Here is a 107,237-nt window from a genome sequence, read left to right on the forward strand (position 1 = left end):
TGCTCGGCGCACACACAAAAAAGCCACTTCTTTCAAAGTGGCTTAATGCGCTGATTTAACAGCTAAAATTTGGTGGCCCCTGCTGGACTTGAACCAGCGACCAATCGATTATGAGTCGACTGCTCTAACCAACTGAGCTAAGGGGCCAAAGTGGAGAGGATTATACGTGCAGTTTTATCGTAGGTCTAGTCTTTCGAAACTGTATGGCGAATTTGTGTGCAAACCAATCCTCACGCTTATAATTCAAGGTGATAGCATTACCAAGATTTATACCTGCAAAACAAATTAATCCCTTTTATTAAAAATCACTATTTTTTATTAAACTGCTCCAATCTCCATTTACACACATTAATCTCTAACTTATAGAAAACAAACCAACAAAACCGCTATATAACCCTAATCTTTTTTATTAAACATTCTTTATTCAATTGTTTGATATGGAACAATAATTTTATACTTTAGATCTCACAATATGGTTATAGATAATTCGCATAGGATGATAGAAAATGAAAAAAGTACGTGCAGTTCAATATGGTTGTGGAAAAATGGGTAAATTCTTGATCCGCTACCTGCAAGAACATGGAGCTGAAGTTGTGGCGGCTTTTGATATCAACGAAGCTGTTATTGGTAAAGATATTGGTGAAATAGCAGGAACAGCGCCAACAGGCGTCAAAGTTCAGCCATTGAACGAAGCCGATAAAACTCTCGCTGCGTTAAAACCGGATGTCGGTATTATTGCAACACTCAGTACCATGGCCGATTTAGAAGAAGCTTTTTCTTTATTTGCTCGCCACGGCGTTAACGCGATTTCAACCGGAGAAGAAGCGCTCTACCCTTGGAATTCATCACCTGAAATCACCCAGAAACTCGATGCATTAGCGAAAGAAAATAATTGCACCCTCGCCGGTAGCGGCTATCCCGACATGTTTTGGGGTGTTTTAATCGATACGCTAGCGGGCTCAATGCACAAACTAATTAAAATCAAGGGTTCTAGCTGCTATAACGTGGAAGACTACGGTATTGCGTTAGCAATAGGCCATGGTGCAGGTTTAAGCGTTGAGGAATTTGACACGCAAATTGGTAACTATAACGACCTGCCTTATGACGTTATTTCACAAAAAATCGAAAGTGGTGAATATGCTCCACCTTATATGTGGACACAAAATGGTTGGCTGTGCAGCCGACTAGGATTAACGATCACCAGCCAAACTCAACGCTGTGTACCCCAAATAGCGCAAACAGATGTCTATTCAGACACCTTAAAAATGACAGTCAAAAAAGGTGATGTTCTTGGTTTATCAGCAGTGGTGATCACCGAAACTGCCGAAGATGTTACCCTCGAAACCGAGTGTATTGGTAAGATTTTAACTGCCGATGAGTGTGATAAAAATAGTTGGCAGCTAATTGGTGAGCCGGACACCGCCATTGAAGTCAATAACCCTGCGACCGTTGAATTAACTTGTGCAAATCTAGTTAATCGTATTCCAGCACTGATCAATAGCCCTGCGGGATATACCACGACAGAAAAAATGCCAAATAACATCTATATGACCAAACCAATGCACGAATATCTATAAATGTATTTAGCCCACCTCAAACCGGTGGGCTTTCTTGATTCCATTTAAATAACGGCTATTAACGCGGTTTTATCATTTGCCATTCTAAATGGCGCTTCACTGCCAGCCATTCTGCATCAATAATGCTATAAATACAGGTATCTCGCAGCTCGCCCGTGCGAGTATAGGCATGCCTTCTCAAAATTCCGTCTAACTTTGCCCCTAAACGCTCTATCGCTTTACGACTTTGTTGATTCAAAAAATTAGCGCGAAACTCGACTGCAACACAATCAAGTTCTTCAAAAGCATATTTAAGTAATAAGTATTTTGCCTCTGTATTAATCGCCGTTTTTTGTGCTTCAATGCCATACCATGTGCCGCCTATTTCAACACGACGGATCCCCTTCTCAATCCGAAAGTAAGCGGTAAAACCAACTGGGTTTTCGGTTCTTTTATCAATCACCACAAAAGGTAACATCTCTTTATTGCGAAAACGTTCAAGGCGGCTATCGATATCCGCGGGGACATTTTCCGGTTCTGGTACAGAGGTGTACCATAATTTATGTAGCGCATCTCTTTCGATGATTTCAGAAAATACGGTGTCATATTGATGAGATAATAGTTCCAGTCGAACATACTCGCCTTCTAACGTTACAGCTTGGCAAATCTCTTTCATAATGAATTCCTGAATTGATAATTTAAATGACAGCCTATGTCGCTCTGGATATCTTTTTAACCGGATTTTATGACAATAAAATAAAATCCCGCGTCTTATTCCTATTAATTTACCTGTTTCTAATAAAACATATGATAAAAATCACAAATTTTTAACATTATTCTTAATTCATCGCATCATTAAGCTAGAGTTAACTCATCTGACCTGTTACTAAAATCCCTCTTGGGAGAATAATATGAGCAATTTTCCACATCTTTTTACCCCCCTTGATTTGGGGCACACGGTACTGAAAAACCGTATTCTTATGGGCTCAATGCATACCGGCCTCGAAGAGCACCCACAAGGCAGCGAGCGACTGGCTCACTTTTATCGCTTACGCGCTGAAAACGGTGTGAGTTTGATCATCACAGGTGGCATCGCACCCAACAAAGAAGGTGCGCTAACAGCAAATGGAGCGATGTTAAATGATGAAAAACAGTTACCATTTCATCAAGGAATAACCCAAGCCGTTCACCAAGCAGATGGAAAAATAGCCTTACAAATCTTACATGCAGGGCGATATAGCTTACACCCTCAACTCGTTGCCCCGAGTGAGATCCAAGCAGAAATTAATCCTTTTGTTCCCAAAGCATTATCCAGTGCGGAGATCCAACAAACCATTAATGACTTTGTGAACACCGCTAAACTAGCCAAACAAGCAGGCTATGATGGCGTTGAAATTATGGGTTCCGAAGGCTACTTAATTAACCAGTTTATTACCAAACGAACCAATCATAGAACCGACGAATGGGGCGGAAGCTATACCAATCGTATCCGTTTCCCATTGGAAATCGTAAAACAAATTCGTCAAACTATAGGCATTGATTTTATTATTGTTTATCGCCTTTCCATGTTGGATTTAGTGGAGGATGGCTCGACGTGGGAAGAAGTTGAATATCTCGCAAAAGAAATTGAAAAAGCTGGCGCCAGTATGATAAATACCGGAATTGGCTGGCACGAAGCCCGCATCCCAACCATTGCAACACAAGTTCCTCGCAGTGCATTTAGTTGGGTAACCGAAAAATTAATGGGCAAAGTTTCTATTCCGTTAATTACCACCAATCGTATTAATGACCCTTTTGTAGCTGAGCAAATCATTGCAAGTGGCCAGGCTGATATGGTCTCAATGGCTCGCCCTTTTTTAGCTGATGAGGCCTTTGTGCGTAAAGCTGAGGAAAATCGTGCGGATGAAATTAATACCTGCATCGGCTGTAATCAAGCCTGTCTCGACCAAATTTTTAATGGCAAGCTTGCTAGCTGCCTGGTTAATCCACAAGCTGTCCGAGAAATTGACTACCCAAATGAAAAAGCACCTCATAAAAAATCAGTGGCGATTGTTGGAGCCGGTCCGGCAGGCCTTTCCTGTGCGATTTATGCAGCAAAACGAGGTCACAAAGTCACCTTGTTTGAAAAATCCAATCAAATCGGAGGGCAATTCAATTTAGCCAAGCAAATCCCTGGCAAAGAAGAATTTCATGAAACCATCCGCTATTTTTGCCGCCAGCTACAACGACTAAACGTAGATGTACGCTTAGAACAACAAGCGGATGCCGCCAGTTTGCTCGGGTTTAATGAAGTGGTTATTGCAACCGGTGTTATCCCTCGTCCCATCAAAATTGATGGTATAGAGCACAATAAAGTGATGTCCTATATTGATGTACTCACTAAGCAGCGCCCTGTCGGAAAAAATGTGGCAATTATTGGTGCTGGGGGGATTGGGTTTGATATCGCCGAGTTACTGACTCAAAAAGGAGAAAGTAGCAGTTTAGATACGCCGTTGTTTAATAAAGAGTGGAATATCGATACTTCAATTAAGGTCGCTGGCGGCGTATTTCCACCCAAAAAAGAGCTGACTAAATCTGCTCGTCACCTTTATTTATTACAACGTAAAAATAGCAAAGTGGGTGCAGGGTTAGGAAAAACCACAGGTTGGGTTCATCGTTTATCATTAATGAAGCGCGGTGTTCAAATGCTAAATGCGGTTGAATACATGCGAGTTGATGATGATGGATTACACATTCGCCATCAAGAAAAAATGCAATGCCTACCCGTTGATAACGTTATTCTTTGTGCCGGACAGGAGTCTTATCGCCCGCTCAAAGATCAACTTGCGGCTCGAGGCATTAATGCGCATGTGATTGGCGGTGCAGATATCGCTGCGGAGCTTGATGCACGAAGAGCGATTGAGCAAGGAATGCAGGTTGCGTATCAACTTTAGATCAGGTGATAGCTGAATAAAATAAACCCCGCCAATGATTATGCGGGGCTTATTTTTTACAGGTTAGTCTCTATGAGATAACTGAGCTTCTGGATCAGCCAAACGCTCATCTTCGGCTAAACATACTGCTGCCGTAAATAAAACGTCTGTTGAAGAGTTAAGCGCTGTTTCAGCCGAATCTTGCAGCACACCAATCATTACACCAACCGCTACCACCTGCATCGCAATTTCATTTGAAATCCCGAACATATTACAAGCCAATGGAATAAGCAGTAATGAGCCACCTGCAACACCTGATGCACCACACGCACAGACCGCAGCGACGACACTGAGCAACAAGGCCGTTGGGATATCGACAGGAATACCAAGAGTATGTACCGCAGCTAGCGTCAATACGGTGATCGTCACTGCCGCCCCTGCCATATTAATGGTTGCACCTAGCGGAATGGAAACCGAATAAGTATCTTCATGTAGATTCATTCGACGACACATTCCCATATTCACCGGAATGTTTGCCGCCGAGCTACGTGTAAAGAATGCAGTAACACCACTTTCGCGTAAGCAAGCAAATACCAACGGATATGGGTTACGTTTCATTTTCCAGTAAACAATCAGTGGATTAACAATGAACGCCACAATCAGCATACAGCCAATCAAAACGGCGAGAACATGGAAATAACCTTTTAAGGTTTCAAACCCAGTGATGGCGATGGTAGAAGAAACTAAACCAAAGATACCCAATGGTGCAAGCCTGATCACAACACGGACTAATTGCGTAACGGCATTTGATAAATCGTGAATAACGCTTTTGGTGCTTTCATTGGCATGGCGCAATGCGATACCAAGCCCAACAGCCCATGCTAAGATACCGATGTAATTACCTTTGATTAATGCATCAACCGGATTAGCAAATACATTAATAAGTAAACCTTTCAGTACTTCAGCAATATTACTCGGTGGATTGAGTTGTGTATCACCTACCGCCAAAACTAAACTTGATGGGAAGATGAATGAGCCAATAACGGCAACAACAGCAGCAAAAAATGTACCTAAAATATACAAAACCAAAATTGGTTTAATATTGGTTTTTTGCCCTTGTCGATGATTAGCAATTGATGACATAACTAGCACCCAAACCAAAATCGGTGCTACCGCTTTTAATGCACTAACAAATAAATCGCCTAACAGACCCACGTTTTTTGCGGCTGATGGCCAAATCCAAGCAAGTAAAATACCCGCAACGAGTCCAACAAGAATTTGTTTGACTAAGCTGCCGTGAGTAATTACTCGCCATAACCCTGCTTTGTTTGTTTCCATAATAGACCTATATTATTTATCTTTATTAGGAATTAAATGTGTTTGCTGAGCCAGTATAAGGAATAATAATCGCCTGAAAAGGCTATTATTCAAAATATACACAAGGATTGAATATATTTAACAAATATTTTACACAACTGTGATCGCAATAGAGTTTTGTTTCTTATAGTAGAATAGCGACAAAGAAAATGGATTATATTTTTCAGTTAGTTAAAACAAAAAAGCCCCCTATTCTAACGAGGAGGCTTAAGAGTCGGAATGAATCGATTAAAGGTTAGCTTCGTTACGTTTATTAACAATGGTGTTGATAACGAGTGTTATAACTAAAATTGCAGCTATGGTGCCTAATGATATCGCCGTAGGAATATGATAAATATCCATCAACAACATCTTCACACCAATAAAGCTTAGGATAACGGCTAAACCATACTTCAACATCGTAAATTTCTCCGCAACGCCTGCAAGTAAGAAATACATTGCACGTAAACCTAAGATTGCAAATAAGTTAGATGTTAAAACAATAAATGGGTCGGTTGTAACAGCAAAAATCGCCGGTATGCTATCAACCGCAAAAATAACATCACTGATTTCGACCAATATTAAGACTAGAATCAATGGCGTAGCAAAAAGTAAGCCATTTCGCTTAATAAAGAATTTTTCGCCGTGCAATTCATCCGTCATACGCAGATGTGAGCGTACCCATTTAACTAATGGTTTATCATTAATTGGCGAATCATCTTCTTTCGAAAATGCCATTTTAAGACCAGTAAACAGTAAAAATAGTCCGAAAACGTATAAAATCCAGCTAAATTGGGTAACTAACCAGCTACCTGCAAAAATCATAATGGTACGTAATACAATCGCCCCTAATACCCCGTAAACTAAAACACGGCGCTGCAAATTCGCAGGGATCGCAAAATAACTAAATAGCATTAACCAAACAAATACGTTATCAACTGCAAGCGCTTTTTCGAGCAAGTAACCGGTCAGGAACGCCATTGTTTGACTATCCGCAAACTCACGACTCACCGTATCATTGAAATACCACCACAAACCACCGGCAAAAATCAACGACAAAGTGACCCAAACAATACTCCAGCTCGCCGCTTGCTTCATCGACATGGCTTGGCCTTTATGTTTCCCTTGCCAAAACAGATCAACAAGTAACATAACTAAAATAATAACCGCAAAACTACCCCATAAAATTGGGTTACCTACAGAGTTCATTTTCTTTCCTTCAAAAAACAAAAAACGGCTGATATCCAGAAGACATCAGCCGCTTAAAATGTTTTAACCTCAAGGAGTTATCTTTTGGGTTGTAAACAGTGAGCAAACCTCGCCTTCTGGCAAGGTCTCACTTACAACACAAATAACCCAATGGTTAGGAAATTGTGGTGCTCGGCTACCGGGCGCAATGTGTGCACCGTAATGACGATAAACCGACAAGAAGAAGTTACTCCCCTTTGCTTTGTGCGTAAGATAAAGTAAATAATCTTAAAATGCAATAATTAGCAAAGCGAGATTACCGTATTTTTTTGACTGCCAAAGTTCAATTAACCAAATTTTCATGATTTTTTCAGACTAACTATAGCTCTAAAGCGGCTTTTTCGGTACTTTACTGCGAGGGTAATGTAGTCGATAAATTGTAAAAATCACCCGAAACTTAAATGAAGACTAAAAATAAGCTTAAAATTAGCTGTTTTGTTATTTTCTGTTTTGTTAAAGTGAGCGAGCTTTACACTAACAGCCTGAGGAAATGCGACTTTCACTTAGGTATTCGCTTAATCCATTTCTCCCTGCCCAACAACAAGTTTGTTGCTGTTATTGCCGTTTAGGAAACATTAATGGAATTAGTTAAAGAACTATTTTTTGCCCTTTGGCACCAAGATTACGTCACACTATCTAACCCATCGTTAATATGGGCGATTTATTTCATGCTGTTCGCTATTCTCTTCTTAGAAAATGGGGTGCTTCCGGCGGCTTTCTTACCCGGTGATAGCTTGTTGATTTTAGTTGGTGTTTTAATTGCTAAAGGCACATTAAGCTACCCTTTAACCATCGTTATTTTAACCGCAGGGGCAAGCCTTGGTTGCTGGCTCGGTTATATACAGGGACGATGGCTTGGAAATACGAAATTAGTGAAAGGCTGGCTCTCACATTTACCCGAACATTATCACCAGCGCGCTTATAGCTTATTTCACCGCCATGGGCTCGCTGCATTATTAGTCGGCCGTTTTTTGGCTTTCGTCAGAACATTATTGCCAACAATTGCCGGTCTTGCTGGATTAAAAAATGGACGATTCCAAATATTCAACTGGCTCAGTGGATTATTATGGGTACTGATTTTAACCGCTATCGGTTATGGATTCGGTAAAAGCCCTATTTTCCTGCAATATGAACATCGTATTATGAATGTTCTAATGCTAGTGCCTGTTGGACTCTTGATTATTGGGCTTATCGGTAGCATTGCCGTTGTCGTTAAGAAAAAATTTTCTAGCAAGAAAACCGACTAATTTAATTTGCGGGAGTGCTGTATGACTCCCGTATTCTCAAATTTTTTCCCTTTTATCCTACTTTACCTATCTCACATCTAAAATTTATTTACCCTTATTTAACTATTTGATTAGTTAAAATATCTTCTACTAACTTTAATCTTTTTTACGTTTTTATGTAAATTGCAGGTATATACTTAAATAGCTCAGGAGATATTAATGCTTAGCACAACAAGTTATTTGAAATATGAAGAGTATAAATCCATTGCACTTAGTGTAAAAATCGCTATTGTTATAGTATAAACGATAAAGATTTTTTCTATTGATAGGAGGTTTTACTATGTCATCAAATCATTCATCAGAAGACTTACGCGCAGAACTAAGATCACTGGCTGATTCTCTCGAAGCTATGCTAAATGATACTGGAAACAAATCGAAAGAAGAAATTGAAAGCCTAAAATCTAAAGCGCAAGATGCACTCTGTTCATCCAGAGCAAAGCTGAGTCAAGCAAGCGAAAGGATCACAGAACAAACCAAAGAAATTGCTGGCCGTGCTGATAACTATGTACGTGAAAATCCATGGACAGGTATTGGTATTGGTGCTGCGGTTGGTGTTGTTCTTGGTGTTCTTCTTGCCAAACGCTAATAACGAATCGTTATGAAACAAACGGAACAACAACCACAACGTCAGGGCCCCGGAAAAGGGGTCCTTGACTCATTACAGCGAATTGCGGGTATCGGCGTCAAAATGGTCGAAACTCGCATTCAGCTTATTGCTGTCGAATTAGAAGAAGAGAAAATCAACCTCATTCATCTAATGCTACTTGTCGGCATAACACTTCTATTTACTGCATTTGGTTTGATGTGTTTAATTGGGCTTATTTTCTGGTCCGTTGATCCCGTGTATCGCTATCAAGCCTTAGCGATCACAACAGGTGCCCTCATTTTATTGGCAATTATTTTTGCCATTTGGACACTGAAGAAAGCGAAACAATCGACTCTATTAGGGGCAACTCGCGAGCAACTTAGCAATGACTCCAAGGCATTAACAGGAGTGGATGATGAGCAAAAGTAAGCATCAGCTATTGATCGCAAGAAAACAACGCTTAGTTAGCCAAATAGAACAACAACGCATTGACTTATCTGCTGCCTCACGCGATTGGTTACAAGCAACCTCAACATTCGATAAAGCTTGGCAGACGGTTGTTACCTTTAAACCCATCTTTATCGCAGCCACTGGGCTTATTTCTATTTATACCCTGAAAAGTCCAAAGCGTATTTTTTCATTAGGAAAAAAAGCACTGGCAACATGGAGTTTAGTTCGAACTCTCCAAAGTGCGGTTAAAAAATAAATTTCATTAATTAATTCAATTCGTTAAAAAGCCTAAAATATTTACTTTTTAGGCTTTTTTTATGCACTAAAAATATTGTTCAATTTTTTTGTTTATCATTGTTAATAAGCTTAGCTTTTTATTGAATGAGACAATCACTACTATAAGCCCATCAAATGATTTCTAGCCATTTTGTGCTAAAAATAGTTTTATAACGCGAGATATATCGCAATTAACTTATATTTAATGACCTTTTTCTCTGGAGAGTTTCGATGAAAAATTTAGAAAGTAGTGCGATATTATTAGCGCGTATTATGATGCCAATCCTATTTATCGTCGCGGGTTATGGAAAAGTTGGTGATGCTTACGCAGGCACTCAGCAATATATGCAAGCAATGGGTGTTCCTGGCTTTTTATTGCCACTGACTATTTTACTTGAGCTAGGTGGTGGGATTGCAATCCTTCTGGGCTTTTTAACTCGAACAGTTGCGTTATTTACTGCAGGCTTCACGGTATTAACCGCATTAATGTTCCACATGGATTTTAACGTTGCGCCTAACAGCCTAATGTTTATGAAAAACTTTACTATCGCAGGTGGTTTCTTACTGCTAGCGGTAACAGGCCCAGGCAAATTTAGCATCGATGCACTACTAAATAAAAAGTGGTAACCCTCGCTTCATAATCAGCCTCATTGGTATTACCTTTATTCTTGTCCAATTTTCACCTCCTTCGGGAGGTGTTTTTTTTGCATCAGATGATCTATGGAAATAATCTAGAAATATTTTTATTTCAAATATATACCGTAAATTTGAAATGACATACTAGAGCAACTTCTAAATAATTCGTGCTGTAGCAAGGTGGCAAGCGAAGTTATCCCTAAGAGCATACATAAGTATGTGACTAGGGTAACTTTGTGATGCCAACAAAGCGACAGTGCGAAGTATGACGAAGTTATGAACGAAACAACTTAGGGATTTCTCGCAAACACCACGACTTAGCCTCCCCCATACTATCTCGCCGCCACGCCATAATAATATTTGTCTCATGACTATACTCCGCACCCACGACTCTCAAGCGACCTTCTTTAATATCCTGCTCCACTACTGGGTACGGCATCGTCGCAACGCCAAGTCCTGCTAACAATGCTTTGTGCTTATCTTCTGAGCTCGAAACCGTCAGCCTTTGCTGTTTATCTAACAATTGTACTGTAATTACTGGCCGCTCACGCGCCGTATCGGCGATAGCAATCCCGCGGTATTTAACGCGGGTCGCATCAGAGAGAGGCTCAGGTTCTTGATGGATAGGATGTGACGGACTCGCGACATAAATATGATTGACGCTATATAGGGATTTAGAGTTAATTTCCGATGATGAGCGAAAGTGCATATCAGGTGCGATAACAATGTCTGCTTTCCCATTTTCAAGACGCTCCCATGCACCAGCAAGTACTTCGGTAATCAGTGATAATTGCGTTTCAGATTTTTGAGCTAATTTATCGACAAGAGGGAATAATGAGTTCACGGGCACTAAAGCTTCACAAACAATCGTTAAATGTGTTTCCCAGCCTTTTGCTAACGCTTCTGCATCTGAGGTCAGTTTATCTGCGGCTTCCAATAAAATGCGACCTCTATCCAATAGCATCCGGCCGACATTGGTAAATTTGGTTCTATGTCCTGAGCGGTCAAACAAAATAACATCGAGTTCTTCTTCTAATTTTTGCATGGTGTAGCTAAGTGCGGAAGGAACACGACCGAGTTCATCAGCCGCTGCTGCAAAGCTACCACGACGATCGATCGCATCCATCACCCTTAATGATTCAAGCGTTAATGCTCTCTCTTTGCTCATGATGTATCTCTTTCAGGAAATTTGAATAAGGAAAACAGATTAACTGGCTAACAATTCAACGTCCAGCTATTTATTATATCAGCATATGACTAATGTATTTATTTGTATGAGGGTTAACCATTATGATGACATTAAGACCCGTTAACCATTGCGGTAAAGCTGACTACGGTTGGCTACAAGCACGCTATGCTTTTTCGTTTGGACACTACTTTGATCCTGATTTTATGGGATTTAAAACATTAAGGGTGCTTAATCAAGAAGTTATATCACCACAAAGTGCATTCCAAGCCAGAACCTATCCACACGTTGATATATTGAATATCATTCTTCAAGGGCATGCAGAGTATCGAGATAGCTTAGGCAATGTCATTAGTGCAAACGAAGGGGAATGTATACGTTTATCACCACGCCCTGACTTAAGCTACGCTGAGCAAAATGTCTGCCCGCAAACGCCTTTAACTCGATTACAATTATGGCTAAATGCTTGCCCACAGCAAGAGTATAGCCCGTACCAAAAAATCACACTCTCACCGAAAGAAAATAAACTCATCGCATCACCTGATGGTGAAAACCATAGCATTCATTTGCGTCAACAGATTTGGATAAGTCAAATTTGTTTAGATTCGACAGAAAAATTCACTGCTAATTTGAAAGGTAAAAACGCTTATCTGCAATCAATTCATGGGGGCGCTAATATTCGTTTAAATTCGGGTAATCATCTCAATATGGGTTGTAATGATGGCATATTTATCCAAGAGGAAACACAATTTGCCATCACGACAGATAAAGTATTTCGAGGCTTACTAATTGACCTTGGAGAATAAAGATAAAAAATGAACCTCAATAGATTCACTATAAGCACGCTTTTATCTGAACAAAACGAATTAACTTCCATAAAATAGCTTAAATTTGCGGAACGCTTCGCAAATTTAAGCATTTCTATAGCCTATAAATTGACAAGCCTGTGATAAAGTCCAGCCACCAGACCGTCAAAAATATGATTATGTTTTGACCTCCAATACTTTTAGCTTTGATTTTAAAGGTGTTTTCGTGGCTCTATTCACTCAACAGCGACACAACCAAATTTTTGCCAGTATTCTCAATGAGGTTGTTCCTCAAGATGAACTCGCAAAGCGCTTTGCCGTTTCAACACGGACAATCCGATCAGATATCAATGAAATCAATGAATTGATTGAAGATTATAGTGCACATATCCTTTATGAGCGCGGTCATGGCTATCGTTTAAAAATTGAAGACGATGCACTTTTTGAGTCCTTCACTCAGCAAAGTGAAGCAGAAAATAGTATTCCGCGTACCAGCAAAGAGCGAATCGATGCATTATTGTTAAAACTTTTGATGTTATCACTCCCAGTAAAATTAGATGATATTGCAGAAGAATGGTTTATCAGTAGAGGTACGCTGCAGCAAGATATGGGATCAGTCAGGGAGCACCTGCAAAAATATCAAATTAGTTTAGAAAGCATTCCCCATCAAGGCATTCGATTAAACGGCAGCGAATGGGCAATTAGAGCCTGTATTACCGAAACGTTATGGCGTCGTTTTTCAGAACAAATCAATCACGACTTAGCCACTTTTTCTCCCGAGTGTTTAGATAATCTTGACCTTACTTATATTGATAAAGTACTGCATAACAGCATGAATCGCTTCGATATTCGACTCAGTAATGAAGGACATCTTTATCTTGTATTCAATTGTGCAGTCACTATTTTGCGCATTACCCGCGGCCATGAATTAACCTCAATGGTCAAAAATAATGATAATGAAGAAGTGCTCCTCAAAGCCTGTGGTGAAATATCTAAAGGGCTAATTTACTTTTTAGGCAGCGACCTTTCTACTGCTGAAATTAGTTACTTGCATGACCAAATTATTGCCCAACGCATTAGTAGCCAAGATCCCACCAGCCAAAAAAATGGCAGTCATAATGAGTTAGCTGAATATATTTTAAATTATATTAACTCTCTCTATAACTACGATTTACGCAGTGACGAAAAACTAAAAAAGGATCTTAATACCCATCTTGCGGCATTAATCACACGGCTTCAGTACCACATTTCCACACCTAACCCTTTGTTATCAGATATAAAGCAATATTACCCTTTTGCTTATGATGTTGCCCTCAGCGCATTGACAAGTGCCAGTAAACAATTACTTCCTCATCCGATTAGTGAAGATGAACTCGGTTATTTAGCTGTCCATATCGGTGTCAGTCTTGAAAGAAACTACGGCGCGGGATCTATCCGACAAACAGAAGTGCTTGTTGTTACCGATGCCGGTAATTCAACATTTCGAGTGGTTGAGTCTAAGATCATGCGTGAGTTTCCACAATTAAAGTTTAGCCGTGGCCTTACTTTGCAAGAGTATGAATCACTTAAAGAAGTTGATGAAGATTTTGTGATTACGACCGTGCGAATTTCTGAAAAAAATAAACCTGTTATAAAAATAGCGCCTTTCCCTACCCCCTATCAGCTCGAACAAGTGGGTCGCTTAGCGATGGTTGATCAAACTCGCCCTTATATTATTGAGCAATTTTTTGATGAGCGCTTTTTTATGGTGATCAACGAAAAGATTAGCCAAGAAACATTATTTCAAACGGTTTGCCAAAAATTACAACACGATGGATATGTCACTTCTGATTTTTATCCTTCACTGCAAGAACGTGAGTCGATTGTTTCCACTTTACTGGGTGAAGGTATCGCACTGCCTCATTCCTTAGGGTTACTGGCTAACAAAACGGTTGTTGTCACCGTTGTTGCACCAAAAGGCATCGAGTGGAATAAAGAAACAAAAGAAAACGCTTATGTCATTTTTCTACTCGCAATTAGTAAGGCTGATTATGAAGAAGCCATGGCGATATATGATTTATTTGTCACTTTTGTCAAAGAAAAAACCACTCGCCGCTTAATTACCGTTAAAAATTTCAATGAATTCCAAGTGATAGCTAAAGACAGCTTAGCCCGTATTCTCTGAGTTCTTGGCGACTTCCACTTATTTTGGAAAAAGCGGGAGTTGCCATTTTTACGTGATCCTAACCACAACTCCACCATTTAATTTCTAACACTTTTCGGCTCATTTAACCTTCAAATACCCCAAGTGGAAGTTATATCTCACAAATATCATTACCGATTATTTTTCCATTTCCACTTAGTAATAATCCTTCTTTTGTTATTTCCATCTTAGCCACAATATTATTAACTAACTGAATTTACACAATTAAACCTCAACGCATACCGCATATAAATTTATTAAAACTCTCTTTTAATGTTCATTTTTCCATTTATTTTCCGTTTAGGTCAAAAAACGAACACCACTTCTCTTTGGACTCTTCCATATTATTTCCACTTCTAAGTGGAAATTCACTGCCTGCACAAATAAGACAGAACGGATTAAGGTATTAGTCATCAAGGAACAGAGTAGTCAAACTTACATTATTACTTTGGATTTTAAATAGTTATGAGCGAATCAGTTGTCGTTTTTAAGATGTTAGAACACAACCTCGATATTGATGAGGTAACACAAAAACTGCTGGCAGTAATTACTGACTGGCTCAAGCAAGAGGACTGCTACACCACGGATGTACAGCAACAAATGTTGGTATCTCATCTACGCGCCATGGTTGCCAGAGCAAAAACAGGTGAAGCATTACCCGAAGTGGATATCAGCTTATTCGATGAAATATCTGAACATTCGATTACGTTGGCTCAACGGGTTGTAGACACCTTGCCCGGACTAGCACTTGAAGAAGCGTACTTACTCTCTGTTCACTTTGAAGTTGTTCGTTCTAATGACTAATTTTTGGAGAATAAAAATATGAAACAAATCGTTATTGTTATCGGAGATCGTTTAGGGAAAGGGCAAAAAGTGGCTGTCGGCGTTGAAACTGCGGGAGGGAAAGCAATTGTGGTTCCAGGTGTTGCTGCGGATATGAAACTGGGTGACGTCATGAATGCAGAACAAGCCGATCTCGGTATTTCTTTTTGTGGTAGCGGCGGTGCAGGTGCAATTACTGCTCAAACTAAATATGGCTATAAAGCACGTTATGGAATGCGCTCTATTGAAGAGGGAGAAACGGCGATTGCTGATGGTTGCAACGTACTCGGTTTCGGTTTTATGGACAAAGAAGAGTTAGGTGAGCGCTTAGTTAAAGCATTTAATAAAAAATACGGCAACGCTTAATGAAAAAATCTATCGAAACGGTTGTGCGGGTGACAGGGCAAGGCGACACAAAGCAAAAAGCGATTGCTGACGCCTTGAATTCAATACAAAAAACCGTACTCAAAGACAACTCCGACATCATCCTACGAATTGAACCAAAGGATGTTGAGGTGATTAGTGCTCATTCGCAGTCACGGACAGAAAAATTTCTTTTTATCTTTTTGCCACGTAAACGCGAACACTTCCGTGTTGTGCTCGACGTTTCGCTGGATGTTACCTTACTTTCTGTTAACGAAATACCATTTACAGAACAATAAAAGCAATCAGGTCTGGAGTTAATTCCATGAGTGAAACTGCATCTTTCTTTGAAATATTGGGTATGTCCCTGATTATTGGTGGCCTTTGCGGCTTTGGTTTAGGGGCTGGGGCAGCACGTATGTTTCATGCGCCAACCATACAGGGAATGGGGGCATTCCGTACATTAGGCGAGTTAAACGCCTGTGAAGGTGACCCTGCGTCACACTTCTCTTTTGGCTTAGGGTTCTTCTTTAACGCATGGGCATCTTCTGTTGCTGCGGGGGCATTCACGCAAGACGTTGACCACCGTATCATTCCTAACTGGGGTGCCGCAGCTCTACTGACAAAAAACCGTAACGTTGCAGAAACACTGCATAACCCGAAAAAAATGGCGATAGCCTGTGCCATTATTGGGGCTTTTGTCGTCGCATTCTTAAATACCACGGCGTCAGCCGTTCCTGCTGCGCTACAAACAACCGCAATCAACGTGCTAGTTCCGGCTGCCAACTTACTGGTTAACACAGTAATGCCAGTTATTTTCTGGTTAGCCGCAATGGATGCAGGCCGCCGTTCAGGTTTCTGGGCAACGCTTTTCGGTGGTTGTGCTCAGCTGATTATGGGTAATGCAATCCCAGGTTTAGTCCTTGGTATCTTAATTGGTAAAGGTGTTGATGATAATGGCTGGAACCGTATCACCCGCACAATGATGATCGCCGTTGTATTGCTGTTCGTTCTCAGTGGATTCTTCCGTGAGTTCGACCTGAAGATGATCACTTCTTTCAACCTCGATAAACCATTGTGGCTTGAATATGTCCACGGGCTACTGAGCGGAAAATAATCATGACAACTGAAATTAATAAACAAGATTTTTGGTACGCGGAGTGGTCTTTCCCTATCTTTGTCGGACTGTTATCTGCTGGGATCTTCGCGGGTACACACATGTATGTCGTCTACGGTTTCGGTGCATTTAACGAAGTGGCCTTTGTGGCGATGTTACGTGCTGGACTCGATACTGGGGTTTACGGCGCTGTCGCCGCTTTCGGTGCAAGCTTCTTATTTGCGCGAATTATTGAAGGATCACTGGTTGGTATTTTGGATATCGGTGGCGCACTGCAAACAGGTGTAGGGCTTGGAATTCCAGCACTGCTCCTTGCGGCAGGATGGGATATTTTAGTCACTAATTTTTGGCTTTCCTTACTAACGGGTCTATTTCTTGGCGTATTAATAGGCCTGATCGTTGTTTTTGCCCGTAAATTCACTATCGCTCAAGCAAATTCAACGTTTGGTGCGGATGTCATGATGGGTGCCGGTAATACATCAGGACGTTTCCTCGGTCCTTTGATTATTTTAGCCGCCATGGCTGCATCTATCCCAATTGGTATTGGCTCGCTAATTGGCGCATTGATTTTCTATGTGTGGCAAAAACCCGTTGCCGGTGGTGCAATTTTAGGGGCCATGTTGTTTGGGTATTTATTCCCACTGGTCGCTTAATTCGTATTCAAGTCCCCCGGATCTTACGTAAATGGATGTGATCTGGGGGCTAAGAGCAGCCAGCAATACTGCGGTTTGTATTATATGAGAACATATTTCAAATCATTCAGAACATACTCTAAATAGTCCAAAGTGCAGCTAGGTAGCAAACGACGATATCCCGATAAGCATAATAAGTATGTGATTCGGGTAGCTAAGAGCAGCCAACAACGCTGCGGTTTGAACTATGACGAGTATGATGCGTATGATAAATATAAAGAAGGTAACCATGTACTCCTTAATCATCAAACAAGGTAAACGTATCGATGGATCAATTATCGATATTCTTATCAAAGACGGAAAAATCGAAGCGGCAGGCTCTGAACTCGCCTGTAATCAACAAGCAGATAAAGTGATTGACCTTAAAGGGGAAACATACGTGAGTGCGGGATGGATTGACTCCCATGCACACTGTTTTGTTGAATCACCTATCTACTTCGATGACCCTGACCTAGCAGGTGCTGCGGGCGGAGTCACCTCTCTGGTTGATGCAGGTAGCGTTGGTGCCGATGATATCGACAAATTTTACCAATTGACGCTCAAATCCAAAACCAATGTCTTTTCTTTATTGAATATTTCACGCATTGGCATCATTGCACAAAATGAATTATCCGATATGAACAATATCGATGATACTTGCTTTCAACAAGCGATTGAACGCCATAACGGTTTCGTTGTTGGCTTGAAAGCGCGTATGAGTAAAAGTGTGGTGGGCGAAAATGGCATTGCCCCACTGATCAAAGCCAAAGAAATGCAGAAAAAGCACCGTCTACCATTAATGGTACACATTGGTAATAACCCACCTGATATTGATCAAGTTGCAGATTTACTGACACGTGGCGACATTATTACCCACTGTTTTAATGGTAAACCCAACAAAATTTTAGATGATGCGGGCTATCTTAAGCCATCAATTGCTCGGGCATTGGCGCGGGGTGTGATCTTAGATGTCGGTCATGGTGGTGAAAGTTTTAGCTTTAAAGTAGCCGAACAAGCCATGCGTATCGGTACTTATCCTGACATTATCAGCTCAGATATCTACCACAGAAACCGGGTTAATGGCCCTGTTTATAGCCTCGCATTTGTGATGACCAAATTTCTATGCATGGGCTTTAGTGCAGAACAAGTCTTACGCTGTGTCACAGAAAAAGCCGCAGATTTACTCGCTCTTCCAGCCAAAGGCTATTTAAGACCGGGTTTTGATGCCGATATCACCCTATTTAATCTTAAAGAAGAACCCACTGAACTGACGGATGCAGAAGGCGAACATCGCATCGGTACACACCGTTTCGTCCCAGTCGCCGCCATCGTTGGTGGAAAACATATTATTCATGCACAAGGCGAATGTGAACATGCAATCAATTTATGAGAAATACCAGCTTAAACACGTTATTAACGCTTCTGGTCGCATGACGATGCTCGGTGTTTCAACACCAACTCCTGAAGTGGTTGAGCGTGTGGCTTACGGCCTGAATCATTACTTTGAAATTAAAGATTTGGTGAATAAAACTGGTGAATTTATTGCCGAGTTACTCAAGGTTGAAGATGCGGTTGTGGTTTCTTGCGCATCAGCAGGAATTGCCCAAGCCGTGGCTGCGGTTATTGTGAAAGATGATGATGACTTACTGCTCAACCTGCACTCATCAAGTAAGTCTGTTCCCCGTGAGATTATTTTACCAAAGGGCCATAACGTTAACTTTGGCGCTCCCGTCGATACGATGGTGGCGTTAGGTGGTGGTAAAGTGATTGAAGCGGGTTTTGCTAACGAATGTAATGCCGCCCAATTAGCCGCCAAGATCACCCCACAAACTGCCGCTATTCTTTATATTAAATCTCACCATACCGTGCAAAAAAGCATGTTGACGGTCAGCGATGCTGCCAAAGTGGCCCGTGAACATCAGTTACCCTTAATTGTTGATGCCGCCGCAGAAGAAGATTTAACCGCTTACTACCAAGCGGGCGCTGATTTAGTGATTTACAGTGGCGCAAAAGCCATTGAAGGCCCCACCAGCGGCTTAGTGATCGGTAAAAAACCGTATGTTGAATGGGTTAAACGCCAAAGCCAAGGTATCGGTCGAGCGATGAAAGTGGGTAAAGAAGGCATTCTAGGCCTAACTCTCGCCATCGAACAGTACTTGACTGCAACCAAAGAAACGGGTGCTGAGATGGTCAATCGGATGAATAAATTTATCGCTGATTTAAATGCGATCCCAGCGATTTCCGCACAAATCGTATGGGATGCCGCCGGGCGAGATATTGCCAGAGCTGAAATTAGCTTTGATGAAAAACAGATTGGTAAAACCACTTATCAAATTATGTCTGAATTAAAGCAAGGGGATACCGCTATCTATTTTCGTGAATACAAAGCCAATGAAGGTAAGGTAGAAGCCGACATTCGTAGTGTTAGTAATGAACAGCTTGATGTTATATCTGAACGTATTCGTTTGTTAGTGAAAGGAATTTAACATGAAATTGTCACCGAATTTTTACCGTGACCGCGTTTGTTTGAATGTATTGGCAGGCAGCCACCAAAACGCCAAAGATATCTACGCAGCGGCTGAAAGCTTTGTCGTGGTCGGTGTTTTATCGAAAAATTACCCAGACCTTGAAAGCGCTATTGCAGATATGAAAATCTATGCACAAGAAACCGATAATGCATTATCGGTGGGACTAGGTGCTGGCGACCCGAATCAATCTATGATGGTGTCTTTGATTTCAAAGGAAGTGCAACCTCAACACGTCAACCAAGTTTTTACTGGCGCACCAATCAGCCGTGCATTATTAGGCCAAAATGAAACGTTTGTGAATGCATTAATTTCACCCAGCGGCACTATCGGCATGGTAAAAATATCAACGGGTCCATTAAGCTCACAATCACCTGATGGTATCGTCCCCATTGAAACCGCCATTATGATGCTTAAAGATATGGGGGCCGATTCAGTTAAATTCTTTAATATGCAAGGGTTAACCTATATTGAAGAATACAAAGCCATCGCCAAAGCCTGCGCTAAATTTGATTTCTCCCTCGAACCTACTGGTGGAATTGACTTAGATAATTTTGCTGAAATTTTGCAGATTGCTCTCGATGCTGGCGTGAAAAAAATTATTCCACACATCTATAGTTCGATTATTGATAAAGATTCGGGCAATACACGCCCTGATGATGTTCGTCAGTTATTGCAGATGGTAAAGCAAGCTGTTAATTGATGTTGTTGTAACCATAAAAAGTGTAGTCAGAAAATAAATATAAGCGAGAAGTCACAAAATCAGTCATTGTAACAAATGACAAAACAATAAATGCCCCACTCATCACCGTATCTAGTGGGGCATTTTCATTATGTCTTAATGACCTATCATTCTTGCATTCGGTATAATATCGAACCAATAATGATCAGGCACAGGGCTATCCCAAACCCCAGCATACACAGCAAATCCAATAGTGATAAATAAAATAGCAAGGGTCAGAATTAACATAACGATACCCGATAATGCTATTTGCCGTTTTTTAGTTGGAACTTGTAGTGAAAAACTCAACGTTGACGAGACTGGACAAGATTCAACACACGTCATACACCCGGTGCATTCGAGTGTTCTTACCTTAATTAATTTATCGACAGGAATACGCGATGGGCAATTTTTTGCACATTTTCCGCAATCAATACAACTTTCCACATTTCGACGAATTTTAACTGGTGAGAATAAAGAAAATAGCCCCAATAATGCGCCATAAGGGCAAAGATAGCGGCACCACGCGTTACGAACAAACAAACTTATAACGACAATAATCCCCACACTAACCAGTGTAATACCGCTAATATAGCGAAAGAAATCAAGCATTTTAACATCAATGATGATCCCATAAGGCGACATCATAAAGTATTGGATCATCTGTGCTGGCATCGAGAGCGCAATATAGAGGAAGAAACTTAATAATAAATATTTGATGCCTTTTAAGGGGATATCTAACCCTTTAGGTAAATTGATTTGGTTTTGATAACGAAAGATTTTTTGCCCTATCTTCCCTGTAAATTCCGATATAGTGCCTATTGGGCACATCCATGAACAAAAGGCTTTTTTCAAAAAAAGACTAATAATAATGAAAGAAACTAAAAGAAACATCGAAGCCGCATGGATTGCCGGAAAACTTCCTGTTTCTAATGCGTATTTTAAATTCATTAGCCCTGCAATAGGCAACCAACCTTCAATTCCCCCAGGGCGAGGAAGATATAACGTTTCCCCACCGGTTTCGTAGTAACGAACCCAGTAATAAAAGGTAATACCAATATAGACATTAATCGCCAATAAAATTATCTGTACTACTTTTCGCCAGCTTGAAGCATTCCGTCTATCATTCCAAGGAAGTTTACCGCCAACCGTGCCCGGGCGGCGCTTGTACCTTATCTGCGGCTTATTCATCATTTAGCCCATCGCTTTAACATGCATTTCAAATGCCATTATTGTATTTAAATATTCAGACGGCGTATTGATTTGCATCAGAGGGTTATGCTGTTGATGGGTTGGGTTGGAAATATGACAAAAAAATTTTTAGAAATAATTCGAGTTGTGGCAAGGCGACGAAACGAGGAAATCCCTAGGAGCATACACAAGTATGCGACTAGGGTTGACGAATGAAGTCAACACAGTCACAACTTGAAGTATGAAGAAAAAATTGGAGTTGGCCGGTAAGCCGGGTTCTGTCGTGGACAACCATTCCTCTAGGCCAGCACTTGCGCACTGGCTCCAGCAACCTACCCGAGTTCAATGCGGGCCGCACCATATGAACCCCTATTTGGTCTTGCTCCGGGTGGAGTTTACCCTGCCACGAACTGTTACCAGCCGCGCGGTGCGCTCTTACCGCACCCTTTCACCCTTACCTGATCCTGTAAACAGGCCATCGGCGGTTTGCTCTCTGTTGCACTTGTCGTAGGCTCGCGCCTCCCAGACGTTATCTGGCACCCTGCCCTATGGAGCCCGGACTTTCCTCCCCTCTACCCGTCTCCCGAAGGGACTACGATAAAGCAGCGGTTGTCTAGCCAACTCCGCGGCGAATTATAGGCACTTTATCTCGGCTTGTACATACTCAAACGCATCCAATTTGTGTCAAGCGGTCTTATTATTAATTTACAGCCCAAAAATTACTCATTGCTTTGCTGTTCTAACATCAATTTATAGAGTTGATTTTTCTTTAAGCCGTATATTTCAGCGGTAATGGCCGCCGCTTTTTTCGGTGGCAGCTCTTTTTGCAACAAATTCAACGTGCGAATAACCTCGGGCGAAATGGCAGAATCATCATCTTGTTGTTTATAGCCTTCAACAATCAACACCATTTCACCACGATGGCGATTAGAATCCTCTATCACCCAAGCTAATAATTCCCCTACAGGACGGCCTTCTATCGACTCCCATGTTTTCGTTATTTCACGTGCTAACACAACATGACGCTCAGGCCCCCACACTTCCACCATATCTGCTAAACTGTCTAACAAACGATGTGTTGATTCATAAAAGATTAGTGTGCGAGGTTCTTGTTCGAGTGCTTGTAAAACATCTTTACGGCCTTTTGTTTTTGCAGGCAAGAAGCCTTCATAACAAAAACGGTCTGAAGGTAAACCTGCTGCTGATAACGCAGTAATCGCAGCACAAGCACCGGGTAAAGGGACGACACGAATGCCAGCAGCACGGCACCGATTGACTAAATGATAGCCAGGATCATTAATTAAAGGTGTACCTGCATCGGAGACTAATGCGATACTATCGCCTTGTTGAAGCCTGCTAATTAATTGGTCTGCCTTTTGCTGTTCATTATGATCATGCAAAGCAAACATGCGTGCATTAATCGCAAAATTCTGTAAAAGAATACCCGAATGCCGTGTGTCTTCTGCAGCAATAAGGTCAACATGTTTAAGAACATCCAACGCGCGTTGCGTGATGTCGCCCATATTACCTATAGGGGTTGGCACGATATACAGCGTGGATGCCATAACCACTGCTTGATTAGGTTGATTCATTGTTTCATCCGAATAGCCGGTTTAAAATTAAGCAATTGAAAAACACACCATGGATACTGTATGCGTCCTTCAATTTTTTTGTATTTGAAAAAAGGGTTAATCTGCACAACAATGCTATTCACTTTTGCATTGTCAGGCTGCCAACTCGTATCGGATTATTTGACTCCGACCACGCCAAAAACGCCAGAACAAGCGACTTCTGAGGCAAAACGCTATCAATCTATCATTGATGCTGCTCAAGGTAAGCCGTCAATGGACGTTGTGCGTGCTTATATAAGCCAAGAGCCTTTACTGACAGACCAAACTGAGCGTCAAACTAATATCGATGGCCTATGGCAGATGTTAACACAAATGACGCCAGATAAGGTTCAAGGAATTGGCGCTGACGAGTATAATCTCATCGGCTGGGTTGACCTCCTCGATATCTATCAAAACAATCAAGACGACCCTGACGCACTGCGCACGGGTTACAACGATTGGAAAACGCGTTATCCAAATAACCCGGCGGCAACAATGCCACCAAACCCACTGTTGCAAGCAATGCTTCCTCGTGTCGGCGGAAATCCTAAAATTGCGCTATTCCTGCCAATGAGTGGTCAAGGAAAAGTCTTTGGTCAAGCAATCATGCAAGGTTTTATGGATGCTCAAAAAGGGTTACCTCAAACACCGACTTCACAAGTAACACAGGCTCCAGCACCAGCACAAAGTAGTGACAATGACGTCCTTGACCAAATTTATGCAGAAGTTGCCGCTACCGTTGGGGAACCTAAAACAAGTTCTGACTCCGATGTTGTTAACTCCACATTACGTATCGATAACGTACCGACAAATACACAAAGTGTGAAAGTGTTTGATACAACCGGCAAACAAATGCCACAGCTGTTGGAACAAGCCAAGCGTGAAGGATTTAACCTTGTTGTTGGCCCATTATTAAAGTCTGACGTGCAAACTATCGCCCAAACTGGGGCACCAATTAGCGTATTAGCCCTTAATGAACTTGATCAAAACCAATTACAGCCTCGCCCTAACCTCTGCTATTTTTCTTTATCACCAGAAGATGAAGCCAAAAATGCAGCGGCGCACATTAAAGCTGACGGCAAACAAATGCCATTAGTGTTAGTACCCGCCAACCCATTTGGCGAAAGAATTGCAAAAGCATTTGCCGAAGAGTGGCAAGCCAAAGGGGGATCAACAGTATTGACCCAATCTTTTGGCTCCGTCTCCTCATTAAAAGAGTCAATTAACCGTGGTGCGGGCATTCGTATGACGGGAACCCCGGTTAATGTCAGTGGGCAAGCAATGCCACAGCTAGAAGGTTCCAGCGGATCGATTGATGCTGTGTATATCGTTGCGACTCGCGACGAGCTTACGCTTGTAAAACCCATGATTGAAATGGCGATTAGCACACGCTCACGCCCTGCTCTTTATGCTAGCTCACGAAGCAACCAAGCTAGCTCAGGCGCTGATTATCGCTTCGAGATGGATGGCGTTAAATTCAGTGAGATCCCATTACTTGCTGGTGCGAACAATAACTTACGCAAACAAGCCCAACAAAAAATCAATAATGATTATTCACTTTTCCGTTTATATGCAATGGGAATTGATGCATGGTCTTTAGCCAATAATTACGACAAGCTACAGCAAAATCAACAATTCCGTATTCAAGGCGCTTCAGGCTCTTTGAGTATTACCGATAACTGCGTTGTTTACCGTGAATTACCTTGGTTGCAGTTTAAACAAGGACAAGTTCAGCTCGCGCAATAAATGTATTAATAACGCAAGCAATCAGGATGATTGCCTATTTTTCAGACAAGGACGTCATGCAAGCAATAAAAAAATCATTAAAATGGTTAACTGGCCGGTACTATGAAAATCAAGTGCTCGCTTTCCTAAAGCAACAGGGGTTAACCTTTGTCGAACGCAATGCCAGAAATCGCCGTGGTGAAATTGACCTTATCATGCGAGATAAAACGGGTTGGATATTTGTTGAAGTGCGTTTTCGCAAGAATTGTGATTACGGCGACGCACTTTTATCAGTAAACTGGCATAAACGCAAAAAACTGTTAGCCGCAGCAAAATATTGGCTAGCACAAAGACACGAAAGCTTCGAAACTAGCGCATGTCGTTTTGATATCTGTGCCATCACGGGTAACCAATTTGAATGGATACAAAACGCATTTAACGATAGTGACTATACATAGTTAACTTCACAGGAAATAAGTAAGTGCTGGATAGAATAAAAGTTTGTTTTACAGAAAGTATTCAAACTCAGATAGCAGCAGCTGAAGCGCTGCCTGATGCGATTTCTCGAGCTGCAATGATGATGGTGCAATCATTGCTCAACGGTAACAAAATTTTGTGCTGTGGTAACGGCGCATCAGCGGCAACAGCACAACGCTTTGCAACGAGTATGATACATCGATTTGAAACGGAACGCCCTAGCCTGCCAGCACTGGCACTCAATACGGATAATGCCGTACTGACTGCAATTTTTGGTAGTAAGCAACCATCAGAAATTTATGCGAAACAAGTCAGAGCATTAGGCCAACATGGTGATGTTTTGCTGGCAATTTCAACCCATGGTAATAATAGCGATATTATTAAAGCGGTTGAAGCTGCGGTAACGCGTGATATGACGATTGTTGCACTCACCGGATACGATGGTGGTGAGCTCGCTGGGTTACTTGGCCCACAAGATGTTGAAATTCGTATACCTTCACAACGTAGTGTGAGGATCCAAGAAGTTCATCTTCTTACTGTTAACTGTTTGTCAGATCTGATAGACAACACTCTTTTCCCCCATCAGGATGATTAAGGAGACAAAATGCGATTAATCCCGATTTTTGCCATATTATTCAGTACAGTACTTTTACAAGGTTGTATTGGTGCGGCAGTCGTTGGCTCTGCAGCTGTAGCAACTAAAAGTGCCTCAGATCCACGTAGTGTCGGTCAGCAAGTTGATGATGGAACGTTGGAAGCCCGTGTTAGCGGACAACTTAACAAAGACAAAGATATCACCAGCAAAGCGCGTATTATCGCCACCGCTTATAAAGGCAATGTTTTACTGACGGGACAAAGTCCTGATGCGGCCTGGGCTGAACGTGCTAAGCAAATAGCGTCTAATGTTGAAGGTACGAGTGCTGTTTACAATGAAGTTCGTAATGGCGAACCTGTCGATTTAGGTACTGCATCAAAAGATACTTGGTTAACAACTAAAGTTAAATCTAAGATCTTGGCTAGTGATAGCGTGAAGTCAGGTAGTGTCAAAGTGATCACCGAGAACGGTGAAGTATTCTTATTGGGTGTATTAACAAGACAAGAAGCTGACGCCGCGGCAAAAATTGCTAGCGAAACTGATGGTGTTCGTCGTGTGACGACCGCGTTTACTTATCTCAATTAATCATAAACAATAATATATTGGTATAAAAACAAAAGCCGTGTGTTAAAAATCATGGCTTTTGTTTTAATCTGGTCGGACATCGTTGATTTTCAGAAAATTCTTACCTCCTAGTAGGTGCATCTGATTCAGTATCCAAGCCTGCCTTTTCAATACATATGAAGAGGGTGATTTTACGCTATATCTATGTGGATTTGGTAAAACAGCGGCTAATAGCGCAGCTTCCTCCATCGAGAGCTTGCTAGCTGGCTTATTAAAGAATTTTTTAGATGCTTCTTCTACCCCAAAAACCCCGTCACCAAACTCTACTATATTAAGATAAACAGTCAGTATTCTTGTTTTAGACCACAGAACCTCCATTACTGGTGTCATTGCAGTCTCAAAACCTTTCCTTACCCAGCTTCGACCATCCCATAACCATAAGTTTTTTACCGTTTGTTGAGAGATAGTAGAAGCCCCTCTAACTGTCTTTTTTTTACTCTGATTATGTTTATATGCCCGCTCTATTGCATCCAGATCAAAACCCCAATGATGTGGGAAATTTTGATCTTCGGCAGCAATAACGGCTAAATAAAGGTATGGCGAAATGTGACGTTCGTCTACCCAATCAGAGTGAGATACATAAGAAAAATTAAAGTTTAGCCATGCAGATATTTGCCGCTCCATCATCACAGCAGAAAATGGTACTGGCACATATTTGAATACGATGACAGAGCCAAACCAAATGATTAATAATAAAACTGTGACTTTCTTTAACCAGTACCACAATCGGGAAACAAGAGTTATCATTCAATTAATCACGCCATTTCCAATACTTTCTCAACGAGTTTATTAATACCTATATTTGCCTCGCCAATTGATTGAGCCAGCATATAAGCAGGCGTTGTAACAACCTTGTTACTTTCATCAACAACAATGTTATCGACGGTACACTCAATATGCTTCCCACCCATTTTGACTATTTCAGCAATCGTTTCACTGTCATTACCAATCGTTAATTCAACTGAAGTATTTAACATTTTCGGAAGCATCACTGGTGCAATGCACATCAGCCCTAGCGGTTTTTTCTGCTGATGCATTTGCCTTACTAAACTTAATAGTTCTTTATTAATTTCACAATCGCTTCCTTTAACTGCAAAATCACATAAATTTTTTGCTGCGCCAAAACCACCCGGAATTATGAGTGCATCCAGCTTAGAGGCATCCGCAGAAGACAAAGGTGCTATTTCTCCACGTGAAATACGTGCAGACTCTTCCATTTGATTGCGTTTATCTGTTTTTAACTCACCATTAATATGATTAATAACAGTTGGTTGGAATTCATCAGGTGCAAAAAAATGAACTTTTGCATTATTATTGCTTAAAGCAAGCATTGTTAGCACAGATTCATGCACTTCACTTCCATCAAAAACACCACACCCACATAAAATAACCGCAATTGATTTCATATCTGACTCCATTTGTAGTAAATTATCTCTCGATCGCTTAAGCTAGCAAACATCAATCTTCATCACAGATTTTAATGATTCTTGTAACAGATTCGCTAAATTTTGGTATCTTGGTGTTGTTCTGTTAAGCGATGAACATGATTTAATGATTTGCCAAGAATGAAAACCATAGGCAGATCAACGATTTCCCTGGTGTTGGCGCAGTATTCGCGCACCCCAACTTCGGTTGGGGTTATTTTTTTGTACGGCCATCAACCCAGTTTCTTAAAGTTTCTATATCTTTTTTCCAATCCTGCTTTAATTCATCAACCCATTCTTGAACATTATCCCACCATGCTGGTAAATCAGGTGATTGGATTTGCTGAGCAATTTTCTGTAAGTTCTTTAAGCCAATAGAGCCCGCGGCACCTTTTATTTTATGACCTTCTTCGACAATTCCTTTCTGGTCTTTCGCGACCATGTTTGAATCGAGTATCGCTAAATAGCCGGGAAGCATTTTTTCAAATACATCTAACCCGTCGTATATCAATTTCGGCCCAACGAGCTCAAGGTATTGCTCCAGCATATCGATATCTAATATCGATTCATCAACATCAACAGAAGTTTCATCTTTTTCATGCCCTTCACCTTGATACATACTCTCCCCCCAAAACTGTTCAATAATTTGAGTTAGGGCAGGAACAGATAGCGGCTTGCTTAATACGCCATCCATCCCTGCGTCAAAGTACTCTTTTTTATCTTTTAACACGTTGGCAGTTAACGCAATCAGCGGCGGTAAATCGGCTTTATCATACTGTTGCTTAAGCTGGCGAGAAATATCTAACCCCGTCATGTCAGGCAATTGGATATCGAGCAAGACTAGGTCGTATTCTCCCGGTGAGAACATCGCTAAAGCATCCTTACCGTTCATCGCCACATCAACAGTGTTTCCTAAGTTCTCAAGCACAGAACACGCCACAACCACATTCAGCTCGATATCTTCCACCAATAGGATATGTAAAGCCGGCAACGGGTAGTCATCTTCACTCTCTTGTTGTTCGACAATTTCTTCCTCTACAACAGGCGCAGCAATTGAAAGCGTAAAGGTTGAACCTTTCCCAATTTGGCTTTCAACTTGAATATCTCCGCCCATATTTTGTGCTAGTCGACGCGATACAGAAAGTCCAATCCCCGTTCCAGTCGCCGGTTTTCCACCCGCAGAATCTGTTACTTGGTAGTACATGGCAAAAATTTTATCTAGCTCATCTTGCGGAATACCGATGCCACTATCTTCAACTCTAAAAAATAATTTATTTTCAGCTTCTTGCCAGATACTCAGTCTCACTTCCCCTTGTTGGGTAAATTTGACCGCATTACCAATTAAATTCCAGAGGATCTGGCGCAGACGCGTACCGTCGGTGAGCACTTTTTTCGGTAGGGCGGGTGCCACATCCATGACAAATTTGAGCCCTTTAGGTTGAACTAATAAGCCACTTAGATTTTCAAGATCATCGACAAATTCGGATAATGTAATCGGTTGATTATCGAGCTGGACTTTACGTCGCTCAATTTTATCCATTTCAATCACATCATTAAAAATATTGCCCAACGTGATCGCGCTTACATGGATTGTTTTGAGATAGCTTAATTGCTCTGCGGTTAATTCGGTATCTAATAAAATTCGACTCAGTCCCACAATCCCATTAAGCGGCGTACGCAGCTCGTGACTGATCGTTGAGATAAAGGTTGTCTTTTCCCTGCTCGCACTCTCTAAAGCTTCCTGATAGCGCTTACGCTCGGTTATATCGCGTCCGAAGCCCATGAGACCATGACGTTTTCCAACACGGTCATAAAAAGGAACCTTACGGAGTTCAAAACACGCTTTACGCCCATCGGGATATACAAGCCACTGCTCATAGGTTAATGACACATTATGTCGGAATACTTTTTCATCAGTTTCCATCACTTTAGACGCAATTTCTGCATCATAAATATCTAAAGGGGTTAAACCAACGAGGTGTTTTTCGCTTTTACCGGTCAACAATTCCATGGCTCGGTTACAGCCTGAAAATTCATTATTTTCATTGCGGTAATAGACTAAATCAGGGGATGCATCAAGGAATGAACGTAGCAATACCGATTGCTGTTCAAGTTCAATCTTAGTTTGTTCTCGATACTGCATTTCTTGTTTAAGTTGTTCTAATAATTCTAAATGCGCTCGTTCTGCTTTTTCTCGCTCGACAATCTCTAAGTTGAGCTGTTCAATATTGCCTTGCAGTTGAGTATTGAGATCAGCATCACGTTTTCTCATGACTTCAAGCTTATCAACCATTCGAGATAAGCGCTGACGGGACTCTTCAAGTTGTTCAACGACAATAGATAAAAAATAAACGGCTAAAGGGGTGATAATTAACCCGAAAAAAATGGAGCCAACCATGTCTAAGCTATCAACTTGCCCTCGTAACACGATGGTCACTGCCATTTGCATTATCATGGCAAGCACAACTAATGCAGATGCGAGTAATAAAGAAAATCGCACCAATCCTAGCTTCATCATTAGGTCAACATAGTATTGTGCAAGACCGCGAAGTACTTTCATAACCACCCCTTAGTAAAATTCTCTTTGAATCATATATCAAACAGGCCAATTTCGGATGCTTATTCATGTAAAATGTCGATCCCGCTCATTCAATAGCCATTTATTATGATTAGTGTTAAATAACAGACTGTACAGATTAAAATCAGAATAAGTACAGCGAGGACAAGCATGCATAACAACACATTTAATCCACTACGCGTTGAACCACCTAAAAAAGCCTTAAATATTCGAAAAATAGAATTTGTCGAAATTTATGAACCACTCAATGCGATTGAAGTGCAATCACAAGCGAAACGCTGCCTTTCATGTGGTAGTCCTTATTGTGAATGGAAATGTCCTGTCCATAACCCGATCCCTATTTGGCTAAAATTAGCCGCGGAAGGGCGTATTATTGAAGCCGCAGAGTTATCCCATCAGACAAATAGTTTACCCGAGGTATGTGGTCGGGTTTGCCCACAAGATAAGTTATGCGAAGCAGCCTGTGTATTACATGATGATTTTGGTGCGGTCACTATTGGCTATGTCGAACGCTATATTAATGATGCCGCATTAGAACTTGGCTGGCGTCCTGATCTTTCTCATGTTAAGTACACGACTAAACGCGTTGCAATCATCGGTGCGGGACCCGCCGGACTTGCTTGTGCTGACGTACTTGCCAGAAATGGCATCCACGCCACCGTTTTTGATCGTCACCCTGAAATTGGGGGTCTGCTCACTTTCGGTATCCCCGAATTTAAATTAGAAAAAAACGTAATGACTCGGCGTCGAGAGATATTCAGTTCAATGGGGATTAACTTTCAATTAAACATCGAGATAGGCCGTGATATACACCTAGATAGCCTTATTAATGGATATGACGCTATTTTTATAGGAACAGGGACCTATCAGTCAATTAGTGGTCAATTACCTAACGAGAGTATACAAGGCGTTTATGAGGCATTACCTTATTTAATTGCCAATACACGACAACGCATGGGATATCACCAAACACCTCTTCAACCTTATCTCAATTTACAAGATAAACGGGTTCTCGTGCTAGGAGGTGGTGATACTGCGATGGATTGTGTTCGGAGTGCGATTCGACAAGGAGCCCAACAGGTTACTTGCGCATATCGTCGCGATAAAAATAGTATGCCCGGTTCTCCTCGGGAAGTTGCCAATGCACAAGAAGAAGGAGTTCAGTTTTATTTTAATTTACAAGCTACTCAGATTGAAGCCGATCAATTGAACCATGTTCATGGCGTCACATTCAACCATACCCATAAAAATGTAAAACACTTTATTGCGGCTGATGTGGTTATCATCGCATTTGGTTTTCACCCGCATGCAATGCCATGGTTAGAAAATTATCAGGTAAAACTTGATGATAAAGGACGAATTCAAGCAAATCGAGATACAGATTTACCTTATCAGACATCTAATCCTAAAATATTTGCAGGTGGTGATGCTGTCAGGGGATCGGATCTAGTCGTAACCGCGATTGCTGATGGCCGAAATGCGGCTGAAGGAATTATGTTATATTTAGGTGTTTAATGAAGATAAACTTAATCAGGGTATTTGGTATTGTTTTCTAGTGATTCAAAAAAACAGAGAGAAGTTCCCTCTGTTTTCATCAAAATACACAATACTGCTATTGGTCAATCAGCGCTATTTAACCACTCTTAACGCAGGTCGACCTTTTGGCGGTCTTGGCGGTTCGTCATCTGGAGAAGCAGACTCATCATCTTGTGCTTCACTTTGTATTTCAGCTTCGTGAACTAAAGTGATTTTATCAGCAAGATCTTCTTCCGAAGTCTCAAACTCAGCTGATAATGCCGCATCATACGCTGCTTCAGGTTCAAACATCATACCTGCACCATTTTCACGGGCATAAACTGCCATTATAGCAGCCATTGGTACATAAACCTGACGTGGCACACCACCGAAACGTGCATTAAAACGCACATCTTCATTGGTAATTTCAAGGTTACCAACCGCTCGAGGAGCAACATTCAATACAATTTGCCCGTCACGAGCAAATTCCATTGGAACATTAATATCAGGAACGGTGACATCAACCACCAAATGCGGAGTCATATCGTTATCGAGCAGCCACTCGTAATGTGCGCGTAACAGATAAGGGCGACGAGGTGTCATTGGTGCCATTTCAATCACTGTGCTTAGCCTCTGATCGTTGGGCGCATTTCACGCTCTAACTCAGTCAATGAAGCTAAGAAAGCATCACGCTCAAACACTCTTTGCATATACATCTGTAGAGGTCTGCTGCTCAAATCTTTTAATTCGATGCCTAATATTGGCAAACGCCATAATAGTGGTGCAAAATAACAATCTACCAAGCTAAACTCATCGCTCATAAAGAAATCTTTTTCTTTAAAGATAATAGAGATAGCCAGTAATTCTTCCGTTAATTGCTTACGGGCATTTGAGCTTTCGAGTGAATTGCCTTTTTCAATTTTGTGCATCAAAGAATACCAATCGTTCTCGATACGATTCATTAATTGACGGCTAGTCCCACGCGCTACTGGGTAAACTGGCATTAATGGAGGATGAGGGAAACGCTCATCAAGATATTCCATAATAATCAATGGGTTATACAGAGTCAGATCACGATCAACAAGAGTCGGAACACTCTGATACGGGTTTAAATCAATAAGATCTTGAGGCAGATGACCAGGTTCGACATTTTCAACCTCAACACTAACACCCTTTTCAGCCAATACGATACGGACTTGATGGCAAAAAATGTCAGTTGGGCTTGAGAATAATGTCATTACCGAACGTTTATTAGGAGCGACAGCCATTAAAACCTCCAAATTACAAAAATGGACGAAACAGTAATTAATTTTTTAATTACCCATTACCCATTTTTAAATCCCCTGTACTCAACTTTCAAAAATCCATATCGAAAGCCAGCACAACCCTCTCACAAAATAAAGTGAGAAATTATGAAATAAAAAAACAGGCACATATTCTAACAGATTTCGCACAACTTAGGGGGACTAAGTAGGAAAAAGCCTAACTTAATTTCAGAAAACAAGAAAACGAAGAACCAAAACAGTAAATTAAACTACAAAAAACAAAAATAAAACAATATTAACCTTAGAGTTAACTCCACTCTTTGCTGCATTAAGATCAGTTAAATTATCAATAAATTATTTTAAATAACAAAAAACAATATTTATCCCATTTAAAATAATTTATCTCACGTTAATTAAGGTAATAAAAAACCCGCCATAAAGACGGGTTTTTTCATCAATTTCATGCCCAGAGGGCAATAAATTAACGCTTGGAGAACTGTGGACGACGACGAGCTTTACGCAGACCCACTTTCTTACGCTCAACAGAACGCGCATCACGGGTAACAAAACCAGCTTTACGCAGATCAGAACGAAGAGTTTCGTCGTAAGCCATCAGTGCACGAGTAATACCGTGACGGATTGCGCCTGCTTGACCTGAAATACCACCACCTTTAACAGTGATGTACAGATCAAATTTTTCCAACATTTCAACCAACTCTAGCGGCTGACGAACGACCATGCGCGCAGTTTCGCGACCAAAGTACTGTTCCAGTGAACGCTGATTGATTGTGATGTTACCGCTACCCGGCTTAATAAAGACACGAGCAGATGAGCTTTTGCGGCGACCAGTGCCGTAGTATTGATTTTCAGCCATTGCTTATAATCCCGATTAAATGTCAAGAACTTGCGGTTGTTGTGCCGCGTGGTTGTGCTCATTACCTGCGTAAACTTTCAGTTTACGGTACATTGCACGACCCAGAGGCCCTTTTGGCAACATGCCTTTAACCGCGATTTCAAGCACACGCTCAGGACTACGAGCGATCATTTCTTCAAAAGTCGCTTGCTTAAGTCCACCTACATAGCCAGTGTGGCGATAGTAGATTTTGTCTTCGCGTTTATTGCCGGTAACAGCAATTTTCTCTGCATTCAGAACGATGATGTAATCACCCGTATCTACGTGCGGAGTGTATTCTGCTTTATGCTTTCCGCGTAAGCGGCTAGCAATTTGTGTTGCAAGACGGCCTAAAGTTTTGCCATCTGCATCAACAACGTACCAGTCGCGTTTTACGGTTTCTGGTTTAGCTGTAAAAGTTTTCATTAAAACTTACCCAATATTGAAGTTACACGTTGGTGAACACTCGTGTTCATAAGCTTTGCGAGGTTCACACGACTTTTTGTCCAGTAAACCTACCCCTTCGAGCAGCCTAACTGGCAGTAATGCATTATTTTTTGGGAAATAAAAAATAATGCTGTAACGTGGGGTCGCAAGATTATAGAGAACTCCGAGATAAAAATCGACCCCAAATGTATTTTTTTTACGTTTTAATGAATAAGCAGTACAATTTGTACTTTAATTATACGAATAATGCCATTAAATCCCGCTTCCCCACTTATTGGTGACAAAAAGTAACTAAATTAAGTCAAATGAGGGAGCTTTAAATACTCTTCACTCTGCATTTCCTGTAAACGAGACAAGCAACGTTGATACTCAAACACTAATAGCTGGCCTTGATATAAGGATTCCATCGGAACTTCAGCATTAATAATCAACTTCACTTTACGCTCATAAAATTCATCGACTAATGCAATAAACCTTCGGGCTGAGTTTTCTTCTTGTCTTCCCATCACCGGCGTATCATATAAAAGTACGGTGTGATAACAATTTGACAGATAGATATAATCATTCTGGCTACGCGCCTCTTCACACAGCACTTTAAAGCTGATAGCGAGAACGCCTTCTGTGGAACTAATTGCCTGCATCTTCCGGTGATTAACATCTAATACCGGATTTTGCTCGCCCTTCTTACCCGCTAATTTAACGAACACCTCGTTTAGGTGCTGGCGAGTTTCATCATTGATTGGCGATAAGAAAAGATGAGCTTGTGTCAATGTGCGCAAGCGATAATCGATGCCAGCATCGACATTCATTACTTCACAGTATTGTTTAATTTGTTCAATTGCCGGTAAAAAACGCGCTCGCTGAAGGCCGTTACGATATAAATCGTCAGGAATAATATTTGACGTAGCAACCAGCGTGATCCCTCGAGCAAATAGCCCTTCTAATAAGGTTCCCAAAATCATTGCATCGGTGATATCAGACACAAAAAATTCATCAAAACATAAAACGTCGGTCTGCTTTTTAAATTCATCAGCAATAATTTCTAGTGGGTTTTCTTGCCCTTGCAATGACATTAAGTCTTCTTGGACTTTCTTCATAAATCGATGAAAGTGCAAACGAAGCTTCCGATCACCCGGCAAGCTTTCGTAAAACATATCCATTAACCATGTTTTTCCTCGCCCAACACCACCCCACATATAAAGCCCTTGTACTGGCTCATTGTGTTTAATCTGCGTTTTACCCAATAAACGACCAAAACGTTGCTTTAGCCCTGACGTTTTTTCATTAGTAGAGGACGGTGGAATGCTCAAAAGCTGTTGATATATCTTATCTAAGCGTTCGACAGCACTCTTTTGTACTTCATCAGGTTGATAGCTACCATCGGCCAGTGCCTGTTGGTAACGTATGGTAGGGGTTATCGGTGACATTAACTGAATAATCCTTAAAAATTTTTCGGTTTTTTTACTGTTATATGATATACACTGCCTTTATTATAGCCAGATTCAGTTATCATTTAACTTTCGGTTAACGAGTCGTCATAGAGTAAGGAAATTTACCTTTATATTCCACTCTTTAGTTATTACAGGTAGTACCTGTCATCGTTTAAGTTGCCATTTTCAGCACATAACGCAAAGACGACACGCAACCTGAATTATTTAAGGTATAGTTAGGATAACTAAGCTTTAATCTCGATGAACATTGAAGTAAACGAAGGAGTCAGCATGACTTGGGAGTATGCACTAATAGGATTAGTTATTGGTTTTATCATCGGCGCATTGGTTGTCCGTTACGGAAATCCAAAACTTCGTCAACAAAAAACAGCGCAAGCTGAGTTAGATAAAAAAAGTACTGAACTCGAAGAGTACCGTAAAGAGCTGGTCGGCCATTTTGCTCGCAGCGCTGAATTACTGGATAATATGGCCCGTGATTACCGTCAGCTATATAAGCACATGGCACAAAGTTCATCCGAATTAATGCCTGATTTGCCCGCACAAGATAATCCATTCAATTATCGCTTAACGGAATCCGAAGCTGATAACGATCAGGCGCCTGTGAAAATGCCACCTAGAGATTACTCTGAAGGTGCATCAGGTCTGTTTCGTCCAGTAGACGAAAAAGAGAAGTAACCTTTTATTCAAAATTGCCAGTAAAGCCCATTTACTGGCAATTTCCTATCATAATCGCTTAACTTAGGGCGATACTCCCTGTGTTATTCTAAAAAAACACCAATAAACGATACTATTCGAAATATCCTCTCGTTATAAACATTTTGTTTTATTTCAATACTGTATAGAAGTTAAAGTTTCATTTAAGTTGCATGTAAATAGATGTAAAAGAATGGATAGTCGCTATCCGTTTCTGGAACTTTTACGCATAATCCATGGTCATAGTCTTCAGTAAAATTAAATTTAACACCAACAAATATTTCGGGCACAGTGTGTTTACTGGATGCTTCACACTCTGCATTGATATGTTATTTTTGAGAGAATCTACGGAATGATGAAAAGAAAAAATTTCTTTCTTACCGCTGTTGCAATGAGCTTAGGGTTAACACTTTCAGCTATCCCAGCGATCAGCAGTGCTGCGTTACCTGCAACTTTACCCGCGACAGAGCAAAACCAAAATATGCCAAGCTTGGCACCAATGCTTGAAAAAGTGTTGCCTGCCGTCGTGAATATTCATGTTTCTGGTACTCGTGTGCAGAACCAACAAATCCCTGAAGAACTTAAATTCTTCTTTGGCCCGAATGTGCCGTCACAGCAACAAAGTGTACGCCCATTTGAAGGGTTAGGATCAGGGGTAATTATTGATGATAAACAAGGTTATATATTAACGAATAACCACGTTATTGAAGGTGCTGATAAGATTAAAATTCAGCTCAATGACGGGCGTGAAATTAATGTTGAATTGATCGGTAAAGATGCGCAAACGGATATCGCATTACTAAAAATATCCAATGCTAAAGATATTAAAAACTTAACCGCAGTCAGCATGGCTGATTCAGACAAACTGCGTGTTGGTGATTTTGCCGTGGCTGTAGGTAACCCATTCGGGTTAGGTCAAACTGCCACTTCAGGGATCATTTCAGCCTTGGGCCGTAGCGGTTTAAACCTTGAAGGTCTTGAAAACTTTATCCAAACAGATGCATCTATCAACCGCGGTAACTCGGGTGGCGCACTTGTGAATCTCAATGGTGAACTGATTGGTATTAATACTGCGATCTTAGCACCTGGCGGCGGTAATATCGGTATCGGCTTTGCTATTCCAAGCAATATGGCGAAAAACCTGAGTGAGCAGTTAATTAAGCACGGTGAAGTCAAGCGTGGAATTTTAGGTATCAAAGGGGCAGAAATGACCTCTGATATTGCGCAAGCCTTCAATATTGATGCTCAACGTGGTGCTTTTGTTAGCGAAGTTATGCCAAAATCTTCTGCGGCAAAAGCAGGCATTAAGTCCGGTGACGTATTAGTCTCTGTTGATGGTAAACGCATTAATAGTTTTGCTGAACTAAGAGCCAAAATTGGTACTAGCCAAATTGGCAAAGAAATCACGCTTGGCTTGATCCGCTCAGGTAAGCCAATGGATGTTAAAGTGGTTTTAGAAAATAACGAAGGCGAAACCACAAAAGCTGAAAAGTTAAGTGAATCACTGCTAGGCGCAACAATTTCTAACGCAACAGTGAGTAACACTAAAGGTGTGCAAATTGATAGTGTCGCACCAAAATCACCTGCGGCTGCTATTGGTTTAGTCAAAGGTGACTTAATCTTTGGGGTGAATGATTCACGTGTTGAAACTATTGACCAATTCCGCAAAATAATTGATGCAAAACCGCCTGTACTTGCAATGAAAGTCCTACGCGATGGCGAAACGTTGTACTTGTTGATGCGAAACTAATTATCAAAATTGAGTCCTAATACCAATAAAACAGGTACAGTATCATTCTGCTGTACCTGTTTTTTTATGTTATGCTCAAGATATCTTAATTAAATAGCTGAATATTCGGTATATCCTGTGGTGAAAAGCTAATATGGTAAAAAAGCTTATTTTGTCAGTCATGCTTGGGTTATTAACCGCCTTAATTATTATTGTTACGGTTCCCTCACTACGCCCACAAGGTCTTGCGGACTTACTCTATGGTAAAACCAACAGCGAACCCGTCAGCTATAATAAAGCCGTTCGTCGAGCAGCCCCTGCTGTTGTTTATGTCTACAGTAGCTCTAAAGGCAGCTTTTCTCAGTCAGGCCGAGAGCTAAAGTCTTTAGGCTCTGGTGTGATCATGACTGCAAATGGTTATATCATCACAAATAAGCATGTGGTTGATAACCCAGACCAAATTCTTGTCGCCTTACAAGATGGTGCTATTTTTGATGCACTACTTGTCGGGTCTGATTCCTTAACCGATCTTGCTGTCCTAAAAATTGAAGCCGATAATCTCCCCGTGATCCCAATCAACACTCAGCGCATTACGCATGTCGGTGATGTCGTCCTTGCGATTGGTAATCCTTATAATATTGGACAAACGGTGACACAAGGAATTATCAGTGCAACAGGTCGCGTAGGCCTAAGCTCCACTCGCCGGCAAAACTTTCTACAAACGGATGCCTCGATTAATTCAGGTAACTCAGGGGGCGCTTTGATTAATACCGAAGGCGAACTCATCGGTATTAACACGCTATCTTTTACCGCAGGTCAAGGTGTTACCTCTGAAGGACTCAGCTTTGCTATTCCGACAGAACTTGCCGCTAAAATTATGGGTAAACTTATCCGTGATGGCCGAGTTATCCGCGGTTATATTGGTATTACTGCACGCGAGTTACCACAAATACGCTCTAATAATAACAATATCAATCAAATTCAAGGCTTGCGAATATTCCAAGTTGCCCCAGACGGTCCAGCAGATAAGTCAGGAATTGTCCAAGGGGATATCATTCTTTCCGTTGATGGCAAGCCAGCAATATCCGCGGCTGAAACGATGGACTTAGTCGCCGAAATACGTCCCGGCAGCAAAATCTCAGTTCAAGTTTTACGTGATGGTGAAATCAAAAATATTGATGTCGTCATTGAAGAAAATCCTGACGGTCAAGCTAGCTAAATGCTAAAAAGTTCACTTGAAACTTAAAATGAATTCAAATAAAAAAGGTTGTTCAAACAATATGTTGAACAACCTTTTTATTTTTATCTCGTAATAAACTTAACACTAAACTCGCTAATTACTCGTCTGAGTGCACACGTTGTATATCTGCACCTAAACCACGTAATTTATCTTCGATATGTTCATAGCCACGATCGATATGATAAATACGGTCAACCGTTGTAGTACCTTCCGCAATACAGCCTGCAATAACAAGACTCGCAGAAGCGCGTAAATCGGTTGCCATCACCTGTGCGCTGGTCAGCTTTTCAACACCGTGACATAGCACGGTATTGCTTTCAATTTCAGCATGAGCCCCCATACGAATCAGTTCTGGAATGTGCATGAAACGATTTTCAAAAATAGTCTCGGTGATCATACCCGCGCCATCAGCAACCAAATTCAGTAAGCTAAATTGGGCCTGCATATCAGTTGGGAAGCCGGGATGCGGCGCTGTACGCAAGGTGACCGCTTTAGGGCGCTTGCCTTCCATATCTAAGCTTATCCAATCTTCACCAATTTCAATTTTAGCCCCTGCTTCACGCAATTTAGCTAAAACGGCATCAAGTGTATCAGGGCAAGCATTACGGCAAATCACTTTGCCTCTTGATACCGCTGCGGCAATCAAGAAAGTGCCTGTTTCGATACGATCAGGCAACACTCGGTATGTTCCGCCACCTAAACGCTTAACACCTTCAATCACGATGCGGTCAGTGCCTGCGCCAGTGATTTTTGCACCTAGAGTATTTAAGAAATTAGCGGTATCTTCAATTTCGGGTTCTCGCGCTGCATTTTCGATGGTTGTTGTGCCTTCCGCTAAAGTCGCCGCCGTCATGATAGAGACAGTCGCACCCACACTGACTTTATCCATAACAATGCAAGCACCCTTAAGGCGCCCATCGACTGTTGCTTTAACATAACCATCTTCTAATACGATATTTGCGCCAAGCTGCTCTAAACCTGAAATATGTAAATCGACTGGACGCGCACCAATAGCACAACCGCCAGGTAAAGAAACTTCGCCATGACCAAAACGTGCCACCAGCGGTGCAAGTGCCCATATAGATGCACGCATTGTTTTAACTAGGTCATAAGGCGCACAGTAAGTTGTTACCGTGCTAGCATCGACGAAAACCGAACCATTACGTTCAACTTTAGTCCCTAATTGATTAAGCAACTTAATGGTTGTGTCGATGTCCTTAAGGTGAGGAACATTCTGTATTTCTACTGGCTCTTCAGCTAATAAAGCAGCGAACAGGATTGGTAATGCCGCGTTTTTTGCGCCAGATATAGTGACCTCACCCTCTAATCGGGTTGGTCCTTTAACTAAAAACTTATCCATTCAAGTATTCTCGTGTGTCGAATTTTACATACTGTTCGCTTGATTTTTGAAATCAAAAACCACTTAGCTTGCGATCGCGTTCCCACTGGGCAGGCGTGTACGCTTTGATTGAAAGTGCATGGATGCGGTTATCCGCAATGTATTCCATCAAAGGTGCATAAACGGCTTGCTGTTGCTTAACACGGCTCATGCCGTCAAATAGATTACCAACGGCAATAACTTGAAAGTGGCTACCATCACCCGTGACAATAGCTTCATCCAGTGACAGTTTTTCCATCAGTACTTGTTTAATTTCATTGATTTCCATAATGACTCAATTTTATGATTATTTGTAATTGATAATACTACCCTAAATAATTCAAGTTGCATGTAAGCGATATCGATAACCATTCAACTCGGAATATGACAGGGATGTGTATCTATCCTAAAGGATTAAGCATAACACTTAAACCAAAGAAAACGCCTCTGAAGCAGAAATACAGGCAGAGGCGCTATTTTTTACATAAACTGACTTAATTAAGCAGTATTGCTTTCACCCCATACAGCTCAATCAAGGTATTTAAGTTATCACTAACGCCAATGATATCCAGTGCGTCATTTTTGGCTTTAATCTCACCCTTAAGACGCACTAACATGGCAAGCCCCGTTGAATCCACATGAACAAGGCCAGAAAGATCAATTTTTTCAATACGATTAGCACTGTTAAACAATGGATGTCTCTCATTCCAAAATGACATTAACGAGTCTCTATCCAATGTCCCAGATAGAAATAAGGTCGTTTCGGTTTGCTCCCATGCTAACGTGTTACTCATACTAATTATTCTCTTCTAAAGTAATCGGGGTTTTGGCGTTAGCCTCTAACTGCTTAGTTAGACCATCAATACCTTGCTTACGAAGAATATCACCCCATTCATTCTGCTTAGTGGTGATCATACTGACACCTTCCGCAATCATGTCATAAGCTTGCCAGTAACCTGTTTTACTGTTTTTACGCCACTGGAAGTCTAAACGAACAGGTGGACGCCCATTGCTATCATTGATGGTGACACGAATGGCAACAATGTTTTTCTTGTCTAAAGGCTGCTCTGGAGCAATTTGATAGGTTTGACCATGATACATGGCAAGTGCTTGACCATAAGCTTGCTCAAGGTAAGCTTCAAATGCTTTAAAGTAAGCATCACGTTGAGCCGGTGTCGCTGCTTTATAGTAAGTACCTAAAACCAAGGCACCTGCGTATTTTACCTGAACGTAAGGCAAAAGTTCTTGACGAACAATCGTTCTTAAATATTCAGGGTCTTGTCTAATTTTTGATTGTTCTGCTTTTAATCGCGTAAATGTTTTATCCGCTGCTTCATCCATCAGCTTGTAGGGATTCGTTTGATCTATCGCCATCGCAAAAGGCGCAATCGCTAACATCGCAATCATAACTAAACGTTTAAACATAATTCATTCCTTCAAAATTCATAGGGAACATAAAATTAATGTGATACTGGCTCAGCGGCTTGGCTATCACCACTTTTATACAAAAACTGCCCGATTAAATCTTCTAATACCATTGCAGGCTTGGTATCTTCCAAACGCCCACCATCTTTTAATATTTGAGTATCGAACTCTTCACCGTCAGGACCAATATTCATTGCGATATATTGCTCGCCCAACAAACCTGATGTGCGAATAGAAAGTGAACTAGAATCAGGAATATTGTCATATTCACTGAGCAAATCAATTTTAACATCCGGTACATAGCTGTCTTTGTTCAAGATGATACTGGAAACTCGACCAACAACAACGCCACCCACTTTTACGGGTGAACCTTCTTTTAAGCCACCGATATTTTCGAACGACGCAGAAACCTGATAGGTTGACTGGCTACCGATCGATTTTAAATCAGCCACTTTTAAGCATAGAAAAATAATTGCGGCGATCGCCAGCAACATAAAACAACCTACCCATATTTCACTTTTTTTACTTTGCATGACTTAGTTCCCAAACATCAGAGCAGTAAGTACGAAATCTAATCCCAAAACCGATAATGATGCATGAACAACCGTTCTCGTTGTTGCTTGACTAATTCCTTCCGAGGTAGGCACCGCATCATAACCATTAAAGAGTGCTATCCAAGTCACTGTGAATGCAAAAACTAAGCTCTTGATAACACAGTTGACGATATCTAAACGCCAATCAATTGAGGATTGCATCGAAGCCCAAAAGAAGCCTTCATCAATACCTTTCCAGTCCACACCGACTAATGCACCGCCTAAAATACCGACCGCCACAAAAATAAGTGATAACAGCGGCATGCTGATAAACCCCGCCCAAAACCTTGGTGCTATGACGCGTCTTAGTGGATCGACCGCCATCATTTCAAGGCTGGAAATTTGTTCAGTGGCTTTCATTAAACCGATTTCTGCCGTCAACGCAGAACCCGCACGACCTGCAAATAATAAAGCAGTGACAACCGGCCCTAATTCACGCAGCAACGATAACGCCACCATCATACCGAGACTCGCTTCAGCACTAAAAGTCGTTAAAACCAAGTAACCTTGTAGCCCCAAAACCATCCCAATAAATAATCCGGAGACCGCGACAATCAGCAATGACTGCACACCAACCGCATACAGTTGCTTCATTAATAACGGCCACTGTTTTTTAACTTCAGGCTTGCCAAACAGTGCGCGAAATAGCATATATCCAGCGCGACCAAACGCTGAAAAAGTATCAATCCATCGACGTCCGAAGGCAGCAATCGCCTTTATAATCATCTTATTTTACCCTAATAAATCAGCCAGATAATCATCGGCGGGAAAACGGAATGGAACTGGACCATCCGCGATACCATCCAAAAATTGCCTCACACGAGGATCTTGGTTATCGCGTAATTCATCCCCTGTCCCTTTGGCGATAACATGCTGTTGGGCGACAATATACGCTTTATCAGCAATGCTCAAAACCTCGGGTACATCGTGGGAAACCACCACACAAGTCACACCTAAAGCTTGGTTTAATTCATCAATCAATTTAACTAACACACCCATTGTAATTGGGTCTTGCCCGACAAAGGGCTCATCAAACATAATTAAATCTGGGTCAAGTGCTATCGCACGTGCTAAAGCGGCACGACGAGCCATTCCCCCTGATAACTCAGATGGCATTAGTTTTGCTGCACCGCGCAGCCCCACCGCCTCTAATTTCATCATCACCGTAGTATGAATTAAAGATTCGGGCAAATTGGTATGTTCACGCAATGGAAACGCCACATTGTTGTAAACATCCATATCGGTAAACAGCGCGCCAGACTGAAATAACATGCTCATTTTCTTGCGGGATTGGTACAATTTAGAGCGCGATAATGCTGGAATATTATCACCATCAAACCAGATTTCTCCCTGATTTGGACGAAGTTGCCCACCAATCAGGCGTAGTAACGTGGTTTTACCAATTCCTGATGGCCCCATGATCGCTGTAATTTTACCACGAGGTACAGATAGGTTAATATTTTCAAATATTTGCCTATTACCACGGGTGAACGACATGTCCCGTACTTCAATTAAGTTATCTGTCTGTGCTTGCATTTGTCTGATAGCTCATTACATCACGCCTAATTTTATCTTTTATAAGCTTGAATCTTACAGAAAGATAAACCGAAAATCGTCAAATATCACATTAAATTTAGCTTATAGCATTATAACGCTTAAAATGTGATTTTTAATGTTACAACTGTATGTGTATATAAATGAAATGTCTTAAAAACAGTTAATGATGTTCATTATGAATCAATATTTGCCTTAAAAAACAGCAGATAGATCTGATAACAAATATATTTGTCACTCATTGAGAATACGCGATTTTATAAATATTTTTTGGTTCTCGGTGCTAATAAAATACCATTAATCTGATTAACAGTGGCGTCGACTAATAATAAAATAGTAATTAGACGCTAAAGTAGCACTAAAAAGCGCTTAACAGACAAAATACTTACTGATACTAAGTATTCGTTATACAATCCAATTTCGCTAATCCGATTAACTGAAAAGCTACGCATGGAACTAGAAATGTCAAACTTCGATTTTCAGCAAGTAGGTAAAGATGTTCTCCGTATCGAACGTGAAGGCCTTAATAATCTCGAACAATATATCAATCATGACTTTGACCGCGCTTGCCAGCTAATTTTCACCTGCCAAGGAAAAGTCGTTGTCATGGGAATGGGTAAATCGGGACATATTGGCAAGAAAATCGCAGCGACATTAGCCAGTACCGGAACTCCCTCATTTTTTGTTCATCCAGGTGAAGCCAGCCATGGCGACCTAGGGATGATAAACAACAAAGATGTCGTTTTAGCGATATCTAACTCTGGTGAATCAGGTGAAATCTTAGCCTTATTACCCGTATTAAAAAGAATCAAAGTTCCACTTATTTGCATGACGAACAACCCCGACAGTAACATGGGTAAGTATGCGGATATCCATCTGTGCATAAAGGTTCCACAAGAAGCCTGCCCACTTGGACTGGCGCCGACAACCAGTACTACCGCAACATTAGTTATGGGTGATGCACTTGCAATCGCACTACTGACGGCTCGAGGATTCACCGCTGACGATTTTGCCCTTTCTCATCCTGGCGGCGCACTTGGACGCAAGCTTTTACTGCTTGTTCGTGATTTAATGAGTAGAGGTGATGACATCCCTTACATCTCCAAAAGTGCAAGCCTACGTGAAGCATTGGTTGAAATTACGCGTAAAAAATTGGGTATGACTGTCATTTGTGATGATGAGATGAATATTGAAGGCATTTTCACCGATGGGGATTTACGCCGTATCTTTGATATGGGGATCGACCTAAATAATGCTAAAATTGCTGATCTCATGACCCCCGGCGGGATCAGAGTCTCTCCAAATATACTCGCAGTTGAAGCACTGAATTTAATGCAGTCTAAACACGTGACCTCTTTATTGGTTGCCGAAAACAATAAATTGGTTGGCGTCCTGCATATGCATGACCTGCTCCAAGCGGGTGTTGTATAAGGTATAACAAGGAATAACAATGGAATTAAACACCTGCTACGGCCCTATCGCCCGCTCAGTAATAGAAAAAGCCGCTAAAATTAAATTATTAATTTGCGACGTCGATGGTGTGATGTCGGATGGCTTAATTTATATGGGTAATAACGGTGAAGAGCTCAAAGCGTTCAATGTCCGTGATGGCTATGGTATACGCTGTTTACTCACATCAGACATTGAAGTCGCCATTATTACAGGCAGACAAGCTAAACTCCTTGAAGATAGAGCCAAAACATTGGGTATTACATATCTTTACCAAGGTCAAAGCGATAAGCTTTTGGCGTATCGTGAACTGTTAGATACACTACAGTTAACTGAAGATGAAACCGCCTATATTGGTGATGACTTAATTGATTGGCCTGTTATGGCAAAAGTGGGTTTATCTGTAGCAGTAGCTGACGCACATCCTCTACTGCTCACGAAGGCTGACTACGTTACCAAAATTGGTGGCGGTAAAGGCGCCGTTCGCGAACTCTGTGACCTCATCCTTCTTTCACAAAATAAATTGAAAGAAGCTAAAGGCTTATCGATTTAAAGAATAGAAATAATTCATGAGCAATACGAAAAAGTGGTTAATCATTATTCTATCCCTCATTGTACTTGGGCTTATTGGCTGGAACCTTTCCGGCTCGGATTCAGGACAAACGACGGGTAGCGTAATAAATGACGGCCAACCTAATTATCAAACTGATGATTCTGTGACTTTCGTCTATAATCCTGCAGGCGATTTAGCATACAAACTCATCGCCACGAAAATTGATAATTACACTGAAAGTAAGATCACTTGGTTTTCTCAACCTGTTTTAACAACCTATAACGAAGCTGGGGTCCCCACTTGGACAGTCAAAGCATTCAAAGCAAGGTTAACAAGCGATAGGGTCTTATACCTTTACAGTGATGTGCAGGTCGACAGCTTAAATAAAGAGTCACAAATTCAACAAATTACAACTGAAAGTGCGGTTGTCAATTTGACAACACAAGACGTTTCATCTGAAGATAAAGTCACCATTACTGGGCATGGGCTCAATTCTACAGGTTTAAAAATGAAGGGTAACCTACGTACGAGAACCGCAGAATTAATCGAAGATGTGAAAACTTATTATGAGTTACAACCAAAAGAGCAACAAAAATGAACCAAGTAACTAAGAAGCGTTTTATTCAAGGAGCCGTTGCCAGTGCAATTTTAGCTCTTAGCCTACCCGCTATGGCGCTAAAAAGTGACACACAACAGCCAATGACGATTAATTCTGTCAAGCAATCCCTTGATTTAGAAAAGAACATTACCACTTTTACTGATGATGTTGTGATAAAACAAGGCTCTATTGATATTAAAGCCAATAAAGTTGTTGTCACACGCCCAAGTAGCGATTCAGATAAAATTGTTATCGAAGCTTTTGGTACTCCTGTAACCTTTTATCAGTTACAAGATGATGGCAAACCTATCAAAGGGCATGCGGCAAAAGCGCGCTATGAAGTTGATAAACAACTCGTCACATTAACGGGCGATGCTTATCTTGAACAGCTCGATAGCAACATTAAAGGTGATAAAATCACTTATGTCGTACCAACTCAGCAAATGGAAGCTTTCAGCGACAAAGGTAAACGTGTCACTACTGTAATACTGCCAGCGCAATTACAAGAGAAAGGCCCTGCTGCGAACAGTTCGTCCACCAACACGAGTAAGAGTAAATAATCGTTATGGCAACACTTACCGCAGAGAATCTGGCAAAAGCGTACAAAAAACGCAAAGTTGTTGAAGATGTTAGCCTTGAGGTTAAATCTGGCGAAATTGTTGGTCTACTCGGCCCCAACGGAGCGGGTAAAACAACCACCTTTTATATGGTGGTCGGCATCGTTCAACGTGATGCAGGCAAAATTATGATTGATGGCGAAGACATCAGTCTGCTTCCACTGCATGAGCGTGCTCGCCGAGGTATCGGATACCTTCCACAAGAAGCCTCAATTTTCCGTCGTCTTAGTGTGTATGATAACCTAATGGCAGTGTTAGAAATCCGCCACGATTTAAACACCCAGCAGCGCAAAGAAAGAGCAGAAGAGCTGATGGAAGAGTTCAGTATCACTCACTTACGCAACAGTATGGGTCAATCACTTTCCGGTGGTGAACGCCGTCGAGTCGAAATTGCACGCGCACTTGCTGCAAATCCAAAGTTCATTTTATTAGATGAACCTTTTGCGGGGGTCGACCCGATTTCTGTCCTCGATATCAAAAAAATCATCCAGCATTTACGTGATTATGGCCTTGGTGTCCTAATAACTGACCATAACGTGCGTGAAACGTTAGATGTCTGTGAAAGAGCCTATATCGTGAGCCAAGGTCACTTGATTGCTCATGGTACACCTACGATGATCCTTGAAAATGAACAAGTTAAGCGTGTTTATTTAGGTGAAGGTTTTAGGCTATAAGCCATTAAATCCTAGCACTTTAGTGGAAGATTCATTGAAGAGGTCGTTCGTTAAGATGCTCGTTAATTAAGATGGAGAAGAATCACATTCATGAAGCAAAGTTTGCAGCTCAGAGTCAGCCAACAGCTCGCAATGACACCCCAATTGCAACAGGCCATTCGTCTGTTACAGTTGTCTACACTTGAGCTTCAACAAGAGATTCAACTCGCCCTTGAAACTAATCCATTGCTGGAACAAGATGAGCAGGACACGGAATTAGAGCCCATCGATAATTTCGAGCAAAATACAGATAGTAGTGAAATTGATACCAAAGATGCGCTAGAAAAAAATGACATACCGGATGAATTGCCCCTTGACGCAGATTGGGATGAAATTTACTCCGCAGGTACGCCATCAGGGACAAGCAATGATTATAGCTTTGAAGAACTTCCTGTTTATCAAGGGGAAACAACGCAAACATTGCAAGACTACCTTGTTTGGCAAGCTGAATTAACCCCTTTTACTGATACCGATCGCGCTATTGCTGCCTCAATAATTGATTCAATTGATGATTCAGGCTATCTCACATCCACAATTGTGGATATCCATGAAGGGATTGATAACCCTGACATTACTCTAGAAGAAGTGATTGCCGTTCTAAAACGGATCCAGCATTTTGATCCACTCGGTGTCGCATCTCAGGATTTAAAAGAGTGTTTACTCATCCAACTTTCTCTTTACCCAAAAGATACCAATGGGTTAGCTGAAGCTAAGCTGATTATTAGCAATCATATTGACTTGCTGGCTAATCGCGATTTTCGTCAACTGAGTAAATTAACTCGTCTAAAAGAAGATGCGCTAAAAACCGCCATAGACCTGATACTCACCTTGAATCCCAAACCAGGGCAATCGATTAATACGGGTGAATCTGAATATGTGATACCCGACGTTCTGGTGAAAAAAATCAGCGGACACTGGCAAGTTGAGTTAAATACAGATAGCATCCCTAAACTAAGTATTAATAATCATTATGCTTCATTAATTAATAATTCAGCTAATGAAGGTGACTCACAGTATATTCGTAGTCATCTGCAAGATGCGAAATGGCTAATAAAAAGTCTCGAAAGCCGCCATGAGACACTGTTAAAAGTCGCGACGTGCATTGTTGAACAGCAGCAAGAATTCTTTGAGTTAGGTGAAGAACACATGAAACCGATGATACTGGCCGATATTGCCTATCAGGTGGATATGCATGAATCAACTATCTCAAGAGTGACAACTCAAAAGTTTCTCCATAGCCCTAGAGGTATTTTTGAGTTGAAGTATTTTTTCTCTAGTCACGTCAGTACTGATAGCGGAGGAGAAGCATCCTCAACAGCTATTCGTGCTCTAGTGAAAAAACTGGTTGCTGCTGAAAACCCAGCAAAACCATTGAGTGACAGTAAATTGACGAGTATGCTGGCCGAACAAGGTATTCAAGTTGCTCGTCGAACTGTTGCTAAGTATCGTGAATCGTTATCTATTCCGCCCTCTAATCAGCGTAAACAGCTGGTTTAATTGATAAAATAAGGAAGATTGTATGGAATTTCAGATTACTGGACACAATATTGAAGTGACTCCTGCATTGCGTGAAACGGTTGAGAAAAAACTCAAAAAACTAACGCAATTGTTTGATCGTATAAACAGTATTCAAGTTGTCCTTAAAGTTGAAAAAGTTCAGCAAATTGCTGAAGCTACCCTGCAAGTCAATGGTGCGGAGCTTCATGCATCAGCGGAAGAGAACGACATGTATGCTGCAATCGATTTACTGGTAGACAAACTGTCGCGCCAATTAACTAAGCACAAAGAAAAACTGAGACAACACTAATACATTGATGCGATCTAGGGCGTTTTCGCGTCCTAATCGATGAATGTTCCAAACCAGATGGTGGTATACGCCATCTGGTTTTGTAGTCCTAAGTGAATAATAAAATGAATAGTGATATAGAAATCCAATTAAGCGTTGTTTTATCATCAGCCTGTACACGTAATAACATCGTGTGCACGAGTAAGAAAAGAGCCTTAGAAATTATTAGCGAATTGGCTGCCGCTGAGTTGGAATTACCGGAAAATACGGTATTTGAAGCGTTATTAACCAGAGAAAAAGTGGGTACAACGGGTATTGGTGGAGGCATAGCAATACCTCATGGCAAACTCGTTGAGGGTAAAAATGCACAAGCTGTTGGTGTTTTTTTACACCTTGAAGAGCCGATTGCGTTTGATTCAATTGACAATCAACCTGTTGATCTCCTTTTTGCACTACTTGTTCCAGCAGATCAATGCAAAACGCATTTGCACACATTGTCGCTGATTGCTAAAAAACTGGCTGATAAAACCTTTTGTAAGCGTTTGCGGTCAGCACAAAGCGATAATGAGTTATATAGTATAATTACTGAGTAAATTATAAGTTTGCAACTTTTTGTGGTATCACAATGAAATCATTATGGTTTACACTGTTAAAAGATAATGGTTACGTTAAAGAGCAAAACCGTTAAATTTACTTGATAACTTATGGTCACATAGTTATTCACCTATTGGCCATCAAGAAATAGAAGGGAGTGAGTTCATGGTGCTGATGATTGTCAGCGGCCGTTCCGGTTCGGGGAAATCCGTTGCCTTACGTGCGCTGGAAGATATGGGTTTCTATTGTGTGGATAACCTACCGGTTGTGCTACTTCCGGAGTTGGCTAATTCACTCGCTGAACGTAACATTTCAGCAGCGGTTAGCATTGACGTACGTAATATGCCGGATAATCCAGAAGTTTTCGAAGAAGCAATTGATAAATTACCATCAACTTTCTCGCCACAGCTACTGTTTCTGGATGCCGATCGCAATACACTAATTCGTCGCTACAGTGATACTCGTAGGCTTCATCCTCTTTCAAGTAAAAATCTCTCTCTTGAAAGCGCCATTGATGAAGAAAATGAGCTTCTGGAGCCTCTGCGCTCACGAGCAGACTTAGTCATCGACACGTCTGAAATGTCAGTGCATGAGCTAGCCGAGATGCTAAGAACTCGTTTAATGGGCAAACGTGAACGCGAGCTGACGATGGTGTTTGAATCTTTTGGATTTAAACACGGCATTCCTATTGATGCTGATTATGTGTTTGATGTGCGTTTCTTGCCTAACCCACACTGGGATCCAAAACTGCGTCCAATGACGGGCTTAGATCGCCCTGTTGCTGCATTCTTGGATAGGCACACTGAGGTGCATAATTTTATTTATCAAACGCGTAGCTATTTAGAATTATGGCTACCGATGTTAGAAACCAATAACCGAAGTTATTTAACGGTCGCTATTGGCTGTACTGGCGGCAAACACCGCTCAGTCTATGTTGCGGAACAACTGGCAGATTACTTCCGTTCTAGAGGGAAAAACGTCCAGTCACGTCACAGAACACTAGAAAAACGTAAGTAATGAGTGTAACAGCCACCATTACGCTTAAAAATCGGCTCGGTATGCATGCAAGACCAGCTATGTTACTCTATGATTTAGTTAAACAATTTAACTCTAGGGTTGTTTTGCGTAATAATCATCAAATTGAGGCTGAGGCCGATAGCGTTATTGCCATGTTGATGTTAGACTCAGAACAAGGTAGCAAAATTGATATTGAGGTTAGCGGCCCAGATGAACACTTGGCATTATCCGCGATAATTAACCTATTCGAAAATGGATTTGATGAAGAGTAGCAACATCAATAACTCCTCAATCAACTTATCAATGTGCGTATTTTTACAGGTACAGGCCTGAGTTCGTGATCGCGATCTCTTCCCTTTAAAGCGTATAGCGCCTAATATTTTAAACAAATTTATTTATAGCGACACCCCCTACCTTTTGGGTGGGGGGTGTTTGCTTTGTATGTCTCTATTTGGAGTGTGGTATGAAAAAGCCAACAATTATTATCAATGATTTAGATGCTGAGCGCTTAGATGCGCTCATGGAACAACCCGCTTATGCAGATACTCCCGTTGCAGAAGCGTTGAATGACGAACTTGACCGTGCAGACATTGTGACTCCGCAGGAAATTCCGGCTGATGTAGTCACCATGAACAGCACAGTTCGTTTTCTTGACCTAATCAGTAACGAGGAACGTACTCGTACACTGGTTTATCCAGCATCGCTGAAAGACAGTGCAGAACAATTATCTGTAATGGCACCAATTGGAGCAGCACTGCTCGGCTTGCGTGTTAATGATGAAATCAGTTGGGCGTTGCCAAACGGCGTCGCAACGCGTGTTAGAGTACTCGAAATTGTTTACCAGCCAGAAGCGGCAGGTGAATATCATCGCTAAGGCTTTTCGCTATTAAAAAGAAGGCTTAGCGAAAAAAGTTTCAGCGAAGAAACTCCAGTAAGCCCTCTAGCGTATTCAGGCACTCATTTGAGTGCCTTTTTTATAAAATGAAGGTTTGTGCGAGGACTATTCCCCTGCAATGCTCATTTCAGGGATCAAGACAGATCCACACTGAATATTACTGCGGGTTTCAATATCATCAGCAATCGTGACCATATTCGCCCACATATCTTTTAGATTACCGGCAATGGTGATTTCGCTAACAGGATATTGAATCTCGCCGTTTTCAACCCAAAAACCCGATGCGCCACGAGAATAATCACCGGTGATCCCGCTGACACCTTGTCCCATCAATTCAGTAACTACCAAGCCAGTTCCCATCTGCTTTAATAAAGCATCAAAAGTAAGACCTTGCCCTGCGATACGCCAATTATGGATACCACCCGCATGGCCAGTGCTTTGCAGCCCTAATTTTCTGGCTGAATAGCTGGTCATCAGCCAGGTTTGTAATATACCGTTCTCAATAATATTACGTTCACTGGTGCGAACACCTTCACTATCAAACGGTGAGGATGCAAGTCCCCCCATTAAGTGAGGTTGCTCATTAATGGTTAACCAGCTGGGTAAAATTTGTTTGCCTAAGCTATCAAGTAAGAAAGAGGATTTACGATAAATACTGCCACCACTAATCGCACCCACCAAATGACCAAATAGACCTGTAGCCACTTCTGAGGCAAAAATCACTGGCGCTTTCATGGTACGTAACTTTCTTGGTGCTAAGCGTGCCAACGTGCGCCTAGCGCATTCTTGGCCTACCCATTCAGGGGATTGCAACGCGCTCAAGCTACGACCAATCGTGTAGGCGTAATCACGTTCCATATCACCGTTATGCTCTGCAATCACACAGCTAGATATTGAATAACGGCTAGAGCTATAGCTTTGTAGCATGCCATGGGAGTTACCAAATACGCGCACACCATAATGGCCATTGAAGCTGCCCCCTTCGGTATTAACAATACGCGAGTCAGCATTCAGTGCGGCCATTTCTGCTTGTGATGCTAATCTTATCGCTTCTTCAGGTGAGATTTCAGTCGCTTGAAAAAGATTCAACTCGGGTGCTTCAAAAGCCAAAAGTGATTTTTCTGCCGGCCCTGCACAAGGGTCTTCTGAGGTATAGCAGGCAATATCAATAGCCGCCTGTACGGTGCGCTCAATCGCTTCAGGACTTAAATCTGTTGAAGATGCACTGCCTTTACGTTGTTGATGATAAACGGTGATCCCTAAAGCGCCATCACTGTTAAACTCAACATTTTCGACTTCACCTTGGCGAGTACTTACGCTAATACCGGTGCTTTTGTTTACAGCCACTTCGGCGGCATCGCAACGGCTGTTGGCAAATTCTAATGCGTGGGCGACCGCATCTTCTAATTTTTTACGTTGTTCGTTGACTTGATCAGTTACACTCATGCATTTAGTCCAATAATGAGGGGTAAAAAGCAACTTTCTTCTCCAACATGCAAATGTCAGGTAGTCATTAGGGCTTTTTCCCAGTTACAATACATAATATATAAATACTAACATCCACAACACGGTAGGTCATCACTGTGTTATGTAAAAAGGAAAAACGATATGGCCACACAGCCTGAAGACTGGCTGGATGATATCCCAGCGCCAGAGGAAGAAGAGGACGATGAAATTATTTGGGTCAGCAAAAGCGAGATTAAACGTGATGCTGAAATCCTGAAAAAACTGGGTGCAGAAATGGTCGATTTGAGCAAAAATGAGCTCGAACGTATCCCATTGGACAGCCAGCTACTTGAAGCGATTGAACTTGCTCAACGCATTAAGCGTGAAGGCCGTCGTCGTCAGTTGCAGCTTATCGGTAAATTACTGCGTTCTCGCGATATCGAGCCGATCACTGAAGCTCTCGATAAACTCAAAAATCGTCATAATCAACAAGCGGTTTTCTTTCATAAGCTTGAAGACTTACGTACCCGTTTAATTGAAGGCGGTGATGAGGTTATCGAAGACGTCGTTGCACTGTTCCCTCACACGGACAGACAACAACTCAGAGCGCTAGTGCGCAATGCTAAAAAAGAGCGTGAAGGAAATAAACCACCCAAAGCTTACCGTCAAATATTTCAATATTTGAAAGAGCTGTCAGAAAGCGCTTAATGGATTTTCCCCTACGCCATCGATATGACTAGGGGAGCATCTTTATGGCTAGAAATATTTGTCTATCGTGGTAAGAAGTGTTGGAAATTCGGTATACCCTTCCCGATCGAGAAAATGCCCTGCGCCTTCTTCAATGATCACTTCCGTTTGTAAAGCTTGAGCCAATTCTTTTGAAGACTGGGGTGAGACAATTTCATCATTAGTTGAAATGATTGATATTCGTTTATCTGCAATATCAACTAATTCACCATAATTTAATTTATCAACAGTATGCACGCTCAACTCTGGCAAGGTAGCTTGCTCATCATCAAAACCTGAAACTAATATATACCCCCCTAATTTTTGACCTTCAACTCGCTGATGTGCTAAAAAACGCAATATGGTAATACAACCAAGGCTATGCCCAATAAGTATTGTGTTTTCATCAATATGAACAGGTAATTCAATTAGGTGTTGCAGCCATTTTTGAGGGTTTGGTGACAACGATTCAGGCATTTCAGGCACTTCAACGAAAGCCCCCAATGATTCCAATTCAGCCTTAAGCCAAGGAAACCAGTTTTTTGTAGGGGTTGCGGTATAGCCATGAACAATCACAAATTTCTTGTTTAGAAACCGATCATTCAATGCACTGATATTTTGAGAGGTCAGGTGTTGGAAAGTGATGGTACTCATTCTAATTTTACCTGTTAGATTTACTCAGTATGCTTAGACTCTATCATAACTCGCCAGTAGAACCATTAGCGCTTTTTGTTATATCTAAGGCAAAAACAAATTCATCTTCCCACATGTCTTGCGCATCATTCATTACATCAATTACGTCTGAGAATTCAATACGCTGCTCAGATGTCATATGGGCGAAAATAAGCGTAACAGGTAACTCAATGCCTGCGGAAACAATATCCCACAGGGCATCAAGGTTGTGCCCGAACCAAGAAGGCAGCGAGAACCGTTGCTGAAATTGAAGATAAAAATCTTCAATATTGTTTATCTGACGAAAATCAAACACAACACGGTTACTCATGGTTGTCGCCTTTTAATTCATTTGTTGAAAACTTTTATAATGATCGGTGGTGACAAAAACCATACCATCTGATGAATACATCAGGCGATCTGCACCTCGATGACCACAATTATAGTTAATATCCGCTTCATACCATTGGCGATTTGGTGAGATAGGCAAACGTTTTTCACGATTTAAAAATCTATCACCACCGATGGCTTTACCCGGTAAGACTTCACACAAATTGCCTTTTTTAGCGTCCCATCCGGCTTGTCTTGCTTCTTTTTTTGTCACATAAAAAGCAGGTAATTTTTGGTATTTTTGCACATAACTGACGACTTTACTTTGCTGGGTTAGTTGGTCAATTTTTTGTGCATTTTCATTACGAATGGATTGTTCTGGCGGAGAAACAGGCCTTTCAGCCTGTTCTGTATCTTGTAAATCACTGCCTTTAAAATAGAGGCTAAGCGCAATCAAGACCGCCATAATTAACATTGATGCAATACGTTTATTCATTTAACCTCAAGACTATGCAGTACCACCAACCGTTAGCTTATCGAGCTTCAATGTTGGTTGCCCAACACCAACAGGCACACTTTGACCTTCCTTACCACACACGCCGACACCTTTATCTAACGCAAGATCATTACCAACCATCGAAATTTGCTGCATTGCCTCAACACCAGAACCTATCAAGGTTGCCCCTTTGACTGGAGAAGTGATTTTTCCATTTTCAATCAGATAGGCTTCAGAGGTCGAAAATACAAATTTACCCGAGGTAATATCGACCTGACCACCACCAAAGTTAGGTGCATAAAGGCCTTTTTCTACACTGGCAATAATTTCTTCCGGTGTCGAATCACCTGCTAGCATATAAGTATTCGTCATTCGAGGCATCGGTAAATGCGCATAAGATTCACGACGTGCGTTACCCGTTGGTGAAACTCCCATCAATCGAGCATTCAGTTTATCTTGAATATAATTACGCAAAACACCATTTTCTATTAGGACATTATATTGTCCTGGTACGCCCTCGTCATCGATAGCTAATGAGCCACGACGTCCAGCAATAGTGCCATCATCAACCACAGTACACAGTGGTGATGCAACTAATTCACCCATCTGCCCAGAAAAAACAGACGTACCACGGCGATTAAAGTCACCTTCTAAACCATGACCAACAGCTTCATGCAGCAATACCCCCGGCCAACCTGCACCAAGTACGACAGGCATCATTCCAGCAGGGGCGGCAATAGCAGATAAATTGACTAATGCCATGCGCACTGCTTCACGAGCATATTGCTCAGCGACGATTTGCCCTTGATGGATTTCTAAAAAGTATTCATAACCATAACGACCGCCGCCGCCACTCGCTCCACGCTCACGCTTACCGTCATGTTCAACCAGCACACTGACGGATAAACGCACTAACGGGCGAATATCCGCCGCTAAAGTACCATCGGTGGCTGCAACCAATACTTGCTCATAAACACCCGTTAAGCTGGCATTAACTTCGATAATACGCGCATCTTCAGCTCTAGCTATTTGATCAACACGGTGCAGCAAATCAATTTTTTCTTCACGAGATAAGCTATTTAACGGATCAGCTTGTGAATACAATCTTTTGTATTCAACATTCGTGAGAATTTGCGATTTACCTGATCCTTGCTCATTCACAATACTGCGTGCAGCCGTGGCACTTTGTGTCAGTGCCAGCAAGGAAATTTGGTCGGCGTAGGCAAACCCTGTTTTTTCACCACTGACCGCTCTAACACCAACACCTTGGTCGATATTATACGAGCCATCTTTAATGATCCTATCCTCGAGTACCCAAGATTCATGGAAACTAGACTGGAAGAATAGATCGGCGTAATCAAGGCGACGCTCAGATAACATCCCTAAAATATCGTGCAGGTTTTCTTGCTCAAGGCGATTGGCGGTCAGCAAATGATCGCTGACAGAAGCTAAACTCATATTGGCTACTCTTTTGTTGTTTCTTTCTTAATCAAAGATGTCAATTGCGGTCTAAAGCGATTGTGTTTCACCACTCTAATTTGCTCACGCATGACACTCAAACTGTCGGTTTTAATATTCAATACCGTCGATGCAACTGCATCAACGTTTCGTTTCATGACCTTGCCCCAGCCATCAACGGCTAGACTATGCCCCCAAGTGCGACGCGTACCATGTACGCCAACTTGAGCAGGCGCTAGAATATAGCATTGATTTTCAATGGCTCTAGCACGTAATAGAGGTTCCCAATGGGCTTGCCCGGTATAACGCGTGAATGCGGCAGGCACTGAAATAATTTCCGCGCCTTGTTCACGTAATGCTTGGAATAAACCAGGAAAACGCAAGTCATAACAAATCGTCATCCCTAAACGCCCTACAGGGGTATCAACGACCGTGATATGCTCACCACGTTGATAAATGACAGATTCATTATAATTGCCTTGCTCATCTTCAATATTTACATCAAACATATGAATTTTGTCATAACGCGCTTTGATATTCCCTGCGGAATCAAAAAGTAAGCTACTACTGGTAATACGAGCCGGATCTTCACGACTAATCATTGGCATTGAACCAATCAAAATCCACACATTATAGCGCTTCGCCATTGCACGTATCGCATCTTGCAGGGGCCCTTTTCCTTCTACCTCGGCTTTTTTACGATAAACTGCCGCATCCGCAAATAACAGCGCATTTTCAGGCGTCAGTACTAGCTCAACTGATTCTGGCAACTGTTTGATTTGTTGCTCAATTTGCGCCAAATTGTGTTTAGTATTATCTCCGCTACATAACTGCAAAAGTGCAACGTTTCCCGTTTTCATTACTCTTGAGTCTCCTTAAGTTGACGTAATACTTCATCAATTTTCGGCTCGTCCACGCTACCTGTCACACGATAACGGATGACAGAAATTTTACTCCATAGCGGCCCGAGCACTTTAGATGCAGCAAACACCGCTGCACCGGCAAATGGATTAATCACAAATGCGGTTGCTACACCTACTGTAGCAGAAATTTCCGGTGTGATGACTGCCTCAATATTAATTTGACGATTAACCAAGTCAATATCACCATTTAACGCAATGTCCGCAACTAACCCATCAATATAAAAATTCTTTGAACTCAGAATACCATTATGAATTTTGGCGTCGCCTTTAATAGAGTCAAAATCAAAATCATCATTAAATGTATCGCGAAAATCTAAGCGAAGTTTACGCAGTAGCGCATCAAAGCTCATTAATCGCAAAATTTGTCCCGCACGACCACCGCCCATTTGTGCAATAGCCCCTTTGCCAAGTTTTGTGGATAATTTGCCATTTAATGATGTTAGATCTGGCGACCAAGGTACATTTTTCCAATTTAAATCAAATTCAATAGCGTATGGGGATTCAATAATCGGGACAAGGACACCAAAATAAGCGGCCGTTTCATCAAACGCATCCCCCGTTAAAGAACCCGCTATTTGTGTTTCATTAATACTACCGCTGCGCCATAGTGCATCGACTTTTAACTGTGCGGCACTATTACTGAGTGTCCCACCCGTCAGCTGTATTTCATTGCCTTTTGGCTGTAAGTTAGCTTTGATTTCGCCCAACTTTTGCCCACCAATCCAACAATCAAGGCAATAAAAATTAACCGCAGGCCAATCACTAAAATCAAATGTTGATGTTTGCTCTGGGCTATTTTGTGTCTGAGCAATGGATATCGGGTTGTAATACAAGTAATCCAGTTTTAACGCCCATGGCTTTTGAGCGAATATTTCTAATTGCCCTTTTAAGTTTTCACTATCAACACGAACCAGTTGATCGCGACTGTATAAATTGTATGAAAAACTTAAATCATTCCAAACCTGCCCACCTAAATAAAGGGAAGGTACTTTGACTTGCACAATTTCAGGTAGCGTAATTTTAGCCACGCCATCCCCAACATTTGAAGATAATAATCCACTTGCCAATTTTTCCCAGTCCATATCCGTCACGGGTGGGAGATCCACTAAAACAATCGACGTTTTAGGTAAATCAGGGACTTTATTCTTCCACGCAGCAATATGCGCTTTTTCCAGTTTGAGTGGCTCGCGACTTAATAACCATTGTGTGTTAAAACCAAGACGTTGCCCAATATCACCACCGACAACTAACTGCTCCGTGGTGCCTTTCGCTTGCACATTAATCTGACCTAGCTGATGAAGCAACTCACTATTTAATGCAGGTAATTGGCTTTTTAGTTGCTTTAGCCCCGCAGTAAACTCAATTTGCAACTTTGGATTTTCTTTTGTTGATTCAGGTATTGTTATCCCTACATGGCTTTTCCACTCACTGCTTCCTGAGACTTTCTGTTTAATCGCATTCGGGATCATCGCAAGTTTATCCAGCGCCCAATTACCGGCCAAATTTACATCAACCTGATAATCTTTTTTACCCGTTAATGTTGAAAAATCAATGGCTATCGGCTGACCAAACCATTCACCTTTTAATTTATCACCAATCAAATCACCATTATTAAACTGAAAACTGCCGGTTAATGCCGAAATTTTGCTATCAATTGGCTTAATAAATAAATCATTTTTATTTAAATGGACTTGTCCTTTAGCTATCACCTCTTTCCCAGCAGAAAGGGGAATAGACAAGTCAAGGCTACCGTTCACAACACCACCGATTTGTAATTCGTCTAACGTATCACCTATAGAGTGAGCCATTGGCGTATGGGTGAAATACTGTTGAATTTGTTTGCCTGTTCCACTGATGTTTGCATCAATAAACAGCATTTGATCGGTGTAATCACGAATAATGGCATCTAGATTAGTTGCAGTGGCATCGCCAAGTTTGACTTCCGGCACATGCATATATAAACCCGCACGTTTAAAATCTAAATCAATATCTAAATCTAATAACGCAGGCCACTCACTGTCGTATTCAAAGGTTGCATCGCGTAATGGTACCGAAACTTGAAATTGCCCATCATTATTGTCGTATGGGAAATTAGCCGGATCGCCTTTATAAACTAAAGTTGCATTCTCAACATTGCCGGCAATAATTGCTTTTGTCAGATAATCTGCAACATCTTGCCCCATCAATTTTTGAGGGAAATAACGCCATGCATCCCCAGCATCATCTAGGCGTATCCCCGCTAAGATAGCTAAATCAGCAGATTTATTTTTCTTTGCTTGGGCGTAGCTAAATTCACCATTTGCCCATAATGATTTGGCTTGTACATCAACAGACTTACTCCATAACTTGAATTCACTGTCATTATTCAGCCAATAGAGTTGCCCCTTAGCACTATTAATTTCGAAGGGCGCTTTAAATTCATCACGATAATCTATCTGACTATCTTGTAAGGTAAAGGAGAGCTCACCACCTTCCATATCGCCAGCTAAAACACCCGAGAAATGCTCAACAGAGGGTAACTGTTTCCATTTTCTCCAGCTAACATCCCGCCAATCCATACTGATTTGCGTATGATCAAGCGTATCTTGTGTTAAATCGAGGGAGAATTCAGTTACAACACCCGTCGGTTGACGATGCTGCCAATCTTGAACCATTTCTGGTGTCACAAATGAAAATGTGGGTAATACCTCACTTAAACGCTCAAGTTCGATATTTTTAGCACGGACACGCCAATGATCTTTATCTTGATATTTTTTCGAGGAGGGTAAATAAAGTACGGATACACTCCCCTTCGGCCAGATATATTCATTGGTTTTTAAAGTATCCAGTTCGGGAATATTAAAAAGCCACCCATTACCTTGTCGCTTCATTCTCAATAACAGATCATTTACCTGAAGGTTTTGCGCTAACGTATTTTCGCCCCAATTAGCTTCACCTTGCCGTAACTGAACTAAGCCATTATCAATACGCTTGTTTTTGATCGTTACCCAAGAAGAGAGACTAAAATTAGCATCTCTTAACCCTGTATTGTCACGTAGCCAGCGACTTAACCAAGGCTGCATATCGATATTATCCGCTTGTAAATAAACAATACCATCGCTCAACGCGCCGTTTTTGTCATAAGCATCGAGTTTAATTTGCAAATAACTGTGCTGTTTATTTAACGTTTCAAGGCTGACAAATCCTTGAGCACGATGCCGCTCATTTTGATTCAACCATGAAAGCTCAGGTAAGATTAGTGTTATTTTTTGTTCTGAAGGGCTGAGAAAACTGAGTTGGCTATCCTTTAATACAAAATGGTCAAATTGGCGTAAAAACAAATCTTCGACAGCATCTAATGAGGTGCTATCTGTTGGGCCATCTAAACTAAAGGGAACTTTATGATCAACATGAAGCTGATAGAAGGTCAAATCACGAAAACGCCAGCGTAATGAAAACAGTGAATTCCAAATATCTAATTCAACTGAAATTTTACTCACGCTAGCATCGGTTTTTTCACTTTTTAAATTGACATTCGATAGCGTAAAAACAGGACCAAAATATCGCCAAGCCCCATCTATTTGCTTAATGTCTAATGCAATATCTGCGCGTTTTTCAATATAGCCGATGATATCTTGACGATAATTGTCAATATTGGGTAAGAGAAAACGTAGCCCCGTCAACACTAACGCGCAGAGCAACAATACAATTGCTGTCGTCACTAATACTACGCGTGGTAGTCGTTTCACCGGTTTCTCCTCAAACGCAATGCTACATCATCACCACATCAAAACGTTCCTGACTGTATAAAGGCTCTGTTTGCACTTTAACTTGCTTACCGACGAATATTTCGACTTCAGCTAATGCATGAGATTCATCACCTTTAAGAACATCAACAACGGCTTGTGAAGCATAAACAAGGAATCTATCGGCATCGATCGTGCGATGAACCCGAACAATTTCACGTAAAATTTCGTAGCATACGGTTTCGACTGACTTCACCGTACCGCGCCCTTGGCAGGTAGGACAATCATCACATAAAACATGCTCAAGGCTTTCCCGAGTACGTTTACGCGTCATTTCAACCAGACCAAGCTGAGAAAAACCATTGATCGTGGTTTTGACCTTATCTTTGCTCAAGGCTTGCTCTAATGACGCTAAAACGCGTCGTCGATGCTCGGCATCAATCATGTCGATAAAATCGATAATAATAATACCGCCCAAATTCCTCAAACGTAATTGCCGTGCAATCGCTTGAGTCGCTTCAATATTGGTATTAAATATGGTTTCTTCAAGATTACGATGGCCGACAAAAGCCCCTGTGTTGATATCAATCGTGGTCATCGCTTCAGTTTGATCGATAATCAGATAACCGCCCGACTTTAATTCAACTTTTCTATCCATCGCGCGTTGAATTTCATTTTCAACATCAAAAAGGTCAAAAATAGGTTGATTACCTTGGTAAAGCTCCAGCTTTGCCGTCATCTCAGGGACATATTCTGCGATAAATTCTTGTAATTCAGTATAGGTTAACCGCGAGTCAACACGAATGCGGTCTAATGATGCGCCTGCAAAATCACGAATAATTCGGTATGCGAGAGACAACTCACCATAAATTTTTGTCCGAGTAACATTACGTTTTTTACGCTCAATCACTTTTACCCAGAGACGTTTTAAAAAGGCAGCATCTTGCTTGATTTCATCCTCGCCAACCCCTTCGGCGGCAGTGCGGATAATAAACCCACCATTTTCATCGCAATATTGTGCAACGCACTCCTTTAAGCGCTCACGCTCACTTTCACTGTCGATGCGCTGTGAAACGCCTACGTGAGAGGCTCCTGGCATAAATACCAAGTAACGTGATGGTAATGTGATGTCGGTGGTTAGCCTTGCGCCTTTAGTCCCTAGAGGGTCTTTAACGACCTGAACAATCAAATCCTGACCTTGCTTAACTAGCTCAGCAATATCGCGAATATGAAAGTTTTTTTGCTCATCACCCGCAATGCACTCAGTATGCGGCATGATATCAGAGGCATGCAAAAAGGCGGCTTTATCAAGACCAATATCAACAAAGGCCGCCTGCATTCCCGGCAAAACACGGCTTACGCGACCTTTGTAGATATTCCCTACTAGTCCCCTTTTTGCTTCTCGTTCTACGTGTATTTCTTGTAAGATCCCACCGTCAATATAAGCAACGCGCGTTTCAGATGGTGTAATGTTTACTAATAGCTCGGCAGTCATGAGTTCCCCTTACCATCACCTAACGCTAAAAATTGTTGTATTAATTCGTCCGTTTCTACCAGAGGTAAACCAACAACGGCATGATAACTGCCATTAATTTTACGAATAAAACGACCACCTATTCCTTGTATACCATAAGCGCCGGCCTTATCCATTGGCTCACCTGAGCGTATATAATCCTGTATTTCCGATAAAGATAACTCGCGGAATGTCACATCTGTCACAATCAGTGAGTTTAAAGTCAAATGACGATTAGATAATGCGATGGCAGTCATCACTTGATGTGTTTTTCCAGACAGTGAACCCAGTATTTTTTCAGCATGTTCAATGTCATGGGGTTTTTCGAGTATTTGATTATTCAGCACCACAATCGTATCAGCACCTAAAACAGGCCTGTCTTCAGGTGCGATGGCCACTCCCGCTAACGATTTATCTCGCGCTAAACGTTGCACATACGCTTGCGGTGTTTCACCTTGTTGCCACTTTTCTTCTACTTCAGGACGCAGAATTTCAAAAGTATAATCAAGTAATTGCACCAATTCCCGTCTTCTAGGGGAACCCGATGCTAGATAAATCAAACTCATAAGCTATATTTCCAGTGGGCGCCAGCAGATAAAATCTTAACATACTGAAAACTGACGACGAATTTTTCGTAATAACAAAAATAACCATGGCCACAGGATACCATTCACGAGGCTATTCCAGAATACTTGCGGATGGAATAATACCTGTGAAGATAGAAATTCAGCCCAAAAAATGGCAAGATTTTGAATTATAGTAAGTAAAACAATAACTAAAGTTTGCTGCCAAAGTGCCATATTCCTTAATAATTGATGCTTATAAGAAACTAAATAGCAGATGATACTGAAGGAAAGCGCATGAACGCCTAACGCCGAGCCTTGAATTGAGTCAACAATGATCCCCAAAACAAAGCTGGTACCAACGCTCACACGATGGGGTAGCGCCATGACCCAATAAATAAGGATTAGCAATAGCCATGAAGGTCGATAAAAGATGAGTTGTTCTGGCCACGGCATAACTTGTAAAATGAGTGCGATAAAAAAAGATAACCAAATAATGCCACGGCCATTGCCTCGGTATTCATCCATTTAGTTAGCTCCTCTACCCAAATCCATGATAGTTACCCTTTTATTATGGCTGAGGTGGTGACTCCGGCGACATTGATGGCGGCAATGGCGGCCCTTGAATTTCGCTCGGATTAGGTAAAACTTGAGGAAGCACTTTCATCAAGCGCTCATTAGCAGCACGATACACCTCAGAGGGTTGTAGCGGCTTGAGAGAATCATTTTCATTTCCCCACAGTAATAGCAGGTAACGCAAACGTTGCAGCTCGGCAGTCGGCCTAGCATTGATGATCGTATAAGCTCGTTGAGTATCGTGCTTAACCGCTGAAACAACAGCAACCGGATAGCCTTCAGGGAAACGCCCCCCTAAACCCGATGTCACTAAAACATCACCAACGCGAATGTCGGTATTTTCAGGTAATGGCTCCAATAAAAGATCGTCCGCACAACCGGAGCCAGCCGCTATAACTCGAATATCATTACGTAAAACCTGTACAGGCAATGCATGAGACGTATCGCAAATCAGTAAAACACGGCTATTAAAATTGCTGACACCGACCACTTGCCCTACAACGCCTTTATCACTGATAACTGGCTGCCCTTCATACACGCCTTTATTACTGCCTTTATCTATCACCACTTGGTCACGGTAAGGTGTATTCGCACCTGAAATAACCTGAGTCACCATCATGTGTTCATCTTGGCGAAGTGGCGAACCTAAAAGCTCTCTTAAGCGGGCATTTTCTTGTTTAAGTTGCTCGAGTAACAGGTTATCGGCTTTTTTTAGCAGTAATTCCTGATGTAACGCTTTGTTTTCGAATTGGAGTTGGTCACGTGTAGAGAAAATTTCTGAGACATTATCGAGAAACTGACGAGGGCCATTTGCTAAAAAATAGAATGGGCTTACCGCCGTATCAAGGTAATTACGGATTTTATTGAATGGCTCGAAACGATGGCCAATCACCACCAGCACTAATGCAATTATGACTGCAAAAAAGATGCGTAACTGAAGGGATGGGCCTCGCCTAAAAATTGGCTTCATGTATGGCTGAGTTTCGCTAATGTCAGAGAATTAAAAAATAGAGTCAAAGCAGCGGCTGGAGAATTATCCCCAGCCTGCCTATGGCGTTATTTAGTCTTCGCTAAACAGGTCACCACCGTGCATGTCGATCATCTCTAACGCTTTACCACCACCACGGGCAACACAGGTTAAAGGATCTTCTGCAACGATCACTGGTATCCCAGTCTCTTCCATTAATAAGCGATCTAAGTTACGAAGTAATGCACCACCACCCGTTAAGACCATTCCGCGTTCTGAAATATCAGAAGCCAGTTCCGGCGGGCACTGCTCTAACGCTAACATTACCGCACTAACAATACCGGTTAACGGTTCTTGCAATGCTTCTAAAATTTCGTTTGAGTTCATTTTAAAGCCACGTGGAACCCCTTCAGCGAGATTACGTCCACGAACTTCAATTTCATAAACTTCATCAGTTGGGAAAGCAGAACCAATTCCGTGTTTAATTCGCTCAGCGGTTGCTTCACCAATTAAAGAACCGTAATTACGACGGACATAATTAATGATTGATTCATCAAAACGATCGCCACCGATACGCACTGAAGATGAATACACAACACCATTCAGGGAAATAACAGCCACTTCGGTTGTACCGCCGCCGATATCAACCACCATAGAACCCGTTGCTTCAGAAACAGGCAGACCCGCACCGATTGCAGCGGCCATAGGCTCTTCAATTAAGAACACTTCGCGGGCACCTGCACTTAATGCAGATTCACGGATAGCTTTACGCTCAACTTGCGTTGCACCAACGGGGACACAAACAAGAACGCGAGGGCTTGGGCGTAGGAAACTGTTGCTATGCACTTGTTTAATAAAGTGCTGTAGCATTTTTTCAGTTAAGTAGAAATCGGCAATTACGCCATCTTTCATTGGTCTTATTGCTGAAATGTTACCCGGAGTACGTCCCAGCATCTGTTTAGCTTCACCACCAACTGCAGCAACGCTTTTTGCGGAGCCAGAGCGGTCTTGGCGAATGGCAACAACAGAGGGTTCATTTAATTTTACGCCTTGTCCTTTGACATAGATGAGGGTATTGGCTGTACCCAAGTCAATCGACAAGTCATTAGAAAACATGCCACGAAATTTTTTAAACATAACGAATGGGTTATCCTGCAAGCTGGGGACGAATAAAAACCCGTCTACTCTACCAACCACTCGAAGCGGTCTCAAGGCGTTAATGAGCTGCTTCAATAAATATGGTTAATTCATCTATTTTTCACGTATTGTACTGTACATGCTTCTTTTTAAAACGAAGCAGATAAAAACCTCAAAAACGGCCTTTAATTGATACGCTATTTACTTATAAGTAAATTTACGCAAGATCAACTAACCGTTCTTTGGCTGTTATATACTCCATCTTTTTCTACCCAGTGTGACAAACTATTATGTCTACAAGTTCAAATAATATTTAGATATTTTTATTATTGCTACACGCCAGTTCTTTTCACCACAAAATAGGTGTTGTTAAACGGTGTTAGCTCTATTATTGACTAAAAATGACACAAATTTATGTCAGTATGCAAAATGACTCGTCGCAGTGCGATATTTTGCACGATAAAAGCCTATTTATGCCAGAAAAAAATACATTTTTACAAATTAATTACAATACTAATAGCCTAAATAGCATTCTGACGCCAATAAAATCAATTCTGCTATGATGGAGCAGGCAAATTAGGCGAAATAATTCTAGTACTCGGTCGGTGAAGCCAAAAACAACCCAAGAAGTATAGACAAATTATTTCATTCGGCTAGCTGATCGCACTCAAATTTTTATATGAAATGAAGCATGACGAATATGCATAATTAATCACTAATTTAGGAGTGAGTCATGAAAGCACTCGTACTACAGAAACAAGACGACAATGTTATCCCAGAAATTTTATCTATCTCGACAGAAAAACTGCCTGCGGGTGAAGTCATTATTGATATTCACTGGTCGACACTAAATTATAAAGATGCGCTTGCCATTAATGGTAAAGCGGGTGTTATTCGAAACTACCCCATGGTTCCTGGTATCGATTTTTCTGGCGTTATCCAACATAGCGAAGACCCTCGATTTCATGTCGGACAACATGTTTTACTCACCGGTTGGGGCGTTGGTGAAACACACTGGGGAGGTCTCGCCACTCAAGCAAGAGTACCGGCTGATTATTTAACTCCATTGCCCGAATCCCTATCTTTACGCCAAGCCATGATAATTGGTACCGCAGGTTTTACCGCAATGCTTTGTGTCAATGCCCTTGAAGATGCTGGCGTTACCCCTGATAAAGGTGAAGTTGTCGTCAGTGGCGCAAGTGGCGGTGTCGGGAGTGTTGCCATTCAATTATTAACCGCTCTTGGCTATGACGTTGTCGCAATCTCAGGACGTGAAGAAAATAGTGAATACTTACACCGCATCGGTGCTAAAAAAATTCTCCCTCGCGGTGATTTCACTCATCCAGCGAAACCATTAGATAAACAGCTTTGGGCTGGCGCGATTGATACCGTGGGTGGCGAGCTTCTGGCAAATTTACTGACACAAATCAAATATAATGGCGCGGTTGCCGCATGTGGGCTTGCAGGTGGTTTTACTTTACCCGCCACGGTCATGCCATTTATTTTACGCAATATTCGCCTACAAGGCGTCGACTCGGTTTATTACCCAGCATCAAAACGTCCAAAAGTGTGGGAACGCCTTGCTCAACTGCTGCCTGAATCATTCTATCAACAAGTCAGTTCCGAAATTTCATTAGAACAATCGGTAGAATATGCAAAAAAACTCTTAAAAAATCAGGTCACAGGGCGTACCCTTGTTAATCTGCACGATTAGCAATCATCATTGTGCGGTTCCATGATAAAAATTGGGAGTACCGCACAATTTATAAAATAAATTCGGGTAATTTCTCTGATAAGACCAGTATTTTGCTGCTAAATGCTACGAAATAATTATAATGCATCCCTTGTCACGGAAAATTCCATTTATTTTCATGATAAAAGATGACAAACCCTCGACATCGGGTTATGTTGTCCGATTATTGACGTATCGTCGGAGTTAGCAGCACAATGACAGAAGATATTCACATTTTGCTCCTTAACGGACCAAACTTAAACCTTCTAGGTACTCGAGAACCTGATAAATACGGTGCCCGCACCCTGTCAGATATCGTTGCTAAATTGATGCTAGAAGCGAATGGTTTAGGCGTAAAATTGAGTCACTTTCAATCTAATGCTGAGCATGAGCTGATCGATAAAATTCATGCAGCAAAAGATAATACCGATTTTATTCTGATCAATCCGGCTGCATTCACGCATACCAGCGTTGCTTTGCGTGATGCATTACTTGCAGTTTGTCTCCCGTTTATCGAGATTCACCTGTCTAATGTGCATGCCAGAGAGCCATTTCGCCAACATTCTTATTTCTCCGACCAAGCTGTTGGGGTAATTTGTGGTCTTGGGGCTGACGGTTACAGTTTCGCGTTACAAGCAGCAGTTAACCGTGTGCGCCTAATTAATTCAATCCAAATATAAGAGTACGGAATCATATCCATGGATATTCGTAAAATCAAAAAACTGATCGAGCTAGTCGAAGAGTCTGGCATTTCTGAACTAGAAATTTCTGAAGGCGAAGAGTCAGTACGTATCAGTCGCATGTCACCTGCAGCGCAGATGATGGCAGCACCTCAACAATACTACTCTGCACCAACCGCACCTCAACCGGCGCTGGCTAATGCAGTTGCACCTGCTCAAGAAGTCGCTCCAACTGCCGCTCCAGTGGTTTCAGGTCACCAAGTTCGTTCCCCAATGGTTGGAACCTTCTATCGTGCACCAAGCCCTGAAGCAAAATCTTTTGTTGAAGTTGGTCAAACCGTCAACGTTGGCGATCCTCTTTGCATCGTTGAAGCGATGAAAATGATGAACCAAATTGAAGCAGATAAATCGGGCGTGGTGAAAGCCATTCTGTTGCAAAACGGTGATGCAGTAGAATTTGACGAGCCATTGGTTGTTATCGAATAACGAGGCGTTTCCATGCTGGAAAAAATTGTTATCGCTAACCGTGGAGAAATTGCACTGCGCATTCTACGTGCCTGTAAAGAACTAGGCATTAAGACTGTTGCTGTCCACTCTACGGCAGATAGAGATCTAAAACACGTGTTGCTGGCAGATGAAACAATTTGTATCGGCCCAGCAGCATCAGCAAAAAGTTACTTGAACATTCCTGCGATTATCTCCGCAGCTGAAATTTCAGGCGCTCAAGCAATTCACCCAGGATATGGTTTCCTGTCTGAAAATGCAGATTTTGCAGAACAAGTTGAGCAATCAGGCTTTATTTTTATCGGTCCAAAAGCTGAAACCATCCGCCTAATGGGTGACAAAGTTTCTGCGATTGAAGCGATGAAACTTGCCGGTGTACCTTGTGTTCCGGGTTCTGATGGCCCACTTGGCAATGATACAGAAAAAAATAAAACCATCGCAAAACGCATTGGTTACCCTGTCATCATCAAAGCGTCTGGCGGCGGCGGTGGCCGTGGTATGCGTGTTGTGCGTAATGAAAAAGATTTAGAAGCATCAATAAATCTAACACGTGCAGAAGCAAAAGCCGCATTCAATAACGACATAGTTTACATGGAGAAATACCTTGAAAACCCACGTCATATTGAAATTCAAGTCATGGCTGATGGTCAAGGACATGCTATCTATTTAGCAGAACGTGACTGTTCAATGCAGCGTCGCCACCAAAAAGTGGTCGAAGAAGCACCGGCACCGGGGATCACCCCTGAAATTCGCCGAAGCATTGGCGAACGCTGTGCTAAAGCTTGTATCGAAATCGGCTATCGTGGTGCGGGTACTTTCGAATTCCTATTCGAAAATAACGAGTTCTATTTCATTGAAATGAACACCCGCATTCAAGTCGAGCATCCGGTCACTGAAATGATCACCGGTATCGATTTGATCAAAGAGCAGCTGCGTATCGCATCAGGTTTACCTTTATCCGTGACGCAAGAAGAAGTTAATGTGCATGGTCATGCTGTTGAGTGTCGTATCAACGCAGAAGACCCGCATACCTTCTTACCAAGTCCGGGACAAATTACCCGTTTCCATTCACCGGGTGGCTTTGGTGTTCGTTGGGAATCTCATATTTACGCAGGCTATACTGTGCCTCCGTACTATGATTCCATGATTGGTAAATTAATTACTTTTGGTGAAACTCGTGAAATTGCCATTTCTCGAATGAAAAATGCGCTTAATGAGCTGATCATTGATGGTATTAAAACCAATATTGAACTGCACCAAATGATCATGAATGATGAAAACTTCCAAAAAGGTGGGACTAACATCCACTACTTGGAGAAAAAACTGGGTATTCAGGAATAATTTTCTGAATCACTAACGGTTAAATCATCTTCTATAAATACCGGAAAGCCCTGCTTTTCGGTATTTTTTTGTCCTCTAAAAACCCCGCCTCGCACTTTTCTTCTCGTATTTTTCACACTCTGCTTACGGATTATCGTACAATCCCTGATTATTTTTGTCGAAATGAGGAGGAAAAACGTATGGATAAACGTTTTCTTCAGTCAAACAAGGAAGCTCGCTGGGCACTGTATCTTACGGTTGCCTACATGATAGGTTGGATACTCAGCGCCTATCTACCTGACAATACAATTGGCATAACCGGGCTTCCATTATGGTTCGAATGGTCATGCCTTATCCTGCCCATTATTTTTATTCTATTGTGCATCATGATGGTAAAACTGGTTTTTAAAGACATTCCTCTGGAGGAGAATGATGCAGACTGAAGTTCTCCTGCCATTAATTGGTTACCTTGCTCTGGTATTCCTGCTTTCTGTTTACGCTTATAAAAAGCGAACAAAAGGTGAATTTCTTAACGAATACTTCCTCGGTAATCGTTCCATGGGTGGCTTTGTCCTTGCGATGACTATCACCGCAACCTATATCAGTGCTAGCTCATTTATAGGTGGCCCAGGAGCTGCCTATAAATATGGTTTAGGTTGGGTATTGCTCGCCATGATCCAACTGCCCGCCATTTGGCTCGCACTTGGTATACTGGGTAAAAAATTCGCTATTTTAGCCCGCCGCTACAATGCAGTGACACTCAATGACATGCTATATGCCCGTTACCAAAGCCGTTTTTTGGTTTGGTTCGCTAGTATTAGCTTACTTGTCGCTTTTTTTGGTGCGATGACAGTACAGTTTATCGGCGGCGCTCGACTTTTAGAAACAGCCGTCGGTATCCCATACACTTATGGATTGATTATTTTCGGCGTCTCTATCGCTCTCTACACCGCGATTGGTGGTTTTCGAGCCAGTGTACTTAATGATGCATTACAAGGGCTGGTGATGTTACTGGGAACGGTTATTTTGCTGGTTGCCGTTATCCATCATGCTGGTGGGCTACCAGCAGCCATTGAAAAAATGCATGCTATCGATCCTAAATTAGTCTCACCAGAAGGCGCTGACGATATTTTAAGCGGGCCATTCCTTGCTTCCTTTTGGATATTGGTTTGCTTTGGTGTGATAGGTTTACCCCATACCGCAGTACGTTGTATTTCTTACAAAGACAGTAAAGCGGTTCACCGTGGTATTATTCTTGGCACCATTGTGATGGCAATACTCATGTTTGGTATGCACTTTGCGGGTGCATTAGGCCGGGCAATTTTGCCTGATTTAACCATTCCAGACCAAGTGATCCCAACCTTGATGGTGCAAGTTTTACCGCCTTTTGCTGCGGGTATTTTCTTGGCAGCGCCAATGGCGGCAATTATGTCGACTATCAACGCCCAGTTATTGCAATCATCGGCGACTATCGTCAAAGATATTTACCTTAATGTCGCACCTGAGCAAATTAAAAATGAGAAAAAACTTGCGCGTATTTCGAGCTACTCAACACTCATTTTAGGTGCACTATTGCTGATCGCTGCATGGAACCCGCCACAAATGATTATCTGGCTAAATTTACTGGCTTTCGGCGGGTTAGAAGCCGTATTCCTTTGGCCTCTCGTATTAGGTCTATATTGGGAAAAAGCCAATGGGACTGGCGCATTAAGCGGAATGATTGTAGGTGGCGTTTGTTATGCCTTGCTCGCGACATTTAAAATTGAAATGATGGGCTTTCACGCTATTGTACCCTCACTTATTTTTAGCTTTTTTGCATTTATGATTGGTAATCTTTTTGGTAAAAATCCCGTACAATTGGCAGCAAATGAACTAACAGCTAGTTCTAAGTAATCTAATCCCCCCTAAAGCGGGCTTTAATACTTAGAATATTTTTTATTAATGATAAATTTTATGCTCTGAATAATTTGCGTGAAGTGTAATGAGCATGATGAAGAGAACAAACAATGCCTTGGATACAAATACGACTAAACTCAAATGCAAGAGATGCCGAAGCACTCGGCGATGAACTTATCGAAACAGGTGCCGTTTCCATTACCTTTCAAGATAGCCATGACACGCCAGTTTTCGAGCCGCTTCCGGGAGAAACTCGCTTGTGGGGCGATACCGATGTTATTGCTCTGTACGACGCAGAAACCGATATGAAACTGGTGGTGGCACAATTAGAAAACAGTCCCCTTCTGGAAGCTGGTTTTATTCATAAAATTGAGCAAATCGAAGATAAAGACTGGGAAAGAGAATGGATGGATAACTTCCACCCAATGCGCTTTGGCCAACGTTTATGGATTTGCCCAAGCTGGCGTGACGTGCCAGATCCTACTGCCGTTAACGTGATGCTTGATCCAGGCTTAGCCTTTGGTACGGGTACGCACCCTACCACCTCTTTGTGTCTTGAATGGCTAGATGGAATTGATCTTGAAGGGAAAACAGTTATCGACTTCGGATGTGGATCCGGTATCCTTGCCATCGCTGCACTCAAATTAGGCGCTGCTCAAGCTATCGGAATCGATATCGATCCTCAAGCAATTACCGCAAGTCGTGATAATGCACAGCGTAATGGTGTTTCAGAGCGCTTATCTTTATACCTGTCGAAAGACCAACCTAAAGACCTACAGGCTGATGTCGTTGTTGCTAACATCCTTGCAGGGCCATTACGTGAGTTAGCCCCTATGATTAGTGTGCTTCCGCATGAGGGCGGTTTATTGGGTCTTTCGGGTGTGCTTGCAACGCAAGCAGAAAGTGTCGCTGATGCATATCGTGCTATCTTTGAAATTGACCCTGTTGCTGAGAAAGAAGAATGGTGCCGCATCACGGGTGTCAAGCGTTTTTAATAGAAATATTATGAAAATTAAAGAATAATTTCTTTGAAATTCAAGCAAGAATAGATTATCTTATAGCTCAAATAATGCTCAATAGCTGGCGATAATCTGTTCTGCTCGAGATTTGAACAGAGCAACTGTTATTTTAATAAATCATCACAATTTATACCTAAGTGATTGTTAAAGCTGATTATTTTTTATTTCCTCAAAAGGCAAGATAAAAAAGTTAGTGATAAATAACCGTTTGCTCAAAGTTTGTCCTTTCATATCTCGTAAAAAATGCGTAATATACGCGCCCTTGCAGTCACAGTATGGCCCCCATTTAGTTATGCGAATCGGACAATATCAGTTGAGAAACTGTCTTATTGCTGCCCCCATGGCAGGCATTACAGATAAACCTTTTAGGTCGCTCTGTTATGACATGGGAGCTGGGATGACAGTCTCAGAAATGCTTTCTTCTAATCCTCAGGTGTGGAAGACAGACAAATCTAGGCTCAGGATGGTTCATCGCGATGAACTTGGGGTTCGTTCCGTTCAAATAGCTGGCAATGATCCCGATGAGATGGCTGCCGCTGCTCAAATTAATATTGAGAGTGGCGCTCAAATCATTGATATCAACATGGGCTGTCCAGCTAAAAAAGTGAATCGTAAGCTTGCAGGTTCTGCTCTACTACGTTATCCAGATATCGTTAAATCGATTTTAGAAACCGTTGTTAAGGCAGTAGATGTCCCTGTCACTCTTAAGATCCGCACAGGCTGGTCACCTGAAGAGCGAAACTGCATAGAGATTGCCAAATTGGCCGAAGATTGCGGTATTCAAGCATTAACTATTCACGGCAGAACTAGAGCCTGTTTGTTTAATGGTGAAGCTGAGTACGACAATATTCGGGCAGTTAAGCAGACTGTTACCATCCCGGTTATTGCCAATGGCGACATTACTGACCCGCTAAAAGCCAGAGCTGTCTTAGACTACACAGGGGCGGATGCCTTGATGGTAGGCAGAGCAGCTCAGGGAAGACCTTGGATCTTTCGGGAAATCCAACATTATCTGGACACAGGTGAAATATTGCCACCGATGCCAATGGCAGAGGTACAACGCATTATGCTAGCGCATGTACAGGAATTGCACGACTTTTACGGTCAAGGCAAAGGAGCCCGTATAGCGCGCAAACATGTTTCTTGGTACTTACAAGAACATGCACCTGATGACCAGTTTAGGCGCTCATTCAACACCATTGAGGATGCCAGCGAACAGCTGGAGGTGTTGGAGGCATTTTTTGAAAATTTTTGCGTAAATAAAAGATAAGAGCTGACAGAACTATGTTCGAACAACGCGTAAATTCTGACGTACTAACCGTTGCTACTGTAAATTCACAAGATCAAGTAACGCAAAAACCGTTACGTGACTCAGTTAAGCAAGCACTGAAGAACTATTTTGCTCAATTAAACAATCAAGATGTTACTGATTTATATGAGCTGGTATTGGCTGAGGTAGAGCAGCCTTTGTTGGACATGGTTATGCAATATACCCGTGGAAACCAGACCCGTGCAGCCCTAATGATGGGTATCAACCGCGGTACTCTGCGCAAGAAACTGAAAAAATACGGCATGAACTAAACCTAGTCGGTTTATGCAGTGTTTTTAGAAGCACTTCCTTGAATAAAGGAAGTGCTTTTTTGTTCTTTGAATAGCGTACATTTTATGGCTAAAGCCTAAAAAAGGTACAGCAAACCTTCGCTGTACCTTTACAGTTAGCTTTATAACAAGGTATGAAAAATTAACGGTATATCGGTAATAAATTAAACTGTGCTAATAGCTGACAAATAATTCCTACAACACCAAAGGCGATAACGGCATAAATTAACCCTTTTCCACCCCAGACTTTAAACCTTGATTCTGGAAAACGTTCCCTTACTTTTAATACCATGGCTGCGGGGCAAATAACGGCCCAGATACAGGCTGCCATTCCAGCGTAAGCTATCGCAATAAGAAAACCATTAGGGAATAACATACAAAGAACTAATGGCGGTACAAAACACAATAATGCGGTCTTCATTCTACCGGATGAATTATCTTTAAAGTTTAATGAAGCTAGAATGTAATCGAATAACCCAATTGCAACACCTAAGAATGAACAGAATACAGCACTAATCGAAAACCAAAGTAAAAATGTGGCGATGTGTTTACTGTTAAGTACGGCATAAAGCGATTCTATAAATGCATCTAAGTTACCGCCTTTATTAATAATAGTTAAAAATTCAGGCCTTGGGAGATTCCCCATTGTGCCTAAAATCCACATAAAATAAAGAACAAGTGCTAATACACATCCAATGATACAGCTTTTAACCACTTTTCTTTCATTCTCATGATACAGTTTATATAGACTACAGACATTACCATGATACCCAAAAGAGGTAATTGCATATGGAATAACAATAAAGACAAATGGAAGTAGTGATGTATTTCCACCCTCAACCGGTGATGTTAATAATAAATCAGTTTTAACGATGAGAAATAAACCTGAAAAAGCCAAAACGAATAATACTATTTTAATAAATAAAAATAATGAAGTAAGTCGACTTGCTCCAATTCCACTCCACCAAATACTCGCACCTAGTATTAACGTAAACAATACAAATATAAGCCTTAAATTAATATTATATCCGTAAATGACGGCGGCTTCTTTGATAACGGATCCTGCTGCTGAGATGTATGCATATATTAATATATATAAAACAAATATTAGAGCGATATTGGCAAGATAGCATGCCCATTTTGGTAATAATTCTTTAGAGATAAAAAAGTAATTTGTTCCTGAACCATATTTCGATATACATTCTAAAATATAGATCCCTGAGTGAAACATAAAAAAACAGACAATTAATAAAATTACAACTGAGTTAATAAACCAAGCTCCTGCCATAATAGTGGGTAAGCTAAACATGCCTGCCCCTATCATTGCACCGCCTAGCACAAAACCCCCTACCATTATGGAGGGTTCTTTTTTGGCTGCCGAATTGTTCATGGTGCTCACCTTAAAAATAAGGGGAAGGTTCCCGCATTGCACGGGAACCCGAAGAACTACCGATTATTTGATGGGTTTTAATCTTGCTGTAAAGTGTCTTAATACTGGTGGCTCATACTCAAAATCAAGCCCTTTCAGTGTCTTGAACTTCTCTTTTAGATCAATCAGAGCATCTGCAATGTAATCCATATGGTCGTTTGTATAAACACGTCTTGCGATTGTTAAGCGCATGAATTCCATATCCGCATGTTTTTGTTTTCCTGTTTCTGGGTCACGACCTAATAGGAATGAACCAATTTCAACAGCACGGACACCGGATTCTAAATACAACGCATTAATAACAGCTTGAGCTGGGAACTGGTCACCAGGAATGTGCGGAACCAATTTTTTACAGTCAACAAATACGGCGTGACCGCCAGTAGGATACTGAATTGGAATACCTGCTTCACGTAAACGGTCACCTAAATATTTTACTTGGCCAATACGGTAGTGCAGATAGTCTTCGCCAGCCCCTTCTTCTAAACCTTGAACCATCGCCGCCATATCACGACCGGCTAACCCACCATAAGTTACAAAACCTTCCATTGGTACGCAGCGCTGTCTAGCCAATGTGAAAATTTCTTCGTTATCTCTAATCGCCACTAACCCACCAATATTCAGTAATGGGTCTTTTTTCGCTGACATGGTTAATGCGTCAGCGTATTTATACATATCAAAAATAACTTGTTTGATTGTTGAGTTTTTATATTTAGGGTCGCGTTCTTTAATAAAATACGCATTTTCACAGAAACGTGCAGAGTCCATAACAACAAAAATATTATGTTGTTTTGCGATTTCATAGACTTCTTTTAAATTAGCCATTGATACAGGCTGACCACCGGCGCTATTACAAGTTACAGTCGAAACAATAGCAACAACGTTTTCTGCACCATGTTCAGCAATATTATCTTTTAATTTTTGAATATCGAAATCACCTTTCCAATCATCATATGTTTCTGAGTCATAGGCTTTCTCGGTAACAATATTAATTGCTTTACATCCGTTTAATTCCACGTGCGCTGCGGTTGTATCAAAGTGGAAGTTAGAGATAAAGACAGGTTTCTTCGCACCACCTTGATCTTTTTTAACTTTCAACAGAACTGGGAACAGCATATTTTCTGCTCCACGACCTTGGTGAGCAGGAATGACATAATCGTAGTCAAACATCTCTTTAACTTTATCTTTTAAATCATAATAGTTACGAGATCCTGCATAAGCTTCATCACCGGTGATCATTGCCGCCCATTGGCGATCACTCATTGCGTTGGTGCCTGAGTCAGTCAATAAATCAATATATACCGCACTGCTTGGTAATAAAAATGGGTTATATCCTGCTTCTTTTAATGCAACTTCACGCTCTTCTCTTGAAGGAATACGGATATTTTCTACCATTTTAATACGGAACGGTTCTACGATTCTTTTAGCCATGATAATACCTTTAATTTTTCATTAAATAATAAATATAGAAATTCGAACTTATAAAAAATAAGCTAACAAATTATTGAATTGGAAAAATAGAAGGATTATTTATTTGGAAAAAAGAAGGCTAAAGAAATGTCAATATTGAACCATTTCTTCATATAGAAGAAACACCTTGATATGAGTACTTCACTTAACAGAAACATACTATGACTCCTATCAGTAAGGAATTAGTACAACCATTGGCATTATGTATATAACAGTTCGATTTTTAAATTAACTGGTATTGTCATGTAATAATACCTATATCACACAATTATTGTTTTTAACTATAACAGTTTGACGCATGTCACAAGATTAATTGTTTTAAAAAAATCAAGTACATAAATTAAATTTAATGAATAAATTAGAGGAAGATAAATAGCTAGTCTTATAATTTAACTAATTAATTTAACTTATAACAACAAATGACTAACCTAAATAAATAAAGCTCCAACTAGGAGCTTTATTTATCAGTATCGCTAACTTAATAGCTACTGCGCATCTTTACCATATTTAGGCGATCTTGGACCATAAAGAATGCCATTAGGTTTTCCTGCAGATAATAGTCTTACACTTGTTATACCCGCGATCCCATAACTTTTGTCTGTCATTGTATCTGCAATTTGGTTAACTACCGCAGACACGAGCACACCAATAATCCCATTTGATGACGAATTATTTTCAGTACTTGAAGCTGTCGCTGATCCGCTCCACAGCAAAGCCCCTGTACGTGAGTCTACAAGCTTCGCATTAGCCGTCACCCGAGTATCACTCGCAATCACCTGATAACTGGTTCCATACTCTGTAATATCTAAATAAAGGACTGCATCATTACCAAATATTTCATATAACTTAGCCGGAGGTACCGCTTGAATATCCCCCGCGTTCGTCATCCCATTTTGTTTAAACGTTTCTTCAACAACAGCGACAGGAAAAACATAATAACCCGCTTCAGCTAGAGGTAATGCAGTTTGAGATAGCAGGCCATGGCTAGCTTGTACCTCTGGTGTACTATTTTGAGGTAACAAAACAAGAATGCTTTTAGGCTTACTTTGGTTAAAGGCACTATAATCCACTTTCGTCGGCTGCGCACACCCGGATAATAACCACGCTATAACTAAGCTACTCATAATCATTATGCGTTTCATTTTATTTTCCCTTTATTTTTCATTAGAAAATCCATGTAAGTAGCAGATTCCGGATACAAGGCCTTCTCTGTATTAAATTCAGCCATTGCTAAGTCGATTGCACCTGTCGTTGAATATAATAAGCCTAGATGAGCATGCAGCCCCGGTGGTACAGCAAGCCCTTTTGCTTTACCCGTTTCAATATTTTTTTTCAGTACTTCAATTTGTTCTTGTGGGCTTGTATCTGTTTGCTGATAATATTGATATACCGTTGTTTGGTAACCGTCCCAGTTATATAAAGGTTTAGGTTCACTCACACAGCCATTTAATAAAATAGCCCCTGCAATAATTAGCAGTAATTTCATTTTCATCATATTCCCTTATTTCGCAGGCTGCCAAGCGCCACTTTCCACGCCTGTTACCAAATTATTTACCGCTTCTCTAATTGCTAAATCTAAAACTTTACCATTCAACGTGGAGTCATAACTTGCAGTTCCACCAAAGCCAATAACTTCCCTATTTGATAATTCATATTCACCAGCACCTTGGGAAGAAAATACAACTTCTGATGTTTGTACATTAACAACATTTAAATTTACTTTAGCATAGGCTATTTGCGATTTTCCGCGGCCTAAAATGCCAAATAATTGGCGATCACCAACTTCTTTACGTCCAAACTCAGTCACATCGCCAGTAATAACGTAAGTGGCGCCTTTTAATTGTTGAGTTTGGCCTTTAATACCCGCTTCTTCTTTTAATTCCTGCATATTGGTACGGTCTAATACATTAAATCGACCTGTTTGCTGTAAATGTGTCATTAATATTGTTTTTGATTGGTTTCCTAGACGATCAACACCATCGGAAAAGATCCCGTTCATATAACTGGAACGATTATCAAATTTTCCAATTGATATTGGGCTTTTAGGACCTGAATAGTTTGTATTGTATGTCGCAACTTTTTCAACCGCGAGCGAACGAGACGATTCACTGGCACAACCACTTAGTAATGCACTTGCAATAAAAACAGATGCAACACTGATTTTTGATATATTCATTTAGCATTCTCAATTAAATTTATTTTTTGATAATAATTATTACAAATACATTTTGCATCAAATAAGAATAATGGTCTAGAAAATATTAGTAATTACCCCTATCAGTAACACCCTCTAGCATACTGATTATATTAATTAGTTCTTAATATTAATTCACATAATAACTAAGGTTTACTAATTATGGCTTATTTAAAATATTGGCACTTGATCTTTATTCAAAAAACAGCCCAAATAAATTTTACATCACAATTACATTATCTCTACATTAATAATTTTATTTTAATTTAATTTACCTTCGATCTATAATTAAATAGTATATAGATTAAAAATACAAAAAAAGTATATTTAATAATTAAATATACTTTTTTACAGAGATATTTAATATATTCTGAAATATTTTTTACTCACCAAATAATATTTCTGTGTATTTTTTAGACACTTTGCTTCGTTGCCCATTCTCAAAATAGCGATCTACATGACATTTTTTCTCTTGAATATCACAAAAAATACCATTTGCAAATGTCATCTGTGTTTTATCAAAATCACCAGCCAACTTAATGTTACTCGCCTGCTTTTCGCCGATATATTTTTTAGTCAGCTCAATAGATACACCGTCTTTACCACTAACACACAGGTACTTATCACATAGCACATTCTTTTCAGGTGATTTTAAAGCAGGAGCTGTTTTCGCCATTGCGAGCATGGGAGAGATAACGATTGCGATCCCAAAAGCAAGTAATGTACTCTTTTTCATATAAATTCCTTAATCTAAATAATAAAAATAAAACTATCTATACGGTAACTTTAGACTACTCTTTCGTATTTTCATTTCACCCATAGTATTTAATTACAGAGTATTCCGAATACTAAAAGCGAAGATAACAACTTTAAAAATTTACCCTCCAGAGCTTAGTCACCTCCTTATTTCTTGCACAAAATATCCATTTTCTGCATTAATTTAACCATTTGTTAACATAATTGATTGTACTTTCGATTAGAAAAGATAAGTGTAGTTAATGCCATTTTGAACCAATAAAAATACTACCTGCAATTTCAAAAGGTATTAAACGCTCACGAGAAGAGAGTTATTTATGACGACACAACCTATCGCTGTTAAATCATTTAGATCAACGAAAACGACATCTAAAGTTTTACTTATTTGCTGGATGAGCATTTTATTTGAAGGTTATGACGTCGGTGTTATGGGCGCAGTGCTCCCCACGCTTGCTGAATATAAACAATGGGATCTATCACCTTTAGAGCTTGGTGCTTTAAGTAGTTACGCCCTCGTAGGTATGTTTTTTGGGGCATTTATTATTGGCACATTGAGCGAATTATATGGTCGACGCCGTATGCTGTTAGCCTGTGTGTCTCTTTTTTCATTAACGATGTTAGGGGCAGCTTTTGCGCCAACACCTTGGATTTTTGGCTTAATGCGCTTTATTGGTGGCATCGGATTGGGAGGGGTCATCCCCGTAGCGGCAGCACTTACAATAGAATATTCCCCCGCAGAAAAACGCTCTTTTAATTATGGAATTATGTATTCCGGCTATTCACTTGGCATTTTAAGTGCAGCTCTCGTCGCAATGTGGCTGCTTGAACAATTTGGATGGCGAAGTGTCATTGCTTTTGGTGCAATACCTTTATTATTAATATGGCCTATGGCGCGTATTTTACCGGAATCCTTAGAATATTTATCTCATAAAGGTTTGCATAGTCAGGCGAATAAGTTAGCCGATAAATTAGATATTCATTATCAACCGTCAATTGAACAACAACAGAAATCACAAAGCATAAAAGAAATTATCGCCGTGGTATTTGCAAAAAAACATTTACGTGCAACGGCTTGCTTTTGGATAGCACTATTTTGTGGCATGTTGCTGGTTTATGGGTTAAATACTTGGCTGCCATCCATCATGAGAAAGGAAGGATATAATCTAGGTTCAAGTCTAACCTTCTTGATTGTATTCAGCTTAGCCTCTGCCATAGGCGGGTTATTTTTAGGAAAAATTGCAGACAAATATGGTGTGCGTAATTCAGTCGCCTTTTTCTTTTTACTTGGCGCAATCGGTGTCGGCTGTTTAATATTTAAACAAAACATCTATATGAATTACATACTGGTCGCTTTTGCGGGTATTGGCAGTATTTCCGCGGCATTAATTCTCACTGGATATATTGCAAACTATTACCCGTCGAATGCAAGAGCTTCAGCCACGGGATGGGCTTTAAGTTTTTCGCGTATTGGTGCAATGACAGGTCCTATGTTTGGGGCTTATATTGCCAGCTTAGGTATTGCCACTAGTTGGAATTTTATTGCATTTGCTGTTGTTGCGGTTATTGCAGCAACTGCAGTCATTATGCTCCCAGCAAATCGTCATTAAAATGGTAATATAAGTCAGATAAATGGGGTAAATAACAATTTACGCCATTTACTTTACTGCCTTTAAAATCATCAATTTTGAAAAAATATCTTATCTGACATTCTCTATCTTGCCATTCCAATCGAGTTACCTTCAACTAACGGTACTGGCTCAATCTGATATCAACACACTAAGCGCTCATCAATAGCTTATTTTATGAAGTAAATTTAACATCATAATAATAAATAAAGGTATATAGCCCTAGAGAAACCTATCTTATAATAATGAAATTGAGACACTTACTGTCTATATTTTTAGCATATAAATAAAATGATAAATCTAATGTTATTCTTATATACTTCCAGTAAATTGATTTTCTTATCAGCACTTAAAATCGATAGGGATAAAAACTGTTGCCTACTAGTAAAGCAAATTATTACTGATAAACTTGCCTTCGATATACATGACGTGATTAAAGGTAATAAATCTTTGTTTAATCTACTTTTAACAATAATTTTGAATAAAAACGATGACATCACAACCCGCATATAAGCGAATTCAGTCCTACATTTTGCGTAGCATTGATTTGGAAATATTTAAAGCTGAAACTCAGATCCCAACAGAGCTGGAGCTTTGCGCCCAGTTTAATGTTAGTCGTATGACCGTCAATAAAGCGATTTCAGAGCTAAGCCAAAAAGGTATTTTAAATCGGATCGCAGGTAAAGGGACATTTGTTGCAACGCAAAAGCATGAATTACCGGTCACTAAAGCGTTCGATATATTTGATGAAATTTCTGCAAGCGGAAATAAATATAGTGGCCAACAACTGCAACTTAAAGTGATCCCTGCAACAGCAGAAATTGCATTGCAATTAGGTATTGTTGAAGGAACGGATGTTGGGTATTGCAAGGTTCTTCATTTCGAAAATGACATTCCATTAATGCTTGAAGAACGCTATGTTAATCATGCGATTGTTCCCGATTTTGTGAAGCAACAATTTGGCAATAATGAAACACCCAGTGGCTTTCTACAGCGCCATTTTCCTGTGAGTGAAATGGAACATACGATAGAAGCTACACTCGCCACCAAGCCTATAGCTAACGCATTATCGATTAAAGAAAGCTCGCCATGCTTGCAACTTAGTCGCCGAACATGGACAGGAAATACGCTTATTAGTTATGTCAATATGGTTACTGCTGGCTCGCGTTATAAGTTGAAATTACACTCACGCATTGAGCACTAAATTAAAAAAAAGATAAAAAAAGGGGGCAAAGCTGCCCCAAAACGACTGATAAATATTAACTACATCATCAAGCACATCTATACCCAAGAATAATTCACATTACAGCCATCACGTCTGTAAATTGAAATTTAATGGGCAAACATCACAACAAATAAATCTACATTCCTTGGTAAATAGGACCTTCTCCACCTTGTGGCGCTGTCCAGGTTATATTTTGCATAGGGTCTTTAATATCACAAGCCTTACAATGCAGGCAGTTTTGGGCATTTATTTGCAGTTTTTCTTGCTCTTTTTCATTGATAATTTCATAAACACCCGCCGGGCAATAACGCGTTTCAGGTGCTGAATATCGCGCTAGATTGATACTTATTGGTACCGTATTATCTTTCAATCGTAAATGACAAGGCTGCTGTTCCTCATGATTGGTATTGGATAAAAATACCGATGATGGCTTATCAAATGTGAGCTTACCGTCCGGCTTAGGATACACAATCGGTTGAAAATTTTTCGCATCTTTAAGCCCTTCATGATCGTCATGCTTAAGCTTTAAAGTCCAAGGACTACGCCCTTTTAATAACAATTGCTCAGCACCAAATAGCATCGAACCAACCACCAAACCTTTTTTCATATAGGGTTTAAAGTTTCGCGCCAAATAGAGTTCCTGATAAAGCCAGCTTTGCTCAAATTTTTGTTTAAATTGCATTTTAAATACGGCGTGATCAACAATGCCATTTTCCAATGAATCAAATAAAGCTTCGGCGGCTAATGCGCCACTTTTAATCGCACAATGGGTGCCTTTAATACGTGCGGCATTGAGAAAACCAGCATCATCACCAATTAATGCTCCACCAGGAAAACTCAATTCAGGTAAAGCGGGTAAGCCACCTGCGACCATGCTTCTCGCACCGTAGCTTATCCGCTCACCTCCTTTTAAAAAGGCACTAAATGAGGCGTGCATCTTTAAACGCTGAAACTCTTCAAAAGGCGACAAATAAGGATTTTCATAGTTCAAGCCAACCACTAAGCCAACGGCGACTAAATTTTCGCCATAATGATAGGCAAACCCACCGCCATAAGTTTGGTTATTTAATGGCCAACCAATCGAGTGAACGACAAACCCTGGTTGATGCTGTTCTTTTGGGATCTGCCAAATTTCTTTAATTCCTAAGCCGTAAGCTTGTTTTCCTTTATTTTTTGCTAAATCAAAGTGTTCAATGAGCTGCTTCCCTAATTGCCCACGGCAGCCTTCTGCAAAAAATGTCATTTTAGCAACTAGGTTCATGCCGGGCTGATACATCGCAGTAGGGTTACCCGCTTTATCTAACCCCATATCGCCAGTCGTTACGCCAATAACTTGGTTTTGCGTATCAAACAAAATCTGTGTGGCGGCAAATCCGGCAAAAATATCCACGCCAAGCGCTTCGGCTTCGACGGCTAAACCGGCACTTATTTGCCCTAAACTACCAATTAAATTACCCTGATTTTTTAAGCATGTGGGCAGAAAAGCTAATGGCAGATGAGTCGCTTTATTTTCTTTTAACCAAAGAAAACGATCTGTAATCACCGGTGTTAAGTCCGCAGAGACTTTTTCCTGCCAATCTGGCAGTAACTCATTTAGCGCTCGAGGATCGATAACCGCACCAGATAAAATATGCGCACCAATTTCAGCCCCTTTATCAATTAAACAAACAGAAAGCTCTATTTGCTTTTCTATTGCCAACTGCTTTAAACGAATTGCGGTTGATAATCCCGCAGGCCCGCCACCGACAATCAGGACATCAAATTCCATCGATTCCCGCTCGGGAGCCTCATTTATGTTGACACTATTGTCGATAGCCATATCCATCTCCCCTAAGCGAGCGCTTTATCAAATTCAGGCAAGATCTCAAATAGATCGCCAACAATACCGTAATCGGCTACTTGGAAAATTGGCGCTTCCGGATCGCTATTAATCGCTACGATCACCTTACTTTCTTTCATTCCCGCAACGTGTTGAATTGCGCCAGAGATCCCCACTGCGATATACAAATCAGGTGCAACTATTTTACCTGTTTGACCCACTTGATAGTCATTCGGTACATAACCTGCATCTACCGCAGCGCGAGAAGCGCCAACTGCTGCACCTAATTTATCAGCGATATTTTCGAGTAAAGTGAAGTTTTCACCGGAACTTAACCCTCGCCCACCGGCGATAACCACTCTTGCAGAGCTTAGTTCCGCACGACTAACCTGCGTCAGTGACTGACTTTTTAATTGAGAATGCTGTGGAATATTTTCCACGACCATCTCTTCTATTGGTGCGGGGCTTTGTGTTTCTGTCGCGCTGGAAAATGCCGAACTGCGTACAGTCACAACCACTTTATTGCCATTATTTTGTACCGTAGCTAATGCATTTCCTGCATAAATAGGTCGAATAAACGTTTGTTCATCAATAACCTGTGTAATATCTGAAATTTGAGCCACACCCAATGTTGCCGCTACGCGTGGAGCAATATTTTTACCAAAAGTTGTCGCTGGAAATAGTAAGTGGCTATAGCTTTGAGCGACTGAAATAATGGCACTGCTCATGGGTTCTGCCAGCTGCCCCTCAAGGGCATCAGATTCAATCATAATCACTTTTTCGACACCTTCGATTGTTGCTGCCAACTCAGCAACTGCGGCGGTATGGCTACCCGCGACTAAAAGATGTAAGTTTCCGCCAGCCGAAATGATGTCGCGAGCAGCCGTAATACTATGATAACTAGATGATTTTATTGTTTGATTATCATGTTCAACAATAACTAAAACTAATGATTGGCTCATGGTGATTCTCCCTCGTTAAATCACTTCTTTTGCTTGAAGTTCGCTGACTAATGCCGCTGCATTACTCAAAATAGTGCACTGCCCTGTCCGCTTTTTAGGCTCAGAAACATTAATCGTTTTAACTTGCCCTAAAGGTGAAAAATCCATCTCATCAATATTGATGATATCTAATGATTTTTTCTTTGCTTTCATAATATTAGGTAATGTTGCATAACGAGGTTCATTGAGACGTAAGTCTGTTGTCACGATGGCAGGTAAAGGCATCGAAAGGGTTTCAAGTCCACCGTCAATTTCGCGTGTCACCTGTATCGCGTCACCATCCATAACAATTTGAGAAGCAAAAGTCGCTTGAGCACAATTCAGTAAAGCAGCAAGCATTTGCCCGGTTTGGTTACAGTCGTCATCGATAGCCTGTTTACCTAATAAAATTAAATCAGGTTGCTCATTAATAACCACTTTTTGTAATAGACGAGCGATGTCTAACGGTTCTAATATCATATCGGCTGGTCTTTGAATCAAGACCGCGCGGTCAGCACCTATCGCCATCGCACTACGCAATGTTTCCTGCGAACCGATATCACCAATGGAAACGGCAATAATTTCACTGGCCTTTCCTGATTCCTTTAAACGTACCGCTTCTTCGATGGCAATTTCATCGAACGGATTAATTGCCATTTTGACGTTTGTTAGCTCAACACCTGAGCCATCCGCTCTGACTCTAACTTTGACGTTGTGATCAATAACTCGCTTCACTGCGACTAAAATTTTCATAACAACTCCTATCACGATTCTTATGGCAATTTATTAATCGCGCTTTTCAGGTTGAAGGAACCCTTGGCAGTGATATATTCACTGCCATTGTCCTGCTCGATTTTTATTTTTCGCCTATTTTCTATCGATATTTATCGCTAGTTTTGTACTCTATTTTTCGGTTGGTAATATCAGTCTGTCTGCCACTGACATTGGCCATATTTTGATTGCCGCGTAATAAATAATACCCGTCGCGACTAAGCCGATAATCCATGAAATATCTACGCCACCCAATGCTTCAACAAGTGGACCCGTATAAAAACCAGTTGAAATAAAAGGTAATTGAATCAATACACCGATGATATAAGTTGAGATCCCAACTTTGTTCCAACGACCATAGCGACCATCTGGGTTTGCCAGTTCAGGCACATCATAACGGCCTTTGGTGACCCAGTAATAATCCACTAAGTTGATTGCGCTCCAAGGCGTAAAGAAAGCTAACAAGAACAGTAGGAAAGATGAGAACAGTTTTAAAAATGAATGCTGACCCGCCAATCCTAGTAAGGTTGAGAAGCTGACCATTAAGATGATAAAAAGCAGTCGTTGCCCACGAGAAATCTGGTTTTTCCCTCGGAAACCACACCAGATAGCCGCCATCGACATAAAGCTGCCATAAGCATTCAAGGCGGTGATGGTGACTTTACCAAAGAAAATGCTGATATAAAGTAGCGCGGCGATTAGCCCTGTACTGCCTAGCCCCACAATATAAGAAACTTCATTCCCCGCAAATTTATTCCCAGCTAGTGCAGCGGCAAAGACCCCGAGGATCATCGACGCTTGCGTACCTATCACCGTTCCAGAACCCACCGCCAGAAACGCTTTTATTGTTGGGGTTTTGGTTGGCAGATAACGCGAATAGTCCGCAACATAAGGGCCAAAGGCAATTTGCCAAGAAGCAGATAATGACATCGCTAATAAGAAATTCGTCCAATCAAAATGGCGATTTTCCAGTAAAACTGAAACGTCATTCATATAAAATAAGCGGAAGAAAAGGTAAAAGAAAGCCACGATGCCAATCACACTCGCCGCTTTGCCTAATATGTGGATAATACGATATCCACATATTGTAATACCAATAATTACCACACCAAAGATGATAATCCCCATCCAGTCGCTAATATGTAATAACTGCCCTACCGCTTGTCCAGCTAATACAGTTCCACTGGCTGAGAAACCAACATACATCAGACAAACCAATAAAATAGGAATGACTGCACCATATACCCCGAACTGTACGCGGCTAGAAATCATTTGAGGTAAGCCTAATTTAGGCCCTTGAACTGCATGCAGTGCCATTACAGCACCACCCAATAATTGACCAATAAACAGCCCAATTAATGACCAGAAGACATCACCGCCAAGTACAACGGCTAAAGCCCCAGTCACAATCGCGGTTATCTGTAAATTTGCACCAAACCACAAGGTAAACTGACTCGATAGCGTGCCATGGCGTTCAGATTCAGGAATATAGTCAATGGAGCGGGCTTCAATGAGTGGAACATTTTCCTGTTTATTTTTCTTTCCTGCGATTATGTCGTTTGAAACTGTCATGGTAACTCCTCTTTAAGCAAGGCTTGGCCTAAAGAATGAACCAATTATACCCGTCTCACTTCCCTTGCTATCTACAAGGTGAATTATTCGGATATAGCCCTAATGAATGTACTTCACCATAAATATTGTATGTCACTAAAAATATTACAGGATCCAGTCATTGGACATTACTTCGGGTGATATTTTATCTTTTGTCTACCCGTCATTAATAATTGAAATACATTCTTAAACCTGATTGTTGTTGTGTTTTTAATTCCATGATCCTGTTGTCAGGTGATCCATTTTATTGCAGTAATATTGACCGATAACCGCCTGTCCCGATTATCGGCTTTAGCTTGGTGTACTAAATTGAATCTAATACAATGCGTGAAATAATGATTTTTTGGATCTCTGAAGTGCCTTCAAAGATACGTAAAATTCTGGCATCACGAACATAACGTTCTAGTGGTAGATCGCGAATATAACCGTACCCGCCATGGAGTTGTAATGCTGCATCGGTAACGAATCCTGCACATTCCGCAGCAAATAGTTTGGCAGTCGCTGACTGCAAGCTAAAACGGTTTCCTGAATCGCGTAACTCAGCGGCATGCCAAGTCAACATGCGAGCAGCCTCAAGCTGTGTATGCATATCCGCAATTCGCCATTGAGTCCCCTGATAAGCCGCGAGTGGCTTTTTACCAATCTGACGCTCTTTGACCCAACCCAATGCACTTTCCATCGCTGCGCGAGCAATACCCAATGAGGTTGCCGCAACTTCGACTCGGCCTTTATCCAGCACTTCCATTGCGGTGTGGAAACCTTTATTTTCTTCCCCTAAAAGGGCTGATTCAGGTAACCAGCAGTTAAGCGCTAATTCATAAATAGTGCTGCCGCGTAAACCCATGGTTTTTTCGGGTTGTGAAAACGCAACACCTTCAGTACCTTTTTCAATCATAAACGCACTGATACCACGCGCGCCTGCTTCGAGGTCTGTTTTCGCATATAACACAATGAAATCTGCTTCTTTTGCGTTAGTAATATAGTGCTTATTACCACGAATGCGCCAGCCACCCTTTTCACGAGTTGCGACTGTTCGCATGTCTGCGGGATTCGATCCCGCCGCAGGTTCAGTTAATCCAAAAGCCCCTAAAGCTTCACCACTTGCCGCTTTTGGTAACCAATACGCTTTTTGTGCTTCCGTACCACCAATTAAGATAGAATCCGTGGCTAAAAAATGGGCGGTTAAAGCAGAGGATGTCGATGCACAAGCTGCAGCAACCGCTTCAACAATTTTACTCATTGCGATACTACCAATACCAAAGCCACCGTATTGCTCAGGTAAATTAATCCCCCAACATCCCATTTCCCCAAGCGCTGTAAGGCTTTCAACACAAAAGGTTTCGGTTTCATCATAACGCTGGGCATTCGCTTGTAGAATATCGCGACACACTTTTTCAACTGCATCTACAATTGCGTGTTCTGTTTCATTAATTTCAAAACTCATTGTATTGTCTCCGCGCTTTTCGTTGTTGTTTTTGCCGGTTTATAAATAGAATTCGCCTCCCCCAAACTCGGGGCTCTTTGCGTTGAGTGGGGCTTAACACCATTAAAGAATACGGGCTGAGAAATCAGTGGGGTACCACCGTCGTTAAGATGAGTTAGCACCTGGCGAACATGCGCATGTTCACTTTGAGTTGCCTGCTGTAGGTCGTGAATAGGTGATGCAGGAACCCCTGCGTTTAACAGTAAATCACACACTTCCTCAACAGTTTGTTCTTTTGTCCAATTTTCAATTTCTTTACGTAATTCAGCTTGATTGACGGTACGAGTCGGGTCATCAATATAGCGAGAGTCTTGGCTTAGCAACGGTTTACCCATGCATTCACAAAAACGTTGAAATAGCTTTTCGCTTGCAATCGCAATCACAACCAACCCATCTTTTGCTTGGTAGGTATCAAACGGCGTTGAAACCGGATGACGATTCCCCACCAAACTCGGCGCTTTATTATTCGCAAATAAATTAGAAAGCCCGGTTAATTGCATACTTAACAACACATCTACCATTGCGACATCAATATATTGTGCACTTTGAGCGTGACGTTCTCTGGCAAATAGCGCGCTGCTAATTGCCCATGAAGCGTACATACCTGCACACACATCACCAATCGATTCACCACTGCGTGTTGGCCCTGTTTCAGGGAAACCGGTAACACTCATTAACCCGGACATTGCTTGTGCCACAATGTCATAAGCCGGATAGCTTGCTAATGGGCTGTTTTGGCCAAACCCTGAAATACTGGCGTAGATCAGCGTAGGGTTATGCAGCTTTAAACTATCAAAATCAATGCTGAGTCTTTTCGTTACACCGGGGCGAAAATTTTCGACAACGACATCACTTTCTTTAACTAATTGGATAAGAATGGCAAGATCGCTTTCAGATTTAAGATCCAGTTCAATACTGCGCTTACCTCGGTTGATCAGGCCGTAATAAACACTCTCACCCTCAATAAAAGGGCCTAAATGACGGCTATCATCACCATGATCAGGCACTTCAATTTTGATCACTTCAGCACCAAGATCCGCCATCATTGCTGTGCAATAGGGACCAGCGAGCACACGGCTTAAATCAATGACTTTGATGCCAGCCAATGGCCCTTGCCTATTCTCCGTTGACACAGTATTCATACTGAATTCCTTATTTCATTCAGGCGATTGCCGACCGATAAAAAATCGGCAATCAACATCATTTAACCATCGGTAAATTAAGACCTTGCTCTTTTGCACACTGGATAGCGATGTCATAACCCGCATCCGCATGGCGCATCACTCCTGTTGCTGGGTCATTATGAAGAACTCTGGCAAGGCGTTTATCTGCTGCGTCCGTTCCATCACAAACGATAACAACACCCGCATGTTGGGAGAAACCCATCCCGACGCCGCCACCATGGTGTAAACTTACCCATGTTGCGCCACCCGCTGTATTCAATAAGGCATTGAGTAGTGGCCAGTCAGATACTGCATCAGAGCCATCTTTCATTGATTCCGTTTCGCGGTGTGGGCTGGCGACAGAACCAGAATCCAAGTGGTCACGACCAATAACAATCGGCCCTTTTAGCTCTCCACTTTGCACCATTGCATTGAAAGCACGGCCTAATCTTTCTCGGTCTTTCAGACCAACCCAGCAAATACGTGCAGGTAATCCTTGAAATTCGATGCGCTCACGCGCCATATCCAACCAGTTATGTAGGTGTTTATCGTCTGGCAGTAGTTCTTTCACTTTTTGATCGGTTTTATAGATATCTTCAGGATCACCTGACAATGCTACCCAACGAAATGGGCCAATACCTTCACAAAAAAGAGGGCGAATATAGGCAGGAACAAAGCCTGGGAAATCAAATGCATTGCTTACACCTTCATCTTTTGCCATTTGACGAATATTGTTGCCGTAATCAAATGCTGCTGAGCCGCGTTTTTGCATTTGCAGCATCGCTTCAACTTGCACTGCCATACTTTTCTTCGCTGCTTTAGTCACTTCTGCAGGAGCACTTTGCTGCTTTTCACGCCACTCGTTTAATGTCCAACCTTGTGGCAAATAGCCATGAACAGGGTCATGAGCACTGGTTTGGTCTGTGACTGAATCAGGTGTGATATTGCGCTTTACCATTTCGCTATAGACATCAGCCGCATTACCAAGCAAGCCAACAGAAACAGGCGTACCATTGGCTTTGGCTTCTTCGATATACTGCAATGCTTGGTCAATTGAAGTAGCTTTCTTGTCGACATAGCGTGTTCTTAAACGGAAATCGATACGGCTTTCATCAGATTCAACGGCAATCATGCTAAATCCTGCCATAGTCGCAGCTAATGGCTGCGCACCGCCCATACCACCAAGCCCACCGGTTAAAATCCAGCGCCCTGATGCATTTCCGTTAAAGTGCTGTTTTGCAAGAGAAACAAAAGTCTCATAAGTCCCTTGGACAATGCCTTGTGAACCGATATAAATCCAAGACCCAGCGGTCATTTGGCCATACATCATCAAGCCTTTGCGATCTAATTCATTAAAATGATCCCAATTAGCCCAATGAGGAACAATATTTGAGTTTGCAATTAATACGCGCGGTGCATCGGGATGAGTAGGAAAGACACCGACAGGTTTACCTGATTGAACCAACAATGTTTGGTCATCTTCAAGAGTGGTTAAAACCTCTAAAATTTTGTCATAGCATTCCCAATCACGGGCTGCACGGCCAATACCACCATAGACAACTAAACTTTGTGGGTGCTCTGCCACATCAGGGTCTAGATTGTTTTGAAGCATCCGATACACGGCTTCTGTTAGCCAGCTTTTACAGGTTTTTTCACTACCGCGCGGTGCACGGATCACTCGTGTAGAGTCTGTACGGTTTAACATAAATCTATCCCCTATCATCCATTTTAATTTAACGTAAATTTAACAATTTTGACGACGATAATCAGCGAGATATCTTTTTAGTGATAATACACTTTAGTTTTAAAGTCAGTTATCTGCTGAAAAACAAGTAGTTAACTTGATATCAACTTGCTCACGACTATCTATCTTTTAGCTTTGTTCATCTTGCAATCAAATATATATACATTTACTTCACAAAGTATATACATTTAAATTTGAATTTTTACATGAAGTGTAGAAGCGGGATAGAAAGTGAGGTTATACAACAATCAGTAGATGGCTGTTTATACAGAAAAAGATGTATATACATTTGAATTTATGTCTAGAAACAAGCAAATAGCGAAAATGCGAGTGACCTCACATAAGAATGTAATAAAAATCCAGTGATACAGCGAAGATTAATGACCCTCGATTTATTCGTGGTCACGTTTATTGCAATTTTATCGTTTTTAAATCACGTATATTCACATCAATCTTAAAATTGGAGATCATTATGAGTAGCAAGATAGTCAATTTTTTTTATCATGCACTACACTACTTTCGCCCAAATAAAAAAAGGAATATTAATATTTCCCAAGTGAACAATATTAATAATTTATTACCCGTTCCTCGTTCCTTACGTGAACAAATAAAAAACACACCTATTACAGAAATAATACCTGCGATTAATTTTGTTGGTAAGCATTTCAAGCTACCAGAAAGATTCTATTTTAGGAAAAATTGTGATACTCGAATTGAAAACTTGTCATATAACAACCAAAAAATCGTCCTTAATATTAATAATAAAATGGAATCTTATTTTGATAGTGATTTTATAAGTGATAAAAAAATTATTCATAATAGAGATGAATTGATTTCTGAATTAAATTACCAGATATCTATGCAAAATAATGATAATTTCATTAAAACTGAAAATAATGAACTATCTATTGTTAAATCAAAAAAATCAAAATCTTGTTTTCATCAAATAGGTATCGATTTAAACAGGATGAATATAAAAGTTAAAATCAATAAAAATAAAGCTATACGCTTAAACGAAATTAATGACCTTAACGAAAAATTTTATCATATCCCTCCCTCTCACATTAGCCATATATGCAATACCGCAAATCAATCACATTTAGCAAATGCTTACTTTGAAGTTGTTGGTATGATTAAAAATAATAATGATGAATATTTATCTCAAAAGGAAAACTCATCTTCAATACTTATTGAAGTATTAGAGGCTAATCATTATCAGGTCACATCAGAGTGTGTTTTTAATTTAACTAATATAAAAACTAATAATCCGATCAGAAATACCGAAGTTGCAACAAAAACAATCACAAAATTTAAAATTGATGATATTGGAAACCTTACCCCAGAAATAAATGATAGGCTAATTATAGATATAAAAATGGAAACTAATCCTGAAGGGAAATGATTCTAATCATAATAAAGAAAATACGCTAAATTATTCAACTTGTCGATAGGCGGCAAGCAAAGCTATCTCGGGGAGCATACATAAGTATGTGACCCGAGTCGCCAAGTGAAGCCAACACCCCTACAATTTTAAGAATGACCGAATCTTTACGCTAAATCATTCAACTTGTCGATAGGCGGCAAGCGAAGCTATCTCGGGGAGCATACATAAGTATGTGACCTGAGTCGCCAAGTGAAGCCAACACCCCTACAATTTTAAGGATGACGCGTATTTACGCTAAATTATTCAACTTGTCGATAGGCGACAAGCGAAGCTGTCTCGGGGAGCATACATAAGTATGTGACCCGAGTCGCCAAGTGAAGCCAACACCCCTACAATTTTAAGGATGACCGAATCTTTACGCTAAATCATTCAACTTGTCGATAGGCGGCAAGCGAAGCTATCTCGGGGAGTATACATAAGTATGTGACCCAAGTCGCCAAGTGAAGCCAACGCCCCTACAATTTTAAGGATGACCGAATCTTTACGCTAAATCATTCAACTTGTCGATAGGCGGCAAGCGAAGCTATCTCGGGGAGCATACATAAGTATGTGACCCGAGTCGCCAAGTGAAGCCAACACCCCTACAATTTTAAGGATGACCGAATCTTTACGCTAAATCATTCAACTTGTCGATAGGCGGCAAGCGAAGCTATCTCGGGGAGCATACATAAGTATGTGACCCGAGTCGCCAAGTGAAGCCAACACCCCTACAATTTGAAGGATGACGCGTATTTTAGCCACCGAGGTAAGCGCTTCGCACAGCCTCATTAGCTAACAAAGCCTTTCCACTGTCTTCCAGTACGATATGGCCATTTTCAAGTACATAACCACGATCGGCCAGCTTTAGGGCTTGATTGGCATTTTGCTCAACGAGAAAAATGGTCATCCCTTCTTCACGTAACTGTTGGATGGTATCAAAAATTTGCATAATGATGATAGGCGCTAGCCCTAAGGAGGGTTCATCCAGCAACAAAAGTTCAGGCTGACTCATTAGAGCACGACCGATGGCGAGCATTTGCTGCTCGCCACCAGACATTGTTCCTGAGCGTTGGCTACGGCGTTCATAAAGCCTTGGAAACAGCTTATAAACGCGTTCTATGCGCTCTTGGTATTGTTGGCGATTTGCAAAAAAGCCCCCCATTGCTAGGTTTTCATCTACCGTCATTCGTGAAAATACACGGCGGCCTTCCGGTACCAATGCAATATCTTCCCGCATAATTTTTGCGGTAGGTAATTGAGTAATATCGACACCACGATAAATAACTTGCCCTTCCGAAGCGCGAGGATCGCCACATAAGGTACTGAGTAAGGTGGTTTTGCCTGCCCCATTCGCGCCAATTAAGGTCACGATTTCACCCTTTTGAATATTCAAACTAACTTCATGTAACGCTTGGATTTTCCCATAATGGGTGGAAACTTGTTTAAATTCTAACATCAGTAAGCTTCCCCCAAGTAGGCCTTAATCACATCAGGATGTTGACGAATTTCATTCGGCGTCCCATCAGCTAATGGCGTCCCTTGATTGACGACATAAATTCTATCTGAAATACCCATAACCAATTTCATATCATGCTCAATCAATAAGATAGAAACATTATGATGAGTCCGCAACTCTGCAATTAACTCATCTAAATCATTGGTTTCTTTTGGGTTTAAACCCGCTGCAGGCTCATCTAACATTAAAATTTCTGGGCGAGTTACCATACAACGAGCAATTTCAAGACGACGCTGTTGACCATAAGCAAGGTTTCCAGCTTGTCGGTTAGCAAATTCGAGTAAATTAACTCTTTCAAGCCATTTTACTGCATTATCAACCGCTTCAGATTCCGCTCGGCGAAATGCCGGAGTTTTGAGTAGTCCGGAAAAAATGCCGCTTTTTAGATGTTGATGCTGCGCGACTAATAAATTTTCAATCACGGTCATTTCTTTAAATAAGCGAACATGCTGAAAAGTACGGATCACACCAAGACGAGCAATTTGCTGTCCTGTTAACCCTTCTAAATGTTTATCACGATAAACAATCGTGCCGCTTGTCGGTTTATAAAAACCCGTTAAACAGTTAAAAATGGTGGTTTTCCCTGCTCCATTAGGGCCAATCAAAGAGACTATTTCCCCTTGATTCAACGTAATTTCTACATTGTTTACCGCCAATAAGCCACCAAATCGCATGGTTAAGCCACTCACTTGCAATAAAGGGGTTGCTAATGTATTCATACTACATCCCCCTGTTGTGCTTTTTTCAGCTTCATTTGCCGACGCTTCATTGGCAATAATCCTTGTGGCCGCCAAATCATCATCAATACCATTAATGCACCTAATAACAGCATGCTATATTCATTGAGATCACGCATCATTTCTCTTGATACAACAAGGATAATCGCCGCAACAATCACTGATGTCTGTGAACCCATTCCACCCAATACCACGATGGCTAATACAAATGCAGATTCAACAAAAGTGAATGACTCAGGGCTGATAAAGCCTTGCCTTGCCGCAAATAATGTTCCAGCAAACCCCGCGAATGCGGCACTAATGGTAAATGCTGTTAACTTAATGCGTGTGGGACTTAACCCTAATGAGCGACAGGCAATTTCATCTTCACGTAACGCTTCCCAAGCACGCCCCAATGGCATGCGCAATAAACGGTTAATCACAAATAAGGTAATCACAACCAGTAATAACGCCACAAAGTATAGGAAAATAATCCTATCGCCAGGACTGTAATCCAAACCAAAAAAGTGATGGAATGTATCCCAACCGTCTTTTGCGCTACGGCTAAACTCTAAGCCAAAGAATGTCGGTTTAGGCAGTTGACTGATCCCATTCGGCCCACCGGTAATTTCAGTATTATTGAGTAATAAAATTCGGACAATTTCACCAAAACCCAGTGTAACAATCGCCAGATAGTCTCCCCGTAATCGAAGAACGGGAAAACCAAGCAACAATCCGGCTAATGCAGCAGTTAACCCTGCTATCGGCAAACTTTCCCAAAAACCAAAACCATAGTAGTGATTTAATAAACCAAAGGTATAAGCGCCAATGGCATAGAAGCCCGCATAGCCTAAAACTAATAAGCCAGAAAGCCCCACTACCACATTTAGACCTAACCCTAACATGACATAAATTAGCGTCAGCGTCGCAATATCAACACTCCCTCGCGACACGATAAAAGGCCAAATAATGGCAGCAATAATGATAACTATTGCCAATATTTTTTGTTTCGCTGTAGAACCATCAAAATCGGGTATTGCCCATGACTTTTTTGGCACACCTTGCCAAACTTTAACCAATGAAGGACGTACAAGCTGATAAATGAAAATGGTCACAATACCAGCAAAGATCCAATTCCAGCGGATAGAATCGCCTGTCGTAACCACTAATTTTGTACCATCAAGGGTTAAGCGTAATCCCAACATAAAAACGGCTAAAACAAAGAAGGTAACCGAGGCAACGATGGCGTTGATCCAATTTTCTTTTCTCATACCTTTTCGACCTCCGGGCGACCCAGAATGCCAGTAGGCATAATTAACAACACACCAATTAATAACCCAAATGACACAACATCTTTGTATTCAGTACTAAAATATGCCGATGTCATCGCTTCAGCCACACCCAGGATTAAGCCACCAAGCATTGCACCAGGAATACTGCCAATACCACCAAGTACCGCAGCCGTGAATGCTTTCATACCCGCCATAAAGCCAATGTATGGGTTAATAACCCCATAGAATTGTCCCAGTAAAACGCCTGCGACTGCAGCCATAGCGGCACCAATCACAAAAGTTAACGAAATAACACGGTCGGTATTTATGCCCAGCAAGCTGGCCATTTTTAAATCTTCCGCACAGGCACGACAAGCTCTTCCCATACGTGAATAACGGATAAATACCGTCAAAGCGAGCATAGCAAGCAAGGTTACAACCCAGATCGTCAGTTGCATTTTAGAAACAGTCGCTTCAAAACCATCGCTTTCACCTAAGATCCATTGCCCTGTGATCAAACTGGGTAAAGCGAGATCACGTGAACCTTGCGAAAGGCTGACATAGTTTTGCAGAAAGATGGACATACCGATCGCCGAGATCAACGCGATCAGTCTTTTAGAATGGCGTACAGGTCGGTAGGCAACGCGTTCAATACTCCAACCGTAAGCGCTAGAAACAACAATAGCCGCAACAAATGCGGCAGCAACAAGGATCCAGCCTACGTCGATCCCCAACATCATTAAGCCCGCGATGACGATGAATGAGACATAGCTGCCAATCATATAGACTTCACCATGGGCGAAGTTAATCATTCCAATAATGCCATACACCATGGTATAGCCGATGGCTATCAGTGCATAAGTACTGCCTAATGTTAAACCATTAAGGAATTGCTGAATAAAATAAAGAATTTGATCTGACATAGGACTATCCTTTCAAACTACTGTCCCTCTGTGGAGAGCAGAAGCTGGGAGTCAGTATGCCAACCCCCAGCTAATTACTTGTCTACCTTAGATAATCCAGATTGCGTAACGTAGATGACCAGCACCAATGCATGGGCAATCTGGAGTATAACTGGTATTATTTCACTGCGGTGGAAGTTCCATCCTTATGCCACTCAAAAACACCAAACTCAAAACCTTTCAGGTCTCCATTTGGCTGCCAGCTCAAAGTTCCCATTACCGTATCAACCGGATTAGCTTTCAGATCTTTAACTAAGTCTTCAGGTTCAACGCTGCCTGTACGTTCCATTGCTGTTGTTAAGCCTTGGATCGCGGCATAGGTTGTCCAAACAAAAGGCCCCGTTGGATCTTCTTTCTTGGCTTTTATCGCATCGACGATAGGTTGGTTGGTTGGAACTTGATCATAACGTTTAGGCAGTGTGACCAGCATCCCTTCTGAGGCATCTCCAGCAATGTTAGACAATGATGAGTTACCGACCCCTTCAGGCCCCATAAAACGGGTGTTTAATCCAGACTGTTTTGCTTGGCGCAAAATTTGCCCCATCTCTGGGTAGTAACCCCCAAAGTAAACAAAATCAACGTTCTCTTTTTTCAGTTTCGCAACCAGTGCAGAGAAGTCTTTATCACCTGCGGTGACACCTTCAAACATGACTTCTTTTACGCCCGCTTTGTTGAGGCTTTCACGAACTGAGCGCGCTAAACCCTCACCGTATTGTTGCTTATCATGCACAACTGCAATACGTTTCGGTTTAATTTCATCTAAAATGTATTTAACTGCAGTAGGGCCTTGGTCTGAGTCCAGCCCCGTTGTACGCATAATTAACTGGTAACCCCGCGTAGTTAAATCTGCATTGGTTGCCGCTGGTGTGATCATAATGATACCTTCATCCTCATAGATATCGGATGCAGGCTGAGTTGAAGATGAACATAAGTGCCCAATAACATGGCGAATACCGTCATTGATCACTTTGTTCGCGACTGCTACCGCTTGTTTAGGATCACAAGCGTCATCATATTCAACGGCAACTAACGTATTGCCGTTGACCCCACCCTTAGCGTTAATATCAGCAATAGCTTGACGAGCGCCAGTAAACTCCATATCGCCGTATTGAGCAACAGGCCCTGACATCGCACCGACAACGGCAATTTTAATCTCTTTTGTCCATCCTGCTGAGCTGAATACCATTGCGATACAGCCAGCTAATAGTGCTTTATTCATAGTCTTCATCCTACCGTCCCCATCTCTATAGCTTTGAGTGTTTGTGTTTGATTTATAATAGATTATTATGGTTGGCAGTCAGTGATGCCTTATATCCTATCCACTCAAATTGTCATTTTACCTACAGGCATAATCAACAACTGCTTGAAGAATAATAGATATATTTTAAAATACAGCAGATAAGGCTATATATTTCATGACATTAAACAAGATAATTATGCTAAATAGCAAATGTATATGGTAGGTAATTAAGTTATAAGCAGAATAAAAAACTGATGTTATCAAGTGGTTTTTATCTAAATACTAGTGTTATATTCGGGTTAAATTTAAATTAATCCGAGCTAAACTCGGAAAATTCACCCATACAAAATTATTCGCTCTAAAATCTAAAAACCAGTTACAGATCACTCTGACAACAGGTGTGACTGCAAGATATACAAGGAAACAGATAAAACATCATGAAACTTACGATTATCCCTTTGGTCAATCCTACTGAGCAACAGTATGCCGACTTGTATAAAATCTGGACAGACCAGAACCAATCACAACTGACTGAAGCACTAGAATCTGGGCAATATTTTTACGCAGCTCGCTTTAATGACCGGTTGCTTGCTGCTGCAAAAATCACTCTCAATAAACATCATGGTGTTATTTATGATTTTTGTGTCCGCGAAGTGACTCGCCGCCGAGGTGTCGGACTGTATTTATTACAACAAATTTGTTATCAACAACCCAAAATTACGCATTGGCACTTTAGTTTTAGTGAATTAGATACAAAAAATGAAATGGTTATGACACAATTTTTGGCTGCAAGTGGTTTTACCGCGACAGAAAAACAGGGTGAATGGGAAATGAATCTAAATGGAAAAAATGAAACTAAATAAAATCCATCATGTTGCAATCATTGCTTCAAATTATTCGGTGAGCAAAGATTTTTATTGTCGAATACTTGGATTAAATTTACTGAATGAATATTACCGTTCAGAAAGCAACTCATGGAAAGCAGATTTAGCCTTCGATGATAACTATCAGATTGAATTATTTAGCTTTCCTCACCCACCAGCAAGAGCAAGCTACCCAGAAGCCGTTGGGCTTAGGCATTTAGCATTCAGTGTTGATGATTTGGATAAGTGGGTAGTTTATTTAGCGGGGCAGGATATTATCTGTGAGCCAGCGAGGATCGACCCTTATACAAAAAAACGATTTACATTTTTTGCAGACCCCGACGGGCTGCCATTAGAGCTGTACTCATCATAGTTTAAAATTTAATTTAAACTTAGCTAAAGCCAGAAAAATTAACGACGAAATAAGCGTCTATCTGCATCTATTGTCCGCATTCCTAAACAGCCGAATCAATAAATGCAGATAGATTAAAAAAGGATCGAGAACGAATTACATTTCGTCCTCGTCGTCCTCTTCCATCGCTAAACGCAATTTTTTCATTGCGTTCTTTTCAAGTTGGCGGACACGTTCAGCTGATACACCGTATTTATTAGCAAGCTCTTGAAGTGTTGTCTTATTATCATCGTCAAGCCAGCGAGCTCGAATGATATCTTGGCTTCTTTCATCTAAAGAAGAAAGTGCATCTGAAAGACGATCTGTCGCATGGCTTTCCCAATTATCATCTTCGATGGAATCGGCAAAGTCGGACGATTTATCCTGTAAGAAAAGCACAGGTGCAACCGGGCCACCAAAGTCACCGCTGTCATCATCATCAGACATGTCAAAGGCCATATCTTGAGCCGCCATACGTGATTCCATTTCGCGAACATCTTTCGTGCTCACACCTAACTCTTGTGCGACCATGTCCACTTCGTCTTGGTTAAACCAACCCAGACGTTTTTTATTTTTTCTCAAATTAAAGAATAGTTTACGCTGTGATTTTGTTGTGGCGACCTTCACGATACGCCAGTTGCGTAAAACATATTCATGGATCTCAGCTTTGATCCAATGAACAGCAAAAGAAACTAAGCGAACACCGACTTCTGGATTAAAACGGCGCACCGCTTTCATCAGACCGATATTCCCTTCTTGAATTAAATCCGCTTGCGGTAAGCCATACCCTGCATAACCACGTGCAACATGAATAACAAAACGCAAGTGTGATAAAATCAGTTGCTTTGCAGCATCCAGATCACCATGGTAATGCAGCCTTTCAGCAAGTTCCTTTTCTTCCTCAGCGGTAAGCATAGGGTACGCATTGGCAGCCCGCATGTAAGCTTCAATACTCCCTTGCGGAACTAGCGTTAATGATTGCATATCTTTGGTCATTCAGATCCTCTATAAAAATAATAGGCAGTAGATTAATTCGATGCGGTTAACAAATAGTTTAGCAGACTCGTGGCGTTAAATAAATTATATACAAACTTTGTTAACCGTAGGTCAATATAGGACAAACTATATCTTAGTAAGTTCCTAAATGATTAAATCATCAACCGCTTAACTGTTCATCGATGCGGAATTTAGCACCGATGAACGATCGATTTCTAACGATCAGCTTATAACTATTGACGGCTTATTCCGGGGTGAAATGGCGTAAATGCTGGATTGTTGCTAACCAAGCCGCAGCCCATCCGACAATCGCGGATAGCAATAGGATCAGCAAGGATTCATCCCACAATAGCCCTTCGATACTGAACTGAGTACCAAAGACACTCGCCACTTGAGCAACAACACCAGAAAGTTGCCACACTAATAAGAAAGTCATGATTAATGAAATAATTGCGCCGAGACCACCGAGAACAATACCGCCGTTTAAGAATGGTCGCATAATGAAACCATCGGTTGCACCAATCAATTTCATCACATTAATGGTATCTCTACGGGCAAAAATATTCAAACGTACGCTATTACCGATAACGAGGAATAAGGAGACTATCATCAAAATACCGATAACAGACGCCACTTGCCCAACCAATCGAGTGAGTGCGGCTAACCGTGAAAACCAACTATCATCCATACGGACTTCTTCAATTCCCCCCACTTGGCTGACTCTATCGCGTAATGTTGCTAAAACATCTGAGCCTTCGAAATCAATTTTAGGGGTGATGATAGCGACAGCAGGTAATGGATTTTCTTCAAGCATATCCAAAGCGGTACTGAACCCAGACCAGCTACGGAACTCGCTCATGGCCTGATCACGAGAAAGGTAATTTACATGCTCAACCCCATCGAGGGCTTGTAACTGAGTCACAACGTTCTGCCCACCTTGCTCATCAAGAGATTTATCAAGGTAAACGGTTAATTGTGGTGTTGGATACCATTGCGACGCAGCTTGAGAAACGTTTTTCCAAACAACGTAGCAAAGGCTGGGTAGCGCTAATGAAATTGCGATCACCATAATTGTCAAAAAGGTCGCCAAAGGTTGCCTTAGCATATCGGCCAGAGCATTTAACCATGAATAACGCCACTGTTCACGCCATCCACCTTTCAACGCCTTACTTTTAGACTGTTTAGGACGCTCAGGCTTGTTTCTACGTGCATTTTTAGCCATGTTGACCTCCTAGCATCCGACCTTCACTTAATGTAAGAACACGGTAGTTACGGCGCTCAATCAAAGCAACATCATGGGTGGCCATTAAAACGGTAACACCAACCCGATTAAACTCTTCAAATAAGCGCATGATCCCCTCAGATAGTTCACCATCAAGGTTACCCGTTGGCTCATCCGCTAACAGCATCGTAGGTTTATTCACAACCGCACGAGCAATCCCCACGCGTTGTTGCTCACCACCCGACAACTGAATAGGAAGGTTTTTTGCTTTATCAAGTAAGCCAACCTTATCTAATGCAGCCGAAACACGCCGACGGATATCTTCAGTACTGGCGCCTGAAATAATCAGGGGCATCGCCACATTGTCATACACTGTTCGGTCAAATAACAAATGGTGGTCTTGAAAAATCATACCAATTTGCCTACGCAAAAATGGGATCTCCCGATTTTTTAACCGACTGATATCATGACCATTAAACAATATATGACCCGCACTTGGGCGTTCAATACCGCAAATGAGTTTAAGTAGCGTACTTTTACCTGCACCGGAGTGACCTGTTAAAAATGCCATCTCTCCGGGTTGTAGATGAAAATCTACACCTTGGAGAGCTTGCCGGCCACCGCGATAAGCTTTACTAACGTGTTCAAAGCGAATCATCGAAAATTATTCCTCTCGGGCAAATAGAGCCTCGATAAAGTCATCTGCTTTAAATGGGCGTAAATCTTCAATACCTTCACCAATTCCAATATAACGAATAGGAATACCGAATTGATCTGCAATAGAGAAAATTACCCCACCTTTTGCTGTGCCATCGAGTTTCGTCAATGTTATACCAGTCAGACCAACCGCTTCATTAAAAAGTTTCGCCTGACTAATCGCATTTTGTCCAGTACTTGCATCTAGTGTTAGCATAATTTCATGGGGAGCTGTTTCATCCAGTTTTTTCATTACACGGACAATTTTTTTCAACTCCTCCATTAGATGCGCTTTATTCTGTAAACGCCCTGCCGTATCAGCAATCAATACATCTGCACCTTTGGCTTGAGCAGATTGAATACCATCAAAAATGACGGATGCAGGATCGGCACCGGTATGTTGGGCAACAACGGGAATTTTATTACGCTCACCCCAGACTTGCAGTTGCTCTACCGCAGCAGCACGGAAAGTATCTCCCGCCGCTAGCATTACCGTTTTCCCTTCAGACTGGTACTGGCGCGCTAATTTACCAATCGTTGTTGTTTTACCAACACCATTAACCCCAACCATAAGAATAACATAGGGTTTTTTATCTTCGATGACCAGTGGTTTGTCTGCGTTAGCTAAAATATCAGACATTTCTTCACGCAGCTTGCTATATAAAGCTTCTGCATCTTTAAGATCTTTACGGCTGGCATGAGCAATCAGATTGTTGATTATTTTTCGGGTTGTCTCAACACCGACATCAGCAATAAGCAGCTGTTCTTCTAGCTCTTCAAAGAGGTCATCATCAATTTTTTTGCCGCTAAATAAACTAAAAAAGCCTGAACCTAAATTTTGACGAGTTTTTAATAAGCCTTTTTTTAATCGAGCAAAAAAGCCTTCTTTTTTTGGTTTTTCTTGCTCAGTTGCTTGTGAGCTTTCAGCCTCCTCGGCTAAACGTTGACGCTCAGCTTCGGCTTCTTGCTCTATAATCAGTGCAGCCTGAGCCTCTTCTTCTGCTAAACGTTCTTCTTCTGCAAGGCGTTCAGCTTCTTCTTCGGCAAGGCGAGCAACTTCAGCCT

At 41.3% G+C, this 107,237-nt stretch carries 107 protein-coding genes, 1 tRNA gene and 1 other RNA gene; 51 read left to right on the forward strand and 58 right to left on the reverse strand.

Translation table 11 applies throughout. From position 1 onward, the window contains the following. Window positions 1-70 precede the first annotated feature (70 nt). Window positions 71-147, reverse strand: a tRNA-Ile gene (locus M998_RS06800). Between the two features lie 359 nt (window positions 148-506). Between M998_RS06800 and M998_RS06805 the strand changes: the two genes are divergently transcribed. Next, window positions 507-1,577 (forward strand): NAD(P)H-dependent amine dehydrogenase family protein, encoded by a 1,071-nt coding sequence (locus tag M998_RS06805; RefSeq protein WP_068908168.1) that lies wholly within the window; start codon window positions 507-509, stop codon window positions 1,575-1,577. A gap of 58 nt (window positions 1,578-1,635) precedes the next feature. Here M998_RS06805 and M998_RS06810 read toward each other — a convergent pair whose 3' ends face one another. Then, entirely contained in the window at window positions 1,636-2,232 is a 597-nt protein-coding gene (locus M998_RS06810; RefSeq protein WP_068440966.1) for a GNAT family N-acetyltransferase, read from the reverse strand. Between the two features lie 235 nt (window positions 2,233-2,467). On the opposite strand from M998_RS06810, the gene M998_RS06815 reads away from it, so the two are divergent. Beyond that, window positions 2,468-4,489 carry an NADPH-dependent 2,4-dienoyl-CoA reductase gene (locus M998_RS06815; protein ID WP_068908169.1) on the forward strand — a complete coding sequence of 674 codons (2,022 nt, stop codon included), beginning with the start codon at window positions 2,468-2,470 and terminating at the stop codon, window positions 4,487-4,489. A gap of 63 nt (window positions 4,490-4,552) precedes the next feature. On the opposite strand, the gene sstT is transcribed toward M998_RS06815, so the two are convergent. Together sstT and M998_RS06825 are read right to left on the reverse strand one after the other, a co-directional pair. Next, entirely contained in the window at window positions 4,553-5,806 is a 1,254-nt protein-coding gene (gene sstT, locus M998_RS06820) for a serine/threonine transporter SstT (protein WP_068440962.1), read from the reverse strand. A gap of 267 nt (window positions 5,807-6,073) precedes the next feature. Continuing rightward, window positions 6,074-7,033: a TerC family protein gene (locus M998_RS06825; RefSeq protein ID WP_068440959.1), complete on the reverse strand. Its 960-nt coding sequence runs from the start codon at window positions 7,031-7,033 to the stop codon at window positions 6,074-6,076. Between the two features lie 617 nt (window positions 7,034-7,650). Between M998_RS06825 and M998_RS06830 the strand changes: the two genes are divergently transcribed. From M998_RS06830 to M998_RS06850, 5 genes are all read left to right on the forward strand, one after another. Then, on the forward strand, window positions 7,651-8,319 hold the full coding sequence (locus M998_RS06830; protein WP_068440956.1) for a DedA family protein: 669 nt from the start codon (window positions 7,651-7,653) through the stop codon (window positions 8,317-8,319). A gap of 319 nt (window positions 8,320-8,638) precedes the next feature. Further along, on the forward strand, window positions 8,639-8,944 hold the full coding sequence (locus M998_RS06835; protein ID WP_068440953.1) for an ElaB/YgaM/YqjD family protein: 306 nt from the start codon (window positions 8,639-8,641) through the stop codon (window positions 8,942-8,944). Window positions 8,945-8,956: 12 nt separating this feature from the next. Continuing rightward, the gene (locus M998_RS06840) at window positions 8,957-9,373 is read left to right on the forward strand and encodes a phage holin family protein (protein ID WP_068440950.1); all 417 of its coding nucleotides are present in this window, start codon (window positions 8,957-8,959) and stop codon (window positions 9,371-9,373) included. Next, window positions 9,357-9,650: a YqjK-like family protein gene (locus tag M998_RS06845; protein WP_232007515.1), complete on the forward strand. Its 294-nt coding sequence runs from the start codon at window positions 9,357-9,359 to the stop codon at window positions 9,648-9,650. The genes M998_RS06840 and M998_RS06845 overlap by 17 nt, the downstream gene beginning before the upstream one ends. A gap of 251 nt (window positions 9,651-9,901) precedes the next feature. Further along, window positions 9,902-10,297, forward strand: a complete 396-nt coding sequence (locus M998_RS06850; RefSeq protein WP_068440944.1) for a DoxX family protein — start codon at window positions 9,902-9,904, stop codon at window positions 10,295-10,297. Window positions 10,298-10,580: 283 nt separating this feature from the next. On the opposite strand, the gene M998_RS06855 is transcribed toward M998_RS06850, so the two are convergent. Then, entirely contained in the window at window positions 10,581-11,474 is an 894-nt protein-coding gene (locus M998_RS06855; protein WP_068440942.1) for a LysR family transcriptional regulator, read from the reverse strand. 122 nt (window positions 11,475-11,596) lie between these two features. On the opposite strand from M998_RS06855, the gene M998_RS06860 reads away from it, so the two are divergent. The 10 genes from M998_RS06860 to dagF all read left to right on the forward strand — a co-directional run bounded on the left by M998_RS06860 (window position 11,597) and on the right by dagF (window position 20,681). Further along, window positions 11,597-12,298 carry a pirin family protein gene (locus tag M998_RS06860; RefSeq protein ID WP_068440938.1) on the forward strand — a complete coding sequence of 234 codons (702 nt, stop codon included), beginning with the start codon at window positions 11,597-11,599 and terminating at the stop codon, window positions 12,296-12,298. Window positions 12,299-12,524: 226 nt separating this feature from the next. After that, a complete protein-coding gene (locus M998_RS06865; protein WP_068440934.1) occupies window positions 12,525-14,462 on the forward strand; it encodes a BglG family transcription antiterminator in 1,938 nt (645 codons plus the stop codon). A gap of 483 nt (window positions 14,463-14,945) precedes the next feature. Next, window positions 14,946-15,284: a transcriptional antiterminator gene (locus M998_RS06870; protein WP_068440931.1), complete on the forward strand. Its 339-nt coding sequence runs from the start codon at window positions 14,946-14,948 to the stop codon at window positions 15,282-15,284. Window positions 15,285-15,302: 18 nt separating this feature from the next. Then, entirely contained in the window at window positions 15,303-15,668 is a 366-nt protein-coding gene (locus M998_RS06875) for an SFCGS family glycine-rich protein (protein ID WP_068440928.1), read from the forward strand. Next, window positions 15,668-15,964, forward strand: a complete 297-nt coding sequence (locus M998_RS06880) for a DUF4312 family protein (protein WP_068440924.1) — start codon at window positions 15,668-15,670, stop codon at window positions 15,962-15,964. Before M998_RS06875 ends, M998_RS06880 begins: the two co-directional genes overlap by 1 nt. Window positions 15,965-15,990: 26 nt before the next feature. After that, window positions 15,991-16,782, forward strand: coding sequence for a DUF4311 domain-containing protein (locus M998_RS06885; RefSeq protein WP_068440921.1), 792 nt, complete (start codon window positions 15,991-15,993; stop codon window positions 16,780-16,782). 2 nt (window positions 16,783-16,784) lie between these two features. Beyond that, on the forward strand, window positions 16,785-17,435 hold the full coding sequence (locus M998_RS06890) for a DUF4310 family protein (RefSeq protein ID WP_068440918.1): 651 nt from the start codon (window positions 16,785-16,787) through the stop codon (window positions 17,433-17,435). A 268-nt stretch (window positions 17,436-17,703) separates the two neighbouring features. Beyond that, complete coding sequence (locus M998_RS06895; RefSeq protein WP_068908171.1) at window positions 17,704-18,843, forward strand: amidohydrolase/deacetylase family metallohydrolase; 1,140 nt, start codon at window positions 17,704-17,706, stop codon at window positions 18,841-18,843. Further along, the gene (locus tag M998_RS06900) at window positions 18,827-19,939 is read left to right on the forward strand and encodes a DgaE family pyridoxal phosphate-dependent ammonia lyase (RefSeq protein WP_068440912.1); all 1,113 of its coding nucleotides are present in this window, start codon (window positions 18,827-18,829) and stop codon (window positions 19,937-19,939) included. Before M998_RS06895 ends, M998_RS06900 begins: the two co-directional genes overlap by 17 nt. Window position 19,940: 1 nt before the next feature. Continuing rightward, a complete protein-coding gene (gene dagF, locus M998_RS06905) occupies window positions 19,941-20,681 on the forward strand; it encodes a 2-dehydro-3-deoxy-phosphogluconate aldolase (RefSeq protein ID WP_068908172.1) in 741 nt (246 codons plus the stop codon). 135 nt (window positions 20,682-20,816) lie between these two features. On the opposite strand, the gene M998_RS06910 is transcribed toward dagF, so the two are convergent. The 3 genes from M998_RS06910 to rsmI all read right to left on the reverse strand — a co-directional run bounded on the left by M998_RS06910 (window position 20,817) and on the right by rsmI (window position 23,482). Next, window positions 20,817-21,893, reverse strand: coding sequence for a 4Fe-4S binding protein (locus tag M998_RS06910; RefSeq protein ID WP_068908173.1), 1,077 nt, complete (start codon window positions 21,891-21,893; stop codon window positions 20,817-20,819). Window positions 21,894-22,141: 248 nt separating this feature from the next. Further along, window positions 22,142-22,515: RNase P RNA component class A (gene rnpB / locus M998_RS06915), an RNA gene on the reverse strand. A gap of 94 nt (window positions 22,516-22,609) precedes the next feature. Next, window positions 22,610-23,482, reverse strand: a complete 873-nt coding sequence (gene rsmI, locus M998_RS06920) for a 16S rRNA (cytidine(1402)-2'-O)-methyltransferase (RefSeq protein WP_068908174.1) — start codon at window positions 23,480-23,482, stop codon at window positions 22,610-22,612. Between the two features lie 60 nt (window positions 23,483-23,542). Between rsmI and M998_RS06925 the strand changes: the two genes are divergently transcribed. From M998_RS06925 to dolP, 4 genes are read left to right on the forward strand one after another with little or no spacing between them, the layout of a single operon-like run. Further along, window positions 23,543-25,246 carry a penicillin-binding protein activator gene (locus M998_RS06925; RefSeq protein WP_068440900.1) on the forward strand — a complete coding sequence of 568 codons (1,704 nt, stop codon included), beginning with the start codon at window positions 23,543-23,545 and terminating at the stop codon, window positions 25,244-25,246. 56 nt (window positions 25,247-25,302) lie between these two features. Continuing rightward, the gene (locus M998_RS06930) at window positions 25,303-25,683 is read left to right on the forward strand and encodes a YraN family protein (RefSeq protein ID WP_068441697.1); all 381 of its coding nucleotides are present in this window, start codon (window positions 25,303-25,305) and stop codon (window positions 25,681-25,683) included. Window positions 25,684-25,706: 23 nt separating this feature from the next. Beyond that, window positions 25,707-26,297 carry a DnaA initiator-associating protein DiaA gene (diaA, locus tag M998_RS06935; RefSeq protein ID WP_068440896.1) on the forward strand — a complete coding sequence of 197 codons (591 nt, stop codon included), beginning with the start codon at window positions 25,707-25,709 and terminating at the stop codon, window positions 26,295-26,297. Window positions 26,298-26,306: 9 nt separating this feature from the next. Continuing rightward, window positions 26,307-26,882 carry a division/outer membrane stress-associated lipid-binding lipoprotein gene (gene dolP / locus M998_RS06940; protein WP_068440893.1) on the forward strand — a complete coding sequence of 192 codons (576 nt, stop codon included), beginning with the start codon at window positions 26,307-26,309 and terminating at the stop codon, window positions 26,880-26,882. Window positions 26,883-26,945: 63 nt separating this feature from the next. On the opposite strand, the gene mtgA is transcribed toward dolP, so the two are convergent. The 3 genes from mtgA to arcB all read right to left on the reverse strand — a co-directional run bounded on the left by mtgA (window position 26,946) and on the right by arcB (window position 30,905). Then, window positions 26,946-27,668 carry a monofunctional biosynthetic peptidoglycan transglycosylase gene (gene mtgA / locus M998_RS06945; protein WP_068440890.1) on the reverse strand — a complete coding sequence of 241 codons (723 nt, stop codon included), beginning with the start codon at window positions 27,666-27,668 and terminating at the stop codon, window positions 26,946-26,948. Between the two features lie 8 nt (window positions 27,669-27,676). Continuing rightward, window positions 27,677-28,327, reverse strand: coding sequence for an isoprenoid biosynthesis glyoxalase ElbB (gene elbB, locus M998_RS06950; RefSeq protein WP_068908176.1), 651 nt, complete (start codon window positions 28,325-28,327; stop codon window positions 27,677-27,679). A 232-nt stretch (window positions 28,328-28,559) separates the two neighbouring features. Further along, complete coding sequence (gene arcB, locus M998_RS06955; RefSeq protein WP_068440885.1) at window positions 28,560-30,905, reverse strand: aerobic respiration two-component sensor histidine kinase ArcB; 2,346 nt, start codon at window positions 30,903-30,905, stop codon at window positions 28,560-28,562. Between the two features lie 168 nt (window positions 30,906-31,073). On the opposite strand from arcB, the gene M998_RS06960 reads away from it, so the two are divergent. Continuing rightward, window positions 31,074-32,438, forward strand: coding sequence for a glutamate synthase small subunit GltD family protein (locus M998_RS06960; protein ID WP_068908177.1), 1,365 nt, complete (start codon window positions 31,074-31,076; stop codon window positions 32,436-32,438). A gap of 114 nt (window positions 32,439-32,552) precedes the next feature. Here M998_RS06960 and sspB read toward each other — a convergent pair whose 3' ends face one another. From sspB to zapE, 5 genes are all read right to left on the reverse strand, one after another. Next, on the reverse strand, window positions 32,553-33,050 hold the full coding sequence (gene sspB, locus M998_RS06965; protein WP_208326945.1) for a ClpXP protease specificity-enhancing factor: 498 nt from the start codon (window positions 33,048-33,050) through the stop codon (window positions 32,553-32,555). Between the two features lie 14 nt (window positions 33,051-33,064). Then, a complete protein-coding gene (gene sspA, locus M998_RS06970) occupies window positions 33,065-33,706 on the reverse strand; it encodes a stringent starvation protein SspA (RefSeq protein ID WP_068440879.1) in 642 nt (213 codons plus the stop codon). Window positions 33,707-34,184: 478 nt separating this feature from the next. Continuing rightward, the gene (gene rpsI, locus M998_RS06975; protein WP_068440876.1) at window positions 34,185-34,577 is read right to left on the reverse strand and encodes a 30S ribosomal protein S9; all 393 of its coding nucleotides are present in this window, start codon (window positions 34,575-34,577) and stop codon (window positions 34,185-34,187) included. 15 nt (window positions 34,578-34,592) lie between these two features. Continuing rightward, a complete protein-coding gene (gene rplM, locus M998_RS06980) occupies window positions 34,593-35,021 on the reverse strand; it encodes a 50S ribosomal protein L13 (RefSeq protein WP_068440874.1) in 429 nt (142 codons plus the stop codon). A gap of 317 nt (window positions 35,022-35,338) precedes the next feature. Continuing rightward, window positions 35,339-36,469, reverse strand: a complete 1,131-nt coding sequence (zapE, locus tag M998_RS06985) for a cell division protein ZapE (protein WP_068440871.1) — start codon at window positions 36,467-36,469, stop codon at window positions 35,339-35,341. Between the two features lie 294 nt (window positions 36,470-36,763). Between zapE and zapG the strand changes: the two genes are divergently transcribed. The 3 genes from zapG to degS all read left to right on the forward strand — a co-directional run bounded on the left by zapG (window position 36,764) and on the right by degS (window position 40,134). Next, complete coding sequence (gene zapG / locus M998_RS06990; RefSeq protein ID WP_068440868.1) at window positions 36,764-37,168, forward strand: Z-ring associated protein ZapG; 405 nt, start codon at window positions 36,764-36,766, stop codon at window positions 37,166-37,168. A 373-nt stretch (window positions 37,169-37,541) separates the two neighbouring features. Beyond that, window positions 37,542-38,936 (forward strand): Do family serine endopeptidase, encoded by a 1,395-nt coding sequence (locus tag M998_RS06995; protein WP_068908211.1) that lies wholly within the window; start codon window positions 37,542-37,544, stop codon window positions 38,934-38,936. Between the two features lie 133 nt (window positions 38,937-39,069). Further along, a complete protein-coding gene (degS, locus tag M998_RS07000) occupies window positions 39,070-40,134 on the forward strand; it encodes an outer membrane-stress sensor serine endopeptidase DegS (RefSeq protein ID WP_068440865.1) in 1,065 nt (354 codons plus the stop codon). Between the two features lie 118 nt (window positions 40,135-40,252). On the opposite strand, the gene murA is transcribed toward degS, so the two are convergent. The 7 genes from murA to mlaF all read right to left on the reverse strand — a co-directional run bounded on the left by murA (window position 40,253) and on the right by mlaF (window position 45,087). Then, window positions 40,253-41,515 (reverse strand): UDP-N-acetylglucosamine 1-carboxyvinyltransferase, encoded by a 1,263-nt coding sequence (gene murA / locus M998_RS07005; RefSeq protein ID WP_068440862.1) that lies wholly within the window; start codon window positions 41,513-41,515, stop codon window positions 40,253-40,255. 52 nt (window positions 41,516-41,567) lie between these two features. Beyond that, window positions 41,568-41,822: a BolA family iron metabolism protein IbaG gene (gene ibaG / locus M998_RS07010; protein ID WP_068440859.1), complete on the reverse strand. Its 255-nt coding sequence runs from the start codon at window positions 41,820-41,822 to the stop codon at window positions 41,568-41,570. Between the two features lie 205 nt (window positions 41,823-42,027). Beyond that, entirely contained in the window at window positions 42,028-42,327 is a 300-nt protein-coding gene (gene mlaB, locus M998_RS07015) for a lipid asymmetry maintenance protein MlaB (protein WP_068908178.1), read from the reverse strand. 1 nt (window position 42,328) lies between these two features. Continuing rightward, on the reverse strand, window positions 42,329-42,958 hold the full coding sequence (gene mlaC / locus M998_RS07020; RefSeq protein ID WP_068440853.1) for a phospholipid-binding protein MlaC: 630 nt from the start codon (window positions 42,956-42,958) through the stop codon (window positions 42,329-42,331). 35 nt (window positions 42,959-42,993) lie between these two features. After that, window positions 42,994-43,491: an outer membrane lipid asymmetry maintenance protein MlaD gene (gene mlaD / locus M998_RS07025; protein WP_068908179.1), complete on the reverse strand. Its 498-nt coding sequence runs from the start codon at window positions 43,489-43,491 to the stop codon at window positions 42,994-42,996. Window positions 43,492-43,494: 3 nt separating this feature from the next. Next, window positions 43,495-44,277 carry a lipid asymmetry maintenance ABC transporter permease subunit MlaE gene (mlaE, locus tag M998_RS07030; protein WP_068440846.1) on the reverse strand — a complete coding sequence of 261 codons (783 nt, stop codon included), beginning with the start codon at window positions 44,275-44,277 and terminating at the stop codon, window positions 43,495-43,497. Window positions 44,278-44,283: 6 nt separating this feature from the next. Next, window positions 44,284-45,087 (reverse strand): phospholipid ABC transporter ATP-binding protein MlaF, encoded by an 804-nt coding sequence (gene mlaF / locus M998_RS07035; RefSeq protein ID WP_068440843.1) that lies wholly within the window; start codon window positions 45,085-45,087, stop codon window positions 44,284-44,286. 480 nt (window positions 45,088-45,567) lie between these two features. Here mlaF and kdsD point away from each other — a divergent pair, with 480 nt between their 5' ends. The 11 genes from kdsD (at window position 45,568) to rnk (ending at window position 53,306) form a co-directional block, all read left to right on the forward strand. Beyond that, window positions 45,568-46,536 (forward strand): arabinose-5-phosphate isomerase KdsD, encoded by a 969-nt coding sequence (kdsD, locus tag M998_RS07040; protein ID WP_068440840.1) that lies wholly within the window; start codon window positions 45,568-45,570, stop codon window positions 46,534-46,536. A 19-nt stretch (window positions 46,537-46,555) separates the two neighbouring features. Further along, the gene (gene kdsC, locus M998_RS07045) at window positions 46,556-47,107 is read left to right on the forward strand and encodes a 3-deoxy-manno-octulosonate-8-phosphatase KdsC (protein ID WP_068908181.1); all 552 of its coding nucleotides are present in this window, start codon (window positions 46,556-46,558) and stop codon (window positions 47,105-47,107) included. A gap of 16 nt (window positions 47,108-47,123) precedes the next feature. Then, entirely contained in the window at window positions 47,124-47,705 is a 582-nt protein-coding gene (gene lptC, locus M998_RS07050) for an LPS export ABC transporter periplasmic protein LptC (protein WP_068440837.1), read from the forward strand. Further along, a complete protein-coding gene (gene lptA, locus M998_RS07055; RefSeq protein WP_068440834.1) occupies window positions 47,702-48,265 on the forward strand; it encodes a lipopolysaccharide ABC transporter substrate-binding protein LptA in 564 nt (187 codons plus the stop codon). Before lptC ends, lptA begins: the two co-directional genes overlap by 4 nt. A gap of 5 nt (window positions 48,266-48,270) precedes the next feature. Beyond that, complete coding sequence (gene lptB, locus M998_RS07060) at window positions 48,271-48,996, forward strand: LPS export ABC transporter ATP-binding protein (RefSeq protein ID WP_068440831.1); 726 nt, start codon at window positions 48,271-48,273, stop codon at window positions 48,994-48,996. 90 nt (window positions 48,997-49,086) lie between these two features. Further along, window positions 49,087-50,532, forward strand: a complete 1,446-nt coding sequence (gene rpoN, locus M998_RS07065) for an RNA polymerase factor sigma-54 (RefSeq protein ID WP_068440828.1) — start codon at window positions 49,087-49,089, stop codon at window positions 50,530-50,532. Window positions 50,533-50,554: 22 nt separating this feature from the next. Beyond that, window positions 50,555-50,842, forward strand: a complete 288-nt coding sequence (hpf, locus tag M998_RS07070; RefSeq protein WP_068440827.1) for a ribosome hibernation promoting factor — start codon at window positions 50,555-50,557, stop codon at window positions 50,840-50,842. A 104-nt stretch (window positions 50,843-50,946) separates the two neighbouring features. Continuing rightward, entirely contained in the window at window positions 50,947-51,414 is a 468-nt protein-coding gene (gene ptsN / locus M998_RS07075) for a PTS IIA-like nitrogen regulatory protein PtsN (protein ID WP_068440824.1), read from the forward strand. Window positions 51,415-51,580: 166 nt separating this feature from the next. Then, window positions 51,581-52,432, forward strand: a complete 852-nt coding sequence (rapZ, locus tag M998_RS07080) for an RNase adapter RapZ (RefSeq protein ID WP_068440821.1) — start codon at window positions 51,581-51,583, stop codon at window positions 52,430-52,432. Beyond that, entirely contained in the window at window positions 52,432-52,704 is a 273-nt protein-coding gene (npr, locus tag M998_RS07085; protein ID WP_068440818.1) for a PTS phosphocarrier protein NPr, read from the forward strand. The genes rapZ and npr overlap by 1 nt, the downstream gene beginning before the upstream one ends. Before the next feature lie 191 nt (window positions 52,705-52,895). Continuing rightward, a complete protein-coding gene (gene rnk, locus M998_RS07090; RefSeq protein ID WP_068440815.1) occupies window positions 52,896-53,306 on the forward strand; it encodes a nucleoside diphosphate kinase regulator in 411 nt (136 codons plus the stop codon). 126 nt (window positions 53,307-53,432) lie between these two features. On the opposite strand, the gene pmbA is transcribed toward rnk, so the two are convergent. Further along, entirely contained in the window at window positions 53,433-54,773 is a 1,341-nt protein-coding gene (gene pmbA / locus M998_RS07095) for a metalloprotease PmbA (RefSeq protein WP_068440812.1), read from the reverse strand. 162 nt (window positions 54,774-54,935) lie between these two features. Here pmbA and yjgA point away from each other — a divergent pair, with 162 nt between their 5' ends. Next, window positions 54,936-55,481, forward strand: coding sequence for a ribosome biogenesis factor YjgA (gene yjgA, locus M998_RS07100; protein ID WP_068440809.1), 546 nt, complete (start codon window positions 54,936-54,938; stop codon window positions 55,479-55,481). A gap of 48 nt (window positions 55,482-55,529) precedes the next feature. Here the strand turns inward: yjgA and M998_RS07105 are convergent, their stop codons facing one another. The 11 genes from M998_RS07105 to M998_RS07155 all read right to left on the reverse strand — a co-directional run bounded on the left by M998_RS07105 (window position 55,530) and on the right by M998_RS07155 (window position 67,859). After that, on the reverse strand, window positions 55,530-56,153 hold the full coding sequence (locus tag M998_RS07105) for an RBBP9/YdeN family alpha/beta hydrolase (protein ID WP_082913006.1): 624 nt from the start codon (window positions 56,151-56,153) through the stop codon (window positions 55,530-55,532). Window positions 56,154-56,196: 43 nt separating this feature from the next. Further along, a complete protein-coding gene (locus M998_RS07110; protein ID WP_068440805.1) occupies window positions 56,197-56,502 on the reverse strand; it encodes a barstar family protein in 306 nt (101 codons plus the stop codon). 12 nt (window positions 56,503-56,514) lie between these two features. Continuing rightward, window positions 56,515-56,997 carry a ribonuclease domain-containing protein gene (locus M998_RS07115; RefSeq protein WP_068440803.1) on the reverse strand — a complete coding sequence of 161 codons (483 nt, stop codon included), beginning with the start codon at window positions 56,995-56,997 and terminating at the stop codon, window positions 56,515-56,517. Between the two features lie 12 nt (window positions 56,998-57,009). Further along, window positions 57,010-58,455, reverse strand: a complete 1,446-nt coding sequence (tldD, locus tag M998_RS07120) for a metalloprotease TldD (protein WP_068440799.1) — start codon at window positions 58,453-58,455, stop codon at window positions 57,010-57,012. A gap of 5 nt (window positions 58,456-58,460) precedes the next feature. Next, window positions 58,461-59,315: a deaminated glutathione amidase gene (gene nit1, locus M998_RS07125; RefSeq protein WP_068440795.1), complete on the reverse strand. Its 855-nt coding sequence runs from the start codon at window positions 59,313-59,315 to the stop codon at window positions 58,461-58,463. Next, window positions 59,315-63,106 carry an AsmA2 domain-containing protein YhdP gene (yhdP, locus tag M998_RS07130; RefSeq protein WP_074379432.1) on the reverse strand — a complete coding sequence of 1,264 codons (3,792 nt, stop codon included), beginning with the start codon at window positions 63,104-63,106 and terminating at the stop codon, window positions 59,315-59,317. Before yhdP ends, nit1 begins: the two co-directional genes overlap by 1 nt. A 22-nt stretch (window positions 63,107-63,128) precedes the next feature. Then, window positions 63,129-64,598 (reverse strand): ribonuclease G, encoded by a 1,470-nt coding sequence (rng, locus tag M998_RS07135; RefSeq protein WP_068440792.1) that lies wholly within the window; start codon window positions 64,596-64,598, stop codon window positions 63,129-63,131. Further along, entirely contained in the window at window positions 64,595-65,182 is a 588-nt protein-coding gene (locus tag M998_RS07140) for a Maf family protein (RefSeq protein ID WP_068908183.1), read from the reverse strand. The genes rng and M998_RS07140 overlap by 4 nt, the downstream gene beginning before the upstream one ends. Window positions 65,183-65,218: 36 nt before the next feature. Further along, the gene (mreD, locus tag M998_RS07145) at window positions 65,219-65,707 is read right to left on the reverse strand and encodes a rod shape-determining protein MreD (RefSeq protein WP_068440787.1); all 489 of its coding nucleotides are present in this window, start codon (window positions 65,705-65,707) and stop codon (window positions 65,219-65,221) included. Window positions 65,708-65,750: 43 nt separating this feature from the next. Then, a complete protein-coding gene (gene mreC / locus M998_RS07150; RefSeq protein ID WP_068440784.1) occupies window positions 65,751-66,725 on the reverse strand; it encodes a rod shape-determining protein MreC in 975 nt (324 codons plus the stop codon). Between the two features lie 90 nt (window positions 66,726-66,815). Beyond that, window positions 66,816-67,859 carry a rod shape-determining protein gene (locus M998_RS07155; protein WP_068440782.1) on the reverse strand — a complete coding sequence of 348 codons (1,044 nt, stop codon included), beginning with the start codon at window positions 67,857-67,859 and terminating at the stop codon, window positions 66,816-66,818. Window positions 67,860-68,592: 733 nt separating this feature from the next. Between M998_RS07155 and acuI the strand changes: the two genes are divergently transcribed. The 9 genes from acuI (at window position 68,593) to fis (ending at window position 76,591) form a co-directional block, all read left to right on the forward strand. Beyond that, the gene (gene acuI / locus M998_RS07160; RefSeq protein ID WP_068908184.1) at window positions 68,593-69,573 is read left to right on the forward strand and encodes an acrylyl-CoA reductase (NADPH); all 981 of its coding nucleotides are present in this window, start codon (window positions 68,593-68,595) and stop codon (window positions 69,571-69,573) included. Between the two features lie 233 nt (window positions 69,574-69,806). Beyond that, a complete protein-coding gene (gene aroQ, locus M998_RS07165; RefSeq protein WP_068440776.1) occupies window positions 69,807-70,271 on the forward strand; it encodes a type II 3-dehydroquinate dehydratase in 465 nt (154 codons plus the stop codon). A gap of 18 nt (window positions 70,272-70,289) precedes the next feature. Continuing rightward, window positions 70,290-70,757 carry an acetyl-CoA carboxylase biotin carboxyl carrier protein gene (gene accB / locus M998_RS07170; RefSeq protein WP_068440773.1) on the forward strand — a complete coding sequence of 156 codons (468 nt, stop codon included), beginning with the start codon at window positions 70,290-70,292 and terminating at the stop codon, window positions 70,755-70,757. A 12-nt stretch (window positions 70,758-70,769) separates the two neighbouring features. Then, window positions 70,770-72,116 (forward strand): acetyl-CoA carboxylase biotin carboxylase subunit, encoded by a 1,347-nt coding sequence (accC, locus tag M998_RS07175; protein WP_068440770.1) that lies wholly within the window; start codon window positions 70,770-70,772, stop codon window positions 72,114-72,116. A 179-nt stretch (window positions 72,117-72,295) separates the two neighbouring features. Continuing rightward, window positions 72,296-72,538, forward strand: coding sequence for a DUF997 family protein (locus M998_RS07180; protein WP_068440767.1), 243 nt, complete (start codon window positions 72,296-72,298; stop codon window positions 72,536-72,538). After that, window positions 72,528-73,988 (forward strand): sodium/pantothenate symporter, encoded by a 1,461-nt coding sequence (gene panF / locus M998_RS07185; RefSeq protein WP_068908185.1) that lies wholly within the window; start codon window positions 72,528-72,530, stop codon window positions 73,986-73,988. Before M998_RS07180 ends, panF begins: the two co-directional genes overlap by 11 nt. A gap of 113 nt (window positions 73,989-74,101) precedes the next feature. Beyond that, window positions 74,102-74,986 (forward strand): 50S ribosomal protein L11 methyltransferase, encoded by an 885-nt coding sequence (gene prmA, locus M998_RS07190; protein WP_068908186.1) that lies wholly within the window; start codon window positions 74,102-74,104, stop codon window positions 74,984-74,986. A 316-nt stretch (window positions 74,987-75,302) separates the two neighbouring features. Continuing rightward, window positions 75,303-76,280: a tRNA dihydrouridine synthase DusB gene (gene dusB / locus M998_RS07195; RefSeq protein ID WP_068441684.1), complete on the forward strand. Its 978-nt coding sequence runs from the start codon at window positions 75,303-75,305 to the stop codon at window positions 76,278-76,280. Window positions 76,281-76,294: 14 nt separating this feature from the next. Continuing rightward, on the forward strand, window positions 76,295-76,591 hold the full coding sequence (fis, locus tag M998_RS07200) for a DNA-binding transcriptional regulator Fis (RefSeq protein ID WP_008912594.1): 297 nt from the start codon (window positions 76,295-76,297) through the stop codon (window positions 76,589-76,591). 160 nt (window positions 76,592-76,751) lie between these two features. Here the strand turns inward: fis and M998_RS07205 are convergent, their stop codons facing one another. The 7 genes from M998_RS07205 to M998_RS07230 all read right to left on the reverse strand — a co-directional run bounded on the left by M998_RS07205 (window position 76,752) and on the right by M998_RS07230 (window position 82,435). Next, a complete protein-coding gene (locus M998_RS07205; protein WP_082913007.1) occupies window positions 76,752-77,999 on the reverse strand; it encodes an aromatic amino acid transporter in 1,248 nt (415 codons plus the stop codon). Between the two features lie 63 nt (window positions 78,000-78,062). Beyond that, window positions 78,063-79,466: a tryptophanase gene (locus M998_RS07210; protein ID WP_068440748.1), complete on the reverse strand. Its 1,404-nt coding sequence runs from the start codon at window positions 79,464-79,466 to the stop codon at window positions 78,063-78,065. 95 nt (window positions 79,467-79,561) lie between these two features. Beyond that, window positions 79,562-79,663, reverse strand: coding sequence for a tryptophanase leader peptide (gene tnaC, locus M998_RS20165; protein WP_111750967.1), 102 nt, complete (start codon window positions 79,661-79,663; stop codon window positions 79,562-79,564). Window positions 79,664-79,990: 327 nt separating this feature from the next. Beyond that, window positions 79,991-80,647 (reverse strand): DUF799 domain-containing protein, encoded by a 657-nt coding sequence (locus M998_RS07215; protein WP_068908190.1) that lies wholly within the window; start codon window positions 80,645-80,647, stop codon window positions 79,991-79,993. After that, entirely contained in the window at window positions 80,644-80,997 is a 354-nt protein-coding gene (locus M998_RS07220; protein WP_068908191.1) for a DUF4810 domain-containing protein, read from the reverse strand. The genes M998_RS07215 and M998_RS07220 overlap by 4 nt, the downstream gene beginning before the upstream one ends. Window positions 80,998-81,006: 9 nt before the next feature. Next, the gene (locus tag M998_RS07225) at window positions 81,007-81,681 is read right to left on the reverse strand and encodes a CsgG/HfaB family protein (protein ID WP_068440741.1); all 675 of its coding nucleotides are present in this window, start codon (window positions 81,679-81,681) and stop codon (window positions 81,007-81,009) included. A 400-nt stretch (window positions 81,682-82,081) separates the two neighbouring features. Beyond that, window positions 82,082-82,435 (reverse strand): YcgJ family protein, encoded by a 354-nt coding sequence (locus tag M998_RS07230; protein ID WP_068440738.1) that lies wholly within the window; start codon window positions 82,433-82,435, stop codon window positions 82,082-82,084. 337 nt (window positions 82,436-82,772) lie between these two features. Between M998_RS07230 and M998_RS07235 the strand changes: the two genes are divergently transcribed. Together M998_RS07235 and hutC are read left to right on the forward strand one after the other, a co-directional pair. Continuing rightward, complete coding sequence (locus M998_RS07235) at window positions 82,773-84,062, forward strand: MFS transporter (RefSeq protein ID WP_068440735.1); 1,290 nt, start codon at window positions 82,773-82,775, stop codon at window positions 84,060-84,062. Window positions 84,063-84,570: 508 nt separating this feature from the next. After that, entirely contained in the window at window positions 84,571-85,284 is a 714-nt protein-coding gene (hutC, locus tag M998_RS07240) for a histidine utilization transcriptional repressor HutC (protein ID WP_068908193.1), read from the forward strand. 157 nt (window positions 85,285-85,441) lie between these two features. On the opposite strand, the gene M998_RS07245 is transcribed toward hutC, so the two are convergent. The 7 genes from M998_RS07245 to hutU all read right to left on the reverse strand — a co-directional run bounded on the left by M998_RS07245 (window position 85,442) and on the right by hutU (window position 94,837). Continuing rightward, window positions 85,442-87,124, reverse strand: a complete 1,683-nt coding sequence (locus tag M998_RS07245) for an electron transfer flavoprotein-ubiquinone oxidoreductase (protein WP_068908195.1) — start codon at window positions 87,122-87,124, stop codon at window positions 85,442-85,444. 11 nt (window positions 87,125-87,135) lie between these two features. Next, window positions 87,136-88,086, reverse strand: coding sequence for an electron transfer flavoprotein subunit alpha/FixB family protein (locus tag M998_RS07250; RefSeq protein ID WP_068908196.1), 951 nt, complete (start codon window positions 88,084-88,086; stop codon window positions 87,136-87,138). A 15-nt stretch (window positions 88,087-88,101) separates the two neighbouring features. Next, a complete protein-coding gene (locus M998_RS07255; RefSeq protein WP_068908199.1) occupies window positions 88,102-88,857 on the reverse strand; it encodes an electron transfer flavoprotein subunit beta/FixA family protein in 756 nt (251 codons plus the stop codon). 150 nt (window positions 88,858-89,007) lie between these two features. Beyond that, a complete protein-coding gene (locus M998_RS07260) occupies window positions 89,008-90,447 on the reverse strand; it encodes a purine-cytosine permease family protein (RefSeq protein WP_068440719.1) in 1,440 nt (479 codons plus the stop codon). A gap of 343 nt (window positions 90,448-90,790) precedes the next feature. Then, window positions 90,791-91,930 carry an acyl-CoA dehydrogenase family protein gene (locus M998_RS07265; RefSeq protein ID WP_068908201.1) on the reverse strand — a complete coding sequence of 380 codons (1,140 nt, stop codon included), beginning with the start codon at window positions 91,928-91,930 and terminating at the stop codon, window positions 90,791-90,793. Then, window positions 91,927-93,111, reverse strand: a complete 1,185-nt coding sequence (locus M998_RS07270) for a CaiB/BaiF CoA transferase family protein (protein ID WP_068908202.1) — start codon at window positions 93,109-93,111, stop codon at window positions 91,927-91,929. Before M998_RS07270 ends, M998_RS07265 begins: the two co-directional genes overlap by 4 nt. A 58-nt stretch (window positions 93,112-93,169) precedes the next feature. Beyond that, window positions 93,170-94,837 carry a urocanate hydratase gene (hutU, locus tag M998_RS07275; protein ID WP_111750969.1) on the reverse strand — a complete coding sequence of 556 codons (1,668 nt, stop codon included), beginning with the start codon at window positions 94,835-94,837 and terminating at the stop codon, window positions 93,170-93,172. A gap of 511 nt (window positions 94,838-95,348) precedes the next feature. Here hutU and M998_RS07280 point away from each other — a divergent pair. Next, on the forward strand, window positions 95,349-96,278 hold the full coding sequence (locus M998_RS07280) for a hypothetical protein (protein ID WP_068908204.1): 930 nt from the start codon (window positions 95,349-95,351) through the stop codon (window positions 96,276-96,278). Window positions 96,279-97,053: 775 nt separating this feature from the next. Here M998_RS07280 and livF read toward each other — a convergent pair. From livF to M998_RS07305, 5 genes are all read right to left on the reverse strand, one after another. Next, window positions 97,054-97,755: a high-affinity branched-chain amino acid ABC transporter ATP-binding protein LivF gene (gene livF / locus M998_RS07285; protein WP_068440703.1), complete on the reverse strand. Its 702-nt coding sequence runs from the start codon at window positions 97,753-97,755 to the stop codon at window positions 97,054-97,056. Next, window positions 97,755-98,534, reverse strand: a complete 780-nt coding sequence (gene livG, locus M998_RS07290; RefSeq protein WP_068440701.1) for a high-affinity branched-chain amino acid ABC transporter ATP-binding protein LivG — start codon at window positions 98,532-98,534, stop codon at window positions 97,755-97,757. Before livG ends, livF begins: the two co-directional genes overlap by 1 nt. Beyond that, window positions 98,531-99,802, reverse strand: coding sequence for a high-affinity branched-chain amino acid ABC transporter permease LivM (locus M998_RS07295; RefSeq protein WP_068440698.1), 1,272 nt, complete (start codon window positions 99,800-99,802; stop codon window positions 98,531-98,533). Before M998_RS07295 ends, livG begins: the two co-directional genes overlap by 4 nt. Then, on the reverse strand, window positions 99,799-100,725 hold the full coding sequence (livH, locus tag M998_RS07300; RefSeq protein WP_068440696.1) for a high-affinity branched-chain amino acid ABC transporter permease LivH: 927 nt from the start codon (window positions 100,723-100,725) through the stop codon (window positions 99,799-99,801). The genes M998_RS07295 and livH overlap by 4 nt, the downstream gene beginning before the upstream one ends. Window positions 100,726-100,882: 157 nt before the next feature. Continuing rightward, window positions 100,883-101,992: a branched-chain amino acid ABC transporter substrate-binding protein gene (locus M998_RS07305; RefSeq protein ID WP_068440693.1), complete on the reverse strand. Its 1,110-nt coding sequence runs from the start codon at window positions 101,990-101,992 to the stop codon at window positions 100,883-100,885. 449 nt (window positions 101,993-102,441) lie between these two features. Here M998_RS07305 and panM point away from each other — a divergent pair, with 449 nt between their 5' ends. Together panM and M998_RS07315 are read left to right on the forward strand one after the other, a co-directional pair. Beyond that, window positions 102,442-102,867, forward strand: a complete 426-nt coding sequence (gene panM, locus M998_RS07310; RefSeq protein ID WP_068908206.1) for an aspartate 1-decarboxylase autocleavage activator PanM — start codon at window positions 102,442-102,444, stop codon at window positions 102,865-102,867. Further along, window positions 102,854-103,240, forward strand: a complete 387-nt coding sequence (locus M998_RS07315) for a VOC family protein (RefSeq protein ID WP_068908218.1) — start codon at window positions 102,854-102,856, stop codon at window positions 103,238-103,240. The genes panM and M998_RS07315 overlap by 14 nt, the downstream gene beginning before the upstream one ends. A gap of 135 nt (window positions 103,241-103,375) precedes the next feature. Here M998_RS07315 and rpoH read toward each other — a convergent pair whose 3' ends face one another. The 4 genes from rpoH to ftsY all read right to left on the reverse strand — a co-directional run. Then, window positions 103,376-104,254: an RNA polymerase sigma factor RpoH gene (rpoH, locus tag M998_RS07320; protein ID WP_068440687.1), complete on the reverse strand. Its 879-nt coding sequence runs from the start codon at window positions 104,252-104,254 to the stop codon at window positions 103,376-103,378. A gap of 244 nt (window positions 104,255-104,498) precedes the next feature. Further along, complete coding sequence (ftsX, locus tag M998_RS07325) at window positions 104,499-105,476, reverse strand: permease-like cell division protein FtsX (protein ID WP_068908207.1); 978 nt, start codon at window positions 105,474-105,476, stop codon at window positions 104,499-104,501. Continuing rightward, a complete protein-coding gene (gene ftsE / locus M998_RS07330) occupies window positions 105,469-106,134 on the reverse strand; it encodes a cell division ATP-binding protein FtsE (protein WP_068440681.1) in 666 nt (221 codons plus the stop codon). Before ftsE ends, ftsX begins: the two co-directional genes overlap by 8 nt. Window positions 106,135-106,140: 6 nt before the next feature. Continuing rightward, the coding region (gene ftsY, locus M998_RS07335) for a signal recognition particle-docking protein FtsY (RefSeq protein WP_068908209.1) at window positions 106,141-107,237 on the reverse strand (1,097 nt) is incomplete at its 5' end.

It is taken from the genome of Providencia heimbachae ATCC 35613, from assembly GCF_001655055.1.
GTDB lineage: Bacteria > Pseudomonadota > Gammaproteobacteria > Enterobacterales > Enterobacteriaceae > Providencia > Providencia heimbachae.

Coding starts and splice junctions, on each gene's coding strand:
- degS (WP_068440865.1), top strand. CDS start 39,070: ATGGTAAAAAAGCTTATTTTGTCAGTCATGCTTGGGTTATTAACCGCC.
- livH (WP_068440696.1), bottom strand. CDS start 100,725: ATGTCAGATCAAATTCTTTATTTTATTCAGCAATTCCTTAATGGTTTA.
- M998_RS06815 (WP_068908169.1), top strand. CDS start 2,468: ATGAGCAATTTTCCACATCTTTTTACCCCCCTTGATTTGGGGCACACG.
- ftsX (WP_068908207.1), bottom strand. CDS start 105,476: ATGGCTAAAAATGCACGTAGAAACAAGCCTGAGCGTCCTAAACAGTCT.
- M998_RS07230 (WP_068440738.1), bottom strand. CDS start 82,435: ATGAAAAAGAGTACATTACTTGCTTTTGGGATCGCAATCGTTATCTCT.
- M998_RS07155 (WP_068440782.1), bottom strand. CDS start 67,859: ATGTTTAAAAAATTTCGTGGCATGTTTTCTAATGACTTGTCGATTGAC.
- zapG (WP_068440868.1), top strand. CDS start 36,764: ATGACTTGGGAGTATGCACTAATAGGATTAGTTATTGGTTTTATCATC.
- accC (WP_068440770.1), top strand. CDS start 70,770: ATGCTGGAAAAAATTGTTATCGCTAACCGTGGAGAAATTGCACTGCGC.
- ptsN (WP_068440824.1), top strand. CDS start 50,947: ATGAATAGTGATATAGAAATCCAATTAAGCGTTGTTTTATCATCAGCC.
- murA (WP_068440862.1), bottom strand. CDS start 41,515: ATGGATAAGTTTTTAGTTAAAGGACCAACCCGATTAGAGGGTGAGGTC.
- livF (WP_068440703.1), bottom strand. CDS start 97,755: ATGTTAGAATTTAAACAAGTTTCCACCCATTATGGGAAAATCCAAGCG.
- M998_RS06850 (WP_068440944.1), top strand. CDS start 9,902: ATGAAAAATTTAGAAAGTAGTGCGATATTATTAGCGCGTATTATGATG.
- mreD (WP_068440787.1), bottom strand. CDS start 65,707: ATGGATGAATACCGAGGCAATGGCCGTGGCATTATTTGGTTATCTTTT.
- M998_RS07280 (WP_068908204.1), top strand. CDS start 95,349: ATGAGTAGCAAGATAGTCAATTTTTTTTATCATGCACTACACTACTTT.
- lptB (WP_068440831.1), top strand. CDS start 48,271: ATGGCAACACTTACCGCAGAGAATCTGGCAAAAGCGTACAAAAAACGC.
- rapZ (WP_068440821.1), top strand. CDS start 51,581: ATGGTGCTGATGATTGTCAGCGGCCGTTCCGGTTCGGGGAAATCCGTT.
- M998_RS06840 (WP_068440950.1), top strand. CDS start 8,957: ATGAAACAAACGGAACAACAACCACAACGTCAGGGCCCCGGAAAAGGG.
- sstT (WP_068440962.1), bottom strand. CDS start 5,806: ATGGAAACAAACAAAGCAGGGTTATGGCGAGTAATTACTCACGGCAGC.
- zapE (WP_068440871.1), bottom strand. CDS start 36,469: ATGTCACCGATAACCCCTACCATACGTTACCAACAGGCACTGGCCGAT.
- M998_RS06960 (WP_068908177.1), top strand. CDS start 31,074: ATGCATAACAACACATTTAATCCACTACGCGTTGAACCACCTAAAAAA.
- prmA (WP_068908186.1), top strand. CDS start 74,102: ATGCCTTGGATACAAATACGACTAAACTCAAATGCAAGAGATGCCGAA.
- M998_RS06835 (WP_068440953.1), top strand. CDS start 8,639: ATGTCATCAAATCATTCATCAGAAGACTTACGCGCAGAACTAAGATCA.
- rplM (WP_068440874.1), bottom strand. CDS start 35,021: ATGAAAACTTTTACAGCTAAACCAGAAACCGTAAAACGCGACTGGTAC.
- M998_RS06885 (WP_068440921.1), top strand. CDS start 15,991: ATGAGTGAAACTGCATCTTTCTTTGAAATATTGGGTATGTCCCTGATT.
- hutU (WP_111750969.1), bottom strand. CDS start 94,837: ATGTTAAACCGTACAGACTCTACACGAGTGATCCGTGCACCGCGCGGT.
- mlaD (WP_068908179.1), bottom strand. CDS start 43,491: ATGCAAAGTAAAAAAAGTGAAATATGGGTAGGTTGTTTTATGTTGCTG.
- dagF (WP_068908172.1), top strand. CDS start 19,941: ATGAAATTGTCACCGAATTTTTACCGTGACCGCGTTTGTTTGAATGTA.
- pmbA (WP_068440812.1), bottom strand. CDS start 54,773: ATGAGTGTAACTGATCAAGTCAACGAACAACGTAAAAAATTAGAAGAT.
- M998_RS06900 (WP_068440912.1), top strand. CDS start 18,827: ATGCAATCAATTTATGAGAAATACCAGCTTAAACACGTTATTAACGCT.
- M998_RS07270 (WP_068908202.1), bottom strand. CDS start 93,111: ATGAATACTGTGTCAACGGAGAATAGGCAAGGGCCATTGGCTGGCATC.
- fis (WP_008912594.1), top strand. CDS start 76,295: ATGTTCGAACAACGCGTAAATTCTGACGTACTAACCGTTGCTACTGTA.
- M998_RS07305 (WP_068440693.1), bottom strand. CDS start 101,992: ATGAAGACTATGAATAAAGCACTATTAGCTGGCTGTATCGCAATGGTA.
- M998_RS07235 (WP_068440735.1), top strand. CDS start 82,773: ATGACGACACAACCTATCGCTGTTAAATCATTTAGATCAACGAAAACG.
- sspB (WP_208326945.1), bottom strand. CDS start 33,050: ATGGCACCAATGACACCTCGTCGCCCTTATCTGTTACGCGCACATTAC.
- mlaC (WP_068440853.1), bottom strand. CDS start 42,958: ATGTTTAAACGTTTAGTTATGATTGCGATGTTAGCGATTGCGCCTTTT.
- M998_RS07105 (WP_082913006.1), bottom strand. CDS start 56,153: ATGAGTACCATCACTTTCCAACACCTGACCTCTCAAAATATCAGTGCA.
- M998_RS06895 (WP_068908171.1), top strand. CDS start 17,704: ATGTACTCCTTAATCATCAAACAAGGTAAACGTATCGATGGATCAATT.
- rsmI (WP_068908174.1), bottom strand. CDS start 23,482: ATGAATCAACCTAATCAAGCAGTGGTTATGGCATCCACGCTGTATATC.
- M998_RS06870 (WP_068440931.1), top strand. CDS start 14,946: ATGAGCGAATCAGTTGTCGTTTTTAAGATGTTAGAACACAACCTCGAT.
- rpoN (WP_068440828.1), top strand. CDS start 49,087: ATGAAGCAAAGTTTGCAGCTCAGAGTCAGCCAACAGCTCGCAATGACA.
- M998_RS06810 (WP_068440966.1), bottom strand. CDS start 2,232: ATGAAAGAGATTTGCCAAGCTGTAACGTTAGAAGGCGAGTATGTTCGA.
- M998_RS06925 (WP_068440900.1), top strand. CDS start 23,543: ATGCGTCCTTCAATTTTTTTGTATTTGAAAAAAGGGTTAATCTGCACA.
- M998_RS07215 (WP_068908190.1), bottom strand. CDS start 80,647: ATGAAACGCATAATGATTATGAGTAGCTTAGTTATAGCGTGGTTATTA.
- livG (WP_068440701.1), bottom strand. CDS start 98,534: ATGAATACATTAGCAACCCCTTTATTGCAAGTGAGTGGCTTAACCATG.
- mlaE (WP_068440846.1), bottom strand. CDS start 44,277: ATGATTATAAAGGCGATTGCTGCCTTCGGACGTCGATGGATTGATACT.
- M998_RS07245 (WP_068908195.1), bottom strand. CDS start 87,124: ATGGCTATCGACAATAGTGTCAACATAAATGAGGCTCCCGAGCGGGAA.
- M998_RS06930 (WP_068441697.1), top strand. CDS start 25,303: ATGCAAGCAATAAAAAAATCATTAAAATGGTTAACTGGCCGGTACTAT.
- lptA (WP_068440834.1), top strand. CDS start 47,702: ATGAACCAAGTAACTAAGAAGCGTTTTATTCAAGGAGCCGTTGCCAGT.
- M998_RS07315 (WP_068908218.1), top strand. CDS start 102,854: ATGAAACTAAATAAAATCCATCATGTTGCAATCATTGCTTCAAATTAT.
- tnaC (WP_111750967.1), bottom strand. CDS start 79,663: ATGTTTCTGTTAAGTGAAGTACTCATATCAAGGTGTTTCTTCTATATG.
- mtgA (WP_068440890.1), bottom strand. CDS start 27,668: ATGATAACTCTTGTTTCCCGATTGTGGTACTGGTTAAAGAAAGTCACA.
- rng (WP_068440792.1), bottom strand. CDS start 64,598: ATGACTGCCGAGCTATTAGTAAACATTACACCATCTGAAACGCGCGTT.
- hutC (WP_068908193.1), top strand. CDS start 84,571: ATGACATCACAACCCGCATATAAGCGAATTCAGTCCTACATTTTGCGT.
- elbB (WP_068908176.1), bottom strand. CDS start 28,327: ATGAAATCAATTGCGGTTATTTTATGTGGGTGTGGTGTTTTTGATGGA.
- M998_RS06825 (WP_068440959.1), bottom strand. CDS start 7,033: ATGAACTCTGTAGGTAACCCAATTTTATGGGGTAGTTTTGCGGTTATT.
- M998_RS07210 (WP_068440748.1), bottom strand. CDS start 79,466: ATGGCTAAAAGAATCGTAGAACCGTTCCGTATTAAAATGGTAGAAAAT.
- M998_RS07260 (WP_068440719.1), bottom strand. CDS start 90,447: ATGACAGTTTCAAACGACATAATCGCAGGAAAGAAAAATAAACAGGAA.
- M998_RS07115 (WP_068440803.1), bottom strand. CDS start 56,997: ATGAATAAACGTATTGCATCAATGTTAATTATGGCGGTCTTGATTGCG.
- M998_RS06890 (WP_068440918.1), top strand. CDS start 16,785: ATGACAACTGAAATTAATAAACAAGATTTTTGGTACGCGGAGTGGTCT.
- ibaG (WP_068440859.1), bottom strand. CDS start 41,822: ATGGAAATCAATGAAATTAAACAAGTACTGATGGAAAAACTGTCACTG.
- acuI (WP_068908184.1), top strand. CDS start 68,593: ATGAAAGCACTCGTACTACAGAAACAAGACGACAATGTTATCCCAGAA.
- kdsD (WP_068440840.1), top strand. CDS start 45,568: ATGTCAAACTTCGATTTTCAGCAAGTAGGTAAAGATGTTCTCCGTATC.
- M998_RS07140 (WP_068908183.1), bottom strand. CDS start 65,182: ATGAGTTTGATTTATCTAGCATCGGGTTCCCCTAGAAGACGGGAATTG.
- mlaF (WP_068440843.1), bottom strand. CDS start 45,087: ATGCAAGCACAGACAGATAACTTAATTGAAGTACGGGACATGTCGTTC.
- ftsE (WP_068440681.1), bottom strand. CDS start 106,134: ATGATTCGCTTTGAACACGTTAGTAAAGCTTATCGCGGTGGCCGGCAA.
- M998_RS07255 (WP_068908199.1), bottom strand. CDS start 88,857: ATGAAAATTTTAGTCGCAGTGAAGCGAGTTATTGATCACAACGTCAAA.
- dolP (WP_068440893.1), top strand. CDS start 26,307: ATGCGATTAATCCCGATTTTTGCCATATTATTCAGTACAGTACTTTTA.
- tldD (WP_068440799.1), bottom strand. CDS start 58,455: ATGAGTTTAGCTTCTGTCAGCGATCATTTGCTGACCGCCAATCGCCTT.
- panF (WP_068908185.1), top strand. CDS start 72,528: ATGCAGACTGAAGTTCTCCTGCCATTAATTGGTTACCTTGCTCTGGTA.
- nit1 (WP_068440795.1), bottom strand. CDS start 59,315: ATGAAAACGGGAAACGTTGCACTTTTGCAGTTATGTAGCGGAGATAAT.
- M998_RS06995 (WP_068908211.1), top strand. CDS start 37,542: ATGAAAAGAAAAAATTTCTTTCTTACCGCTGTTGCAATGAGCTTAGGG.
- M998_RS07295 (WP_068440698.1), bottom strand. CDS start 99,802: ATGAGAAAAGAAAATTGGATCAACGCCATCGTTGCCTCGGTTACCTTC.
- lptC (WP_068440837.1), top strand. CDS start 47,124: ATGAGCAATACGAAAAAGTGGTTAATCATTATTCTATCCCTCATTGTA.
- accB (WP_068440773.1), top strand. CDS start 70,290: ATGGATATTCGTAAAATCAAAAAACTGATCGAGCTAGTCGAAGAGTCT.
- M998_RS07205 (WP_082913007.1), bottom strand. CDS start 77,999: ATGAACAATTCGGCAGCCAAAAAAGAACCCTCCATAATGGTAGGGGGT.
- npr (WP_068440818.1), top strand. CDS start 52,432: ATGAGTGTAACAGCCACCATTACGCTTAAAAATCGGCTCGGTATGCAT.
- arcB (WP_068440885.1), bottom strand. CDS start 30,905: ATGAAAGTACTTCGCGGTCTTGCACAATACTATGTTGACCTAATGATG.
- dusB (WP_068441684.1), top strand. CDS start 75,303: ATGCGAATCGGACAATATCAGTTGAGAAACTGTCTTATTGCTGCCCCC.
- aroQ (WP_068440776.1), top strand. CDS start 69,807: ATGACAGAAGATATTCACATTTTGCTCCTTAACGGACCAAACTTAAAC.
- yjgA (WP_068440809.1), top strand. CDS start 54,936: ATGGCCACACAGCCTGAAGACTGGCTGGATGATATCCCAGCGCCAGAG.
- M998_RS07225 (WP_068440741.1), bottom strand. CDS start 81,681: ATGAATATATCAAAAATCAGTGTTGCATCTGTTTTTATTGCAAGTGCA.
- rpoH (WP_068440687.1), bottom strand. CDS start 104,254: ATGACCAAAGATATGCAATCATTAACGCTAGTTCCGCAAGGGAGTATT.
- M998_RS06845 (WP_232007515.1), top strand. CDS start 9,357: ATGATGAGCAAAAGTAAGCATCAGCTATTGATCGCAAGAAAACAACGC.
- M998_RS06855 (WP_068440942.1), bottom strand. CDS start 11,474: ATGAGCAAAGAGAGAGCATTAACGCTTGAATCATTAAGGGTGATGGAT.
- mlaB (WP_068908178.1), bottom strand. CDS start 42,327: ATGAGTAACACGTTAGCATGGGAGCAAACCGAAACGACCTTATTTCTA.
- hpf (WP_068440827.1), top strand. CDS start 50,555: ATGGAATTTCAGATTACTGGACACAATATTGAAGTGACTCCTGCATTG.
- M998_RS07220 (WP_068908191.1), bottom strand. CDS start 80,997: ATGAAAATGAAATTACTGCTAATTATTGCAGGGGCTATTTTATTAAAT.
- rpsI (WP_068440876.1), bottom strand. CDS start 34,577: ATGGCTGAAAATCAATACTACGGCACTGGTCGCCGCAAAAGCTCATCT.
- mreC (WP_068440784.1), bottom strand. CDS start 66,725: ATGAAGCCAATTTTTAGGCGAGGCCCATCCCTTCAGTTACGCATCTTT.
- M998_RS06860 (WP_068440938.1), top strand. CDS start 11,597: ATGATGACATTAAGACCCGTTAACCATTGCGGTAAAGCTGACTACGGT.
- M998_RS07265 (WP_068908201.1), bottom strand. CDS start 91,930: ATGAGTTTTGAAATTAATGAAACAGAACACGCAATTGTAGATGCAGTT.
- M998_RS06875 (WP_068440928.1), top strand. CDS start 15,303: ATGAAACAAATCGTTATTGTTATCGGAGATCGTTTAGGGAAAGGGCAA.
- M998_RS06880 (WP_068440924.1), top strand. CDS start 15,668: ATGAAAAAATCTATCGAAACGGTTGTGCGGGTGACAGGGCAAGGCGAC.
- M998_RS07110 (WP_068440805.1), bottom strand. CDS start 56,502: ATGAGTAACCGTGTTGTGTTTGATTTTCGTCAGATAAACAATATTGAA.
- panM (WP_068908206.1), top strand. CDS start 102,442: ATGAAACTTACGATTATCCCTTTGGTCAATCCTACTGAGCAACAGTAT.
- M998_RS06830 (WP_068440956.1), top strand. CDS start 7,651: ATGGAATTAGTTAAAGAACTATTTTTTGCCCTTTGGCACCAAGATTAC.
- M998_RS06805 (WP_068908168.1), top strand. CDS start 507: ATGAAAAAAGTACGTGCAGTTCAATATGGTTGTGGAAAAATGGGTAAA.
- M998_RS07180 (WP_068440767.1), top strand. CDS start 72,296: ATGGATAAACGTTTTCTTCAGTCAAACAAGGAAGCTCGCTGGGCACTG.
- M998_RS07250 (WP_068908196.1), bottom strand. CDS start 88,086: ATGAGCCAATCATTAGTTTTAGTTATTGTTGAACATGATAATCAAACA.
- M998_RS06910 (WP_068908173.1), bottom strand. CDS start 21,893: ATGATGAATAAGCCGCAGATAAGGTACAAGCGCCGCCCGGGCACGGTT.
- kdsC (WP_068908181.1), top strand. CDS start 46,556: ATGGAATTAAACACCTGCTACGGCCCTATCGCCCGCTCAGTAATAGAA.
- rnk (WP_068440815.1), top strand. CDS start 52,896: ATGAAAAAGCCAACAATTATTATCAATGATTTAGATGCTGAGCGCTTA.
- sspA (WP_068440879.1), bottom strand. CDS start 33,706: ATGGCTGTCGCTCCTAATAAACGTTCGGTAATGACATTATTCTCAAGC.